This window comes from Bacteroidota bacterium (assembly GCA_013360915.1).
Lineage (GTDB): Bacteria > Bacteroidota > JABWAT01 > JABWAT01 > JABWAT01 > JABWAT01.
The window spans coordinates 1-115343 of the sequence record JABWAT010000007.1 but is presented as its reverse complement, the minus strand read 5'-3'; the positions used below and the strand labels follow the sequence as shown (position 1 = coordinate 115343).

Annotated in this window: 83 protein-coding genes, 1 pseudogene and 1 riboswitch (1 of these 85 running past the window's edge); of the genes and pseudogenes, 49 read left to right on the top strand and 35 right to left on the bottom strand. The window is 51.1% G+C overall.

What is annotated here, in order from left to right:
* Nucleotides 1-1092, bottom strand: the 5' portion of a protein-coding gene (locus HUU10_09875; GenBank protein ID NUQ81905.1) for a T9SS type A sorting domain-containing protein. Its footprint begins 1428 nt before the window's first position; only the first 1092 of its 2520 coding nucleotides appear in the window; it begins with the start codon at nucleotides 1090-1092; its stop codon lies beyond the left edge, outside the window.
* A 302-nt stretch (nucleotides 1093-1394) separates the two neighbouring features.
* Here HUU10_09875 and recJ point away from each other — a divergent pair, with 302 nt between their 5' ends.
* Genes recJ through HUU10_09850 form a run of 5 tightly spaced genes read left to right on the top strand, consistent with a single transcriptional unit; the run spans nucleotide 1395 to nucleotide 6401 of the window.
* Nucleotides 1395-2996, top strand: coding sequence for a single-stranded-DNA-specific exonuclease RecJ (recJ, locus tag HUU10_09870; GenBank protein ID NUQ81904.1), 1602 nt, complete (start codon nucleotides 1395-1397; stop codon nucleotides 2994-2996).
* A gap of 20 nt (nucleotides 2997-3016) precedes the next feature.
* The gene (ruvC, locus tag HUU10_09865) at nucleotides 3017-3595 is read left to right on the top strand and encodes a crossover junction endodeoxyribonuclease RuvC (protein NUQ81903.1); all 579 of its coding nucleotides are present in this window, start codon (nucleotides 3017-3019) and stop codon (nucleotides 3593-3595) included.
* On the top strand, nucleotides 3592-4191 hold the full coding sequence (gene ruvA / locus HUU10_09860) for a Holliday junction branch migration protein RuvA (protein ID NUQ81902.1): 600 nt from the start codon (nucleotides 3592-3594) through the stop codon (nucleotides 4189-4191). The genes ruvC and ruvA overlap by 4 nt, the downstream gene beginning before the upstream one ends.
* Nucleotides 4188-4877: a response regulator transcription factor gene (locus tag HUU10_09855; protein NUQ81901.1), complete on the top strand. Its 690-nt coding sequence runs from the start codon at nucleotides 4188-4190 to the stop codon at nucleotides 4875-4877. Before ruvA ends, HUU10_09855 begins: the two co-directional genes overlap by 4 nt.
* A gap of 9 nt (nucleotides 4878-4886) precedes the next feature.
* Entirely contained in the window at nucleotides 4887-6401 is a 1515-nt protein-coding gene (locus HUU10_09850) for a HAMP domain-containing protein (GenBank protein NUQ81900.1), read from the top strand.
* Here the strand turns inward: HUU10_09850 and add are convergent.
* From add to HUU10_09820, 6 genes and pseudogenes are all read right to left on the bottom strand, one after another.
* Complete coding sequence (gene add / locus HUU10_09845) at nucleotides 6391-7401, bottom strand: adenosine deaminase (GenBank protein NUQ81899.1); 1011 nt, start codon at nucleotides 7399-7401, stop codon at nucleotides 6391-6393. The two genes, HUU10_09850 and add, sit on opposite strands and share 11 nt — an antisense overlap.
* 164 nt (nucleotides 7402-7565) lie before the next feature.
* Nucleotides 7566-8921, bottom strand: a pseudogene (locus tag HUU10_09840) (B12-binding domain-containing radical SAM protein).
* Nucleotides 8922-8923: 2 nt separating this feature from the next.
* Nucleotides 8924-9472, bottom strand: coding sequence for a sugar transferase (locus HUU10_09835; GenBank protein ID NUQ81898.1), 549 nt, complete (start codon nucleotides 9470-9472; stop codon nucleotides 8924-8926).
* A 27-nt stretch (nucleotides 9473-9499) separates the two neighbouring features.
* On the bottom strand, nucleotides 9500-9940 hold the full coding sequence (locus HUU10_09830; protein ID NUQ81897.1) for a hypothetical protein: 441 nt from the start codon (nucleotides 9938-9940) through the stop codon (nucleotides 9500-9502).
* A gap of 36 nt (nucleotides 9941-9976) precedes the next feature.
* Nucleotides 9977-10300 carry a transcriptional regulator gene (locus HUU10_09825; protein NUQ81896.1) on the bottom strand — a complete coding sequence of 108 codons (324 nt, stop codon included), beginning with the start codon at nucleotides 10298-10300 and terminating at the stop codon, nucleotides 9977-9979.
* Nucleotides 10301-10308: 8 nt separating this feature from the next.
* Entirely contained in the window at nucleotides 10309-10929 is a 621-nt protein-coding gene (locus HUU10_09820; GenBank protein NUQ81895.1) for a hypothetical protein, read from the bottom strand.
* Nucleotides 10930-11050: 121 nt separating this feature from the next.
* Between HUU10_09820 and HUU10_09815 the strand changes: the two genes are divergently transcribed.
* From HUU10_09815 to typA, 9 genes are all read left to right on the top strand, one after another.
* Complete coding sequence (locus HUU10_09815) at nucleotides 11051-11671, top strand: methyltransferase domain-containing protein (GenBank protein NUQ81894.1); 621 nt, start codon at nucleotides 11051-11053, stop codon at nucleotides 11669-11671.
* Entirely contained in the window at nucleotides 11668-12030 is a 363-nt protein-coding gene (locus tag HUU10_09810; GenBank protein ID NUQ81893.1) for a GIY-YIG nuclease family protein, read from the top strand. Before HUU10_09815 ends, HUU10_09810 begins: the two co-directional genes overlap by 4 nt.
* Before the next feature lie 153 nt (nucleotides 12031-12183).
* The gene (locus HUU10_09805) at nucleotides 12184-13974 is read left to right on the top strand and encodes a BspA family leucine-rich repeat surface protein (protein ID NUQ81892.1); all 1791 of its coding nucleotides are present in this window, start codon (nucleotides 12184-12186) and stop codon (nucleotides 13972-13974) included.
* Nucleotides 13975-14076: 102 nt separating this feature from the next.
* The gene (locus tag HUU10_09800) at nucleotides 14077-14472 is read left to right on the top strand and encodes a hypothetical protein (GenBank protein NUQ81891.1); all 396 of its coding nucleotides are present in this window, start codon (nucleotides 14077-14079) and stop codon (nucleotides 14470-14472) included.
* A gap of 93 nt (nucleotides 14473-14565) precedes the next feature.
* A complete protein-coding gene (locus tag HUU10_09795) occupies nucleotides 14566-15102 on the top strand; it encodes a DUF3124 domain-containing protein (protein NUQ81890.1) in 537 nt (178 codons plus the stop codon).
* A gap of 175 nt (nucleotides 15103-15277) precedes the next feature.
* Nucleotides 15278-17026 carry a DUF5060 domain-containing protein gene (locus HUU10_09790; GenBank protein ID NUQ81889.1) on the top strand — a complete coding sequence of 583 codons (1749 nt, stop codon included), beginning with the start codon at nucleotides 15278-15280 and terminating at the stop codon, nucleotides 17024-17026.
* Between the two features lie 95 nt (nucleotides 17027-17121).
* Nucleotides 17122-18939 carry a cation:proton antiporter gene (locus tag HUU10_09785; GenBank protein NUQ81888.1) on the top strand — a complete coding sequence of 606 codons (1818 nt, stop codon included), beginning with the start codon at nucleotides 17122-17124 and terminating at the stop codon, nucleotides 18937-18939.
* Between the two features lie 17 nt (nucleotides 18940-18956).
* Nucleotides 18957-19802: a methyltransferase domain-containing protein gene (locus tag HUU10_09780; protein NUQ81887.1), complete on the top strand. Its 846-nt coding sequence runs from the start codon at nucleotides 18957-18959 to the stop codon at nucleotides 19800-19802.
* A gap of 98 nt (nucleotides 19803-19900) precedes the next feature.
* Nucleotides 19901-21736, top strand: a complete 1836-nt coding sequence (typA, locus tag HUU10_09775) for a translational GTPase TypA (protein NUQ81886.1) — start codon at nucleotides 19901-19903, stop codon at nucleotides 21734-21736.
* A gap of 2 nt (nucleotides 21737-21738) precedes the next feature.
* Here the strand turns inward: typA and HUU10_09770 are convergent, their stop codons facing one another.
* The 8 genes from HUU10_09770 to arfB are packed head-to-tail and all read right to left on the bottom strand — an operon-like array spanning nucleotide 21739 to nucleotide 30675.
* Nucleotides 21739-22755: a glycosyltransferase family 2 protein gene (locus HUU10_09770; protein ID NUQ81885.1), complete on the bottom strand. Its 1017-nt coding sequence runs from the start codon at nucleotides 22753-22755 to the stop codon at nucleotides 21739-21741.
* On the bottom strand, nucleotides 22752-24287 hold the full coding sequence (locus HUU10_09765) for an oligosaccharide flippase family protein (protein ID NUQ81884.1): 1536 nt from the start codon (nucleotides 24285-24287) through the stop codon (nucleotides 22752-22754). The genes HUU10_09770 and HUU10_09765 overlap by 4 nt, the downstream gene beginning before the upstream one ends.
* Complete coding sequence (locus HUU10_09760) at nucleotides 24287-24985, bottom strand: class I SAM-dependent methyltransferase (GenBank protein NUQ81883.1); 699 nt, start codon at nucleotides 24983-24985, stop codon at nucleotides 24287-24289. The genes HUU10_09765 and HUU10_09760 overlap by 1 nt, the downstream gene beginning before the upstream one ends.
* Nucleotides 24986-24996: 11 nt before the next feature.
* Complete coding sequence (locus tag HUU10_09755; protein NUQ81882.1) at nucleotides 24997-26034, bottom strand: glycosyltransferase family 2 protein; 1038 nt, start codon at nucleotides 26032-26034, stop codon at nucleotides 24997-24999.
* Complete coding sequence (locus HUU10_09750) at nucleotides 26031-27023, bottom strand: glycosyltransferase (protein ID NUQ81881.1); 993 nt, start codon at nucleotides 27021-27023, stop codon at nucleotides 26031-26033. The genes HUU10_09755 and HUU10_09750 overlap by 4 nt, the downstream gene beginning before the upstream one ends.
* Nucleotides 27020-29752, bottom strand: coding sequence for an FAD-binding oxidoreductase (locus HUU10_09745; protein NUQ81880.1), 2733 nt, complete (start codon nucleotides 29750-29752; stop codon nucleotides 27020-27022). The genes HUU10_09750 and HUU10_09745 overlap by 4 nt, the downstream gene beginning before the upstream one ends.
* Nucleotides 29753-29767: 15 nt before the next feature.
* A complete protein-coding gene (locus tag HUU10_09740) occupies nucleotides 29768-30214 on the bottom strand; it encodes a hemerythrin domain-containing protein (protein ID NUQ81879.1) in 447 nt (148 codons plus the stop codon).
* Complete coding sequence (arfB, locus tag HUU10_09735) at nucleotides 30214-30675, bottom strand: aminoacyl-tRNA hydrolase (protein ID NUQ81878.1); 462 nt, start codon at nucleotides 30673-30675, stop codon at nucleotides 30214-30216. Before arfB ends, HUU10_09740 begins: the two co-directional genes overlap by 1 nt.
* 108 nt (nucleotides 30676-30783) lie before the next feature.
* On the opposite strand from arfB, the gene hemG reads away from it, so the two are divergent.
* Together hemG and HUU10_09725 are read left to right on the top strand one after the other, a co-directional pair.
* A complete protein-coding gene (gene hemG, locus HUU10_09730) occupies nucleotides 30784-32148 on the top strand; it encodes a protoporphyrinogen oxidase (protein NUQ81877.1) in 1365 nt (454 codons plus the stop codon).
* A 108-nt stretch (nucleotides 32149-32256) separates the two neighbouring features.
* On the top strand, nucleotides 32257-33708 hold the full coding sequence (locus HUU10_09725) for an HD domain-containing protein (GenBank protein ID NUQ81876.1): 1452 nt from the start codon (nucleotides 32257-32259) through the stop codon (nucleotides 33706-33708).
* On the opposite strand, the gene HUU10_09720 is transcribed toward HUU10_09725, so the two are convergent.
* Genes HUU10_09720 through tmk form a run of 3 tightly spaced genes read right to left on the bottom strand, consistent with a single transcriptional unit; the run spans nucleotide 33680 to nucleotide 36692 of the window.
* On the bottom strand, nucleotides 33680-34480 hold the full coding sequence (locus HUU10_09720; protein NUQ81875.1) for a sulfite exporter TauE/SafE family protein: 801 nt from the start codon (nucleotides 34478-34480) through the stop codon (nucleotides 33680-33682). The genes HUU10_09725 and HUU10_09720 overlap by 29 nt on opposite strands.
* Entirely contained in the window at nucleotides 34477-36069 is a 1593-nt protein-coding gene (locus HUU10_09715) for a S41 family peptidase (GenBank protein ID NUQ81874.1), read from the bottom strand. The genes HUU10_09720 and HUU10_09715 overlap by 4 nt, the downstream gene beginning before the upstream one ends.
* On the bottom strand, nucleotides 36066-36692 hold the full coding sequence (gene tmk, locus HUU10_09710) for a dTMP kinase (GenBank protein ID NUQ81873.1): 627 nt from the start codon (nucleotides 36690-36692) through the stop codon (nucleotides 36066-36068). Before tmk ends, HUU10_09715 begins: the two co-directional genes overlap by 4 nt.
* 88 nt (nucleotides 36693-36780) lie before the next feature.
* Between tmk and HUU10_09705 the strand changes: the two genes are divergently transcribed.
* Nucleotides 36781-37392, top strand: a complete 612-nt coding sequence (locus HUU10_09705) for a sigma-70 family RNA polymerase sigma factor (protein ID NUQ81872.1) — start codon at nucleotides 36781-36783, stop codon at nucleotides 37390-37392.
* 104 nt (nucleotides 37393-37496) lie between these two features.
* Nucleotides 37497-38360: a DUF4097 family beta strand repeat protein gene (locus tag HUU10_09700; GenBank protein ID NUQ81871.1), complete on the top strand. Its 864-nt coding sequence runs from the start codon at nucleotides 37497-37499 to the stop codon at nucleotides 38358-38360.
* Here HUU10_09700 and HUU10_09695 read toward each other — a convergent pair.
* On the bottom strand, nucleotides 38357-38806 hold the full coding sequence (locus HUU10_09695; protein ID NUQ81870.1) for a hypothetical protein: 450 nt from the start codon (nucleotides 38804-38806) through the stop codon (nucleotides 38357-38359). The two genes, HUU10_09700 and HUU10_09695, sit on opposite strands and share 4 nt — an antisense overlap.
* A gap of 275 nt (nucleotides 38807-39081) precedes the next feature.
* Here HUU10_09695 and HUU10_09690 point away from each other — a divergent pair, with 275 nt between their 5' ends.
* From HUU10_09690 to HUU10_09655, 8 genes are all read left to right on the top strand, one after another.
* Nucleotides 39082-41238: an acyl-CoA mutase large subunit family protein gene (locus HUU10_09690; GenBank protein ID NUQ81869.1), complete on the top strand. Its 2157-nt coding sequence runs from the start codon at nucleotides 39082-39084 to the stop codon at nucleotides 41236-41238.
* Nucleotides 41239-41241: 3 nt separating this feature from the next.
* Nucleotides 41242-43419 carry a methylmalonyl-CoA mutase gene (scpA, locus tag HUU10_09685; GenBank protein NUQ81868.1) on the top strand — a complete coding sequence of 726 codons (2178 nt, stop codon included), beginning with the start codon at nucleotides 41242-41244 and terminating at the stop codon, nucleotides 43417-43419.
* A gap of 88 nt (nucleotides 43420-43507) precedes the next feature.
* Nucleotides 43508-46510 (top strand): hypothetical protein, encoded by a 3003-nt coding sequence (locus HUU10_09680; protein ID NUQ81867.1) that lies wholly within the window; start codon nucleotides 43508-43510, stop codon nucleotides 46508-46510.
* Nucleotides 46503-47156, top strand: coding sequence for a response regulator transcription factor (locus HUU10_09675; GenBank protein NUQ81866.1), 654 nt, complete (start codon nucleotides 46503-46505; stop codon nucleotides 47154-47156). The genes HUU10_09680 and HUU10_09675 overlap by 8 nt, the downstream gene beginning before the upstream one ends.
* Before the next feature lie 128 nt (nucleotides 47157-47284).
* Nucleotides 47285-47632 carry a response regulator transcription factor gene (locus tag HUU10_09670; GenBank protein NUQ81865.1) on the top strand — a complete coding sequence of 116 codons (348 nt, stop codon included), beginning with the start codon at nucleotides 47285-47287 and terminating at the stop codon, nucleotides 47630-47632.
* Between the two features lie 21 nt (nucleotides 47633-47653).
* Entirely contained in the window at nucleotides 47654-54025 is a 6372-nt protein-coding gene (locus HUU10_09665; GenBank protein NUQ81864.1) for a VCBS repeat-containing protein, read from the top strand.
* Between the two features lie 129 nt (nucleotides 54026-54154).
* Nucleotides 54155-57757, top strand: coding sequence for a VCBS repeat-containing protein (locus tag HUU10_09660; GenBank protein NUQ81863.1), 3603 nt, complete (start codon nucleotides 54155-54157; stop codon nucleotides 57755-57757).
* 239 nt (nucleotides 57758-57996) lie between these two features.
* Complete coding sequence (locus tag HUU10_09655; GenBank protein NUQ81862.1) at nucleotides 57997-65745, top strand: VCBS repeat-containing protein; 7749 nt, start codon at nucleotides 57997-57999, stop codon at nucleotides 65743-65745.
* A gap of 141 nt (nucleotides 65746-65886) precedes the next feature.
* On the opposite strand, the gene HUU10_09650 is transcribed toward HUU10_09655, so the two are convergent.
* The 3 genes from HUU10_09650 to HUU10_09640 all read right to left on the bottom strand — a co-directional run bounded on the left by HUU10_09650 (nucleotide 65887) and on the right by HUU10_09640 (nucleotide 67278).
* Complete coding sequence (locus HUU10_09650; GenBank protein NUQ81861.1) at nucleotides 65887-66348, bottom strand: DinB family protein; 462 nt, start codon at nucleotides 66346-66348, stop codon at nucleotides 65887-65889.
* Nucleotides 66345-66791, bottom strand: coding sequence for a methionine-R-sulfoxide reductase (locus tag HUU10_09645; GenBank protein NUQ81860.1), 447 nt, complete (start codon nucleotides 66789-66791; stop codon nucleotides 66345-66347). Before HUU10_09645 ends, HUU10_09650 begins: the two co-directional genes overlap by 4 nt.
* Nucleotides 66792-66867: 76 nt before the next feature.
* Entirely contained in the window at nucleotides 66868-67278 is a 411-nt protein-coding gene (locus tag HUU10_09640) for a methionine-R-sulfoxide reductase (GenBank protein NUQ81859.1), read from the bottom strand.
* Between the two features lie 116 nt (nucleotides 67279-67394).
* On the opposite strand from HUU10_09640, the gene meaB reads away from it, so the two are divergent.
* Complete coding sequence (gene meaB / locus HUU10_09635) at nucleotides 67395-68543, top strand: methylmalonyl Co-A mutase-associated GTPase MeaB (GenBank protein NUQ81858.1); 1149 nt, start codon at nucleotides 67395-67397, stop codon at nucleotides 68541-68543.
* A gap of 113 nt (nucleotides 68544-68656) precedes the next feature.
* On the opposite strand, the gene HUU10_09630 is transcribed toward meaB, so the two are convergent.
* Together HUU10_09630 and HUU10_09625 are read right to left on the bottom strand one after the other, a co-directional pair.
* Nucleotides 68657-72265, bottom strand: a complete 3609-nt coding sequence (locus HUU10_09630; GenBank protein NUQ81857.1) for an alpha-amylase — start codon at nucleotides 72263-72265, stop codon at nucleotides 68657-68659.
* A gap of 30 nt (nucleotides 72266-72295) precedes the next feature.
* Nucleotides 72296-73006: an esterase family protein gene (locus HUU10_09625; GenBank protein ID NUQ81856.1), complete on the bottom strand. Its 711-nt coding sequence runs from the start codon at nucleotides 73004-73006 to the stop codon at nucleotides 72296-72298.
* 86 nt (nucleotides 73007-73092) lie between these two features.
* Between HUU10_09625 and HUU10_09620 the strand changes: the two genes are divergently transcribed.
* Together HUU10_09620 and HUU10_09615 are read left to right on the top strand one after the other, a co-directional pair.
* Nucleotides 73093-73950 (top strand): class II glutamine amidotransferase, encoded by an 858-nt coding sequence (locus HUU10_09620; GenBank protein ID NUQ81855.1) that lies wholly within the window; start codon nucleotides 73093-73095, stop codon nucleotides 73948-73950.
* A 2-nt stretch (nucleotides 73951-73952) separates the two neighbouring features.
* Nucleotides 73953-74639: an SOS response-associated peptidase gene (locus HUU10_09615; protein NUQ81854.1), complete on the top strand. Its 687-nt coding sequence runs from the start codon at nucleotides 73953-73955 to the stop codon at nucleotides 74637-74639.
* A 79-nt stretch (nucleotides 74640-74718) separates the two neighbouring features.
* Here the strand turns inward: HUU10_09615 and HUU10_09610 are convergent, their stop codons facing one another.
* From HUU10_09610 to HUU10_09600, 3 genes are read right to left on the bottom strand one after another with little or no spacing between them, the layout of a single operon-like run.
* The gene (locus tag HUU10_09610) at nucleotides 74719-75225 is read right to left on the bottom strand and encodes a hypothetical protein (GenBank protein NUQ81853.1); all 507 of its coding nucleotides are present in this window, start codon (nucleotides 75223-75225) and stop codon (nucleotides 74719-74721) included.
* Between the two features lie 52 nt (nucleotides 75226-75277).
* Nucleotides 75278-76600, bottom strand: coding sequence for a T9SS C-terminal target domain-containing protein (locus HUU10_09605; GenBank protein ID NUQ81852.1), 1323 nt, complete (start codon nucleotides 76598-76600; stop codon nucleotides 75278-75280).
* 25 nt (nucleotides 76601-76625) lie between these two features.
* A complete protein-coding gene (locus HUU10_09600) occupies nucleotides 76626-79421 on the bottom strand; it encodes a carboxypeptidase-like regulatory domain-containing protein (protein ID NUQ81851.1) in 2796 nt (931 codons plus the stop codon).
* A gap of 465 nt (nucleotides 79422-79886) precedes the next feature.
* Here HUU10_09600 and HUU10_09595 point away from each other — a divergent pair, with 465 nt between their 5' ends.
* The 7 genes from HUU10_09595 (at nucleotide 79887) to HUU10_09565 (ending at nucleotide 88957) form a co-directional block, all read left to right on the top strand.
* On the top strand, nucleotides 79887-83276 hold the full coding sequence (locus tag HUU10_09595) for a hypothetical protein (protein NUQ81850.1): 3390 nt from the start codon (nucleotides 79887-79889) through the stop codon (nucleotides 83274-83276).
* A gap of 69 nt (nucleotides 83277-83345) precedes the next feature.
* Complete coding sequence (locus HUU10_09590; GenBank protein NUQ81849.1) at nucleotides 83346-84281, top strand: hypothetical protein; 936 nt, start codon at nucleotides 83346-83348, stop codon at nucleotides 84279-84281.
* A gap of 75 nt (nucleotides 84282-84356) precedes the next feature.
* Nucleotides 84357-85271: an ATP-binding cassette domain-containing protein gene (locus HUU10_09585; protein NUQ81848.1), complete on the top strand. Its 915-nt coding sequence runs from the start codon at nucleotides 84357-84359 to the stop codon at nucleotides 85269-85271.
* Nucleotides 85268-86587 (top strand): ABC transporter permease, encoded by a 1320-nt coding sequence (locus HUU10_09580; GenBank protein NUQ81847.1) that lies wholly within the window; start codon nucleotides 85268-85270, stop codon nucleotides 86585-86587. The genes HUU10_09585 and HUU10_09580 overlap by 4 nt, the downstream gene beginning before the upstream one ends.
* A gap of 62 nt (nucleotides 86588-86649) precedes the next feature.
* Nucleotides 86650-87537 (top strand): DegV family protein, encoded by an 888-nt coding sequence (locus HUU10_09575; protein NUQ81846.1) that lies wholly within the window; start codon nucleotides 86650-86652, stop codon nucleotides 87535-87537.
* Nucleotides 87530-88459 carry an NAD(+)/NADH kinase gene (locus HUU10_09570; protein NUQ81845.1) on the top strand — a complete coding sequence of 310 codons (930 nt, stop codon included), beginning with the start codon at nucleotides 87530-87532 and terminating at the stop codon, nucleotides 88457-88459. Before HUU10_09575 ends, HUU10_09570 begins: the two co-directional genes overlap by 8 nt.
* 39 nt (nucleotides 88460-88498) lie before the next feature.
* The gene (locus HUU10_09565) at nucleotides 88499-88957 is read left to right on the top strand and encodes a thioredoxin family protein (protein NUQ81844.1); all 459 of its coding nucleotides are present in this window, start codon (nucleotides 88499-88501) and stop codon (nucleotides 88955-88957) included.
* Nucleotides 88958-88961: 4 nt separating this feature from the next.
* On the opposite strand, the gene hemC is transcribed toward HUU10_09565, so the two are convergent.
* The 3 genes from hemC to HUU10_09550 form a co-directional block, all read right to left on the bottom strand.
* The gene (hemC, locus tag HUU10_09560; GenBank protein ID NUQ81843.1) at nucleotides 88962-90554 is read right to left on the bottom strand and encodes a hydroxymethylbilane synthase; all 1593 of its coding nucleotides are present in this window, start codon (nucleotides 90552-90554) and stop codon (nucleotides 88962-88964) included.
* A gap of 49 nt (nucleotides 90555-90603) precedes the next feature.
* Complete coding sequence (gene hemA / locus HUU10_09555; protein ID NUQ81842.1) at nucleotides 90604-91848, bottom strand: glutamyl-tRNA reductase; 1245 nt, start codon at nucleotides 91846-91848, stop codon at nucleotides 90604-90606.
* 63 nt (nucleotides 91849-91911) lie between these two features.
* On the bottom strand, nucleotides 91912-93072 hold the full coding sequence (locus tag HUU10_09550; GenBank protein NUQ81841.1) for a hypothetical protein: 1161 nt from the start codon (nucleotides 93070-93072) through the stop codon (nucleotides 91912-91914).
* 84 nt (nucleotides 93073-93156) lie between these two features.
* Between HUU10_09550 and HUU10_09545 the strand changes: the two genes are divergently transcribed.
* Nucleotides 93157-94281 (top strand): NAD(P)/FAD-dependent oxidoreductase, encoded by a 1125-nt coding sequence (locus HUU10_09545; protein NUQ81840.1) that lies wholly within the window; start codon nucleotides 93157-93159, stop codon nucleotides 94279-94281.
* Nucleotides 94282-94340: 59 nt separating this feature from the next.
* On the opposite strand, the gene HUU10_09540 is transcribed toward HUU10_09545, so the two are convergent.
* Nucleotides 94341-94886: a hypothetical protein gene (locus tag HUU10_09540; protein NUQ81839.1), complete on the bottom strand. Its 546-nt coding sequence runs from the start codon at nucleotides 94884-94886 to the stop codon at nucleotides 94341-94343.
* Nucleotides 94887-95077: 191 nt separating this feature from the next.
* Here HUU10_09540 and HUU10_09535 point away from each other — a divergent pair, with 191 nt between their 5' ends.
* Nucleotides 95078-96970: a BamA/TamA family outer membrane protein gene (locus tag HUU10_09535; GenBank protein NUQ81838.1), complete on the top strand. Its 1893-nt coding sequence runs from the start codon at nucleotides 95078-95080 to the stop codon at nucleotides 96968-96970.
* Between the two features lie 300 nt (nucleotides 96971-97270).
* Here HUU10_09535 and HUU10_09530 read toward each other — a convergent pair whose 3' ends face one another.
* Nucleotides 97271-98335 carry a class I fructose-bisphosphate aldolase gene (locus HUU10_09530; protein ID NUQ81837.1) on the bottom strand — a complete coding sequence of 355 codons (1065 nt, stop codon included), beginning with the start codon at nucleotides 98333-98335 and terminating at the stop codon, nucleotides 97271-97273.
* Between the two features lie 260 nt (nucleotides 98336-98595).
* Between HUU10_09530 and HUU10_09525 the strand changes: the two genes are divergently transcribed.
* The 3 genes from HUU10_09525 to HUU10_09515 all read left to right on the top strand — a co-directional run bounded on the left by HUU10_09525 (nucleotide 98596) and on the right by HUU10_09515 (nucleotide 103207).
* Nucleotides 98596-99114 carry a GNAT family N-acetyltransferase gene (locus HUU10_09525; protein ID NUQ81836.1) on the top strand — a complete coding sequence of 173 codons (519 nt, stop codon included), beginning with the start codon at nucleotides 98596-98598 and terminating at the stop codon, nucleotides 99112-99114.
* A 608-nt stretch (nucleotides 99115-99722) separates the two neighbouring features.
* Entirely contained in the window at nucleotides 99723-101222 is a 1500-nt protein-coding gene (locus HUU10_09520) for a transglutaminase domain-containing protein (GenBank protein NUQ81835.1), read from the top strand.
* Nucleotides 101219-103207, top strand: a complete 1989-nt coding sequence (locus tag HUU10_09515; protein ID NUQ81834.1) for a DUF3857 domain-containing protein — start codon at nucleotides 101219-101221, stop codon at nucleotides 103205-103207. Before HUU10_09520 ends, HUU10_09515 begins: the two co-directional genes overlap by 4 nt.
* A 111-nt stretch (nucleotides 103208-103318) precedes the next feature.
* Here HUU10_09515 and HUU10_09510 read toward each other — a convergent pair whose 3' ends face one another.
* Entirely contained in the window at nucleotides 103319-104044 is a 726-nt protein-coding gene (locus HUU10_09510) for a hypothetical protein (GenBank protein ID NUQ81833.1), read from the bottom strand.
* Nucleotides 104045-104077: 33 nt separating this feature from the next.
* Nucleotides 104078-104152: riboswitch (SAM riboswitch) on the bottom strand.
* A gap of 202 nt (nucleotides 104153-104354) precedes the next feature.
* Here HUU10_09510 and HUU10_09505 point away from each other — a divergent pair.
* Nucleotides 104355-104582 (top strand): hypothetical protein, encoded by a 228-nt coding sequence (locus tag HUU10_09505; protein ID NUQ81832.1) that lies wholly within the window; start codon nucleotides 104355-104357, stop codon nucleotides 104580-104582.
* A 3-nt stretch (nucleotides 104583-104585) separates the two neighbouring features.
* On the top strand, nucleotides 104586-106208 hold the full coding sequence (locus HUU10_09500) for a cation acetate symporter (GenBank protein ID NUQ81831.1): 1623 nt from the start codon (nucleotides 104586-104588) through the stop codon (nucleotides 106206-106208).
* A 54-nt stretch (nucleotides 106209-106262) separates the two neighbouring features.
* Here HUU10_09500 and HUU10_09495 read toward each other — a convergent pair whose 3' ends face one another.
* A complete protein-coding gene (locus tag HUU10_09495; GenBank protein ID NUQ81830.1) occupies nucleotides 106263-107498 on the bottom strand; it encodes a hypothetical protein in 1236 nt (411 codons plus the stop codon).
* 533 nt (nucleotides 107499-108031) lie between these two features.
* Nucleotides 108032-109435 carry a T9SS type A sorting domain-containing protein gene (locus tag HUU10_09490; protein NUQ81829.1) on the bottom strand — a complete coding sequence of 468 codons (1404 nt, stop codon included), beginning with the start codon at nucleotides 109433-109435 and terminating at the stop codon, nucleotides 108032-108034.
* 214 nt (nucleotides 109436-109649) lie between these two features.
* Here HUU10_09490 and HUU10_09485 point away from each other — a divergent pair, with 214 nt between their 5' ends.
* From HUU10_09485 to HUU10_09460, 6 genes are all read left to right on the top strand, one after another.
* Nucleotides 109650-109844, top strand: a complete 195-nt coding sequence (locus HUU10_09485) for a hypothetical protein (protein ID NUQ81828.1) — start codon at nucleotides 109650-109652, stop codon at nucleotides 109842-109844.
* Between the two features lie 122 nt (nucleotides 109845-109966).
* Nucleotides 109967-111052 (top strand): histidine kinase, encoded by a 1086-nt coding sequence (locus HUU10_09480; GenBank protein NUQ81827.1) that lies wholly within the window; start codon nucleotides 109967-109969, stop codon nucleotides 111050-111052.
* Nucleotides 111049-111759 (top strand): response regulator transcription factor, encoded by a 711-nt coding sequence (locus HUU10_09475; GenBank protein NUQ81826.1) that lies wholly within the window; start codon nucleotides 111049-111051, stop codon nucleotides 111757-111759. The genes HUU10_09480 and HUU10_09475 overlap by 4 nt, the downstream gene beginning before the upstream one ends.
* A 94-nt stretch (nucleotides 111760-111853) precedes the next feature.
* The gene (locus tag HUU10_09470; protein ID NUQ81825.1) at nucleotides 111854-113587 is read left to right on the top strand and encodes a VCBS repeat-containing protein; all 1734 of its coding nucleotides are present in this window, start codon (nucleotides 111854-111856) and stop codon (nucleotides 113585-113587) included.
* Between the two features lie 118 nt (nucleotides 113588-113705).
* Complete coding sequence (locus tag HUU10_09465; protein ID NUQ81824.1) at nucleotides 113706-114608, top strand: hypothetical protein; 903 nt, start codon at nucleotides 113706-113708, stop codon at nucleotides 114606-114608.
* Nucleotides 114609-114767: 159 nt separating this feature from the next.
* Complete coding sequence (locus tag HUU10_09460) at nucleotides 114768-115154, top strand: VOC family protein (protein NUQ81823.1); 387 nt, start codon at nucleotides 114768-114770, stop codon at nucleotides 115152-115154.
* The last annotated feature ends 189 nt before the right edge of the window (nucleotides 115155-115343 follow it).

The following is a 115343-nucleotide window of genomic DNA, read 5'->3' as shown; positions in this document are numbered from 1 at the left end:
CTTCTCGCCAGCACCAACAGTCGGGTCCATGATTCCGATTTTCCGTTCTGAAGCAGGTACGGCTCCGCGCAGGTCATCATCCATCCAGTGAGAAGCCTGACGGCCATCGCCACCGGTGCCGTTTCCGTTCGAGGTGGAAAGTGCATATTCGGCCAGACCTTCCCAGAACACATGGTCACCACCAACGGTGGAGGGACCAGCGGTGGTTACGCGGGGTTGTGCATTGAAATCTTCATAGTTTTTTACTGCACCCGGACGGAAACGGAAGATATCCCAAATCGCAATCCATGCAGCGGAGCCCCATCCGACCGAAGAGACGAAACCAAGCGCATGCCCGATTTCGTGAATGGCCACGCCCTGAAAGTCGGTTTTCCCGGCTGTGATTCCATCACTCGGATTCAGGTCGAAGGTAAAGGCACTGTTAAAGCCGATGTTGGGGGTCTGACCGTAAGTGATGTTCGGTGAGGTCTGAAGACTGTAAAAACCCAACGCCTGCAGATTGGGACGGGTACCATAAATTTCCTCAACAGTACCGGTTTCCGCTTCGATGGGATTGGGAATCGAAAAATACAAGTCTGCAAATCCCGGATTCCGGGAATAGAGACTGTCGGCGAACTGAATGGATGATACTGCGGATCCACCGCCATTGATTCCAGACGTAGCCAATGAAATGGCTGAAGAAGTAGAACCAATTACCAAAGAACTGGACCAGGCCGAACCAAACCGGGTGGGTCCGTAATCCACGTCAATGACCACCACTGCCGGAGTCAGGATGATGGCTTCGAGTGCTTCGGCTGCATTGACAAACGCCGTTTTAGCATCAGGGAACTGATCAAGTTGTGCCGTAGCTCTCAGGATGATATCCAATCCGCCACTTTTAGAACCAAAGGATTCCTCGACAAACCGCAACTGGCTGGTTACCGCTTCATCGGCCTGAATTTTCATAAACGACTCATGACGGTGGTTTTCCTGGCAGATCAGATTGCCGTTTCCGTCATGGACCCAGGTGTGTTCCACAACCATCCGGCCGGCCGGCTGTGCCCATACCGTAACCGGAATGACCAGCACCATAGCGACTAAAAGTTTTTTCATGCGTATCCTCTTGTCTTTTAAGATTTTAAATATAACAGAAAAAATACCGAAAATAATTCCGGGTGCACCCCTGAGGCCCCTTCAGGCCAGTCAGGACCCCGGCTGACCTGATGACATCCGGAATTCCTTTGATGCAGTTGGGAAAATTGCGTATTTTCCAAGCAATTATGAGTGAACCCAAGACGCAGACAAAATATAAATGGACCTTTCTTAATCACATCGACGACCAACAACTGAAAAGACTCTCGGAGGAATTACGGACCGAGAGTGGCCCTTTTCCGGAATCCCTTGCAAGGATTCTGATGAACAGGGGAATCAGTTCTTATGATGCCGCACGTGATTTTTTCAGACCGTCGAGAGAAAAGCTCCACGATCCCTTCCTGATGAAAGACATGGACCGGGCGGTGAACCGCCTGGAATCAGCCATCCGTCAGCATGAGAAAATCATGGTGTATGGCGATTACGATGTCGATGGAACCACCGGAACGGCTCTGCTTTTTTCGTTTCTGCGCGAGATCGGAGCCGATGTTTCCTACTACATCAATGACCGGATCCGGGAAGGTTATGGCATTGCACTTTCCGGAATCGACCATGCCCATTCTGAAGGCGTTAAAGTCATCATTTCGGTCGATTGCGGAATCACAGCGGTTAAACAGGCGCTGTACTGCCGCGAACGGGGCATTGATCTGATCATTTGTGATCATCACACGGTCGGCGAACACCTTCCCGAGGCATTGGCCATCCTGAATCCGAAACGGCCGGATTGTTCCTATCCGTTCAAAGAACTCTGCGGCTGCGGGGTCGGCTTCAAGCTGACTCAGGGACTGACCCGTCAGATGGGTATTGATCCGTCCATTTCTGAATCGTTTCTCGATTTCGTCGGAGTGGCGGTCGCCGCTGACATCGTCCCCCTGATCGGCGAGAACCGGATTCTGACCCGGATGGGGCTGACCATTATTCAGGAAAATCCCCGTCCATGCTGGATTGCCATCGAAAAACGAACCGGCCTGCATCTCGACAGCGTTAATTCCTCTCAGATCGTCTTTTCCATTGGTCCGCGGATCAATGCAGTCGGACGGTTGGGAGATGCCAAGCGGGCTGTTCAGATGATGATTTCCCGATCGGTCCCGGAAGCACTTGATTTTGCGTCGATCCTCGAAACTGAAAACACCAACCGGAAACAGATCGATGAAGGCACTTTTATTGATGCCTCTCTGGTGGCCGAACGGTATCTGAAGGGAAATTCGGGCCTCTCAATCGCGCTTCACAATGAGGCGTGGCACCCCGGTGTGATTGGCATTGTGGCCAGCCGGCTGGTGGAAAAATATTACCGGCCGACCGTTCTGATGACCACCATAGAGGGTGTGGCCAAGGGATCGGCCAGAAGCATCAACGGGTTTGATGTGTACGAAGCACTGAAAGCCTGCGAAGACCTGATTGTTCAGTTTGGCGGACATAAATATGCAGCCGGACTATCGGTTGCGCTCGAAAACATCCCTGCCTTCCAGAAACGGTTTGATGAAGTGGTGAGCCGGTCCATGGATCCGACCCTACTGGTGCAGGAAATCCAGATTGATACCCCCTTAAATCTGACCGAGATCAATGACCGTTACTGGCGGGTACTGAAACAGTTTCAGCCGCATGGTCCCGACAACATGCGTCCGGTTTTCCACAGTCAGGAACTGGAAGTCGTGGGTTACCCGAGCATTGTGGGAAAAGGTCATCTGAAGTTTAAAGTGCGGCAAAAAAACTCACCGACCTTTGAAGTGATCGGTTATAACATGGAAAGCTATTACCCGCTGGTGTTGCCAAACGCCCGGTCGCTGGAAATGGTGTATTCCATCAACGAAAATGTCTGGAATGGCAATTCCCAACTCCAGCTTCAATTGAAAGACATCCGATAATTCATGGAAATCCGGATCGTATGAGTCTGATAATCATTGGCATCGATCCGGGAACCCGGCAAACCGGATATGGAATCATCCGGTTCGAACGTCAGGTGCAGACCCAACTGGCGGCCGGACTTATCCGTCTGGATGCACGGCTTCCCATTCATGACCGGCTGGTCACACTTTTCTCGAAGCTGAACACCCTGATCGAGGCCTACCAACCCAGCCATCTTGGAATTGAAACCGCCTTTATCAATAAAAACGTGGCCTCCACCATGAAACTGGGACATGCCAGGGGCGTGATTCTTCTGTCGGCAGCCCAGGCTGGTTTGCAGATTGTTGAACTCTCCCCGCGCGAGATTAAACGGCAGATCACCGGCAATGGAAATGCCGGAAAACCGCAGGTGTCTGCCATGGTCACCCGTCTGCTGAATCTGCCCGAAGCGCCCGAGCCCTACGACGTGACCGATGCCCTGGCCATTGCGCTATCCACCGGATTCCGGACCGGCCCCGGTTCCTCCCCGGTAAAGGCGCTGACCCAATCACAATCGAGAGGAAAACGGTCGGCCTGGGGAAAATTCCTTGAACAGAATCCCGGACGGGTTGTCTCATGATTGCATTTATCAAAGGCACACTGGTTGCCAAATCGCCCACCGATGTACTGATCGATACCGGCGGTCTGGGTTACCGGATTTCCATTTCGCTTCAGACCTTTGACCGGCTGCCGGCTGCCGGTGAACCGGTCCGGCTTAACACCCATTATGCCATCCGCGAGGATGGTCATTTCCTGTACGGATTTGCCGACCAGCAGGAACTCGATTTGTTTCTTCACCTGATCTCGGTAAACGGGGTCGGTCCCAAAATTGCCTTATCCATCCTCAGTGCCATTAAAGTCGATGACTTTATTCAGCACATTGCCCATGCCAATATCCGCCTGCTGAAGACCATTCCGGGCGTTGGTCAGAAAATGGCCGAACGCCTGATAGTTGAATTAAAGGATAAAGTTTCTAAACTTTCCCCCGTCAGTCAGTCCGATTGGATCGCTGCCGGAGGCAATCAGCATCAGGAAGATGCGGTTGCTGCACTTGTTGCATTGGGATTTTCACGGTCAGTTGCCGGGAAAACCGTTGCAGACGTGGTCAAAGCCGGAAACTCCGACCTGAAAACCGATGAACTGGTCCGATTAGCACTGAGGCAGACTGTCCGATGAAATCAGCAGAAAAAACCATTTTGGTCGTGGATGACGAGCAGGATATCCGCGATCTGCTTGTCTATAATCTTAAAAAAGAGGGGTTTCATACCATTTCCGCCCGAAACGGGAAAGAAGGACTGGTCATGCTGGAATCTGAAAAGGTCGATGCAGTGGTGCTTGATCTGATGATGCCGGTGATGGATGGTCTCGAGACCTGTAAAATTATTCGGGCCAATGAGAAATGGAACGATGTTCCGATCCTGTTCCTGACGGCCAAGGATTCCGAAATTGATGAAGTTCTGGCGCTGGAACTCGGCAGCGACAGTTATCTGAAAAAACCCATTTCACCGCGTGTGCTCATCAGCCACATCAAAGCCCTGCTACGCCGCAGCATTCCGGCAGTGAACAGCACCCCACAGGATATCATCCGGCTGGGCAAAATCGAAATTGACCCGGCCACCTACACGGTGACGTACAAGGGAAAAACCGATCAGCTTCCCCGCAAGGAATTTGAACTACTGTACTTTCTGGCCCGTAACAAGAACCGCATTTTTTCGCGCGAACAGATTTTAAACTCGGTCTGGGGACAGGATGTGGTGGTCGGGGACCGGACGGTGGATGTTCACGTTCGCAAACTGCGCGACAAACTGTACCAGGATGTTATTGTCACGGCACGCGGTGTCGGATATAAAATCAACGCCTGATCTGTTTCCATGCCGGTTTTTTCCATCAAGTGGTTCCAGCGGTTACCTGCCAAACTGGCCATTCTATTCTACATCACCTTTGCCCTGACGGTCATCGTTTTTGCCATCGTTTCCATCTGGGCCGTGCGGGAAAACACGTACCGGTCTGTGCGCGAATCACTGGTTTACAATGCCAACTTCTGGCGGGCCTTTCTGCTTCGTGAACAGGACGCACAAACACCCGCTGAAACCGAAAACACCGTTCTGACACGATTTTCAGCCGAATTTGGAATCAGACTGTCGCTGATTGATTCGGTGGGAACCGTGATTTATGATTCCAGTTTCCCCACCCCCGGACTTCTGCACCTCGAAAACCACCTGCATCGGCCCGAAATCATTCAATCCATGTCTGAACCCTACGGAGAGGACATCCGGAAATCGACCTCGGTGGATATTTCACAGTTCTATGTGGCCCGGATGCTCGGTGAATCCATTCCGCTCAATGGAATCGGTAGGGTGAAATTCATCAGGGTCAGTTATGCGCTGAACACGCTGAACGATTACTACCTCACCTACATCACCGGCATTGTGATTGTGTCGGTGCTTCTCCTGATCGGCGGCATCATCATTTACAAATATCTGGCCGACCGGTTTGCAGAACCTGTGCTTGAAATGGTGAACGTGGCCAGAAAAATCACCCGCGGCGATCTGCAGGAACGGATTGCGGTGACCAGCTCGGATGAACTGGGCTTTCTTGGAAAATCCATCAACATGATGGCCGAAAAACTGGTCGATGACATCAGGCAACTGAAGAAACTGGAACGAGTCCGGTCCGAATTTCTGGCCAATGTATCCCATGAGCTGAAAACGCCCATTTTCACCATTCAGGGATTTGTGGAAACCCTGCTCGACGGAGCGATGGAAGACGAGGAAGTGAACCGGACTTTCCTGCTGAAAATTCACAAAAACAGTCTGCACCTGAATAACCTGGTAAGTGACCTGATTGAAATTTCCCGCATCGAAACCGGTGAACTGAAAATGAACCTGGCTCTGATGGATCTTCGCGGCCTTATAGAGGAGGTGGTCGAGGACCTGAAACCGCGGGCCGATGACAAGGAACTGATTCTGAAAACCGAATTCACTCCCGGCCCGACCGAGATCTGGGCCGACCGAAGCCGGTTGTTTCAGGTGTTCACCAATCTGGTTGATAATGCCATTAAATACACCGACACCGGATCGGTCACCATCCGGACGGATCCGTATCAGAGCGGGGAAATACGCGTTTCCATCAGCGACACCGGGCCGGGGATCTCACCTGAGCATCTGTCACGGATTTTCGAGCGGTTTTACCGGGTGGATAAACACAGGTCCAAGGATCTGGGAGGAACCGGATTGGGACTGGCCATTGTGAAGCACATTCTGGAAGCACACCACAGTCACATCCGGGTGGAATCGGTGGTGGGCAAAGGAACCACTTTCAGCTTCATCCTGCGGCAGGAGGCTCCGGTCACCGATGAAGCCGATGGTCCCGAAGTCAGCGTTTGATTCTGAGATCGAACTGAGTCTGTAACCGCTGCTTGTCCCGGTCTGGCAGAAAAAGCGTCGAGATGGCGGTCTTTTGCGTGCGGATAAACTGTTCGAGCCCCCAGCCGAAGGTTTTACTCAGAACCGCATATTCCTGCGACAGGGTCGAAGGAGTCACCGTCAGAGCATCGGTATTCACAGTTACCGCCACACCCATCTGCAGATACCGATCGATGGGATGACTGGAAAAATCGGTCGTTGCATTGGTCTGCACATTGCTGGTCGGACACATTTCCAGCGGTATCTGGCGGTCAATCAGTTCACGTAACAATTCCGGGTTTTCTTCCAGCCTCACGCCATGACCGATGCGCCTGGCTCCAAGATGCCGGATGGCTTCTTCAAGGCGGTCCGGACCCCAGGCTTCGGCTGCGTGAATGGTCACAGGAATACCCATTTCCCTTACCCGGTCAAAATGATGTTTCTGACTCATTCCGCTGAAATTTTCATCCCCTGCCAGATCGAACCCGACAATATCCTGCGGACGTCTGAGGGCTAAATCGGTCACCGATTCATTCTGTTCAGGCGTGAAATGTCTCAGGATGCAGAGAATAATGCCCACCTCGACTCCGAATGTTTTTCTCCCGCGTTCAAATCCGCGTATGGCCGCAGATAAGATGGAATCCACCGTTTCTCCTTTACGGATATTCAGGTTGGGAGCGAACCGGATTTCGGCGTAGATGTGTCCGTTGGCTGCCAGGTCTTCAGACATCTGGAAGGCCGTTTCCTCGATGGCTTCGGCACTCTGAAGCGCATCGAGGGCCGGATCGATTTTACGGAGGTATTCGAGCAGATTCTCACATTTGGCCGGAGCCACCGTGTACTGATCGAGCGGTTCGGGAACCTCATAGCCTTCACGGATGAGGAACCGGCGGATGGTATCCACCCGCATGGAGGTATCAAGATGCAGATGCAACTCCACTTTCGGGAGTGCCTGGTAATCGGTCACAGTCAGGGTCTTCATGGTCCTGACAAAGGTGGTTGTTGTGCGGATTAAATTCAACCCATGGTCTGCAGCATTGCCAATCCCGGTGGTCAGTCTAGGATTTTTCCGGTAAAAAGTGTTTCCGGAACGGGTTGACCAGCCGGTGAAGGCAGGTCCGCTTCCGGTTGAAGGGAAGGACTGCGTTTCACCTCTGAGAGAATGGATTCCAGAAACGGGAGCATGGAATTCAGATGACGGGTTTTAATTATCAGATTCCACAGAGGCTCAAACTTTTTCCACCCACCCGCATACAAAAGATGTTTCAGCTTATGCTGATGAGAGTCATGTTTCAGGCTTGCAGACAGGATAGATGACCACCGGTAAAATTCGCGGTAGGCCCAGTCATACCCTACCTTCAGTTCTTCTGCCGTCAGATTCCGGGTCTGGTACACGACATGACGGGTATCGTATAAATCCCAATTTCGGGTAAGAAGCCGGCCCTGCGATTCCATCGATTGAAACAACCGGGTACCCGGGTAGGGTGTCAGAATGTGGTAGGTGGCTGTGGTGATAGCCTGTGAAACGCCCCATTCCACGGTGCGTTTGAAAACATCGGGGTCATCGTCATCCAATCCGAATACAAAGCTGCCGTTGATCATGATGCCAAGGGAGTGCAACCGGCTGACAGCCCGGGTGTAATCCCTTCCAAGATTCTGTTTCTTATTGCTTTGTTTCAGGTTGGCCAGTGACAAGGTTTCGAATCCGACAAAGACACTTCTCAGACCCGCCGCAGCAGCTTTTTCAATCAGGTCACCCCGCAGAATGGAATCAATGGTAGCCGCGGCCTGAAACACCCGGTTCATGCCCTTCATCCCATCGAACAGGGCCCAAGCAAACCGGGCATCACCCAGTAAATGATCATCCAGGAAGTACAGATGACGTCCCGGCAGCCGGTCGATATCGGCAAGTGCATCATCCACCCGTTGGGTGTAAAAGGATTTTCCACCTTCGAAGAAGGCATCCTTGTAACAGAAATCGCAATGATGCGGGCAGCCGCGTGACACCACAATGGAATTGGGAACCAGGTACCGGTTTCGTTTGATCAGATCCCGGCGGATCGGAGGCAGCCGGTCCAGCGTCCGGTTACCGGACTGATACCGTTTCTTTGGCTGTTTCAGCCGGAAATCGTGAAGAAAGTCCGGAAATGTTTCCTCACCCGGCCCCAGAAAGATGGAATCGGCATGAGCAGCCGCTTCATCGGGCAAAGAGGTCACATGCAGGCCTCCCAGACACACATACACGCCCCTTTTCCGGTAGTGGTCAGCAATGGCATATGCACGGTAAGCATTGGTGATGTACACCTGAATAATCGCCAGGTCGGGATAGTCATCGAGAGTGAGCGTTTCCACGTGCTGATCCTGAAGCTCGATCTCATCATCCTCATTCAGATAGGCAGCCAGCGTCGCCAGTCCGAGAGGTGGAAACAGCGAATATTTGATGGGACGCCAAAAGGGACTTTCGGCCTCGGCGAGCGCCGGGAGAATCAGTTTCACTTTCATGGTTACTTCAGATCCTTCCGTCCGAACACGTATTGCCTGACCCTCGTTTTACCGAAAAGGTTCATCATAAAGGAAACCGCCACAATGCCTGCATCCAGAAGAAGGGGGTGGTTTTTCAGGTAATGCCGGTCCCAGAACCAGGAGGTTTTCCGATGCTGGCCACCATACAACTGGGCCAGGCCGGTAATACCAGGCAGCACACTCCAGCGGGCTGAATGATACTCATCATTCCATCCCAGCCGGTCGATATCCTGCCTTGTAAGCGCCCGGGGTCCCACAATGCTCATGTCACCTTTCAGTACATTAAAAAACTGGGGGATCTCATCCAGACCTGTTTTGCGCAGCAGAGCACCCACGGGTGTCGGAATGCCATTCACCATCGTCTGGAATTTAAGGATCTGAAATGGTTGCTTGTCTTTTCCGATGCGTTCCTGCCTAAAAAACACCGGATGCCGTTCCACGAACCACAGAGTGAGTGAAATCAGAAGGACCGGCAAGGAAAAAATCAGGACGGCCAGCAGGAAAAAGGTGAGATCAAACAGGCGTTTCATTTCAATCCGGTCTCTGATTTAAGATCATTATCTGCCGGCCACACAACCGACTGACCGGGCCAGCGACCCATAAAAGCCAATCATGACGGCCATAACCGAACCGCCCAGAATAAATCCTTTCACCGGATGATCGGGGATAAACTGACCGATCAGGGCAACCAACAGCACCACAGCGATGCTCAGAAGAAAGAACCGCATACCGATTACAAAATGAAGCTTAATAAACCGGTTCAGAAAATCGGCATTGTCTCCCTTCCGGTTCGACCGGTATCCCAGCAACACGCCAACAGCCGGAATAATCAGCAGCATGCCAGCCACCCCGGGGTTGTCCCACTGGTCATCCACAACCAGAAAGGAAAGCGTTCCTAAGACCAGCCAGTTGGCCATCAGATAACGGAAATACTCCGGTTGGGTCATTTCCCGGTTTTTTAGCCTGGATTCGAGTGCTTTCAGATTAAACAGAATCATGCCGGTATTCCTTTTTTATCACAATCAGGGATTTCTTCAGTCCGATCCGGACCCGGTTGAAGGTCCGGCCGACCGATTAACCAGACCAATCAGAGCTTCAAGGGCTTTCAGATGGTCCATAAACGCTATCCGGCCGGAATCGGTCATGGAGTAAGTCGTATGGGGAATCCGGCCAATAAAGGATTTGGAGACTACCACAAAGCCTTCCTTTTCGAGACTTTTCAGGTGGCTGGCCAGGTTGCCGTCGGTCAGCGTAAGCAGCTCTTTCAGCTCATTGAAACTGAGCCGGTCGTTCACCGACAGGGCCGACATGATCCCCAACCGGATCCGGTTTTCGAAGGCCTTCTGATAGCCGTTCATCGTCTGATTCACTGGTTATACCTGACCGACATGATCCAGCCAAACCCAATGTGCACCACACCAAATCCGAGAGCCCATAACAGAATTCCGAACAATGGGAAAACCAGACCAGCCAGCCCCAGAACAATCTGCACAAGACCCAGCCAGCGACTTTCTTCAAGTGTGAACGGACTTGCGCTGACCATGGCCAGACCATAGAAAATCATGGATACCGGTGCCATCCAGCCGGTCAGTCCTTCCGACAGGAGGATAAGAAGAATGACTCCGCCGGTAACCAACGGGGTCAGACCCTGACCAATCATGCGGCGGGCGGGTGGTGAATTCAATGAGGTCCCTATCCGACGGGCATGATGCCAGGACATCCAGACAGAGGTGATCAGCGCCGCAAGCAGGACCAGAATGGCCACAATCACTGTACCGGCTACCACCAGGTCAGGAATCTGAGGATTCACCACCGAGACCGGCCTGAAACCGAGTCCCCACCAGACCCCAGCTGAACCTGCCAATGCATAACAGCCTGACAGAACGCCTGAAAGTCCGACCAGCGGTTTGAATTTGGAGGAACGTTCCATCATGGTTCGGATCTCGGCCAGATCCTGCCGGAAATCGGGTTGGGAGGAAGGCGTCATTTGTTCTCCTAAAAAGTACTTTGTGGTACAAAGTTGAAGCAAAGACCCCATCAAGTCAAGCAGGGGACTTTTTTCTGACCTGAAGGATGCGGATTTTCCGCTCTGGAACGGAGGGCACCCCATGTTTAACACCAACACCTGGAACCGGATCCGCTACACCATTTACACACCATTTTATGATGGAGTGGCTGCACTGTTTAACCGGTCCAGGCGCTTATCGGTTGACTCACTGCAGATTCAGCCTGGAGCAAGCGTACTTCTTATCGGAGCCGGTACAGGATTGGATCTTCCCTTTTTTCCTGCAAATTGCCGGGTGGTGGCGACCGATCTGACCCCCGCCATGATTGCGCGGGTGAAAAAACGGGCGGAACGGTTGAACCGGCCGGTTGAAGCGCTTGTCATGGATGGACACCATCTGGACTTTCCCGATGCGTCCTTCGATCATGTGGTTCTTCATCTGATTCTGGCGGTTATTCCAGACCCGGATGCCTGCCTGAGAGAAACGGTGCGGGTGCTGAAACCCGGCGGTACTGTGGCCGTTTTCGATAAGTTTGTCGGAAGGAATCAGAAACCCACGATTCTGCGACGGTTATTGAACCTTCCATCTGCCTTTCTAGCCACTCACCTGACCCGGCAGGCCGAGTCACTTCTTTCCCCCACCGGACTTGAGATTCTATCGGATACAGATGCCGATGCCGGCGGTCTTTTCCGGCGGATTCTTTTACGAAAGCCACAACCATGAGCATGAACCAGCGCGAAGTCCGAAGGCAATACAAGGAAACCATTCAGCCCATGGGCATTTTTCAGATAAAAAATCTGGATAGTGGCAAGATTTTTCTGGACTGGAGCTTAAATCTGCCCGGCTCTCTGAACCGTCACCTGTTTCAACTGGAAATGGGAAGTCACCGGAACCGTGAGTTACAAGCAGATTTTTCCCGGTTGGGAAAGCAGGCATTTGAACTTTCGGTTGTTGACCGACTCGACCCGACCGATGAAACCGACCGGAATTACACCGAAGACATGAAATCCCTCCTCGCTCTCTGGATGGAAAAACTCGATCCGACCGGTGACCGGGGCTATCATGGGCAGAAAAAGGCGTAAAAACGGAATATTTTGTATTTTTATCCGACCAGAAAGAAAACCAACTGCGCTGAATGGCGTTTTCTTTCCTTCTGATCCCGGCCTTCTTCCATTTTTTTTCGCTGAAATTCCGGACTGAAATACGACATGAAACAACTCACAAACACATCGACCATGAAACACCTGATCCTGTTCCTTTTTATTGTACTGTTCACCACCCCATCACATGCCCAAACCTTCAGCATCAACGAACGTGGATGCGTAACCTGCAAAGACGCCCAACCCGGCGACAAAGGAGAGATTGATGGAGTCACTTACGAAGCCGTTGACCGGGCTCTCCTGATCCAACGCCGGGATGAAGGAGCCGACCTCACCAAAGTGTGCGTTAGTCTGGTAACGGATATGAGCAGTATGTTTTTAAATAAAACAACATTTAATCAGCCCATCGGAAACTGGGATGTGTCTTCCGTGACAAGCATGAGGAAGATGTTTTTTGGAGCAAAAACATTTAATCAATCGATCGAAAATTGGGATGTTTCGTCATCTACTAATTTTGAGTCATTATTTTATAACGCTAACTCCTTCAATCAACCACTCGAGACCTGGAATGTTTCTCTGGTAACCGATATGAGCTGGATGTTTTCTCATGCATTTGCTTTTAATCAGCCAATTGGTAATTGGAATGTGTCATCAGTCACAACTATGGCTGGAATGTTTGAAAATGCTTTAGAATTCAACCAACCTATTGGTAACTGGGATGTCAGAAATGTTACTGACATGAGCATAATGTTTGGTGGTGCAAAGAAATTTAACAATCCACTAAGTGATTGGAATGTTTCAAAAGTAACAAATATGTTCGGCATGTTTGGTGGTGCATCGATATTTAACCAACCAATCGGAAACTGGAATGTAGGTTCGGTTACGGTTATGAGCTTCATGTTTAGCTTTACTAATGAATTTGACCAACCATTGGATATGTGGAATGTATCTGCTGTAACCCTGATGGGAAACATGTTTTATAATGCAGCAAAATTTAATCAACCAATTGGAACCTGGGATTTATCTTCAGTAAAATATACTTACCAAATGTTTAATAATGCCAAGGTTTTTAATCAACCAATTGGAAACTGGAATGTATCATCAGTAACATCAATGTTCGAGATGTTTAAAGACGCCTCTAAATTTAATCAACCAATCGGAAACTGGAATGTATCTTCAGTTACTAACATGACTGGACTGTTTGAAAATGCAACCAGTTTTAACCAACCAATTGGAAATTGGAATGTCTCGTCTGTAATTATCACAGCCAGAATGTTTACTTCTGCAGCAGATTTCAATCAACCAATTGGTAATTGGGACGTATCATCCGTAATTGCTATGGATAATATGTTTGAGGGCGCAATTGCATTCAACCACCCCATTGAAAAATGGGATGTGTCTTCCGTGCAGAGCTTTCAAGCAATGTTTTATAAGGCATATTCCTTCAATCAACCAATTGGCAACTGGAAGGTTTCCACTGTGTGGCATATGCGCAACATGTTTGCTGATGCTATTTCATTCAACCAAAACCTTTCTGGTTGGTGTGTGAGCAATATTCTTTCAGAACCAGATGGGTTTTCGTTAAACAGCCCCCTCTCTCCAGAAAATAAACCACAGTGGGGTTCTTGTCCGTTTGTGTCGGTGGAAGGGTCTGGTAACCCCGGTGCATTTGAATTGTTTCCCAACAGTCCGAATCCGTTTAATCCCGAAACCATGATCCGGTTTCAATTGCCTGCCTCTGTTCTGGTCACACTGACTGTTTATGATGTGCTTGGTCGTCCGGTTGCGGTTCTCATCAATGAACCCAGACCGGCGGGTATTCATGATATTTCTTTTGATGCCACGGGTCTGGCCAGCGGCACGTATTTCTACCGGTTAATCGCCGGTGACCAGTTGAAAACCGGCAAGATGGTGCTGAGTAAGTAGGTTGTGAATCTGAAAACCCACATGTTGGCCGGTTTCCCAGATTTTGAATATATTGCCAGCGACCCATTCAGTTAACCAATTCCCATTTTACCGGAGGCTTTTATGATTCGGAATATTCTGGCTGTGATTGCAGGCATTGTTGGTGGCAGCGTTTTAAACATGGCCCTTGTCACAGTGGGTCCGATGGTGGTGCCCCCGCCTGCTGGTGCCGATCTGACCACCATGGAAGGGCTGAAGGCGGCCATGGCCCTCATGGAACCGGCCCATTTCCTGTTTCCGTTTCTTGCTCATGCACTCGGCACCCTGCTTGGTGCCTTTCTGGCCGCCAAAATTGCTACCTCCCAACAGGTGCCGCTGGCCTTCCTGATAGGAGGATTGTTTCTCATCGGCGGAATCATCAATGTCATGATGTTGCCATCACCGCTTTGGTTTACCCTGCTCGATCTGATCGGAGCTTATCTGCCCATGGCCTGGCTGGGAGCCCGGCTGGCCAGATAACCGGAATGAAAACCGGTAAACGGTTTGCCCTTTACCGGCTGTTTTTCATATCTGTTTTTTGTATGTTCCGGTCCGGATAGTCAGGAGGCCGTCATGTTCCACCGTTTACTTTCCATCCCTTTCTTTCTTCTGGTGATGTCCTGCGCAGAGAAACAGCCTGCCCCCTTCACCAACGGAACCCCGGTTACCTTCGATTCCACGCAATTGGTCATAAAAACAGGCCCATACAAACCTGTCAGAGGTCAGCTGATTTACCTGCCGGTCTATTCCAACATTCCGTATGTGGTCAGTCAGGATCAGTTTGTTGCCGACATGACGGCCTTTGCGGCCATTCACAATACCGACCTGAGCTCCTCCATTACCCTGACCCAGGTTCTGTATTTCGACAATGACGGAAAACCGGTTCACGATTTTCTGAAAGGAACTCCGCGGGTGGTTCCGCCCCTGGCCACCGTGGACTTTCCGGTGCCTCTGGAAGACAAAAGCGGTGCCGGTGCCAATTTCCTTATCGAATGGGTGGCAACCGATGCAGTGAATGAACCGCTTATCGAAAGCATCACTGCGAAAATGACCACCAACCAATCCACCGCCTTCGCCAATCAGGGAAAGATCATCCGGGAAATCAGATAACAACCCGGAGTGGTTCCCGGCGGCACTTGGCCTTCTGACTCTTCCATTCACAGTGTTTTTATAACCCGGTACGGGATTTGTAACCTGTTCAAGATTCCGGATGCAGCCCTGGCCTGATTGTTTTTACCAGGCTGGTTTTTATCCGGCCGGTCAATCCATTTTAAGGACTCTCATCATGACTTTGATAATGCCTTTTATCAGACTGATAAAATATTTCCTTCTTTGTGCAGGCGTGGCGCTTTTACTGATACCGCCACCCGTTCAGGCAACGGAACCAATCAGCGTGGTGAAATCCCCGTCTTCCGGTGCACTGTATGAGCGGTCCGATTGGGTACTCAACGTGGCAGTCCCCGTTGCCAATCCCTTCCTTCAGGAAGAAATCGCCCTCGATCTGGTCGCAACGAGTCCATCCGGAAAGATGGTGGTGTTGCCGTGCTTTTTTGAAGCAACGTCCCCGGGTCAGGCTGCCTGGAACGCACGGTTCACTCCACGCGAAAGCGGGGAGTATCAGATCCGGTTCAGGCTTACGCTGAAAGGCATTTTAACCAGCACCACAAATCCTGTCGCATTCAACGTCAGTCCCACAATGAAACGTGGTTTTCTCAACCCACATTCAGACTGGACCTTCCGGTTCGATAATGGGGAGTATTACCGTGGAATCGGAATCAACCTGTGCTGGGAATCCCGAAGCAATGATGATTCGAAATATTTTAAGGCGCTTCACGAAAATCCCCGGTTTAACTATGGCCATTTATTCGGATTGCTGAACCGGAATGGCGGGTCATTCACCCGCATCTGGATGTGTCCCTGGAATCTGCCGATAGAGGCCCGGATCGTCAGTCCGAACACCAGCCGTTACCGGAATTCAGACGATTATTTCAATCCGGATGCCATCAGGCGGATGGATGAAGTGATCACCCTGGCTGATTCACTGGGCATTTTCATCATGCTCGCACTGGATCAGGCCGGAAACTATATGGGTGGTCAATGGGAGGTTAACAATTATAACAGTAAAAATGGTGGACCCGCTGCCGATGCAAAAGACTTTTTTCTGAATCCGGCCGCCAGACAGCAGTATAAAAACCGTCTCCGCTACCTCATTGCCCGCTGGGGATACAGTCCATCCATTGCCATGTGGGAATTTTTCAATGAGGTCGATTATCTGTCCTTCGACAAGGATACCACCGATCATTCACGTCGTCTTGCTGTGGTCGACTGGCATACCGACATGAGCCGGTGGCTGAAGGTTAACGATCCGTACCAGCATCTGGTCACCACCAGCATTTCTCACATGGATGTGAAAGGGCTGAACAGCATTCCTGACATCGATATCAACCAGAAACACGTTTATAAATACACCAGCGGCATTCCTCAAATCATCAGGGACTATTCCGACCGGTATGGAAAGCCCTACGTGATCGGTGAATTCGGATATGAGTGGGACTGGAGCAAAAACTTTGATGACTTCGGCAGCAACATGGACAGCGATTTTAAGCGCGGATTGTGGTTGGGATTGTTTTCACCAACGCCGGTGCTTCCCATGAGCTGGTGGTGGGAGTATTTCGAGAACCGGGGCATGTTCGGCACGTTTCAGTCCGTGCGACAGATTCATAATCAGATGATGGCGGCCGGCCAGGGTGCCTTTACGTCCATTCCCGTGACGGCACCTTCTGACGACGTGCAGGCACTGGCTGTCCGGTGCGGAAAAACGACGTTTGTTTATGTCTACAAGTCTTCCGGATCTGACAAGCCGGTGGAACTGAAGCTGAAGGAACACACCGGAAAGCCAGCCCGGGGAAAATTGGTCCTGTGCGATTCACTAGCTGAAACGGATTATCGTGGTTTCCATCAGAGCAGTGAAGGATTGCAGCTTTCCCTCCCGGCCATGAAAGCAGGAACCGACGTGATATTGATTCTGGACTGATCAGAACAGGAATCAGACAGGTTCCCATTTGGTTTGCACTCCCTTTCAGGAGTATACTTGCCCGATTTTTATCGGATGCAAGGAGAAAGAAAACCATGAACCGGTTCGTTGTGCTGCTCATTCTGCTGATTGCATTTCCGGTTGCGGCCATGGCCGGTGGCGGTGAAGGCGGGGGAAATGTCATCCGCAGCGTGGGAATTGCCATTCTGGCCGCAACGGTCATGGCCTACATCGGATACCGGTTTAAACAGCCTCTTCTGCTCGCCTATCTGGCGGCGGGTCTGATCATTGGTCCCAATATCGGATTCGGACTGATCGCGACCATCGCGGATATCGAGGCGATCTCTCATTTCGGTTTGATTCTGCTGCTGTTTCTGATCGGACTGGAAATTGACATCAAGAAACTGAAAAGTTCGGGATCCTCCCTTCTCATCAGCGGATTCACGCAATTCCCCATCAGCGTGGTCCTCGGGCTTGGTTTTTTTCTCATTCTTGGCTATTCCTTTTCCGATCCCGGTTATGATCTGATCTATCTGGCTGGCTGTCTGGGGCTGAGCAGTACCGCCATCGTTGTAAAACTCCTTTACAGCAAATTTGAGCTCGATACCCTGGCCGGACGCCTGACGCTTGGAATCCTCGTTTTCCAGGATATCTGGGCCATTATCATGCTTGGCATTCAACCCAACCTGGCCAATCCCGATGTAATTTCGATTCTTCTTTCCTTTGCAAAAGGCGGATTGCTGGTAACCCTCAGTCTGCTGACCAGCCGGTATCTTCTGGTCAGTCTGTTCAAGTCGGTAGCCAAAGTGCCCGAGCTGATTCTGGTTTCCTCGCTTGCCTGGTGTTTTGTGGTCTGCGGGGCTGCTGCCTTACTGGATCTGTCTGTGGAAATGGGAGCCCTGATTGCTGGTATTGCCATTTCGACCTTTCCCTACAACCTGGATGTTATTGCCAAGGTTGTCAATATCCGCGATTTCTTCATCACCCTGTTTTTCGTCTCACTCGGCATGCAGATTCCAGATCCGTCCGGAAATCCGATGGTGCTGGTTGCCGCTGCTGGAATCTCCCTTTTTCTGATTGCCTCGCGGTTCCTGGCCATTTTTCCCGTTTTGTACAAAATGAAAAACGGATTGCGGGTCAGTTTGCTTACGTCGATTAATCTGGCGCAGCTGAGTGAGTTTTCACTTGTCATTGCTGCTCTCGGACTTGCAGCCGGTCATATCAGTCAGGATACGCTGGCGGTCATCATTTTCGTATTTGTAATCACATCGGTGGTTTCCACTTATCTGGTGAATTACAGCGATCCCATTCAGAAATGGATGGCCTCAGGTCTGCGCCGGGTCGGATTCAGAGAAGTGGAATCGGCTTCCGCAGAAGATGAAAGCACACCCGGAAAGGACATTGCCCTTCTGGGTTTTCACCGGACAGCCAGTTCCCTGCTGCACGAAATCATTCACCGGGAAAGTTCAATCGCCAGCCAGCTGAAGGAAAAACTGATGGTGGTCGATTTCAATCCGGAAATTCATGCTTCCCTGCAAAGCATGGGCATTAAAGTCGTCTATGGCGACATCAGTCATGCCGATTCTCTGCACCATGCCGGCATTCACGATGTAAAAATTGTGATATCAACCATTCCGGATACATTGCTGGTGGGAACTGACAATCTGAAAATCATCCGCCAGATGAAGGACCTTTGTCCGCATGCAATGATCATTGTAACCGCTGAAAGCACCGAGCGTGCGCTGAAAATGTATGCCGAGGGGGCCGATTACGTTTTGCTTCCCCGGTTGCTGGCTGCAGATAAACTCATGGGAATCATTCAGTTGAAGCTTTCCGGATCCACCGAATCCATTGAATCTTCCATCCGGCAGGAAATTGACAGTCTGACCACCCGTCAGGAAGTGATCCGCTGATCAGGCAGCAGCAGAAAATGTCCAACCATCAGACAGAGGATATAACGGCCTACTACCGCGAAACCCTGGGTCATTACCGGACCTGGGGACTGCTGGATGCCCGTTCGCTTCACTATGGTCTGTGGGATTCTGAAACACGGTCCCTTCACGATTCTCTTTTAAACATGACCCGGTTTCTGACCGACGTGGTTACCGGTGAGCCTGTGGGCGATGTGCTCGATGCCGGATGCGGTGTGGGCGGTATTTCCATCTCCATTGCCGGAAAGGCCGGTTGCCGGGTTACCGGCATTACCCTCTATGATGAACTTGCCGAGCAGGCCAAACGGTTTTCAATTCAGGAAGGAACCGATGACCGGACCCGTTTCGAGGTCATGGATTTCACCCGGACCACTTTTGCCGATGCCACCTTCGATACCGTCCTTGCTTGTGAAAGCAGTTGTCATGCCCATCCGAAAACGGCCTTTCTGAATGAGATGAACCGCATTCTGAAACCAGGCGGCCGGTTGATTATTGCGGACTATTTTCTCACCGGCCGTCCCGATCCCTGCAGATGGATTGAAAAATGGGGCGCCACCTGGGCCATTTCGGACTTTAACAGTGAGACCAATTTTGTTCAGCCGCTGACCAGAACCGGATTCACGCTCCTCCGGGATGAAGACCTGTCCCGTCAGATTCTGCCAACAGCCCGGCGGATGTACCTTGCTTTCTGGCTGAGTGCACTTCCATCGGTTTTCTACAACTTTTTCATTGGTGCCCGGCGGTACGCAGCAATCCATTACCGGTCCGGGTACTACCAATACAAGGCGTTGAAGTCCGGACTCTGGAAGTACCGGCTGCTGGTAGCCAGAAAGACAGGCGGATAAAAACCTTTTCCGACCCGGGCCGCGGATTCTGATCTGCACAGAAATTGGTTACCCCGATACCCGGTTGTAACTTTGCGCCTTCCTAAAAAGAGAGTTGAATGAAGCGCAGGGAAAACCTTCGGAATATCGCCATTATCGCCCACGTTGATCACGGGAAAACCACCCTGGTCGATGCCATCCTGCAACAAACCGGAACCTTTCGTGAAAATCAGAAGGTCGAACGCCGGGTCATGGACAGCAATGAACTCGAGCGCGAACGCGGAATCACCATTTTCAGTAAAAATGCGTCCTTTTTCTACAAGGACCATAAAGTCAATATTGTCGATACACCTGGTCACGCCGACTTTGGTGGCGAGGTCGAGCGGATTCTTTCCATGGTGGATGGAGTTCTGCTGCTGGTCGATGCCTTCGAAGGTCCGATGCCTCAGACCAAATACGTGCTTCGGAAATCGCTCGAAGCCGGACTGAAAGTACTCGTCGTCATCAATAAAATCGACCGGCCAAGAAGCCGTCCGGTTGAGGTGCATGACATGGTGCTCGATCTGTTTATCGAACTGGGCGCCCACGAGGATCAGCTCGAGTTTCCGTATGTGTTCGCCTCTGCCAAGCAGGGAATTGCCAAACACAAAATGGAAGACCCTGATGAAAACATCTTCCCGCTTATCGATAAAATCCTGACCGAGATCCCGGCACCGGTTGTCGCCTTTGATGAGCCCCTGCAAATGCTGGTCACCTCCATCGATTACAACGATTATCTCGGTCGCATCGCCATTGGGAAAATTTATAAAGGCAACATCCAGACCAATACCCAGGTGGTCCGGATCCGCGAGGGCGGAGCCATCAACAAATTCAGAATTGCCAAACTGTTCGGATTTGAAAAACTGACCCGGGTTGAAATTGAATCCGCCGAAGCGGGTGATATTGTGGCACTCAGTGGTCTGGATGACATCACCATTGGAGAAACCATTGCCGATCCTGAAAACCCGGTGGCATTGCCTTCCATCTCCATTGACCAGCCGACCATGACCATGAATTTCATGGTGAATAACTCTCCTTTTGCAGGAAAAGAGGGCAAATTCGTGACCAGCCGGCACCTGCGTGACCGGTTGTACAAGGAACTGCTTTCCAACCTGGCGCTGCGGGTGGAAGACACCGAATCGGCCGATATTTTTAAAGTGTCCGGACGCGGGGAACTGCATCTTTCCATCCTGATTGAAACCATGCGCCGCGAAGGCTATGAATTTGCGGTATCTGCGCCCGAGGTTATTCTGCGCGAGATAGAGGGCAAGCTTTGTGAACCCATCGAGGAACTCATCTGCGACGTGCCCGAAGGGTCGATGGGAGTGGTTATTGAAAAACTCGGTCAGCGTAAGGCCGACATGATGAACATGCACCACATTTCCGATGTGGTGATCCGTCTCACCTTTCACATTCCGACCCGTGGTCTGCTTGGTTATTCGAACGAATTTAAAACCGATACCCGCGGTGAGGGTATTATGACCCACACGATTTACGGTTACGAACCCTACAAGGGCGAAATCCGCGGACGGAAAAACGGGGCCATCATTGCCATGGAAAATGGCGAGGCCAACGGGTACTCGCTTAACAATCTCGATGACCGTGGAATCTTTTTCATTAAAGCAGGCACACCGGTTTATACCGGCATGGTCGTTGGGGAAAACAACCGGGAATTCGACCTGGTGGTGAACCTGAACAAGGCCAAAAAACTGACGAACATGCGGGCATCCGGCTCGGATGAAGCGCTGAAGATCACTCCTCCCCGCCTGCTGACCCTCGAAGAAGCCCTTGAATGGATCAACGATGATGAACTGATCGAGGTAACCCCTCAGACCATCCGTCTGCGCAAGCGGATACTGGATGAAAACGAACGGAAAATCTGGGAGAAAAAGCGGAAGTCGGCTTCAGAAACCTGATTTCAGCGACCGGCTGGCCGGGTTTTCCCCAGCCGGTGCCCAAGACCGGAAACCAGATTCATATTGATCCGGAACCAGGAAAGCACCCAGCCTGCAAGAGACAGCAGGCGGGTGGCCGGCATCAGGGCCGGCCATCGGGAAAGCGATTCGGTGAAGTAGCGACGGCCGGCTTTCCATTCGCCCACCATGAGCTTATACTTCCCTGCCCGGTAATAAATTTCCACATACCGTCTGTCCCAGAAAGCTTTCAGATCGGACAGTTGAAGCGTGACAACCGGCTTCAACGGCTCAGGCAGTGTTTCCAATGTCTGGATAAGGACCGGCACCATGATTTCGGTCAGAGGCACGACTTTCTGTTTGGTAGCCTGGTTTTCATGCCGGCGCCAGACGGCCAGCGGTTCCGGAATAAAGTGAAATCGGGTCACCTGAGCCAGTTTCAGCCAGGTGGGGTAATCGGCCGTTGCCAGACCGGGAACCGACTGGAATCCGCCCGTCTTTTTTAAGACGTCCACCCGGATGGAAGCCCCCTGGGCGGGAATAAAGCATTCCTTCAGCAAACGATTCAACGCCCGGCCCACAGGTTCATTCCGGAATTCTTCCTTCTGCTCGTCAGTGGCAGGAGCCAGGGGTGATATCCAATTGGTTTTCCCCTCATCCACAATCACCTGGTTAAAGGAAACACCATGATTTCCCTGCATGAAACCGGTGGCATGTGCCTCCAGCAAGCCGGGCAAAGCATAATCATCTCCTTCCAGAATGGTGACAAAATCACCGGTTGCAAGATTCAGCAGTGCATTGTAATGGTCAGCCAGACGCGCTCCGCCCTGATTGTCCTGACGGGTATAACGGATTCTGGAATCGGACAGGTACCTGGCCACCACAGCCTGTGTATCATCCGGAGAGCCGTCATCGAGAATGAGCAATTCCCAGTTCTGCCAGCTTTGGTTTTGTATGGATTCGATGCAGGTACCGATGTAGGCAGCATGCCCCCAGGTCGGACAGAGAACCGAGGCTTTCATCGGGGAAACTTTTTCGGAAACCATTTACCCAACGGTGTGTACCGGCCGATGTACATCCGGTCATCCCGGGTGATCACCCACCGGTCCGCTATCATCAGGAAGATCACCGAAACCACTCCCATCCGCCATGCGGCTGTCCACCAGTCATCTCCCGATAGAACTTTCAGCAACCAGCCGGTTCCTCCGGCAGCCAGTCCCGCCAGGACCGGGGGAAGGACCGTGGTTTTCAGGTATCTGGTCAGGCTGATCAATCCGGTTTTTCTGAGTACCGATCCCAGGACCAGTGGTCCGATTACCACCTGACTGAGCAGGAAGGCAAGACCCGCCCCGGCAATGCCATATAGCGGTATGAGCAGAAAACATCCTGCCAGATTCAGGATGGCCTGACCGATCTGAAACCGGGTGATCGTTGCAGGCAAATCAAATGCATAGGCAAGAGGGGTGGCAGCGTAAAACGCAGAATTGATCAGAACGCCAGCCAGAATTAACCGGAAAACAGGCGCAGCTCCATCAGAAAAACCAGGAGAGATCCAGAGAGAAAGAACCACATCGGCATCGATCAGGAGCAGAAGGGATGGAAGCCAGGCGACCAGTAAAATGAACCGGACCGAGTGGTCGAGAATTTGTGTGATTTTTTCCTTCTCTCCCTTTGCCTTCATTTCGGTCCATAGTGGAAAAACAGGCGCCAGAACATTCTTTGGAATCAGCCAGAGTTTCCCCGCCGTATCGAAACTGCCGGCATACCACGCCAGGGCTGCCACGGGAAGCAAATAACCAACCACCAATTGGTTGACCTGAACCGCCAGCACCCCGACTATGGTGGAAGCCATCAGAAAAGCGGAGTAGGAGAATACCTCGCGGAAGAGACCACGATCAAACGGACGAAACAGTGAAAACGTGCCCAATTCCCGGCGGGACAACCCAAACAAAACAGCCAGCACACACGAATTGACAACCAGATTGGTCATGGCCAGACCAACCAATCCACCACCGGCGAGCAGAATTCCGATTCCGGCCAGATAGCGGAGACTATCGCCCCCAAACCGGACCGAGTTGGACAGATATTGTTTCTGAGCAGCCGTGAGCAAACCCGACAAAAAAATGTTATATAAATTCAGTAGGAAGGCAACGGCCCCCAGCTGGAAATACAACACCGCACCGGGCAGAAGATCGGCTGGTATATCATTCAGAAAATGCCGGACCATCCAATCAGAGCCGGCCAGCAGAAACAGAGCACCGGTTCCGCCGGTGACCAGATAAATCCGGCTGATGGTTCCGGTCAGACGTCTGATGCGGTCAGAATCCCGTCGGGTAACGGCTTCCGCTACAAACCTCACGATTCCCCCATTCAGTCCGAGATCGAGAAATCCCAGATAGTTGATCAGAATCAGCAGAAAGGAATAAACCCCATAGCCTGTCTCACCCAGAATACGGATGTACACCGGCAAGGCCACCACGCCAAGGACAAGGGAAAGTCCCTGCGCCATAAAATTGGTCATGATGGAAAGGCCTAACCGGCGGAGACGGGTCATCAGCGGGTTTTTTCAGCGATGATGATCCATTGGACCGTGATGAATTCCTCATAGGCACCTGGTTGCAGAATAAGAAGTGACAACAACCGTGAGATGAATTTACCAAATAATTTTTTCCAGCGGTTTCTCGGATTCGAGTAACACTGCCGGATGGAGAATCCCTCATCGGTGAGGAGTTTCAGAATTGATGAGCGGGTAAAAAAGCGAAGATGCCCCTGATCCATGATTCCAAAGGGGCGGTAGGTCCACTTCCCTCCTACCATCAGGTCCTGAATCACTCCCAGATTCCGCACATTGGGGATGCTGACGAGTAACTGTCCGCCGGGTTTGAGCAGCCGGTTGACCTGCTTCATCACCCCCCAGGGATCGATGGTATGTTCCAGTGAATCAGCCAGAATAATCCAGTCATAGGAGTGATCTGGCAGGGTGGGAAGCCAATGTTCTGCTTCCCCGGTCAGCACTTCATGCAAGCGGGTTTTGGCGCTTTCGGCCACATCGGGAACCACTTCGATTCCGGTGTAATGTTCGGGGTGTTTCTGGGCAATAATGGCTTCACCCAACCTTCCTTCCGCACAGCCAATATCGAGTATTCGGCCTGGTTTGTCGGGGAAGTGATCAACCAGATTCTGATTGGTATTCGAAAAATAGGTGTCGGGTGCCTTTTCGCGATGCATCCCGGCAATGGTATTGGCAGACATAAAATCCTTGTTCAATCTTTTAAAAATGTCAGAGACCGGATCCGCAAAAAATCGTCGCGGGTGACCGATTGCCGGTTGGCCGACTCTTTCAGTAAAAACCGGAGAAAACGAATCATCACAGGTAAAGGAAACCATCGTTTCCACCAGACCAGGAAGGCGGCATAGCCAAGATAAAATCCTTTCCATATCCGGTAGGAAAATCCAGATTTCCACTGAGCCATGTTCACCAACCGGTTCAGGTGATGAATAGCCATCATCCCCAATCCGATCCTCCCTGTTTCCCTTTTAACCGACACACTCACTTTGTGCTGCAGGGAAGAGGACCAATCCACCGCGGCAATGATCTGGTTTGCCTTCAGCATCATGGAAAAATGATAGTCCTCCTCGCCGAAAAAAAACCGGTCCGACAGACCGTCATTCAGTGCCCAGACCTTGCCAGTGGCAAGCAGGCAACAACCAGTGATAAAAGTAACAGGTTGGTAGCCTTCAGCCGGAAAGTCCGTTCTGGGCTTCTTTGCTCCGAGATAACGGCGGTCTCCCCACCACGTCAGAAATCCGCCTGCATTCCAGATCAGATCCGGCCGGTCGTGATACAGGATGACCGGAGTCCAGACCGGGATCTGGGGATGTTTCATAACCGTACCCTGTAATTGCCCGAAAAATCCGGCCGGAACCACAGTATCATTGTTCAGAATCTGGATCTGCTCAAATCCATGATCAAGACCCAAACGGATGGCCGGATTGTTTCCGCCGGCAAATCCCTCGTTCTCCTGGTGAAGGAACAGATGAAACCCGGTAACCGGGCCCGGTTCCAAACCCTGATAGCGGCCATTTCTGATCACTGGCCGGTGAATAACCGGGTCCAGACCGGCAAGTCCGTCAATTAATGGGTGGGTGATTTCGGAACCAGACCCGTTATCAACCAGCCAGATGGCTGCGGGAACCGGACCGGATGCAAAGATACTGCGGATACAGGCCAGCGTATCCTCGACATTTTTCCAGGTCAGGACAATGAGAGCCCAGGAGCCCAGCGGTGACCTGTCTGTCATACCTGTCCTTCCAGTCGTTTATGAATGCTTTCCTCGCGGCGATCGACGGTCCAGAGGGCGGCCCGTTTTCTGCAAAGGGCCAGCGGAAGTAAAGCATGATCAGCGAAATGAAAACGGTGCCAATCGGATTCAGCGACCGGGTATCCGGCATCACCCACCACTTCATTCAGAGCCGTTTCGGGAGAGTATATAACGGTGCATCCATGTAAAAGAGCCTCAACTGCTGCCTTGCCGAATGTTTCAACGCGTGAGGGTTGTACATACCAGGCGGCCATCTGGTAAAATCCGGCCAGGCCGGCCCCTTGAACCGACCCGATCAGCTGAATATTCAATGGCAAATCCTGTTCTTTGAACGCAGCGGGATCGGTTCCGATCCAGATGAACTGGTAGTCCGGATTTTCACGTGCAAGACCGATAAACCGGTCCAGTCCTTTCACCGCGATGCCACGTTTCCCGGAAGCGAATCCGACACCAAGCACCGTATGCGGCTGCCTGAATTCATCCGAGTCTGCACCCTGCCACCCCGATGGATCCACGCCCAAATACAAAACCGAAGTTTTCACATCAGGCATTTGCTGTCGGAGCAACCTATCGGCATAGGAGGAAACCGGCCAGATATCGGTGGCCATCCGGAACGTCCATTTCACCGCAAACCGCCGGTCCCACCGAATCCAGGCGCCATGTCCGAGTTCGGGAAAACAGGCCACATCAAAACCTCCGGCAATCACAATGACCCGTCTCCCGAGCAGCCGGAAAATCAGAGCCGGAAGAAAACTGTAAAAATCGGCAAACCAGATCCACAGGGTCCGGTGGGTAAATGCCGACAGACAGGCTCGCCAGACACAAAGGACCGATTCAGGTACCGATTTCCCAAAAGTCTCGGTGCTGATGACAGTAACAGCAGACAGCCGCTTCAACAGTCGGATATCATCCTGAACAAAGGTGGAAGCAGCCGGACCTAAAACGACAAAGGGACCTGCCTTTTTCATTTCACCACCTCTTCCAGAAGATGCCAGACCGAAAAAACCGGTTGATTCAGGGTGGAACTGAGTGACAGTTCACACGTACGGCTTGTACTGAAAACCGGCGGATTACCTGCAGCGGTTACTTCACGGGCCATGGAGGCCTGTGCAGAGGCAGGCAGGTCGGGAACAAGGATTCCACGGTCACCAGCCATTCCGCAGCATCCGGGAACGGTCAGATCATTGACAACGGGGGCCAGCCGGCTGGCCACTTCACTTAAAACCGGAACCGTGCCCGATTTCTGAACCGAGCAGACGGGATGAATGTATACCGGCGAAGTCAGGGGCTGAACATTCAGCCGGGGAAGCAGGATATCGCGGATGGCGGTTTCCGATCCCATGATTTTCATTTGTTCGTGCATGGAGATCACCACCGGATCGGCACCTGCCGGAATGGTTTGAAGGGTATGGGCACAGGGACTGTTTTCGCAAAAAACCGGCAGCCGGCCATTCTGGCTGGCTGTGAACAGAAACCGGATGGCTGATTCCCATGTGTGTTTTCCCTCGCTGGCAAAACCCTTCGACAGAAAAGGCATTCCGCAACAGAAACCAGCCGAATCGGGGATCAGTAAATCAATCCCAGCCTTTGAAAACAAATCAGGGATCACCCCGGCCAGCGGCCGTCTGCCGGGATAGCCGCCAACCGATGAACTGATACAGGTCTGAAACCAGACGACCTGCGGAGAATTGGGTGTCACCGGGTCAGCCCGTTTCCCGGGTTGCCAGTCGAATCCGGTCAGGGGTCTGGTTGGCCGGCCCGAAGGACCAGCTGGCTGAAGGTTGGAAAGCAGGGCCACGCCGTTTCTCACCATCTGTTCCGCCAGCCGGAAACGGGGTTGAATCAGACGGGCAGCCAGCCGGCTCCAGGAAGACTGATGACGATTCCGAAGTTTTTTCATCATCAGGCCGGTATCGATTCCAACCGGACAGGCGGGTGCACACAATCCATCGGTGGCACAGGTATCCAGTCCGGACCATTGAAATTCCCTCATCAGCTCCTTTTCCGATTCCGGGTAAAGGACCGAATGACGGAGAACGGCAATCCGCTGACGAGGAGAAAGGCTCAGCGTCCGGCTGGGACAAACCGGCTCACAGAACCCGCATTCCATACATGAATCAATGATCGGATCAACAGAGGGAATGGATTTCAGATGCTTCAGATGGATGTCGGCATCTTCCGAAAAAATCACACCGGGATTACAGAGTCCCTGCGGATCCAGCAGATCTTTCACCCGTTTCATGATTCTGGTTGCATCGGGTCCCCAGGCGGTTTCAAGAAAAGGGGCCATGTTACGGCCGGTTCCATGTTCGGCCTTCAGAGAACCGTTATGAAGAAGAACCAGGTCCACCAACCGTTCCATCAGGTGCCGGTACCTGTCCACAATGGCTGCGGATCCGAAATCGGCGGAAATCACAAAATGAAGATTCCCATCACGTGCATGACCGAACAGAACCGCCCCGTCAAAGCCGCATTCATCCAGCAATTGGCGGAGCCGGGTGTTAAATGGTGCGAACTGATCGGGTGGAACAGCCACATCCTCGATGATGACACTGGTTCCGGCTTTTCTGGCAGCACCAACAGAAGGAAACAGGCCCTTTCTCAATTTCCAGATCTGATGCCGTTCCACGGAATCGGCCGTCAGGATAAGGGGCTGATAAAGGCCACCAATGGCACCGGATAAAGCGGCCAGCTCCTCCTGGTTGTCACTTCCCCATTCTGCCAGAATCAGGGCTTGCTGGCGGCCGGCCGTTTCAAAAGCCGCCGCCCATGGGTACGGAACCGACCCGAAAACAGGCAGACATGACCCATCCATCAGTTCAACTGCCAGCGGATTCAGTGTCCCGAGCTGATGAACAAGACCAGCCGCCTCCCCGATGGAATCGGTAAGAAAAAGGGCCGTCAGACGGTGAACCGGTTCAGGGACTGTTGCCAGCGTGGCAGACGTGATGGCACCCAGCGTTCCTTCGGACCCAATGAACAACCGGGCCAGCAGATCGGCCGGATTTTTGGCATCCAAAAAAGCATTTAGTGAATAGCCAAGCGTGTTTTTAATCCGGTAGGATTTCCTGATCTGGTCACAGAGCGACGGATTTGACAGAACATCCCGCTGAATAACCAGCAAACCATGAGCAATGTCTGCCGGAATCCGGCCAGAGGCCGAGTCAAAAAGCCTTCCATCGGGAAGCACAGCAGACAGCGAGATCAATGTATGATAGGCATTCTGATGAACGCCGCAACACATTCCCGATGCATTATTTGCAAGAATGCCACCCATCATGGCGGACTGAATCGAAGCCGGATCAGGGCCAATCTTCCGACCGGCTGGTTTGAGTCGCCGGTTCACGGCCTCGCCGGTGATTCCTGGCTGAACAGTGACCTCAAGGCCATTTTTTTCAACGGATATCCGGTCCCAGCCACGGGTCAGGTCAATCAGCCATCCATCGGTAACCGACTGACCGGAAAGACTGGTTCCTGCAGTACGGAAGGTGTAATGCATCCGGTAACGGGCTGCGAGCGTAAGGATTCCGGCCAGTTGAACCGGATCGGAAGGAAAGAGGACCGCTGATGGCAGCAGTCTATAGATACTTGCATCGCCCGACCGGGCCATCCGGTCGGAAAGTCTGATGGATACCCGTGAAGGTGAAAGCAGATGGGTCAGGGGGGACAGCCAGTCAGGCCGGGCCGGATCGGACAAACCGAACCCCTTGCGTTACCACTTGGTCAGTTGGGCCACTACAGCACGCAACCGTTCTTCGGGGATGGTACTTTCCATTTTGGGCAACAAAACCGATTCCTCATGATCGACATGTTGAACCATGGCCTGAATCAGTTCCTGAATGGTATCATCAGCCCGGATTCCACTGTCATTCTTTTCGGCCAGTTCATACACCAATCGTCTGATATCGGCATGCTGGAGGAACAGAAGAATAAAATCGGGGTCATCGATCGACGCATAGCGGGCATAGGCGGGCAGCAGAACCGACTCTTCCTTTTTGAAATGTTCGTCCAGGTCGGATTGCCATTTCATCAGGAAATCCTGAACCAATTCGGAATGCTTATGCAGGTCTGTTTCACTGAGTGCGCGTTTAAGAAAATCGGTCAGCACCAGACAATGTTCATGGTCGCCGCGCAAAACCTGGAGTTTCGTGTTGGGCATCAGGGCTCCTGTTCTGTTCCCTTAACGGGTTTTCTTTGTTTTTTCACATCGGACCGCCGTTGCTTCCGGCTGATCCTGTCTTCCACTGACTGCCGGGTCGGACGGGTGGCTTTCCGCCGGATGGGCGGTACCAGCACCGTTTCGATCAGGTGATACAGACGGTTGATCACATCTTCACGATTTTTCAACTGAGAACTGTACCGGTCTGACTGGAGGACCAGTTCGCCCTCTGTATCCAGCCGGTTCCCATATCTCGACTTCATCCGGTCCCTGACATCCTCACCAATCCAGCCGGAAGTGGCCGGATTCCACCACAGAAGTACACGGGTTTCGACCTTGTTCACGTTCTGCCCGCCGGGTCCGCCTGACCGTGAGGTGCGGAACCGGCACTCCTTCAGGATACCAGCCCGTTGTTCATCTGTTAGCAACATAAAACCGGAAATTAGCGATGATCCGATCATTTTCCAATCGGGTCCGGGTTCATCGGGTCGTGTACCGGTGACGAAAAATGATCGGATAGTGACAAAGAAAACCGGTCAGCCGATTACCTTTGCAATCCGGAGCCTTAAATGAAAACGCTGATTATTGGTGGTGCCGGTCTCACCGGCTTGTCTGCTGCCTGGTTTTACCGGCAGAAATTTCCTGATCACCGCATTATTCTGACCGATCCGGATTCCCAGCCCGGAGGCAACCTGCGCTCGGAATGGCGCGGAGAGTTCCTGTTCGAATATGGTCCCCGCGGCGTTCTGAAAAACGCCCATGCCTTTTTCCATCTGCTTCACTCGTCAGGTGCCTGGGACAAACTGAAACCCGGCCGTAAAACAGCCTCCATCCGGTTTCTGTGGTATAAGGGACGCATGCATCAGCTTGGTGGCAATCCGCTTGCCATGCTCACCAACATCGAGCTGCTGAAACTGATCCCTGCCCTGTTGCGGGAAACATCCGTTCCTCCCGGGCAACTGGAAGATGAGAGCATTTACGATTTTTTCTCCCGCCGGATCGGACAGGCTGCCACTGATTTTCTGGTGGATGGTTTTATCACGGGTGTCTGGGCCGGTGATTCCCGGCAGCTTTCCATCCGCTCCGCTTTCCCAACCATCTGGGCAGCGGAAAAGGCAGCCGGATCCATCCGGAAAGGACTTAAAGCCACCCGCGACCAGCGGAAGGCCGATCAGTTGAAACAACTATCCGATTTTCCTCACCCGGACCCCGGTCCTGCCCGTTTTTTCTCTTTAAGGGATGGGATTCAATCCATAGCCTCTCACCTGATCACCGCAGCCCGGCTGCAATTCCACCCCAATTCCACCATTTCTGAAATCACACCGGCAGGGTCCCAGTCCGAAGTGACACTGGCCGACGGAACGGTCCTTATGGCCGATCAGGTGGTTTTAACAGGAAAGGCAACTTCCACAGCCTCCGTCGTGGAACATCTGAATCCCACACTGGCCGGACTGCTCCGATCGGTCACCTATGCACCGGTCACTGTGGTGAATCTGGGTTATCCATCCATCAGAAAACCTGCTTCCGGATTCGGGTTCCTCATCCCTTCTGCCGAGAAATCCACCATCCTTGGGATCATTTACAATTCAGGAACATTTGAAGGAGTCGCTCCCCCGGGAGGGGCCTGCTTCACCGTCATGTTTGGTGGTGCTCACCACCCCACCATTGGTCAGCGATCGGACGCTGATCTGATTTCCATGGCCCGCGAGGCCATGTCGGGTTATCTGGGCATACAGGAAACTCCGACCGAACTGGGAATCCGCCGATGGGAATCGGCCATTCCGCAATACCGGGTGGGTCACGACCTGCTGATCGACCGGATCCGACAGGAAGCCATCAGCCTGAAAGGCATCCATCTTCTGGGAAACTGGTCGGGGGGAATCGGTGTTAATGATTGTGTGGCATCTGCAGCTCGCTGGGCGCGTTCGCTCTGACCAGACGCTGATTTGAATACATCCAGACAACTGGTCTATCTTTGCACTCGTTGACAGGCTGTCGGCCGGACTGAATGCGGTCGGGCAGCCTTTTATTTTTTTACCTGAATGACACCCATTTCTTCCTATCAATCCCTGGTTGCCAAAAACCCCCTTCTCCATGTGGTCGCTGAGGTTGCCCAGGCAGCCGGAATGGAAACCTACGTGGTTGGCGGATTTGTTCGTGATGTGATTCTCGGCCGACCACTGAAAGACATTGATTTTGTCACCTTAGGCAGCGGCATGGATCTCGCCCGACTGGTCGCCGACCAATTGGGCATCAGACACATCGTCACCTATCCGAATTTCGGGACCGCCATGGTTCCTCACGGGGATCACATGCTCGAATTTGTGGGTGCCCGGAAGGAAAAATATTTCGACCGGGGAACCCGTCGCCCTCAGGTGGCTGCCGGTACCCTGGAAGAGGACCTTTCCCGTCGCGATTTTACCATCAATGCCATGGCCATTTCCCTGAACGCCGGTTCGGCGGGGGAACTGCTCGATCCGTTTGATGGAAGGACCGACCTCGCCAATGGAATCATCCGTACCCCGCTCGATCCGGAAACGACCTTTGATGACGATCCGCTGCGGATTCTCAGAGCCATCCGGTTTGCCACCCAGCTCAGTTATGCGATCACTCCTGAAGCCCTGACCGCCATCGGCAAAGTCAAAGACCGGTTGTCGATCATTTCCCAGGAACGGATCACCGATGAATTTCTGAAAATACTGTCCTCCCCGAAACCATCAATCGGGTTCACCCTGATGCATGAAACCGGCGTTTTACCGGTTCTGCACCCCGAACTGGCACCCATGGTGGGCGTGGAACAACTGGATGGCTACGGTCATAAAGACACGTTTTTTCACACACTTCAGGTACTGGATAATATTTGCATGGCCACCGATAACGTGTATTTGCGGCTGTCGGCCCTCTGGCATGACGTGGGAAAGCCCCGCACCAAGCGATTTGTAAAAGGTCGTGGGTGGACTTTCCACGGACACGATGACTTGGGTGCGCGCATGATTCCCGGTCTGTTTAAAAAATTCCGGTTGCCCATGACTCAGATGAAATACGTTGAAAAACTCGTCCGGCTTCATCTGCGTCCCATCGCATTGGTCAAGGACCACATCACCGACTCTGCCGTGCGTCGGGTGTTGTTCGAAGCCGGGGAAGACATCGATGATCTTATGAAACTCTGTTACGCAGATGTGACGACCAAAAGCTATGCACGGAAGGACCGGTATTGGAAAAACTATGACCGGGTTCTGAAAAAGATGGCTGATGTGGAGGAAAAGGACCGCTTGCGCAAATGGGAACCCCCTGTTTCGGGAACCGATATCATGGAAATCTGCGGATTGTCTCCTTCACCTCTGGTGGGGCGTTTTAAAACCGGAATTGAGGAAGCCATTCTCGAAGGCCGCATTCCAAATGACCGGGACGCCGCTCTGGAACTGTTAAAAACCTTCAGGGCCGAGTGGGAAGCCGGCCGTCTGTTCAGTGAAGCAGAAACAAATCGACACTGACGATCAGCAAAAAAACCGCGAAAAATTTTTTCCAGAGGGGTGAGGGGGTCCGGTGCATCAGATGAGCGCCCAGCCACCCGCCAGCCAGCGCACCCGCTATCAGGGGAACCCCTGCAGTCACTGAAAAAAATCCGACCTGAACCCATCCCTGAGGCATAACGGGAGAGGGTACCGAAGCCCACTGAATCAGACCGGCCACCACCGTCGGAATAATCACCAGACTGCTGATCATCACCGACTCACGTTGCCCGACTTTCCAGAAATGAACAAGCAGCGGAATCAGGAGCACCCCGCCGCCCAGGCCAGTCATTCCGGAGAAAATACCCACCAGAATGCCAGGAAAAACAAACACCCAGTCAGACCCAGCGGGATCTGAGGTCCCGGCACTGATGGCCGGTTTCTCGGTCAGGTAGCGGATGGCCACCGCAGCCAGCACCACTGCCAGCATTTTTGAAAGAAGGCTCCCTGGTATCAGCAAGGCAGCCTGAACCCCGGCCACTGTACCACTCAGAGAGCCCGCCACCATCCAGAGAATCCGGTTGCGGTAAGGAGCAAGGTGGCGGAGATTTCTGACCGAGGCCGTCAGACTGCCGGCAAATGCAACCGCCAGCGAGGTACTCAGAGCGACCCGGATGGCAATGTCGGTATGCATGCCAGCGCCCTGAAAAACCGCAATCAGCATGGGAACGGTGATGGTTCCGCCGCCAATGCCGAAAAATCCCGAGAAAAGGCCAATCACCATGCCGGCAATGGCAAACAGCAGCTCGGTCAACGGGGCGTCCTGAGGGTTGAAACCGCCTGAATCAGCTGCCGGTCCGATTGGTAGGTTTGCAGAACCACCTCACCCAGCGGATACCATCTGAGCAGGCAGTCCCGGCGAATCATCGACCCGAGAATCTCACGATTCGATTCCAGTTCGGCGTACAAATCGTTTTCGAAGGCCATGGCCGATTCATCCAGCGACTTCACAAACCGGTCATAGGGTCCGAAAGTCAGGGCCCTGGCCTTTAATTCTGCCAGATCCTGACTGGTATAGGTTTTACTGGCAAGCCGGTTGGTTTTCAGGAAACCGATCAGACCACTGATCTGCTCATTGGTTGGTTTGAACCCGAGAGAGGGTGTGAGCCGGGGTGCCAGCGAATCGGCAAACCATGAAACCATGCTGTACCGCTCGATCAGCCGTATCGCCGCAGGCAACGGCTTTGCAGAAACCAGAATATCTGGAGAAATTCCATTGGCAGCCTTCAGCGGACGCCCCGAATCGGTGCGGAATGCGGTGCTGTCGGTTTTGGTTGAATCGGAATCGTCAAACTCATTGATCGGTTCGACCTGAATACAACGGCCGGATGGCGTGTAATACCGGGCGGTGGTCATTTTCAGGCTGGTTTCATAAGCCACGGGATGGATGGTCTGCACCAATCCCTTTCCGAAGGAACGGGTACCAACCAGAGTGGCACGATCATGATCCTGCAAGGCCCCGGCTACAATTTCGGAAGCACTGGCAGAGAGGGAATCGATCAGCACCACCAGCGGACCTGTACCATAAACCGGCCGTTCATCCGAGAAAAAGTCCTGACGGCTTTCCTCACTCCGCCCTTTCATGGTAACCACCAGGGTATTCAGCGGAAGAAACTGCGAGGAGACCTGAACAGCTTCATCCAGGCGACCGCCGGGATTCCCCCGCAGATCGAGAATCAGTCCGGCCAGACCCTGTTTCTGTAAAGCCTGAATGGATTTCCTCAGATCAGATCCGGTGTTTTTATTGAATCGGTATAATTTGATGTAACCAACCGAATCGGCCAGCATGACCGATACCGGAATGTTGGAAAGCTGATTCCGTTCACGGGTGACCATAAACTGCAATTCCTGCCGGGTTCCCGGCCGCCGGATGTCGAGCAGCACCGTGGTTCCCGGCTTTCCCCTGACTTTCTGCGAGAGATCAGAAAGAGAGGACACCTGCACCGAATCGACACGGGTGATCACATCGCCCACCCGTAAACCCTCCCTGTAGGCCGCAAAGCCCTCGATCACTTCGGTAATGACCAGCCCGTCGCCCGATTTATTCACACTGATTCCGAGCCCGCCGGTATTCCCGCTCATCATCAGTTCCATGTCGGTGGCTGTTGACTCAATAAAGGTGGTGTAAGGATCCAGAGCCATCAGCATGGCCTGAATACCCCGGGACATAAAACGGGAGGGATCAATTTCGTCGGTGTAGTTAATGAGAACCAACCGGTACACTTTGCTGAAAATTTCCAGGTTTCGGGTGATCTGGAAGAAAAGATCGGTATTGGTTGCCAGCCACCCTCCGGTCCCCAGGAGGAGGAACGGAATCACCATCCACAATCGGAATCGTTTCACCGGGAGGAAATTCCTTTCATTAATGGCGACAAAGCAGAAACAACAGAAGCGTGAATGGCGGCCGGTTCGCCGGTGGCGGGAATGACCAGAAATCGACCAGGATCATCAGCAATCAGTGCATGATATCCCTGACGGATCCGGTTGAACCGGTCCCTGTCCATCGATTCCATCCGGTCCCGTTCCCCACGGCCGGTCTGGCGGGCAACAGCGGTGTCAAAATCCACATCGAGATAAATGGTTTTCACGGGCAGGAGTCCGCCGGTTGCCTGATATGCCAGGGTTTTCAGGAAACCGAGGGGCAATCCATGACCATATCCCTGGTAGGCCAGTGAGCTGTCGACATACCGGTCCAGGAGCACCACCTCTCCGGCTTCGAGACCGGGACCGATCACTTCAGAAACCAATTGAGCACGGGCAGAAAAAAACAACAATACTTCCGCAACCGGATTCACCGAAACAGACCGGTGTTCGAGCAGCACCTTTCTGCAGGCTTCGGACCAATCGGTCCCGCCAGGTTCACGCAGCAACCGGGGCTGTAATCCCTGCGAGGAAATCCAGTCGGCCAGCAAACGGATCTGGGTGGATTTCCCCGATCCGTCCAACCCTTCAAAACTGATAAACAAACAGACTTTCCTTTCCCGGCCTTCGGTTTCCGTTGAATAAAATTACAAAAAACGTTACCTTAAAAAAATGAACCCTTAACAGGACGGTATGGCGCTCCCCTCAGAACCACAGGTCTCCTCAGAATCCAAACTGGAAGATTTCCGGGTCGTCCGGGAAGCATTGGCTGGTGATCAGGCTGCATATAAATTTCTGATGAAGAAATATCATGATGCCATTCACAATCTGGTTTACAAAATGGTCCCCGACAAATCAGATGTGGATGACCTGACCCAGGAGGCTTTCATCAAGGCCTTCAATTCAATCAAATCCTTCAACTTCGAATTCGCTTTTTCGACCTGGCTGTATAAAATCGCCACCAATAACTGCATCGATTACCTGCGCAAGAAGAAGATCCGGACTTTTTCCATCGACAAGCCCATTGAGACCAAGGATGGGGAAATTGATTTCGAGATTCCGGACAGCACTTACCAGCCCGATAAGGATGTGGTCACCATTCAGCGTCGGCAGATCATTGAAGAGGCCGTCAGTCATCTTCCCGAAAAGTACCGTCGGGTGATCATCATGCGGCACCAGGAAGAAAAAAGTTACGAAGAGATTGCAGAAGCGCTCGATATGCCTCTGGGAACAGTCAAAGCGCATATTTTCAGGGCCCGTGAGGTGCTTTATAAAGCGCTGAAAGACCGGATTCAGCACTATTGATATGCCCGCCATCACCTCAGGCCTTCCACCTGTCTTCACCCTGTGTAACCTTAAACGGGAACATCCGTAAGACTCAGCTGTGAAAGAACCGAACAGGTGACACTATGAAAACAAACCGGATAACCCTGACCTTCCTGGCCTGTACGGCCCTGACAGCAAACTTGCTGGGTCAGAGCCGGCTGATCAAGTCGGCCGATGTGGCTGATGAGACTGCCCTGACCACCACCATCAATGTGGATTATGGTTCCCTGAAACTTAAAGCCGGTGATCCTTCCAAGCTGTTCAGTGTGAATGCCCTGTATGACTCGGATGCCATGGATCCCGATCTGGTTTTTAAACGGGGAAAGGCAACCGCCAAGCTGGTCTTCTCGACAAACTCCTCGGGCATTAACATGAGTAACCGGAAATCGGATGAGAATGGTGATTTCCAGTCGACCATGCAGCTGAGTCCGTCGGTCGGGCATGACTTACAGATCAGCATCGGTGCCGGCGAATCGGATATTGACCTGTCGGGACTGACCGTTACCTCGCTGGATTTATCGAATGGCGCTGGCAGCTGCAAACTGACATCTGCCACACCCAATCCGGAAACCATCCGCCACATCACCATTCAATCGGGTGTTGGTGAGGTGGAAGCCAAAGGACTGAGTAACCTCAACTTCAGGAAGCTGACGGTCAACAACGGAATCGGTCAGATTACTCTGGATTTCAGCGGAAAAGCAGAAGGACATAAAGCGGTTACGATCGAAACCGGTGTTGGCGAAATCAAGGTGCTGATTCCCGCAGGTGTGGGCGTAATGGTGAGAGATGACAGCGGATTTTTCAGCAATCTGAGTGTTCCGAAAAACTATACTCAGGAAGAAGAAACCTACTACTCTCCCAACTATGAAACGGCAAAGGCCACCATCGAATTCGATGTAAGCACCGGAATTGGCGAGATCCGGTTTGTAACCCTCAGGGAACGTTAACCCGCACTTTCCTCTTCCCAGTCCAGCGTCACTTCCACCCATCCGGTTTCCTGCCGGATGGCCGTCACCACCAGATCCTTCACCACTGCCTGACCAAAGACAGACCCGTCGGGATCGGCTTCATGAAGCTGGATCTGCAGAAACGGGGACTGAATATGGATCCAGGCTGGTAAATACCGTCTGACCAGTCCCAAGGCTGTGGCCACATCGAGAACCGAGGTTCGTACCACTTCCACTGTGAAAGTTTTCACCTGGTGATCCCAGTGAAAATCAACCAATCTGGCAGCGCCGGTAAACCGGAATACCAATCCCATTTTTCTGACGGCCACGGTGACCATGATTACCGATTCACGGACCGACACGGTAAGGTCAAGCCAGTCTTTCCGGATCAGGCGGGTCAATCCCCTGGTCAGAAACTCATCATCCAGCCGGATGGTCATTGGCATACAAACTCCAGATTGCAGAACAGGCACTGATAAAGAGTGTTAAAATAGAACATCGCGCCCGTTTTTCCATCCCTGCATCAGCTGGCCCGGACCCATTACCCGAAGATTAGAACACCCGGCCGGGACCGTGCGGGTCATTCCAGGCACCTGTTTTATATTAGATATCGCTTAAAAGAACAATAAAAGACATGTTTGACTGTAATCCGGCCGGAAAAAACCGCAGGAAAATCGTAGATTGCCGGCCGTTTAAAAATGGTGACAAATCGGGAAACAATATGTCTTCAACTCATCACGACCCATCCGAGCCACTGAAACGTTTGCAGGCTGACTTCCCTGTCAGACCCTATGCAGACTGGAAACTGACCGCAGAAAAGGACCTGAAGGGAGCACCCTTCGATAAGAAGCTGATTACGAAAACGCCCGAGGGCATTGACCTTCAGCCACTTTATACGGCCGAAAACAGCCGTCAGGCAGCCACAGCAGAGGAAAACCCCGGCACCGGATCCTGTTACCGCTCCCGGCATGCATCGGGTTATCATGGTGCCCCCTGGGCAGTTGCTCAGGAGTTTCCTTTCGCACTCGCCGAGGACATCCGCGACCGGGTTCAGAACGAATTGTCCCGGGGACTGTCGGCCATTACACTCGGGTTGGATGAAGCCACTGGTCTTGGAATTGACGCAGATTATGCCCGCCCCGGACAGGTGGGTACAGACGGACTCTCGTTATCGGGCATCCGGTCGGTCAACCGGGCGCTAGAAGGAGTCGATACCACAGAAGTGCCGGTATTTGTACGGGCTGGTTTTTCATCACTTCCCCTGTTGTCCCTGTGGATTGCCGCTGCGAAAACCCGAGGCACCGATGTACACAAACTGAGCGGAAGCCTCGAAGCCGATCCGTTTGAATGGATGGTCCGGAAAGGTTCCCTTCCCATTCCTGCAGACAGAGTTTTTGATGAAATGGCCGAGACCCTGCGGTTCACCCAATCACAGTCCCTTCATCTGAAAACCATCGGCATCAGTTCGGTTCATTACCAGGAAACGGGCGCTTCGGCTGTACAGGAACTGGCTTTCATTCTGGCCACCGGCGCCGCCTATCTGCGCGAACTCACTTCGCGCGGTCTGCCGGTTGACACGGTCCTGTCATCGATCCGGATTTCGACAGCCACCGGTCCTCATTTCTTTACGGAAGTGGCCAAATACCGGGCACTCCGGCTGCTTTGGACCCAACTGGCAACAGCCTTCGGATCCACCGTCCCGGTTCCACCGGTTCATGCACGCACCTCGACCTATTACCAGTCCACACTGGATGCGCACACCAATCTGCTTCGGGTTGCCACCATGGCCTTCAGCGCCATCGCCGGCGGGGTTCAATCTATACACACCTCGGCGTACGATGAAATTGCAGGCACCCCTTCCGACTTCTCTCGCCGGATTGCCCGCAACACACAGATTATCCTGAAAGAAGAGGCTCATCTGGATCAGGTGATTGATCCTGCAGGCGGGTCGTTTTACGTCGAAACGCTCACAGCTGAGCTGGCACAGGCAGCCTGGAATCTGTTCAGAGACATCGAACGGAAAGGTGGAATGCTTCAGGCGCTTACCGACGGATTCCCGCAAACACTGGTCAACGACCTTCACGCCAGCCGGACCTCTGATCTGGCAAAGAGAAAAACCATCATGGTTGGGGTTAACCAATACTGCAACCCGAAGGAAGAACGGGCCGTGATTTATCAATCCGATGCCGAAACCATCCACCGGGTGCGGTCGGAATATCTGCAGAAATACCGGGTTTCCGGTGCTCAGGAAAAACATATCCGGGTCCTGGAGCTGCTGGGTTCAATTTCCAACCGGACGGCTTCTGATCTGACAGCCGCCTGTATCGGGGCTGTGTCTGAAGGAGCCACGCTCGGGGAGTTGTGCAAAGCATTGCGTCAGGGAACCGGAGAGGGACCAAAGGTTCCGGTTCTTGCCGGCCGAAGATTGGCCGAAGCGTTCGAAAAACTACGTGCCGATTCATTTGCTCACGCCGACCGTCACGGCACACCACCCACCGTTTTTCTGGCCATCTTGGGTGATGCATCTCAGTTTAAGGCACGTGCCGACTTTTCACGCGGGTTTTTTGAAACCGGCGGATTCAGGGTTGTCTATCCGCCCGCCGGTTTTGCCACACCAGAAGAGGCAGTAAAGGCCGCCGCCGAGAGCCGGCCCGGTGCGGTGGTGATTTGTTCAACCGATGAAACCTATCCGGAACTGGTTCCTCCTCTGGCAGCAGGCATGAAAAAAGTTCTGCCGGGTGTTCCGGTGGTTCTGGCCGGTTTCCCGAAAGACCAGGTCGAAGCCCACAAGGCTTCCGGGGTGGATGAATTCATCTTCCTGGGCGCCGATGTCATTCAGATAGCAAACCGGTTACTCAGCCGGATATCGAAAGGTTAAATCATGAAAAACCCCGATTTCACAACCATTGAACTTAACCTGCCAGTAACCGGCAAGACGGAAAGTTTCGAACCGCGTTTCAGATCCGAAACCGGTAAGACCCCCGAAGATCTGATCTGGGAAACCATGGAACAGATTCCGGTAAAGCCGGTTTTCTCACCCGCTGATCGTGAAAAAACCATTCACACCGGGTATCTGCCGGGTCTTCCGCCGTTTCTTCGCGGACCTTACAGCACCATGTACGTTCAGAAGCCCTGGACCGTGCGTCAGTATGCCGGATTTTCCACAGCCGAAGAATCGAACGCCTTCTACCGCCGTAACCTGGCACAGGGACAGATGGGATTGTCGGTTGCCTTCGACCTGGCCACCCACCGCGGATATGATTCTGACCATCCAAGAGTGGTGGGAGACGTTGGTAAAGCCGGCGTGGCCATTGACTCGGTTGAGGATATGAAAATTCTGTTCAACCAGATTCCGCTGGATAAAATGTCGGTGTCGATGACCATGAACGGAGCCGTTCTGCCGGTTCTGGCTTTCTACATCGTGGCTGCCGAAGAACAGGGTGTGGCTCATGAACTGCTGACCGGAACCATTCAGAATGACATTCTGAAAGAGTACATGGTCAGAAACACGTACATCTATCCGCCGGCTGCGTCGATGAAAATCATCGCCGACATTTTCAGGTTCACCTCGAAGCACATGCCCAAATTCAACAGCATTTCCATTTCGGGCTACCACATGCAGGAAGCCGGAGCCACCGCCGATCTGGAAATGGCCTATACACTGGCCGACGGTCTGGAATACATCAGGACCGGCATTGCATCGGGTCTGGATATCGATGACTTCGCACCCCGCCTTTCCTTCTTCTGGGCACAGGGAATGAATTATTTCATGGAAGTCGCCAAGATGCGGGCCGCACGGATTATCTGGGCACAGGTGATTAAACAGTTCAACCCGAAGAATCCGAAATCGATGGCACTCCGCACCCACAGTCAGACATCGGGATGGAGTCTCACCGAGCAGGATCCGTTCAACAACGTCACCCGCACCTGTGTGGAAGCCATGGCTGCCGCCCTGGGACACACCCAGTCGCTTCACACCAACTCGCTGGATGAAGCCATTGCCCTTCCCACCGACTTCTCGGCACGGATTGCCCGCAATACACAATTATACCTTCAGGATGAGACCAATATCTGCAAAGTGATTGATCCGTGGGGTGGTTCCTATTATGTTGAAGCACTCACCGATGCCCTGCTTAAAAAAGGCTGGGAACACATCAATGAAGTGGAATCGGTTGGCGGAATGACCAAGGCCATCGAAGCCGGCATTCCGAAAATGCGGATTGAGGAAGCAGCTGCCCGCCGGCAGGCCCGGATCGACTCGGGGAAAGAGACCATTGTCGGGGTGAATAAATACCGCCTCGAGAAAGAAGACCCGATTGATATTCTGGAAGTGGATAATACGGCCGTCCGGTTGTCGCAGATCCGTCGGATTCAGGAGGTCAAGGCAAGCCGCAAGGAAGCTGAGGTAAAGGCCGCTCTGGAAGCCCTGACTGCCTGCGCATCGGGTGGTGATGGCAATCTGCTCGACCTGTCTGTAAAAGCGGCCCGCTCACGCGCCACACTGGGCGAAATTTCAGAAGCACTCGAAAAAGTTTGGGGAAGGTATCAGGCTGTGATCAGAACCATTTCGGGCGTGTACAGTTCAGAATACGGACAAGGTGATGATGATTTTGTCACGAAGGTCCGGACGATGACCGATGAGTTTGCCAAACGGGAAGGCCGCCGTCCGCGTATCATGATTGCCAAAATGGGTCAGGATGGGCATGACCGTGGTGCCAAAGTGGTTGCCACTGCCTATGCCGATATGGGATTCGATGTCGATGTCGGTCCGCTTTTCCAGACACCTGAAGAAACGGCCCGCCAGGCCGTGGAAAATGATGTTCACGTGGTGGGAATGAGCTCACTGGCAGCCGGCCATAAAACCCTTCTGCCGCAACTCATTGCCGAATTGAAAAAGTTAGGTCGCGAAGACATCATCGTGGTCATCGGCGGTGTGATTCCGGCACAGGATTATGACTTCCTGTATGAACATGGTGCCACAGCCATTTTCGGCCCCGGAACCAAAATTCCGTTCGCCGGCATCAAAATCATGGAAGAAGTCAACCACCGCTTTCATTGACATCCCGTAACCGGGCACCATCTGATTCACTCAGGAAGTGCCCGGTATCACTTCCCCTTTACCAATACGGGTTTTATCCGGCCGGATTGTGCGGTATTTTTATACCATGCACTTCCGGAACCGGTTTTTAACCATACCGCTCTTACTGCTACTGCTGATTTCCATCTCTGATGCATCCGGTCAGATTCTGGATTCCCGCGAATTCGTCATTACCCGATATAGCATGAACGAAGGGTTACCTCAGAGTTCAGTCAATGACATCATTCAGTCCCGGGACCGTTATCTATGGCTGGCCACCTATGGTGGCCTGGTCCGGTTCGATGGGCATTCTTTCACCACCTTTGATCGGTTCAACACACCTGGAATGAGTTCCGACCGGGTACTCAGTTTGTTTGAATCCGGAGACGGTTCCATCTGGATGGGCACCGAAAATGGTTTTATTCGGTTTGAGGATACCGTCGCGGTCCCCTACTTCATCAGGCAGCAGTCGCAGGTCTATTCCCCGCTCATGGTGGAAGAGGACAACCGCGGAATTATGTGGCTGACTGCCAATGGTGTGATTTACCGCTTTTCAGATTCCCTGTTTGTCCCCCAACCCATTTACAACGACTCACTGGCACGGGAACGGGCACTGGCCAATCCATATGGAGTGTTACTGGCCCACGACCAGCAGATTTTTAAAACCCTGGGTGATTCGGTTGTTCAACTCTGGGACCTCTCAGACCTGCTGAAGTATAAAATTCAGACCATTCGTGAATTTCCGCATGGATCAGGTGTCCTTTTTGTGGGGACCGATGGTGATGGAGTCTGCCGGATTGAAAACGGCCAGTTTACCCTTTTTTCTGAATCAGCCGGGCTTCATTCACGTTATGTGAAATCGTTAACCATTGATCGGAAAGATCAATTCTGGGTGGTCACTTACAACGGAATTTCGAAATGGAGCGGAAAGGAGTTTACCCGGTTCACCAGTCAACTCAGCGATCGGCCCTTTCAATTCACCACCCTGTTTGAAGGTCTTGAAGGCAATTACTGGATCGGAACGCCTGATAACGGCCTGATCAAACTGAAACCGGCCCCGATCCTGACATACGATGAATCGGACGGTCTGAAAACCACCAACATGCTGTCCATGGTCCGGTTAAAAAACGGAACCATTCTGATGGCCACCAATTGCGGTGGTGTCTATGAACTCAAAAATGGAATAATCAGACAATCCCCTGTTAATCAATTCCTGCCGAATCTTTGTGTCTGGTCGGTATTTGAAGACTCAAAAGGTCAGATCTGGTTTGGCTCCAGAGTGTTGTACCGAACTCAGGATCCCGGTAAAAAGGGTGTAGTGTTTAACAAGGAGGCGGGATATGGCGGCGACGAGGTTTTCGCCATCACCGAAACCAGGGATGGCAACATTTGGATTGGCTGTCTGAACGGATTGTATCGCTGGAATGGTGTATCATTCATGCATTTCACCACAGAAGCCGGTTTGCACTATAACGACATCCGCAGTCTGTATCAGGATCAATCGGATACACTCTGGATCGGAACCTCGGCTGGTCTGAATTATTTTGTGAACGGTCAGATCGGCAGAAAGTCTCTGACCACCAATGGACATACTGAGCCCTATATCCGCGCAATTTATAAACAACCGGATGGAACCCTTTGGATCGGAACGTATGGCAACGGATTGATCCGTCTTAAAAATGGACAACGAACCACGATTACCACCCGGGAAGGTCTGGCCGATAATATTGTGTCACACCTCGTTCCCGATTCAACTGGGAATTTCTGGATGGGGAGCAACCGGGGTATTTTTCAGATACCGATTGCCAGTCTGACTGATTTTTCGGAAGGGCGGAAGTCGCAGGTATTTTCAATTTCCTACGGAACCGGTGATGGCATGCGATCCGCAGAAACCAACGGTGGTTTTCAGCCATCCGTGGTCATTGCTTCCGATGGTGATCTTTTGTTCCCCACCGTTCACGGGGTGTCCCGGGTAAGGATCAGAAAGATTAACACCCACCCCGACCCCCCTCCTGTATTTATTGAGCGGGTCGGATCCAACGGCAAATCCTTCTCAGGTAATCAACTCATTGAATTATCCCATCAGAGTGCCCATCTGGATATTCGATACACCGCCGTTACCTTCACCGACCCAACAAAAGTGCGGTTCCGGTACCGTCTGGAAGGACTGCAGGATAACTGGATTGAAGCAACAAACTCGAGAAATGCAGTTTTTCCCGGGTTGCCGCCCGGCGACTATCAATTTCGGGTTATTGCCTCGAACCATCTGGGCATCTGGAATGAAGAAGGTGCCGTTGTTAACATCAGTGTGCTTCCCCCTTTCTGGCAAACCTGGTGGTTCAGGCTGATCCTGATCACTGGCTTTTTATTCATCGGACCTGCCGTTTACTGGTGGCGGGTGTCGGCCCTTGAAAAGGAACGCCATCAGCAGGAGGCCTTTGCCCAGCAACTCATTGACTCGCAGGAAGCCGAGCGCCGGCGCATTGCCGCCGATCTGCACGACGGCCTGGGACAGCAGATTCTGGTCATTAAGAACCGGGCCGACCTGGCTCTCAAGCACCGGGACCTGAATGCAGAAATTTCTGAGCAACTCGAGGAAATCAGAAAAAATGCCATTTCTTCCATACAGGATGTCCGGCAGATTTCACACGACCTCAGACCGGTTCATCTGGAACAATTCGGATTGACCGATGCGTTGAACTCGCTTTGCGACCAGATTCAGTCCACTTCAGAAATTGAATGGAGTTACCACATTGATTCCATTGACGGATTGATTCCGCCAGAGAAAGAAATCAATTTTTACCGGATTATTCAGGAAGGGACCAACAACATTCTGAAACATTCAAAAGCCAGAGAAGCCTCTGTCATGGTTCGCTCTCTGGATGGAGTGCTTCATGCAAAGCTCTGGGACGATGGATCCGGTTTCAGGCCTGAACAGCGGACAGGTCGCGGGCTGGGCCTTTCGGGGATGCAAGAACGCGTGAAAACCCTGCGCGGAGCAACCATGGAAATTCAATCCTCACCGGGTAACGGAACTGTAATAAAAATCGCCATTCCACTTCAGTATGCCTGATCCGAAATTATCTATCCTGATTGCCGATGACCACGAACTCGTCCGGAAAGGTCTCCGGCATTTTCTGGACTCCCTGGCCCGGTTCGACATCACCGAAGCCCCTGACGGACTGACCGCTTATAACCTGATCTGCACGTCGAAACCGGCCATAGCCATTCTTGATGTACAGATGCCCGGCATGACCGGGCTGGAAATTGCCGCAGCCGTTTCCAGTCAGAAGGAACCTGTAAAAATCATCCTTCTCACCATGTTTAAAGATGAATCGGCTTTTAACCGGGCCCTCGATTCGGGTGTGAGAGGTTACATTCTGAAGGAAAACACGGTCAACGAGATACTGGATTCCATCAACCGGGTGCTGGAAGGCGGACATTATGTGAGTCCCGCACTGAACAGTTTTCTGGTTAACCGGACCACCCGACAGACAGGCACCGATTCATGGGTTCCTTCATCAGAGTCACTGACCAATTCCGAGATCAGGGTACTTAAACTGCTGGCCACCATGAAGACCAACCAGGAAATCGCCGAGGATCTGTCGGTCAGCATTAAAACCATTCACAACCACCGCAACAACATCTGTGTCAAGCTGGGATTGAGAGGGACTCACGCCCTGCTGAAATACGCCATCGAAAACGCCAACCGGTACTGACCAACCCTTTTCCGACCGTTTATCCCCCATTTGTAGGTAGTAGTACCTAGTAAAATGAGTACTTCTGCCTATACTCCGGTTTCCTAAATCCTGCCATCTTCATGGGTAACTACCGAAGGCCCGGCTGAATGAAACTGCTGATCGTTGATGACCATTCCGACATGCGAAAAACCCTCAGGACGATTGTCCAGGCGGGAGAAACCAGTCCGGTCGACTTTATAGAGTGCGATAACGGCGAAGAAGCCATCCGTCTGTTCAACATTCATCATCCCGATTTTGTGCTGATGGATATTCAATTGGGACGAATGGATGGATTTACTGCTTCCGAGCAGATTTCAAAACTCCACCCGGACGCACGGATCATTTTCGTTACCAGCCACCAATCTCCATCCTTCAGAAACCGGGCCATGAAACTGAACGCCATCGGAATGGTCCTGAAGGACAACCTGACCGAACTGACTGCCCTTTTACATTAAACAAACCAAAACGAGGAACCCATGAAAACTCTGCTACGACACTGGTTACTACCCATTATTGCGATGTTTTTAACATCCGCAATGGTGATTGCTCAACCTACCGTCACCTCAACAACACCCGCAAAAAATGCCATCAACCAACTGGCATCCACCAATATCCAGATTCAATTCAGTGAGGAAATGAATCAGGGTTCCCTGACAACCGGAACCATCAAGGTGTACGGCAGCATGACTGGTTATCATGCCGGTTCAATTTCGTATAACGCCGGTACCAATACAGCAACGGTTAATCCGTCAACCGATTTTGAATCGGGTGAGGTGGTAACTGTTACCGTTACAACCGGAGTAACCAATGGCTCTGCAGTGGCGCTGTCTGACGCATACAGCTGGAACTTTACCACTGCCAGCTCGCCCAGTGGAGAGTCCTACACATCCACCAATTACACAGTTGGATATGGACCCAGGGAAGTCAGAGTGGCCGATGTGGATAATGACGGTGACAACGATCTGGTGACAGTCAATTATGATTGGGATAATGCATCCGTCCTGAAAAACAACGGGGATGGAACCTTCGCCACCAAAACCGATTACCCTTTGGGTGATAATCCGACACAGATAACGGTTGCAGACCTCAACAATGACAGTTACATGGATATCATTTCTGCAAACAGCTTCGGTCTTTCCCTGTCGGTTCTGATCAATAACGGAAACGGAACCTTTGCGGCGAAAGTTGATTATGCCACTCCTTTTCAGTCGCGCAGCCTGATTGCGACCGATGCCAACGGGGATGGATATCTGGATCTGATCGCACCGACCGAACGCGATGACTCGGTCTCTGTATTTATCAACAACGGAGATGGCACGTTTGCAGATGATGTTGAATACTTTACCGGTGACGGACCCTTTGGCGTGACGTCGGCCGATGTCGATGGCGATGGAGACCTGGACTTGATTACCTCCAATTATGCATCCAAAACCATTTCGGTTCTTCCCAATCTTGGAGACGGAACCTTTGGCAGCAAAACCGATTACAGTACCGGTGAGGCAGGACGGCATCTGACCTCTGCTGATTTGGATGGTGATGGCGATGCCGACGTGATTGTCGCCATTATTTCCGGTGCATCAAGCGGAAACATTGCCGTATTGAAAAACAACGGAGACGGAACCTTCGCTGCCAGAGTCGATTATTCCATGCCATTCGGTGCCTTTTACCCCAATGCACAGGATGTGGATGGCGATGGAGATATCGATATTCTCTGTGCAAATTCTGCTCCTGGAAGCAGTGTGGCCCTGTTAAAAAATAACGGTAACGGCACCTTTGCCGCCAAAGTCGATCTGGTCACTGGTTTCAGCACCTTCAGTGTGGCTGCAGCCGATCTGGATGGTAACGGGACGATTGATTTAGCCACCGGACAGTCAGGCACCAATCAGGTTACTGTTAAGCTGAATATTGTTCCGCCGACCGTGTCTTCCACAACGCCAACGGCTCAGGCCATCGATGCAACCACCGACGGCAACATTACCATCACCTTCGACCAGGCCATGTTTGCCGATTCGATCAATGCACGGACCATTCTCGTTAACGGTTCTCAATCGGGAAATCATGGTGGCAGTCTTTCCTATAACAGCGGAACGTATACCGCCACCTTTAACCCAACCTCTGACTTTGTTCCGGGTGAAAAGGTATCCGTTGTGGTGACCACCCGTGTTCAGAACAGCCAGCGTGCGGCCATGTCTTTGCCCTATGTGTTCCAATTCAATACGGTTCTTAAAGGAGATCTCATATCCAGCCAGAACTCTAAGTTCTTCCCGGGAACCAAGCCCTACGGCGTGGCTCACGCCGATTTTGACGATGATGGTGATCTGGATATGATTTTCCCGAATGCAGAAAAGGACAGCATCACCATTCTGTCCAATAATGGCTCGGGAACCTTCACCACCGCAACCACCCTGTTCACCGGGGCTTCCACCTTGCCAAACAGTCTATCCGTTGCCGACTTCGATCGGGATGGTGACATGGATTTTGTCATCACCCAGTACTTGAGCAACGGCATCAGCGTTTACCTGAACAATGGCTCCTTCTCATTTACCAGCACCTTCTATGGCGCACAAAGTGGAACCACCACCGCTGTTATCGGTGACTATGATGGCGATGGAGATCTGGATATTGCCGTTTACAACCGGATGGCAATCAGTCTTTCGGTGTTTATGAACAACGGGGATGGAACGTTTGCGTCTGCAGCCAATAAATCACTGTTTGCTTCTTCCATGAACAGAATCCGGACAGCCGATATCGACAATGATGGTGATCTTGATCTGTTGATCGGGGGAGAGAGTCAAACCGTGTTTCTCATGAAAAACAATGGGAATGGGACGTTTGCCACTGAAGTCAATCTGGGATTCACCAATATTTCTGACTTTGATCTGGCCGATCTGAATGAAGACGGTAACCTGGATCTGATCACCGTTCATCAGCTCAGTAACAAGGTAACGGTCTCTGCCGGCAACGGTAATGGAACTTTTGCATCAGGAACCGATTTTTCTTTCGTAAATCCATCATCGGTTACTTTTATGGACCTCGGTTACGATGGTGATACCGATATCATTGTTGCCGCACAGGATGGAGATTTTTATGATGAAATCCATTACCTCACCAACAACGGTTCAGGAAGTTTCACCAAAGAATATGGCTTTTATGCTTTGTTGACGGGATATGAATATTCGTATCTCGGATATCCTGTACTTTCCACCGCTGATATCAATGGGGATGGCGATCTGGATCTGGTTCAGACCAGCCGGCTGAACAGCTACGTGGCTATTTATCAATCGTCCGATTTTGTAACGGTGACCTCGCTTTCACCAGCACCAAACTCGATTGATGTGTCTGCTTCCACCTCCCTGACTGCTACCCTGAATTATGATGCAGATCCGGTAACCATCAACAGCACCACGGTGAGGCTGATCGGGTCCGGTGCCGGGCTTGTTGCCGGTTCGGTTTCCTTTGATTCACCCAGCCGGACCATTACGTTTGATCCAACATCAGACCTTAAACCCGGACAGACTTACATCCTATCCGTATCCGATTCGGTTTCCAGTCTGAACGGAACCCATCTGTATACCGGACGATCGACCGAATTCACCGTGGCCACTGCCGGAGATGGCAAAGGCCATTTTGTGTTGGGGAGTACCCTCACGTTCGATAACGGGACGTATCCCGATCAATTAGTTGTTGGTGATCTGAATGGAGACGGGCATCAGGATGTTGTGGCCACGACCGGTTATTACGGAACCGGATATGTGCTGCTGAACAACGGAGATGGAACCTTTGCAGCTCCTGTTTCCCTGGGTTATTCAAAGGCTTACATTGCCCATCTGCGGCTGGCTGATATGGATTCAGATGGCGATCTGGATGTGGTTATTGGCCGATCCGGTAATTCAAGTCTGGATGTGTTATCCAATAACGGCAGTGCTTCCTTCACTGAAGCGGTTTCTTACGGTTCATTTGCTACTTATTATGATAACCTGCTTGCCAAGGATATCAGCAGCGATGGATTTGCTGATCTGATTCAGCGATATGGAGGATCCAGCGGACCGATTTTCGCGATCAATAATGGCAATTGGACTTTCAATGGTGATATCAAACAAATAGACTGGAGTTCATCCGACCTCGAGATCATTGACCTCGATAATGACGGAGACCAGGATTTTGTTATGTCTTACAGTCAGAACGGATATTCCCGGTTGGGGATTGCCCTGAACGATCGGACCAAAGCCGATGGGTACCAGCAATTTGGTGAACCCTATTTCATTGAAACCGACCTTGCTCCCAAACTGATTAAGGCGGCCGATTTTGATTCCGATGGCGATGTGGATTTTGTTGCCACAACCACCGATGGTCTTTCCTTTTTCATCCTGAAAAATAACGGAAACGGGACGTTTTCTGCACAACCTGCCACCCCGGTTGAATTGGCGATTAAATCGTTTAACATCGGCGATCTGAATGGCGATGGCGACCTGGATCTGGTGTTTACAAGCAATGAGCACGACAGCAACAGCAAAACATACATCATGGCTTACTACAATTCCGGCACCGGATCGTTCAGTAACTCGGCTTCCTTTACGATTCCGGAGTACTATTTCAGAAGTCTGAATCTGGCAGATGCCGATTCGGATGGTGATCTGGATTTTGTTACCATTTACGGTGGATATGTCGGCCCGGATTTTCTGTTAAAGCTGGGTGTTTACGAGAACACCACGGCCGTTGCGCCTACGGCAGAAGCAACTGGTGTGGCTTCCTCGGGGAATCTGGGGTCAAAAATCACCCTGAATTGGACAAAAGGTGGCGGAAGCCGACATCTGGTCGTCGTTAAAGCAGGCGGCGCTGTAAGTACCACACCTGCTGATAACGGGAATTACATAGCTGATTCCAATTTTGGTTCGGGCAGCGATCTCGGTGGCGGCAACTTTGTTGTCTATGCCGGTGGAGGCAATACAGTAAACCTCTCTGGCTTGTCATTGAATACCCAATACCATGTGGCTGTATTCACCTTTAATGGAAATGAAGGCGACGACGTGTTTTACACAACCAATGCCGCAACTGGTACCTTCACCACCAATTCCAAAGATGGCTACCCGTTTGCAACAACACCGGGAACCGCCTTGTCCTTTAACGGATCCTCCTCTGCAGCGGAATTTTCTTATGAAACTGAGCTGCCAAAGGACATCACCATTCAGATGTGGGTGAAAGTGGCTGATTCCTCGTCCGTTGCTGCCTTCTTTGTCAGGGGAGACTCTCAGGGTATTGCCGGTGGTGATCGTGTTAAAGGACCAGATAGTAAACCATTAACAGATGGGAAAACCGATGAGCGTCGTTCCATATCAAAAATGACCTCATCAGGTGAGTCAGAGTACTACTATCCCATTCATCTCGGCATAAATGGCGGATATTTATATGCCAGTATTTATGATGATGATGCGGGTGACCCTGTTACCATCACCGGAACGGATCTTGTCAGAAGCAATCAATGGTATCATGTGGCACTGACGATGCACAGAGATGCTGATGATTATTCGAACGGGACCTTTTATGTGAATGGAAATTCGGTCGGTACTTACAGCAACGTGTACTACAACGACTATGATTACAGTTTTGTACTTGGGTATGATGGGGATGTGTATTTTGCTGGACAGGTAGATGAGCTACAGATCCGTGACAAAGTATTGACCGCTCAGGAAATCCGATCTGGCATGCATACCACCTTAAGCGGATTCCCGGAAAATGTTCTGGGATACTGGCAGTTTAATGACGGCTCGGGAACCACTGCCTCGCAACTGATCAATAATCAGCTCTTCTATCTGGAAAATGTTACCTGGGTAACTTCCGGCGTGCCCATCGGTGAAGGGTCAGCAACTATTACCACCGGCGTAACCACCGGAGAACAAACAGTTGGAAATGCCACGCTTAACATGAGTGATGGATTCGACAATCCGGTTGATGTGGTGGTTTCTGAAGTGACTGCTGCACCTAATTCATGGCCGGAAGGTTACTCTGCGGCCGTTGGCGGAAAATATTTCGTGATTGAACTCTTCGGCGATCCGGGTACGTTCTCGGTCGATCTGACCCTGAACTTTGGAGAAGGGGTGCTGGATGAAGTGGTTGACCTCTACCCGCAATCCCTGAAACTGTACAAACGCAGTTCCACCTCAACTGGCGCCTGGACCGATCTGGGTGGTGCATCCTCTGCCGATCATCAGACCGGTATAGTTACCTGGACAGGAATCACCTCGTTCAGCCAGTTCTTACCAGTGTTTGATGAATCGACGGTTCCTGTCGAATTGTCTTCCTTTACGGTAACTCCTGCAGATGGACTTGTCCGTCTGAACTGGTCCACCGCGACCGAGACAAACAATTCCGGTTGGGAAATTGAGCAACGCGTCAGTACCAGCACGGTGAAGGGCACGTTTAAATCGGTTGGATTTGTCGCCGGAAAGGGCACAACCACCGAAGCTCAGACCTATCAGTTTTCTGTACCGGTAACGGCAGCAGGTTCCATCGATTTCCGTCTGAAACAAATCGATACCGATGGCACGGTTTCCTACTCACGGATCCTGTCGGTTGACATGAAACCAACGGTTTTTGCACTGGGGCAAAATTACCCGAATCCGTTTAACCCGGTCACGGTAATAAATTACCAGTTGCCGGTAAAGAGTAAAGTGAGCCTGAAGGTTTATGATGTCACCGGCCGTTTAATCACCACCCTGGTGGATGGTCAGATTGAAGCCGGCGTTCATTCGGTGACCTTCAACGCTTCCGGACTTGCAACAGGTGTCTATTTCTACCAGATCGAAGCCGGTTCCTTCCGGTCTGTAAAAAAACTCACACTGGTGAAATAAAAAACAGGCATAGAAATCATAAAATGCGCTAAGTGGTTAACTGAATAACACTTAGCGCATTTTTTTTCTGTGTAATCGGGCACTTGTTGTTTGTAATCAGAATCCACCCATTTTTTAGGAGAAAAATCAATGAACCATGCTAAAGCGTTGTGGACCGCAGTCCTACTTGGATTAAGCACTACCCTTGCTGCACAAACAGCCGTTCAACCTTCCGGTGCAGGAACAGCCGGAGATCCGTACCAGATTGCCACACTGGATAACCTGTATTGGGTAACCCAGAACCAGTCATCCTGGAGTGGTTATTTTATTCAAACCGCCAATATCAACGCCTCTGCAACTTCGACCTGGGATGGTGGAGCCGGCTTTACGCCCATCGGAAATGGTTCAACCAACTATTTCACCGGAAGTTACAATGGTAAAGGTCACACGATTACTGGTATTTACATCAACAGACCAACCGTTGATTATGTTGGCGTATTTGGCTTAAGCCATGGCACCGGAAGCATTGATAGCCTTGGGGTAAAAAATGTCAATATAACCGGTAAAAGATATGTGGGCGGACTCATTGGTCTGAATAATAGCAGCACCCGTTCTGTTTCAAATACATACAGTACCGGGACTGTAAAAGGAAACTCAGGAACGGCAGGAGGTCTTGTCGGGAGCAACGGCGGTTCAATAACCAATTCCTATTCAACCTGCAACGTGAGCGGTAGTTCAACAACAATCGGGGGGCTTGTTGGCTTTAACGCCAGTTCGGGTTCAATTTCTAAATCCTTTGCCACCGGAAATGCAACCAGTAGTTCTTTTCAGGTTGGCGGGTTGGTTGGACAAAACAGTGGCACCCTCGCAAATACCTATTCAACCGGAAGGGTAAGCGGTAGTTATTGGGTAGGCGGACTAGTTGGATATAACAATTATTCAGGAGTCATTAATTATTCTTTCGCAACCGGCAATATTCCCGTAAATGATCCCGACACAGGTGGACTTGTCGGTGGGAACGGCTCTGGTGGAACCATTTCGAATTCCTTTTGGGATACCGAAACATCCGGAAAAGCATCGAGTCACGGTGGCACGGGAAAAACGACCGCTCAAATGAAAACTCAATCGACCTTCACCGATGCAGGGTGGGATTTCATCACGGAAACCACCAACGGAACCAATGACATCTGGGAAATTAACGGTACTGATAATTCGGGATATCCCAAATTAACCTGGTGGGTATTTATCCCAACACCGCTTCAAATCACTACTATTCAGCCTGTAAAAAACAAATTAAATGTTCAGACCAATTCCAATATTGAAATCACCTTCGACACCAAGGTTTCCTCTGCAACCGTGCATTCCATTTCCATCCCTCTTATCGGATCGATAAATGGAAATTATTCAGCAACCTATTCACTCAATGTGGATTCGACTCTTTTAACGATCAACCCTGATCAGGATTTTGCTGCAGGTGAAGTAATTACTGTTGTGGTCACCGATTCTGTCAAAAACAAAGAAGGCGGTTCCCTTCAAAAACCTTTGGTCTGGACCTTTTCTGCAAAATCGGATAAAGCAGAAACGTTTGCCCCGGCTGTCAACTATCCTGTAACCGGAAATCCATTCTTTGCGCAGGCAACCGACATGAATGGTGATGGTCATCCGGACCTGGTAACGGCCAATTGGGTGTCTGAAGAAGTCTCCGTGCTGTTAAATGCCGGGGATGGAACGTTCGGATCTGCTAATTCATTCACCATCGGTGGCGTTCCCAATAATTTTTTCGCTGCCGATCTCGATAACGATGGGGATCTTGATTTTATTTCGGTGAACACCGATGATGACAATGATATTTCCGTCCTGATCAATAATGGAGATGGAACCATTGCCAGTCCGGTAAAATATCCGATCGGGGATGGAACTTGGACGGCAACAGCAGGCGACATTGATGGCGACGGAGACATTGATCTGATTTCAGGAAATTCCTGGGCATACACCCTTTCGGTTTTTCCGAATAATGGCAATGGAACCTTTGCCGAAAAAGTAAACTTTGAAACCAACAATAATACCTCATTTATCACATCATCCGATGTAGACAATGACGGCGATCTTGATCTGGTAACGGTTAATTATTGGGAAAACAATGGAACGGTTTTTAAAAACAACGGATCCGGTTCTTTCGATGGCGGAACCGATTTTTCAATTGGTCTTAAAGTCGGATCGCTGACCTCGGGTGATGTCGATTCGGATGGTGACGCAGATATCATTACCACCAGTTATGGTGACAGCCTTGTTTCTGTGCTTTTAAATAATGGATCCGGATCCTTTTCCGGTCAGGTAAACTATCATGCAGGCGGGGCCTGGGGTGTGGTTGCCAGCGACATTGATGGCGATGGAGACCTAGACATACTGACCCGGAATTATCCTGCTGACCGGTTTTCCATTCTGAGAAACTACGGAAATGGCTCCTTTGCCCCGGAAAAGACCGTTGGAGCGGCCGACACACCGGCATGGATCTACACAGCCGATCTGGATGGCGATGGCGATCTGGATGTCATCGTGCCGAATGATGAATCCAATTCGGTATCGGTCTTTATCGCCGGACTGTTCCCGGAAGGCACCAATGAAACCGCCGGTGAATTTTCCGATGCGACCTACAATTCAACCACGTCACTCACCGGAAATGTAACCGTTACCGGCACGCTTACGGTTGGCGGACAAATTACCACTGGTTCAAACACGATTGATCTGGGGACAACCGGTTTATTATCCGGCGAAACATCGGCCAATTACATTCAGGGGTCGGTGCAGGCCACACGGGTGATTTCATCCTCTCAATCCAACATCGGCGGAATGGGTATCTCAATCGATCCGCAGTCGAATAATCTTGGAGCCACCACCATCAAGCGCGAAACCGGAACCTCGGAACACCAGGATGGTATCAAACAGGTATGGACCATTACTCCGCAGACCCAACCCTCCGGACCGGTCACCGTTACACTCTCGTGGCCGTCCTCCAATGACAATGGAGTGAACCTGGCCGATCTGGTGGTGTTTAAAAGCGGCGATGGCGGAGAGAACTGGGATGTGGTGACCGCCGTTTTAAACACCGATTCCGATCCGCGAACCGCGACTTTCACCATTACCTCCTTCTCAGTATTTACTCTCGGGGAAACCGGTTCACTTCCGGTTGAACTGGCCGGCTTTTCTGCTGAGGCTTTTGGAGACCGCGTGAATCTGAAATGGTCCACCGCAACCGAAACCAACAACAGCGGCTGGGAAGTGGAAATGCAGGAGTCAGGAGTCAGGAGTCAGAAGTCAGAATGGATGGCTGTTGGTTTTGTTCCGGGCAAGGGAACGACCACTGAACGTCAGAATTACTCATATTCTGTTTCCGATCTAAAAACGAAGCAGGTCAGTTTCCGTCTGAAACAGATCGACAATGATGGCACGGTTTCCTATTCACAGATCCTGTCGGTTGACCTGAAACCGAGTGTTTTTGCACTTGAACAGAATTACCCGAATCCGTTTAATCCGGTTACAGTGATCAGCTACCAGTTACCTGTAAAAAGCAAGGTGAGCCTGAAGGTGTATGATGTCACCGGCCGGTTAATCACAACACTCGTGGATGGTCAGGTTGAAGCTGGTTTCCATTCGGTTACTTTCAACGCAGCCGGACTGGCCACCGGGGTTTATCTCTATCAGATCGAAGCCGGTTCCTTCCGGTCGGTCAGGAAACTCACGCTGGTGAAGTAACTCTTCTTACTGCCTCTGTAAAGAAACGGCTGTCCGGGTTAACCGGGCAGCCGTTTTTTATTTTACCCCCTGCCGGAATCTGTGCCCGTCCTCACGCCGGACAAGAAAATAGGTACTTCTACCTAGAAGAATAGGTACTTCTGCCTATTCCCACGATTTCGAAATCCTCGCATCTTCACAGCACAGGATTCTGCACCACAAGGGCACTCCTTCAGATTTTTAACAACTATGAGGCTAAAATGAAAAAACTGGTAAAGTCCATGATGCTGAGTGCCGTTTTCAGTATCCTGATGGCAGCGGGCTCCTTCGCTCAGTCAGACCGTTCAACGGCTCCGTCCGTTTCACCAACCACTGCTGTCATGGCAGCAGGAAATTTTGACGCACAGGCCTGGTATTATTCAGGCGGGTATGTAAACAATGTAACCACCGCCGATGTGAATGGTGATGGAAAGCAGGATATTGTTGCCTCCAATGACTTCGATGAGAATCTGATCGTTGTTTTACTGGGAAATGGGGATGGTACCTTTCAGAAACGAACCGGCTTCTCAACTGGTTCGTCCGTGTCCTACCTGGCGGTTGCCGATCTGAACGGCGACGGAAAACAGGATGTCGTGACAGCCGATGATGGTAGCAATCAGGTGAATGTTCATCTGAATCAGGGAAGCAGCCTGTATTCCACAAAAACATCATACGCCACCGATGATTGGCCCAATACCCTCGTCCTGGCCGATCTGGATGGCGATGGGGATAAGGATATTGCAACAGCCAATTATACCGGGGGTACTCTATCCATTCTGAAAAACAATGGAGACGGAACATTTGCAGCAAAATCGGATCATCCTGTCGGATCCGATCCATACATAATCAAAGCCGGTGACCTCGATGGCGACGGGGATATTGACCTCATCAACACCTATGAGTATTCAGATGTGATTTCGGTGTCGAAAAACAACGGAAACGGAACCTTTGCCGCCTTTGTCGATTACACCGGCGGGTCGACCCTTCGCGGATTGGCACTTGCCAACATCGACGGGGATTCTGATCTGGATATCATTGCTTCTGACTTTGATTCGAACAATTTCCGGATTTTTACCAACAATGGCAGTGGTGTGTTTACGGCCAGTGCCGGTCCGGCGTTTTCCGGTGGTCAGGATGGGATTCTTGCCACCGATGTGGATGGGGATGGAGATTTCGACCTGGTGGCAGAAGTTGGTGCCAAAATTTCAATTGCACTGAACAATGGAGCAGGCTCTTTTGCAACTCCTGTCAATTACCTGACGCTGGATACGATTGTATCCGAAGGGGGAGCAGCCGATTTTAATGCTGACGGGAAAATAGATCTGGTTTTTCCCATGTATGATCCTTCCGATATAACAACTCGTGTCATGGTTTTCCTGAATGATAAACCGGTTTTCCCGACCATTTCATCTCATTCCCCAACCAAACACCAATTGGATATCAGTGCCTCTGCCGATATAACCATCACTTTCAGCCGTGATATGAACAGCGGCACCTTTACCAATTCAACGATTCTGATATCCGGTTCAATATCGGGTGTTCATCCGGCCACTTTTTCTTATAACTCTGGTACAAAAGTCCTGACAATCAATCCGACCAGCGATTTTAAACCGGGCGAAGTGGTTACTGTATTGGTCAGTACCGGTGTTAAAACCGCAGATAACGCGGCGCTTTCCAAGGAATATCAGTTTTCCTATACCGTTGCAACTGCAAACAGCACTGGAATCCTGACATCTAAAACCGATTTTACAACCGGCTCAACACCCAATCAGGTTTTGACTGCTGATCTGGATGGCGATGGAGATGCCGATGTGGTGACTGCCAATTACGAAGCAAATACAATTTCTGTCTTATTGAACAATGGCAGTGGTGCTTTGGGAACCAAAACCGATTATGCCACTGGTTCCCGTCCTTCAGGCTTTGATGCAGCCGATATTGATCTGGATGGCGATCTGGATCTGGTGGTTGCCAACTACTGGGATAACACCTATTCCATTTTTAAAAACAATGGCAACGGTACCTTCGCTGCTCAGGTGAGTGAAGCAGGTGGCGATAGCCCGTACGGAATTGCAATTGCCGATATTAATGGGGATAAATATCCGGATTTGCTGATCACCAGTAACAGCAGTTCATCGGGTGCGCCGGTAAACTTTTTCTCAAATGATGGTGATGGGACTTTTACGTTGTCAGCCACGTTTGACGGTTCTGCCAACATGTACAACATTGTTGCCGGTGATGTGAATAATGACGGGTTTCCCGATGCCATGTATACCTCGGAAAGGGGAAGCAGTTGGTATTACCCGATCAACAATTCGGATGGTACTTTTTCGAGCAGGTATCAGGATATTCAGGATCTCGATTCGAGGGGACTTGTACTTGCCGATCTGAATAACGATGGCTATCTGGACCTCGTGAAAGTCGATAACTACTACGAAAAAGCCATGGTCCTGCTCACATCAGGCGGTAATTTTGCGTCTTCATCAGTTGATTACTCGATTGGTAATGCCCCCGAAGGTATCACTGCTGTTGATATTGATGGCGACGGGGATCTTGATCTCGTGGCTGTGAATTCCGGAGATGACAACATTTCTGTGCTGAAAAATAACGGCAACGGCACCTTTGCTGCCAAAGTCGATTATGCGGTGGGCAACAATCCGAAAAACATTGCCTTTGCCGATATGGATGGCGATGGAGATGCCGATTTTGTGGTCACCAATTATGATGACAATACGGTGTCGGTATATATGAATGGCGCACCTCCTCCCGTCATTTCATCGGTCAGTCCGACAATCAATGCGATTGATGTTGCCAAATCCTCCTCCATCACGGTCACCTTCGATAAAGCCATGAACAGTGGCAGCCTCACCACCAGCACCATTCAGGTGACCAGTCAGGTGAAAGGAAAGGTGCCGGGTTCAGTTTCTTATAATTCCGGCAACATGACGGCTACTTTTGATCCGACTACCGATTTTGTTGCAGGTGATGTGGTGACTTTTGCCATCACATCGGGCGTACAAAGCAGTGATGGCGCCTCCCTGTTGGCGACCAAATCTTATCGCTTCACCGTTGGATATGATGGTGGCGGTGAATTCGGAAGTTCAGCCACCTACAGCCTGGGCTCCTTCCCGGGCCATATCACAACCACCGATGTGGATAGTGATGGTGATCTGGATATTGCTGTTGTCAATTATGGAAATACAAATGTCTCTGTATTAAAAAACAACGGCGATGGTACCTATGCTGCCCGCGTGAACTATACGACTGGCTCGGGACCTGTTGGCATTACCACTGCCGATGTGAATGGAGATGATCATCCCGATCTGGTGGTGACCAACAATGGAGCTGCCTCGGTTTCTGTATTTATCAATAACGGAGACGGAACGTTTGCTACCAAAGTGGATTATTCCACTGGTACCAACCCGGTAATTGTGAGCAGTGCCGATGTGGATAACGATGGGGATCTGGATTTGGCTGTCTCCAACAACGGATCATCAACCATTTCCGTCCTGAAGAACAATGGCAACGGTACCTTTGCCTCCAAGGTTGATTACCCGACTGGCACAAGTCCGGTTGGAAGCGGATTTGCCGATTTCAACAATGATGGCCTTCCCGACCTGGTATCGTCCAATCAGTCGGCCAACACCATTTCAATCCTGCTCAATACCGGAGCCGGAGCCTTTGGAACCAAAACCGATTATGGGACGGGTTCGTCACCGCAGAACATTACCCTGTCCGATCTGGATGCCGATGGGGACATCGACGTTACTGTCACCAATAACAGTTCCGCTTCCATATCTGTCCTTAAAAACAATGGCAATGGAACCTTTGCAACAAAAGTTGACTATACGACAGGTGCCAATCCGTTCGCAATCACCTCTGCCGATATGGATGGGGATGGGGATATCGATGTAATGGTTACCAATTTTGGAGCCTCAACGGTCTCGGTTTTTGCAAACAATGGCAATGGTACCTTTGCTGCCAAATCAGACAAAACGGTGGGTGGCAACTCCTATGGAATTACCGCAGGAGATGTGGATAGCAATGGAACAGCCGATGTGATCACTGCAAATAACAACACCAGCAATCTGACCATTTTGCTAAACCTGGTACCGCCCACCGTCACCTCGGTGACCCCATCAAAAAATGCGGTGAATATTGCAGCCTCCGCATCTGTGTCCGCAGTTTTCAGCAAGGCCATGGACAGCAATACCCTGACTGCCTCCACGGTGGTAGTAACCGGTTCACACACCGGCAGGAAAACAGGGACCATTTCCTATAATTCAGGAAACAATACGCTCACATTCGATCCGACCTCCGACTTTAAAACGGGTGAAGTGGTGTCGGTGACACTGACCAGTTCGGTTAAAAGTTCGGATAATGCAAGCCTGGATGATTATGTATGGAGCTATACAGTTGCCGGAACCAGCGGAGGTGAATTCGGAAGCACAAACACCTACTCACTGGGAACCCAGCCGGGACATATCCTCTCTTCCGATTTTGATGGTGACGGTGATCTCGATCTGGCTGCCGTCAATTATGGCAACGACAACGTTTCCGTTCTTTTAAACAACGGCAATGGAACCTTTGCAGACCGGGTGAATTATACCACCGGTGATGCCCCGATTGGTTTAGCTGCCAGTGATGTGGATGGGGATGGGGATGTCGATCTTCTGGTTCCGAATAACAATACCACCACGCTCTCTGTTCTTAAAAACAATGGGGATGGTACGTTTGCTGCCAAGGTGGATATCACAACCGGATCCAATCCGCTGATTCCTGCCACCGCCGACTTTGATGGAGATGGTGATCAGGATGTCGCCGTGACCAATTTCGGTTCCTCCTCGATTTCTGTTCTGATGAATAACGGAACGGGTACCTATGCAGCCAAAGTCGACTATTCCACGGGAACTCAGCCGGTTGGATTGTCGGCTGCCGATGTGAACGGAGATGGCCATGTCGACCTCGTGGGTGCCAATTATGGCAATTCAAATGTGTCGGTCTACGTGAATAATGGAAATGGTACTTTCGCCGCGCGCATTAATTACACCGTTGGAACCAATCCGCAAAACCTGACATTGGGTGACATGGATGGGGATGGTGACATGGATATCATTTCTGCCAACTGGACAGCCGGTTCATTTTCCATTCTGAAAAACAATGGGGATGGAACCTTTGCTGCCAAAACCGATTATACCGCGGCGACCAATCCTTATGTGGCCCGGGTTGCCGACATCGATGCCGATGGAGACCTGGACGTTCTCATTTCCAACTTCAGTTCCAATTCGGTGTCGGTATTTAAGAATCAGGGAACCGGAACGTTCGATGCCAAAACAGATAAGGCAGTGGGGGCTGTTCCTTACGGGATGAATACAGGTGATGTCGATGGCAACGGAAGCATCGATATGTTCACTGCCAATAACACCGGATCGACCATTACGGTATGGTATAATGCCCCCAATCCGGTAGTATCGTCTGTGACTCCTGCACAAAATGGTCTCAATGCAGCCCCATCCGCCTCTCCGGCTGCGACCTTTGACCAGGCCATGAGTTCCGGCACGTTTTCAACTTCCACCGTCCGCGTTTCGGGTTCGCAGTCTGGATATCATACCGGAACGTTGAGTTACGACAACGGAACCTTCACCACCACTTACAATCCGGAAACCGATTTTATGGCGGGTGAAGAAGTAACGGTAACGATCAAATCATCAGTTGAAAGTTCGTTTGGTTCCAACATGGAACAGGCTTTCACCTGGACCTACATCGTCGATGCCGATTCTTCAGGAACCTTTGCCTCGGCGGTATCCATGGAAGCCGCATCCAATCCATCAGCCGTTACCGCTGCCGATCTGAACAATGACGGATATCCCGATGTGGTGACTGCCAATTATATTGGTAGTTCGTTATCGGTTTTCCTCAGCAAGGGAGACGGAACCCTGAATGCAAAAACCGATCTCGGTGTCGGAACCAATCCGTGGGGTGTTCATGCTGTTGATGTGGATGGTGATGGTGATCTCGATCTGATCTCAGCCAATTCCCTGAACAGCACCTTGTCGCAATTTAAGAACAATGGCAACGGAACCTTCGCAGCAAAAACCGATATCACCACAGGTAATTCACCCTGGGGAGTAACCTCTGCTGATATCGATGGCGATGGCGACATGGATCTGATCACCGGTAATTATTATGAGCATACCATCGGCGTTCTTAAAAACAACGGTGACGGAACCTATGCCGCCATGGTGACCTACTCCTCCGGACAGAAACCTTTCAACATGGTCATGACCGATGTGGATAAGGACGGCGATCTGGATGTAGTTGCCTCGACCTGGGACTCCTCCACCCTGACCGTTCTCAAAAACAACGGCGACGGAACCTTCGCTGCAAAGGCGGAATATGGTGCCGGTGGAAAACCACGCGGTCTTTCTGCAGCCGATTTTAATGGCGATGGCCATGTTGATCTTGTAACCGCCTGTTTCTTCCCGGAAAGTAAGCTTTCCGTTCTGATGAACAACGGTGACGGAACATTCGCCTCCTCGGTTTCCTATGGCTCTGCGGCCAAACCCGATGGGGTGGCCACAGCCGATATCGATGGCGATGGCGACATGGATATCCTTGCTGCCTGCAGCGATGCCAACGCCGTTTACATCCTGAAGAATGCCGGAAATGGCACCTTTGGAAACGGTGAATCGAAAGGAACAGGCGGCTATCCCTCCGATGTGGTTGCAACCGATCTGGACCGCGATGGCAGTATGGACCTGGTCAGTTCCAATTATTCAGGTGGGTCCATTTCCATCATCATGAACAATTCGGGTAACAATGCCTCCAGCGGTACATTTGCCAATGTGACTTACAGTGCTCCAACCTCCCTTTCCGGTGACCTCGATGTGACCGGTACGCTCACCGTCGGAGCCCAGATAAACACCAGTGGCAACACCATCAACCTCGGAACAACCGGTACCCTCACCGGAGAGACACCGGCTAACTACATCGTTGGTACCATTCAGACCACCCGCGAAATCACAACTTCCCAGAACAACATCGGCGGATTGGGAATTTCCATCGATCCGCAGTCAAATAATCTGGGCAATACCGTGATCAAACGGGAAACAGGGTCTTCTGAACATCAGGATGCCATTAAACAAATCTGGACCATCACCCCGCAAACTCAACCAAGCGGACCGGTCACGGTTACCCTTACCTGGCCATCCACCAACGACAATGGCGTGAATCTGGCCGATCTGGTGGTGTTTAAGAGCGGTGACGGTGGCGAGAACTGGGACATTGTAACGGCTGAGATCAATACCTCAACCGATCCGCGGACTGCCACGTTCACCATAACCTCATTCTCCATTTTCACATTGGGTGAAAGTTCTTCTCTTCCGGTTGAACTGGCTTCCTTCTCCATCGATGTGAATGGTCCTGCCGTTCATCTGAAATGGATGACCTCGACCGAAACCAACAACAGCGGGTGGGAAGTGGAAATGAAAACCAAAGGTTCGGTGGTTGAGCAGAGTCGAAACCACACAGAAGAAAGCAGCTGGGAGAAAGTGGGCTTTGTTGCCGGAAAGGGAACGACCACCGACGCTCAAACGTATTCTTACACCGTTTCAGGAATCAAGGCCAACCGGGCTGAATTCCGCCTGAAACAGATCGATACGGATGGTTCGTTTACCTACTCGCACATCCTGTCGGTTGACCTTAAACCGTCCGACTATGAACTAGCTCAGAACTTCCCGAATCCGTTCAACCCGGTAACGATGATCAGTTACCAGGTACCAGTGAGCGGCGAAGTGAGTCTGAAGGTGTATGATGTAACCGGCCGGTTGGTCAGTACACTGGTCAATCAGTCGGTTGAAGCCGGATTCCATTCGGTCTCCTTCAACGCATCGGGACTTTCCAGCGGATTGTACTTCTATGTGCTGGAAGCCGGTTCCTTCCGGTCGGTTAAGAAACTGACGTTGCTGAAATAAGAGAAGCTGTACGTAAAGCCGCAAAGACGCTAAGTTATTTAATAACATATACTTAGTGTTCTTTGCGGCTTTTATTTTTCAACACTCTCTGTGTAACAACATGTGTTGTGACTGATAGCCCGGGACCAATACAAGCAACCCTTACATGGCAGAAACCACCCGCCGGTGATAGTTAATCTGACCAAGATGGTAATTCAGGTGGCCATTCAGGTGAATCAGAAAATAACCACTTTTCATTGGTTTCTTAAAAACCTCAATAGGGTATAGTTCTTCTAAATCCGTTTCCGGCATGCTAATCAGTCCCGCCAATGCCGCCTCTTTTGCAGCAACCACTTTTTCGACCACCTGTTCCTTCGTCAGGCCATTCATCGAAAATTCTGACTCGCGGTCCCTGGTATAATCTGCCTTCCCGATTAACTTACCAATAAACAAGTGAATATTGCCAGCCAGGTGCAAAGCCAGGTTTCCGCCCGTATTTGTGGTTCCGGGAAGAACCTTCCACAGACTTCCATCATCCGGGTACAGGCCGATTTCCTCAATCAACCTGTTAATATCCCTTTCAAACAGTTGTTCAAGCCAGAGCAGCGTGCCAGTCTTTGTCATCGGATCGTCTCGGGAATTGGTTGATTTTCCGGAATAAATTTCATCGAAACCGAGTTCACACAATGCCGGGTGTTTTTGCGTGTAAATCCCTCACCCAGAAACACATGTCCCAGATGTCCTCCGCAATTCGAACAGAGAATTTCCGTCCGCTCACCATCGGCATCGGTTTGCCGGATAACGGCCCCCGGAATTTCATCATCAAAGCTCGGCCACCCGCAGTGCGACTCAAATTTATCGGCCGACTGGTAAAGCGGCAGGTTGCACCGGCGGCAGACATAGGTACCCGGTTCCTTCAGATGGGTATACTCGCCGGTGAAGGCCCGTTCGGTTCCTTTATGGATCAGAACATAGGTTTCGAACTCATTAAGCGGATTGTAGGACCGGCTGGTGTCGGCGGTGACGACCGCAGAATCCTTTACCTGTGCCGAGGTGCAGGAAACCATTGCCAATACCAGGCAACCCACGACCAACCCTGCTTTCAATCCACGGATTTTTTTAACTGACTGATTCATTTCTGTCTTATTCACTTTCTGGTTTTCTGATGGTTTCCGGCAGAACAGCTCCTTCCGGAAAGAACCGCATGGAAATGGAATTCACACAATGGCGGGTATTTTTTCTGGTGAACCGTTCACCCAGAAAAACATGCCCCAGATGCCCATCGCAATTGGAACACAAAATCTCGGTCCGGTAGCCGTCCCGGTCGGTTTCCCGGCGGACTGCACCCGGAATCTCGTCATCGAACGACGGCCAGCCACAATGGGAATCGAATTTATCAGACGACCGGTAAAGAGGCTGATTGCATTGCCGGCACAGATAGGTTCCGGCTGAATGGTTCGTGGTGTATTCCCCGGTAAACGGGTATTCGGTTCCCTTTTGAAGAATCACCCGTGCTTCTGCCGGGGTTAACGCGTTAAAACTGACTTTTTTCATGGTGGTTTTCCTTATTGGTCGTCTGGTCTGGCTTTTACTTACAAACAAAAGGGGGACTCTGCCGGTTTCATTTACCCCGCCGTGACCTTTCCGGGGAAAATCGCTACTTTTATCCCATGAATCAGTCCCCTAAAAAACCCAACGAGACCCGCCCCGACTGGGCTCCCGATCAACCAGATGATGCATTTGCGGTCAGAGTGGTTTCCGGTGTGGATGGCGGTCATGATGGACTGCCAGCCTCTGCACCACGCGATGCAGCACAGGCTTCATCCAAGCGACGACCCGACCTGTCCGTTGAAGACCATGTGAAAGGCGTTCTTGCCAATGAACGAACCGTTCTGGCCCGCACCATCACCCTGATCGAAAGTGCCAGTCCGCATCATCAGCAAAAAGCCCGGGCAGTTCTCGAACAACTTCTGCCACATGCTGGCCGTTCCATCCGGGTTGGAGTGTCGGGCGTTCCCGGTGCAGGAAAGAGCACCCTGATCGAGGCTCTTGGCATGTACCTCATCAGTCAGGGACACCGGGTGGCCGTTCTGGCGGTGGACCCAAGCAGCACGGTGACCCGCGGCAGCATCCTGGGTGATAAAACCCGCATGGAACAACTTTCCCGCGAACCCAATGCATTCATCCGTCCTTCGCCAAGCGGCGGAACCCTCGGTGGGGTCGCACGGAAAAGCCGCGAAACCATCACAGCCTGCGAAGCAGCGGGTTACGATGTCATTTTAATGGAAACGGTCGGAGTCGGTCAGAGTGAAATCACCGTCAGAAGCATGGTCGATTTTTTTATGCTGGTTCTGATTGCCGGCGGCGGAGATGAACTTCAGGGAATAAAAAAGGGAATCATCGAAATCACCGATGCAGTGGTGATTAACAAAGCCGATGGTGACAACATCCAGCGGGCGAAACTGGCCGTTGCCGATTACGCCCGGGCCCTTCACTGGCTGAAACCTGCCACCCGCGGCTGGGAAACCACCGCTTACCGGTGCTCGGCGGTGACCGGTGAGGGAATTTCTGACTTATGGGAAACCATTCTCCGGTTCGGGAAAATCACCCGTGAAAACGGTCAGTTCGATGAAAGACGACGGCAGCAGACCGTGGAATGGGTCCGGCAGATGATAGCCGATCACCTCATGGATGCCTTCTATCATCATGAGGCAGTAAAATCCATGCTGGATGAAGTGGATAGTCAGGTTCAATCCGGCAGTTTGCTTCCCTCTGCCGCTGTGGACCGGTTGCTCGGCGCCTTCCGGTCGGGTTCATAAAAGAACCGGCTGAGTGACCCGGATGAACCAGATCCCGGATTCCCTTCGGGCCCGATTCCCTCTTTCCTCTCCTCAAAAAAAAACCGGCCATTCAGCCGGTTTTTCCTTTCAGATCATTTTTTCTTCGATGGCTTCGCAGCCGGTTTGGCCTTTTCCGGCTTGTCAGCCGCCTTTTTCTTCGCAGCAGGCTTGGTGACCGGCTTTTTCTTTGCGGCCAGCTTCTGCGCTGTGGCACCCTTTTTAGGCTTCTTAGCCGGTTCAATCATCGACTGAACCAGTTCCTGATACCGGTACCCCGACTGACCCACCTGACGGATGGATGCAGACAAGGCCTGGTCAACTGACTTTTGCAGGTTTTCATCTGGACGGTCTGTGCCCGCCTCCAACTCAGTCAGAAGCAAACGGGTCAGCGATAACCAGGACACCATTTCATCCATCGATTCCTTGTTGAACCAAAGGACATCATTGTGCAGGTTAATCTGCAGGAACGGACGGATATGTTCCAGAGTCAGTGTCAGGGCTGTGGCTTGTGTCCATCCTTCAGCCCTGTGATTCCGGAACCGGTTGCTGAGCGTGCACATGGCCTGGAAGACCATGCCGTACCGCCAGGCATCATGATCACTGTATCCCGATTCACGCAGGGATTTTGTAAGAGTTTTAGTCAGATAAAAGGCATCACAGGCTGGTTTGTAGTCCGTTCCCGGCAAATTCCACCGATCAATCTGATCAGCGAGAAGCCATGGGATCGTCAGGTTCCAGTACAGAGAGGTTTTCTTATCTGATTGGTTTTTCGATCCGATAAAGGATCCAAGGACTGGCATGACTCCCTGATTAACCGGTCGTGACCAATGAATGAGTTTACGGTAAAGATTCAGCACGGCGTCTTTGCCCGATCCTTCCGTTTCACGGTGACCAAACAGGAAGCGAGCCCCATCCCCGATGTGGGACAGCTTCTCATTCAGCGTGTTCAGAATATCCGATTTGGGCTCCATGGTATCAGCACCCGAGGCGTAATACCCGATGGCACCCGGATTGATGGCCTGATACCAGGAATCGAAAATCGGCTTCAGTTTCATTTCGATAATGGCATCCTCAATGGATGGCACTCCCTTTCCATGCAGGAAGTTGGCAATATCCCGGTATGGCATGGCCTCGGTATGGGTTACCTGACGGAATTCCCAGAAAACATGGTACTCGAAGGCCTGCAGATCGAGGTGCATTCCCCGTTCCCATAATTCCTGTGTCGACCGGATAAATTCATTGCCGGTAATGGCATCGCGGAAAATGGTAAACTGGTTGTCATCGCCAACCGGAAGGGCCAGCCCTTGTCCCAGAACCCGCTGGGTCATGTGCCCCTTCGGATCCAGATAGGCCGCCGAGGTGCGCACCCATCCGCTGGTGTGTGCATACCGGTTGTGGAAGACCACCAGTGCCTTCTCATGACCGAACCGATTGCTGAATGCAAACACATCTTCGTTTACCCCGCCATGTCCGGTAAAGAAATCATAGAGTAAAAATTGCTCGACTTCTGCAAAGAGATACCGTTTTTTAATAACCGGGACCAATTCACGCATGTGACGATCGATCAGCCATTGATCGGGTTGTTCGTCCTTATACGCCTTCTTGTACTCCATGCCGTATTTTTCGGAGAACCCTTCAAACTGTCCGTGACCAAACATGGGAAGTCCGGGGAGCGTAGCCATCATGAGCGCCACACCAAAGTACTTGTCCCCTTTTCCGAACTGATTAACGGCAGTTTCTTCATCGGGGTTGTTCATGAAATTGACATACCGTTTCAGAATCTGCGGATTGAACTCCAGGGTGTTTTTAATCAGGTACCGGTAGTTCTGATTATCCTCTTTTTTAAACATGTGCATAAACGCCGAGTTATAGACCCGGTGCATGCCGAGTGTCCGCACGAAATACCCTTCCATCATCCAGAAAGCTTCGGCCAGAAGCAGGGTGTTGGGCACTTCCACGGCAATCCGATCCACCACTTCACGCCAGAATTCAATGGGGAACCACCGGTCAAATTCCTCTTTGGTCATGGCATGTTCCGACCGGCTGGGAATGTCACCACCGGTGCCGGGCAGCGGGAACCACAACCGCTGATAGTGCCGCTTGGCGAGGGTCATGGCTGCATCAAACCGGATGATCGGAAACATTCTGGCCACATGAATAATGGTCTGAATCACCTTTTCCCGCACTTCAGCTTTCAGATAATTCAGCTGTGCCGTGTCGTTCCAGGGAAAACTGGTGCCATCGTTTCCATGAAGGATATACCGGACGTCTCCGGTCCAGCGATCCACCCGTTTAAAAGTTACCGCGGCATCGGTGCGGTCCCAGTATCCATCTTCAATGTAGAGACCGATCCGGGGATCATTGCTCAGATCCACGCCATTATACCGGTAATTCGGATAGGGAGGATAAGGCAGCGACAGGAACAGATCGGGCTCGTTCATGACCCAGGAGGAATCGATTCCCATGTGATTCGGAACCATATCACTGGCCAGTCTGATTCCCCTGCCGGCACACCGGTTTCGCAGGTTTTCATATGCCGGGTACCCACCCAATTCATCGGCAATGTCATAATCGTAAAGCGAATAGGCCGACGCCACCGCTTCCGGATTTCCATTGATCTGTTTGATCCGGGCCGAGGCATGACTGCGTTTCCACAAACCGATGAGCCAGAGGGCTGTGATTCCGCGGTTTTGCAAAGCATCGAGTTCCTCATCCGGAATGTCGCTCAAAAAGGTGATGGGACGCTGATACCGTTTGGTCAGCTGATCGAGCCAGACGAAACTTGACTTGGCAATCATGACCACACGCGGCATCCAGTCAGTATCGGGGCTGAATGCTTCGGGCTCATGTTCGAACAGATCCCCGGAAAAGGAGGGCACTTCGGCTGTGATATCCTTGCTGACATTCCATCCGCCCTGTTTGAACAGGAACCATTTTCCTTCTTCGCGGATGTAATCCATGCTGGTGAGCAGCCGAAGCCAGAATGCAGAACCGGAAAGAATGGAACCCCAGTACCGGCGGATAAAATCCAACTGATCCATCAGCGAATTCGGGGCCCGGCGAATGGGCTCATACAACAAATCGATCAGGTTCTGATTATCCGGACCAAATTTCGGTTGTGTTTCAAAAAACGCCTGTGCCGAGGCAATCACTTTCAGATACAGGTCGCCTTCACGCAACTCGGCATCATGAATAATGGGTTTAATGGGTGCGTAACCCGGGTTTTCATTATTCAGCCAGACCATGATCATTTCCTCCAGCATCCAGTGCCGGTTGGGAATGCCATCAATCGATCCGTTCAGGAACACATCGGGTTTCTGTTTGCCGCTGGCCACATCGGGTGGCGGAAACAGTGTGGTGAAATCGAGTAGCAACCGGTCCATCACCGGTTGTGTGAAGGCCCCGTTCAGGTGAGCCAGCAATCCTGCAAAAGCCGTCGGATTCCGTTCCTCCCGGTACATGCCAATCACAAAATGGAGAATTTCGTGAATCAGCCCCATTGCATTCAGATCGGCCGGATTCACATGGCCGCCATCCTTACGCGTGGTATTAATCTGCTCGGCCAGCAACCGGGATTGCTGGAAATTCACAAACAGCACATCTCCCCGGACCGAGAAGAGTTCCTCGCTGATTTTAAATTCCTTGCGTGCTTTTCCTCTGACGTGGAAGTAACGGGTTACGGGTGCAGGGTAGGGTGACATGTAACGTCCTCTGTATCAGTCGGTTGTCGGTTAAATAGCCAGATATTTTTGAATCCACGCCTGCCACCAGGGCCAGTCATGACCGGCGCCCGGGTACAGGTCGAATGTGTACCAGATTCCTTTTTCATAGATCTGATGTACGAAAGCCTCGTTGTAGCCCCGGCAGATATCGTGCTCGCCGGCGGCCAGGATAATCGATTGTTGTTTGAGTCCCTCGAGCTGCGCACCGCTGACACCGGGAAGGAAGTCGGTCGGGCAGTTGAAATAGCAATTGTCATCGAACCATCCCATGATGTAGTCACGGATGGAAAAAATGCCACCCAGGCTGACGACCTTTTTCACCACATCGGGGTAGCGGAATGCAAAATTCACTGCATGGTATCCGCCAAAACTGCATCCGGTAGTGATCAGGTACGGATTGGTGTTTTTATACTGGATGAAGGGAACCACTTCGTTGCGGATGTAGCCGTCGTAAAGGGAGTGCATCCAGGCGCGGTGGGCCGGATGGGCCGAATAGTTGTACCAGGAATCAGAATCAATGCTATCCACACAGAACAATTGAATCCATCCCTGATCCAGATGCCACGAAAGGGCCTGAACCATTCCCCGGTCTTCGTACTCGAAAAACCGGCCCTTGCTGGTCGGAAAGACAATAACCGGTGTTCCCCCGTGACCAAAAACCAGCATCTCCATGTCCCGGCCGAGGCGGCTGCTGTGCCATTGGTGAAATTCCCGGTTCATACCATCCTTTTTAATTTATCCGGTGGTTTTAATATCTTCCCGATAATACAAAATTAAAACAGAATTCGCACCGGAAAGAGGACGAAATGTGCAGAATGGCCGTGTACCGGGGCCCCGCAATCCCCCTGAAACAGGTGATTTACTCACCTTCTCATAATTTCATCCGCCTGGCACAGAAGCCCCGTGAAATGGTCGCCGCCCCGCTGAATGGCGATGGATTCGGACTCGGGTGGTACAATCAGTCTCTCAGTTCAGAACCCGCCCTGATTACCAGCGAGAAACCGCTCTGGCACGATATCAACCTGCCGCGCATCTCCGACAAAATTCTGTCCGATACCATTTTCATGCACGTCCGTGCGGCCAGTCCCGGCCTGCCAGTCCATCAGGCCAACTCCCATCCGTTCCAGTGGGAAAACCTGCTTTTTATGCACAACGGCGTGGTATCCGATTTCAGAAAAGGATTTCTCAGAGCACTCCGTGAACGGATCGCCGATCCATTTTATGAGAACATACAGGGAACCACCGATTCAGAGCACGTCTTTGGTTACTATCTAACCCTGCTGTCCCAATCGGATTCCCGCGATCTGGCTGCAACCATGATTACCCTCATCGATCACCTGAACAGCATGGCCGTCACCCGAAACACCGATCTGGTGCTCAATCTGGCGGTTACCGATGGAAAAACGGTGGTCATCACCAGGTACACCAACATTGAAAAATCAGCGAGTCTGTATTATGCCTCGCAAAGCAAATACTTCCCGGGTGGAATAATAGCTGCCAGCGAAAAACTGTATACCGATGATGACTCCTGGACCGAGTTTCCGCTGAATCAGCAACTCGTGATCGCCGCCGATGGCTCCTGGTCTTTTCAGGCCTTACCCAACCCGTTTTTTGTCGAGGGCATCTTAACCCGGAAGGCCAAGCCTTCCACTCTGCTTGCCTGATCATGTGTGGCCGGTATTCGCTTAAACGATCCGACTTTGCCACCTATGAAGAGTGGATGAATTACCGGAAAAGCCAGTATGACGAGGTCCACTCCAATCCCATTTTCAACGCCGCACCCACCATGTCGCTTCCTGTCATCCGCCGCGAAGGAAACCGTCTGTTCACCGACTGGATGCGGTGGGGTTTGCTTCAGCCCTGGAATAAAACCCGGTCCGATGCCTACAAGACATTCAATGCCCGGTCAGAAACCCTGCTCGAAAAACCCACCTGGAAAAAACCATTTGCCTCTCAGCGATGTCTGGTCATTGCCGATGGATTCTATGAATGGAAAACCAGCGGAAAGAGCAAACAGCCATACCGGGTGTGCCTTAAAAACCGTGATCAGTTTGCCATGGCCGGATTGTTCAATGGGTGGACCGATCCTGAAACAGGTGAATTCCTGTCCACTTTTTCGATTGTAACCACGGCGGCCAATGACTTTATGAAACCCCTTCATGACCGCATGCCGGTCATTCTTCCCGATGAGGCCCATGACGCCTGGCTGGGTTCTCAGCCTGGCAGCGATCTTCTGCACCTGCTGGTGCCATTTCCCGGTGATCAGCTCGATATGTTTCCGGTGACACCAGCCATCGGAAAAGTATCCTATCAGGAGCCCGATTCGGTTTTACCGCTCACCCAATTGCTTTAAATAAAAAAGCCCCGGGGTCTCTGCCGGGCGGCAGAGATGGTCCCAGGGTTTGTGTGTGTGTGAGGTGAGAAAAGGAAAGTCAGGGTTCGCGGTACGACAGGATCTTGTACTGACCGTTTCGTTCCACAACCGAACCAAATAATTTAAACGATCGCTCCGCTCCAGTTGAATCCAGAACCGTCAGCAGACTGTTGGTATGTATCCTGAAAGTTTTAAATTCTTCAACCGGATCTTCGAAGGTCAGCGATTTGAATTGGTAATTTCGTTTCATGTGGTTACCAATCAGGTACAGGCTGCCTTTCAGAATTTTTTTACTCAGATTTTCCCAGATCACATCGGCCTGATCAGGTGTGGCAGCCGGATAATGCAGGTGAAATTCGGGTAACAGCAACTGGTTATGTTCATATTCAGAAATGACCAGATTCCCGATGGCTGCCGTGTCCCCTTCATTCAACGCAGCGATAAAACGGATGGCCACCGAATCCATCGAGGAAACACCAGCCGACAGGGGAACAAAGTCAGACCCGGTTGGCTTGCATCCGATTAAGGCTGTGAACAAAAAACTGATAAAAACGATTTGTTTCATTTAGAAAGATCCGGTGGAGGGTTCCTCCACCAGAAACCTGATTTTTCAGAAATTATTTCTTTGCAAAGTTGGTCCAGTTGGATGTCCAGTTGGTGGTTCCAAAGGCACCGATATACGTGGCAGAAGTGGTAAAGAACCCGTCAGATGGCGGAGTGGCTCCCGTCACGGTGGCAGCCGGAACCGGATTGTTTGATTCAAAGGTCAGAGAACCGAGTTGCGGATCCTGAACTTTTACTCCCCAGGCCGTCAGAAGAGCAGCCACACCAGTGGTATCTCCCTTGAAGGATACTTCATATCCACCTTTATTTGCACCGAATTTATTGTTGAACAGAATCGAATTTTTAACAAAAAGCGAATCACGTTTTGCCTTGTTGACCGATCCGGTTCCGTCAATATTGAATCCATATCCGCGGAAATTGGTCACAATGTAATTATACATTTTTCCTGCTGAGTTCCGGCGGAAGTATAAACCATCGTTGTCATCATCATTGGCTTTTACCGAGGAAGGTGTTCCGGTGGTTGCACCCACAATGGTGGCATTGTAAATCGTCGGCATGGTAAGCGGTGTTGCAGAAGATCCTTTCGAATCATTGTCCACTTCATGACCACGGTTGGCCAATGCGGGATCCTGAATGGCGTAAATGAATTGCAGTTTTCCGGTAAACCCATTGTCAATATCAAAGGAATCATCATCATTACCCGATGATACCAGATACTTGGCATTCACGGTTCCGCCAAACCACTCAAAGCCATCGTCAGCAATAAAGTGAGTCTGCACATATTCAATGGTGGTTCCCGATCCGACTGAATTTAAAGTCAGACCATTGACCTCATTATCAGGAGAAACCTTGGTTCCGCCGAACTCAATCCGCAGATACCGGATTGAACCACTGTTGTCTGCAGAGTTCGGGCTGGCGCCACCACCAAATGTGCCACCATTGCCTTCAGAAGTTCCGATACCACCAGGAAGGTTATTCGTGGATCGACCATTGATGATGATTCCTCCCCAGTCACCACGGGCTTTCGAACCGGCCGCACGCTGAGAGGTAAAAACAACAGGATTGGTTTCCGTACCATTAACTGTCAGTTTACCACCCCTTTTCACGATAAGAGTACCACGGCTGACGAAATCACCGACCACTTTTGTCCCAGCAGGAATTACGAGCTCTCCTCCATCCTCAACCGAAGCAAATCCCTTCAGCAAATAGGTTTTAGATGCAGACAGTTCTACCCGGGAGGTAAAGGGTCCGACAATGACCGTGTCACTGACAATGGGCGTTGTTGAAGCAGCCTCATCAGTGGTTTCTTCTTCGCAGGCCACAAAGGCCAGGGCAGTCATGAGTGAAAAGGCACTCAGTTTGAGCAGTTTGTGCATGGATATCTCCTGTGTTTGTGTAAAATCAGAGTGAATAAGAAATCCCTGCTGAAACCGACATACCAGTGCGATAGCTGCGATGAACGTCTCCGGATTTTCCAAACCGGAAAATGGTCTCATCGTTCAGCAGATTTCTTACGTTCATTTTAAACGAATATTTTTCAAAAAATTTCTGTGAATATGCCAGATCCACCTGATCACGCGGCATTTCATAAATGTCATCCACACGCAGCGATCCGAAAACAATTCCGAACGTGGAAATTCTCTCTCCGAACCGGTTGTATGCCAGCGATACATTGCTTCCCCATTCCTCGCGATCCCACACCAGCATGGTGTTGATCACATAGGGCGACTGACCCAGCATGGGGCGCTTCAGATTGGTGATGGCGGCAGGAGAAATTTCTTCGAACTGATTACCGAAGTAGTATTGCAGATTCTGGTTTTTATTAAATCCGGATTCAGATTTTACCAGTGTGACGTTCGAAATAAATTTGAATTCGGACAGCGATGAATGAAGCACATCGAGATCGGAACGGAGTTCAATTTCCATTCCCATGTTATAGGCCGTGTTTGCATTAACCGGAACCGTCACCGTGGTTCCGGAACGGTCAATGTAGGCCTGTTCAATCGGATTGGTGAAATCCTTGTAGAACAGAGATACGGCCACAATATCACCGGGTTTTACAAACCATTCCCAGCGGAGGTCATAATTGGTGATGGCAACATCCTTCAGCAACGGATTTCCGATCTGAGCAGATTTGTAATCGTAGTAAGATGCGGGTGCCAGTTCCCGGAATTCAGGTCGGGCAAGGGTGCGTGAAACCGCGAAACGATAATTCACATTATCCACCGGCGTATAAACAAGGTGGAAGGCTCCCAACATGTCACCGGATGAACGGGTCGGCAGAACAAATCCGCTTGCATTGGTCAACGGATTGTAAACCGACAAGTCAATGGTATTCTGTTCATAACGGAACCCGGTAATCATTCGCAGACCCGGGTAAACCGGCATATCCACCATGGCATAACCTGCTGCATGGTTTTCGGTGGCTTCGTATCCATCGGTATCAGCCGTTGCATTGGAAAGGGAAACCAGCCCGGAACCAATCTGATCAGGTGTCAGCAGGTCGGCCGGATTCAGAAAACGGCTATCAGAACTGGTATTGGTCAATCCATATTGGATACGAACTCCATCAAAATCACGGGTACGGTGCTTAACCACTCCACCATATTTCAGCGTGGCATCAAATCCGTCCCATTGGGTGAAAGGAGTGCTGAGGTCCAGTTTCAGATTCACATCATTATCGGCCATGTCACTGAAAAAGCGGCCATTCGATGATCCATAATTGTTGGCAAATGCAAATTGTCCATTCTGCTCCTGCTGGTAGACCGATTCACGGGTATCCGGTTCAGAGCGCATGGCCCGGCTGTAAGTGGCTTTCCACTCTGCACGGGTATTCAGAAGGCTGGCCAGATGATGTTCCCCGGCAACCTGAGAGGAGAGTAAACTGCGGGATACAAATTTTTCACGGGTGGCTCTGATGTATCCGCCTCCCGACCTGCTCAGAATCCCTTCTTCAACTCGGGTTTCCGCATCGCTGGAAGTGTTGAACAGATTCTTGAATGACAATTTGTTGTAATTTGATAATTTAACAGATCCGTTCAGGATGGTGCCCCACAGAACAGAATTGTTTCCAGACCGGCCATCAAGTTCATAAGTCGGAAGCGACTCGGCGGAAGGAAAAAACTGATCCTCTTCGGTGTAATTACCAGAATTGGAATAGGTGACAGCTGCAATCACCCCTACCGGCACACCCAGGTCAAATTGGTTTCCGTAGGTCATCGAATAAGATTGGTTGGGGGCAACCGTCTGATTACTGATTCCATAACCAGACTTCAGGGATCTGGAAAAATCAGCCGCTTTATCGGGTCCTGTGTACAGTGTGGTCAGCCGGGATTTATAGTCGGATGGCAAAGCCCGGGTTCCATCGTCGTAACCAAGAAAATCCAGCGATCCGCTGGTGGTTGCCGTCGGGACCGATTTTCCCAGAGTGTTCGAATTGTATCCAGATCCGATGCTGTAACTGAATGTCTCCTGATCAGGAAATTCCACCGTGCTGATCTGTACCGATCCACCGGCAAAATCACCCGACTGATCGGGAGTGAATGACTTGCTCGTTGTCATGTTCTGAATGAGGGAAGAAGGAAAAATATCGAAGGGAACGACCTTTTTCTCTGGCTCAGGCGAAGGAACGGAAGCACCGTTCAGGGTGGTGTTTGAATACCGCTCACCCAGTCCGCGTACGTAAACAAATTTTCCGCCAACCACCGTCACTCCTGTCACCCGCTTCATGGCATCACCGGCATTCGAATCGGTGGATTTTTTAATCTGTTCAGCAGAAATGGCATCCATGATGGTTGCAGATTTCTTGCGGTCGAGAAGCAGAATCCCATCCGAGTTCCTTACAACTGTGGCTTCAACCAGAACTTCCTCTGTCTGAACTTCTTCCAGTTCCAGAAGCACATCCTGCCGGGTCACCTGACCAGGGACGACTTTGACACCTGTTATCGTTTGGGTTCTGTAAGAGACATAGGAAATTTTCAACGAAACCGGACCGGCCGGCACACCGGCTATACGGTAATTACCATCAATATCACTGGATGCCCCGATCTGGGTATCAGCAACACGGACGTTTGCACCAATCAGCTCCTCACCGGTTTGTTTATCAACCACCTTACCGGTAATAATGCCGGTGGTCTGCCCGGAAACTGAGGCAACACCTGAGAGGACCGCAAAAAAGAGAATCAAGACTTTCTTCATAAAATTGTACTCACCAATTATTTCACACACTTTCACACACGTCCCGCCTTTCACACTTCAACGGAACGGTGCAAAGGTCCGGCACCCCTTTTCCCCTAAAATGAACCGATCATTAAGATTTGATTAAGCGCTTCCATCCGGTAACAATGGCTTAACATTCAATAATCACTTTTTTTGTTTTTTCTGAGCCAAATCCATCCTTGCGATTAACTTATTAAATCAATTGATCAAAGTGAGAATTACAAACAAATCATACATGGCTTCTTTATTTACTCATTACGGTTCGTGGTCATGTAACATCCTGGTGACAGACCTGAAGACCGAATCAGAAATGGAGTTTTTTACCCCCCACAGGCAGAAGTCCATGGATTCGAGATCACAATTTTTTATCACCAGAAAGCTAGGTACAGCCAGTTTTATCCGGAATACTGTACCTTCATGGTCTGAATTTGTTTAGATTTACACATGATGATGAACAATCGGTCTTCCTCTCTGCTATTGGCGCTCCTTTTGCCCATTACTTCCCTTCTGGCACAGCCGGCACGTGATTTTCTTCAGTTTGGCATTCCCGAAGGTCTTCCACACCTCTCTGTCTATTCCATCCGGCAATCTCCTGATGGATTCATGTGGTTTGGCACCGAAAACGGGCTCGTCCGGTTTGATGGCTACGAAATGAAATATTACGACCAATCGACCACCCCTGCCCTCAGCGGAAGCAACATCAGCACAATTCAGATTGACAAAAACGGACATATCTGGCTTGGTTTATGGGGCGAGGGCATTAACCGTCTCGATCCGCTGACCGGAACCATTCAGAGATTCAACAGCAATCCCGAAGACCATACCACCCTGAGCGACGACCGGGCTCAGGTGCTCTTTTTTGACCGCAACGACCGGCTTTGGGCAGGAACCTATAAGGGCGGATTGAACCGCTATCAGGCCGAGACCAGCACCTGGGCGCATTACCATGCAGAACCGGGAAAATCTGGGGGCCTGATCAGTGAGCGCATCTGGTCTATGGCCGAAACACGGGACGGCCGGTTATTGGTCGGAACCGAAAACGGCCTGCAGATGCTGCGGCCCGATGAAACTGGTTTTGAAACGCTGATCGGTCCGGCAAACCGGCCGGTCAGCATGAAGGGCCTTCAGATCAGAACGCTGGCGGTTCATCCCGATGGATGGGTCTGGTTCGGGACCGATAACGGACTCTTTCGAATTCACCCGGAAACCCGTCAGATTCAACCGGCCAGCCAATTCTTCCCGGTCAGCATTCCGGATCCCATCATCAATCAGATCCATTTCGAAAAATCCGGGAATATCTGGATCGGAACCTACCGCCGGGGCCTCATGATTTATCAGCCGGGTGGAAAGTCCATGGTGCAGGCCGGTGACCGGACCACCGGATTTAATGGCTATGATGTCCGCGTGATATTCGAAGACCGGACCGGAAATATCTGGGCGGGTGGCCGGGGAATGGGAATCAGGAAATACAACCTGCAATACCAGAAATTTTTCGGGCTGCCTGCCACTACCCATGACGGATTCCCTTCCAATTCCCTGGATATTCTGTCAATCACCGGAACGCCCGATGGAACCATCTATTTCGGTACCAACGGGCAGGGCCTCCATGTTCTGAAACCAGGAAAAGATGAACTTGGCTATCTTTCCCCTCCCGGTTCAGCTGCCTCCGGACCCGATGCTGTGCAGGCTCTGTATTATGACAGCCGGTCCCGTCTGCTTTGGCTGGGTACCCGGAATTATGGGCTGTGGGCGTTTAATGAGCAATTCAAGCCGGTTTATCAATTCGGTTTTCCTTCTGGCCAGACCGGAAGCATATCGGGCAATTCCATCCGGTCCGTTCTGGTCGATGATGAAGGACTGCTTTGGGTGGGAACCAAAGGCAATGGTCTGAATCGGATCGATCTGAACCTGAAGAAAACACGTGTGTTCATCAATGAACCCGATAACACCGCCAGCCTCCAGAGCAATGATATCCGGTTTGTCGCCCGGTCTGCCGACAGCAGTCTGTGGGTGGGAACCGATGGCGGTGGTATCAGCAGACTGAAACCTGGTACTTTCCAGTTCGAAAACTGGTCAACCGGGAGGGCTTCCGATTTCAGGCTCTCCAACAACGATGTCACCTGCTTTTTCCAGTCACCCGACGGGAAAATCTGGGTGGGAACCGATGGCGGCGGCGTGAACATCATCGATCCGACCAACGGACGGGTGTCTGTTCTGGATCAGAGCCGGACCGGCCACCCGGTCATCTGTGGAATCACGGGTGATGTCGGTGGTCAGATCTGGATTCAAACCCTCACCGGAATCACCCGCTACAACCCGGCCACCGGTCAAAGCCGGCTTTACCGGCCCGGCGATGGCATTCCTTCCAGCATTTTCAATATTAACTCCATTTACCGGACCAGCTGGTCCAGCCTTTACATGGGTGGAATTCAGGGCGTGACCACCTTTAATCCGGAAAAGCTTACCGAAAACATGCAGGTCCCCCCCGTTTCACTTACCGGATTCCGCATTTTTAACCGCGAATGGACAGGCGACAGCAGCATCACAGCTAAAAAAATCCTGCACCTCTCTCCCGAGGAAAATTTCTTCACCGTGTCTTTTGCATCCCTTGATTACGTCAACCCACGGAACAACCGCTATAAGTATCAATTGACCGGATTTGATGACAACTGGATTGATGCCGGAGACCGCCGGTATGCCAGTTACAGCAATCTGAACGGCGGCACCTACACCTTCAGAGTCATCGGATCCAACAACGACGGTTTATGGAATCCCGCAGGGGCCTCGGTGACCATCGTGGTCCACCCGCCCTTCTGGAAGACATGGTGGTTCCAGTTGCTGCTATTGCTGGCCCTCGGACTGGCTGTCTGGGTTGTAATCTACAGCCGGACCAGCTTCATCAGATCGGTAAACCGTGGGCTTGAAAGTGAAATCAGCAAACGAACCACCGAACTGCGGGATAAGAACCTGGAACTGGAAAAAACCATCCGCAATCTGCACGATACTCAGGCACAGCTGTTTCAGCAGGAGAAAATGGCTTCACTCGGCACCCTGGTGGCTGGCGTTGCTCATGAAATCAACAACCCGGTCAACTTTATACACAGCAGCATTCCTCCCCTGTCGCATGACATTGCTGAACTGATCAGGGAAATTGAGGCACGTGACTATCAGCAGGCCAAAATGCTGGCCGCCATCGACAGCGGCGATCTGGACCGCCTGAAAGTGCTTGGCCAGCAAACCGACCAGCAGGAACGCGCCATTTACATCAGTGAACTCAAAGCCGAAATGGATGTGCTGCTGAAAGGCATTGAATCGGGTTCGAACCGCACCGCCGAAATTGTTAAAAGTCTCAGAACCTTCACCCGGGTGGATGAAGACACCTGGAAACGGTTCCCGGTAACCGAAGGCCTCGATTCCACCATTCAGATTTTGTCCCCGAAATGGAAAAACAGGGTCGAAGTGGTGAAGGACTACAACGACGTCCCCGATATCGACTGCTATCCGGGACAGATTAATCAGGTGTTCATGAACATTCTGGTCAATGCCTTCGATGCCATTCCCGGAAGCGGTAAAGTCACGGTCAGAGTCCGGAAGAAGAAACAGTCGGTTGAAATCGTTATTTCCGATACCGGCACCGGCATTCCGAAAGACATCATGGAACGGATATTTGAACCGTTTTTCACCACCAAACAGGTCGGGAAAGGAACGGGTCTCGGGCTGGCAATCTCCTATGACATCATCACCCGTCATCAGGGAACCATTTCGGTCAGCAGCGATGCCGGAAAGGGAACCACCTTTACCATCGTTCTGCCGGTCAATCAGCAATCCGATTGATAAATGAAATTCATTTTCTGATTTTTCGGTCCACTTTACAGCCGGATCGTTTCCGGTTATGCCGGGACCATGAAGACAGAGCAAGACGACCACCTTCCCATACTACTCATTCACAACGGACCATTGACCGATTTTATCCGGTTAAATGATCTGTTCCGTCTTTTGCGGGACCGGTGGCCTTCCCGTCCCCTTTATCTGGTCGCTCATCCCGATGCCGAATCTCTGCTGGCCGACTGCCCTCATTTTTCCTATTTCTATGGCATTCGCAATCCGTTGGATGAGTGGAAACTGATGTGGGGTCTCAGAAAACTTCGGTTCAGTTTACTCCTCGATCTGACCCACCGGCCGGTTACGGCCCTGCACCTGCTTCAGCGGCTTCGTGTGGTTCAGCAATGGCCGGCCCGGCCGGGCGAGAAGCTCACACTTCCCCAGCGGCTTGAACGGTATACTTCCCTGCTTTCTGTCCAACCATCTGCTTTATGGCCGGCTGTCTGGACAACCAGGCGCCATCAGGAACAGGTAAAAAAACATCTGATGCAGGTTAATCCCGATAAAGGACCACTGCTGGCCATTGGCCTGAGTCCGGCCGACCCGGCCGAGAAACTCAGCGATGATCAATGGTTCCGACTGCTGTACCTTTTAAAAAAACAGTTTCCATCCATTCGTTTTCTCTTTCTCTGTCAGCCTTCCGACTTGAACCGGGCAAAAACGCTTTCCACTCCCTTTGGATTCGGAACCGTTATTTTACCGGCCCATCATACACTGCAGCATTGGTATGAATACCTTCGGTCAAGCGATCTCCTTATCAGTCAGGATCCCGATGTTCTGATGCTTGCTCAGGCAGCCGGGCATCCGTCGTTTTCCATCACCAACCGGTTCCCGGCGCCTGCACAGAATACCAGATCCTTCCCGCTGACCCAGGGACTTCTGCCGGGACAGGCTGTTTCGCAGCTCACCGGAGATCATCTGGCCAGCCGGGTAACCGGACTCCTGAGCCGTACTTGATCTGATATCTTGTTTTTTTGACAGCCCTCCCAGTATTTTCGGCCATCTCCCGAAAGGACATTCAGATTGAACACACTGACGGTATCACAGGTCACAAAACGGTTCGGCTCCTTCACCGCTGTGGAGTCGCTATCTTTTTCGATTTCCTCCGGCCGGATTTTCGGATTGCTTGGCCCGAACGGGGCCGGAAAAACCACCACCATCCGCATGATTGCCGGCATCACCATCCCCGATGAAGGGACCATCACACTCAATGGCCAGGCCATCGGAGCTGAAACCCAGAACCGGATGGGATACCTTCCCGAAGAACGTGGTCTGTATAAGAAAATGAAGGTGCTCGACGGACTTCAGTTTTTGGGTGAACTGAAAAACATGAACCGTGCAGCCGCCCGTAAAACCGGCGCAGACCTGCTTGATCAGTACGGACTTTCCGAATGGGCCGATAAAAAGATCGAAGACCTCTCCAAAGGCATGCAGCAAAAGGTTCAAATCCTTTCAACCATAATTCATGACCCCGATTTTATCATTCTCGATGAGCCACTCTCCGGACTCGATCCCATCAATGCCGAGCTGGTTAACACACTCATCCTCGACCTGAAAGCAAAGTCACGCATCATCCTGTTTTCAACCCACCGCATGGAACAGGTCGAGAAAATCTGTGACGACATCGTGCTGGTTCACCACGGGAAGGGACTGCTGAACGGAAGTCTTCGCGACATTAAAAACCGGTTTGGCCGCGACTCGGTAACAGTCTCCTTCGAAGGCAATGACGGGGTTTTCGATACCCTCTCCGGGGTCACCATTGTCGACCGCACACCCCGCCATGTCGAAATGCGTCTGAACGGACTTTCCATGCAGGAACTGATCGGCCGGATCAATCCGCATCTTCACATCGAACGGATCGAACGGACCGAGCCATCCCTGAAAGACATTTTTATTCAAACCGTGACCGAACAGGGCGGTGACCTGCCCGCGGAGGCCCGCCCATGAACAAGATTCTGATCATTATCCGCCACGAATACCTGTCCCGGCTTAAATCAAAGGGATTCATTCTGGGGACCATATTGGGACCAGTCCTGATGCTGGCCCTTATTTTCCTGCCGGCCCTGTTCAGTGTCATGTCGGTGGGAAATAACCGCCAGATTGCCATTTATGATGAAACCGGCCGGTTCGGTACTCAACTGGTTCAGGAAAACACCCCAACTACGCGGCCACTCGATCTTAAAAATGCCGAAGAGGTGGCCGAAGACCTCGAAAAACAGGCTGCTCTTGAAAAGACCACCCTGATCCTGGCAGAAAGCGGATTGTCGAGGGAACAATTCGAAAAACAATATCAGGATTCAGTCCGGTCGGGAAGGTGGTTTGGCTACCTGATCATCACCGGCGATTCCCTGTCGCTGCCGCAGGTAACCTTCACGGGATCGGCAACTTCAGACTTTGTTGCCTTCACAGCCATTGAACGCCGGATCAGCCAGCTTCACCGAATCGATCTGCTCACCAGAATCGGACTTCCCCGGGAAACCGCCCTGAAGATTAACGAATCCGTCCGGATGAAGGTATACAAATTGTCCGAAACCGGGACCACCGAGGATAGCGGTTTTTCGTTCATACTCGCGTTTTCCATGGGGTTTATCATTTACATGTCCATGTTTATCTACGGCTCAATGGTGATGCAAAGCGCCATGGAAGAGAAACAAAGCCGGATCATGGAAGTCATTATTTCCTCCATCCGCCCCGATCAGCTTCTCATGGGTAAAATTCTGGGAATCGGAGCATTGGCACTGACCCAGTATGTCATCTGGGCGGTTACCGCCGGGTTGCTTGCTGTTTACGGAGCGCTTCTGATTGCTCCGTTTACAGGCGGAACCGATCTGTTCAACTTTCACATACCGGTTTTCAGTCTGGTGGCCTTTGTTTTCTACTTCATTGCAGGATTTCTCATTTTTGCCACCTTTTATGCCTCGGTCGGGGCCTCGGTCGATAACATGACCGATGCCACCCAGATCACCAGTCCCATCGCGCTGGTGATTATCATTCCGATTATGCTCATTTCACTGGTGGTTCGTGAACCAGGATCCACTTTTTCCATCATCATGAGCCTGATTCCGTTTTTCTCTCCCATTCTGATGGTGGCCCGCATCGCCATCGAGACGCCCCCCACCTGGCAACTGGTCACGTCGGTAATTCTGATGGTCGGAACTTTCTGGATTATGGTACGGATGGCCGGTAAAATTTACCGGGTCGGTGTGCTGATGTACGGCAAACGGATCACCCTGAAGGAGCTGGGCCGGTGGCTGCGTTACTGAACCGGTTGACAGGCACTCATTTATTCAGGATATTGACGCCAAGCTGAAACCACGGAGCAACCATGATCGGAATTCTGACCGATTCGGCCTGCGATCTTCCGAAAGAAATCCTGAATCAGTATAACATTCAGGTGATACCCATAAAAATCAAAATGGGTACCAGCCAGTTTTCCGATGGAGTGAATCTGAGTCCCGACCTGTTTTACCGGCAACTCGAAAACCCATCCAATAAACCAGAAACCGAACCTCCCTCCATTGATGATTTCATTTCCTTTTACCGGGAAATGCTAAAATCTTATGATGAAATCATCTCGATTCATGTGGGATCTGCTTTTTCCAAAACGGTTTATAACGCGAACGAAGCGGTTCATCTCGGACACAAATCCTTTTTTGCAGAACGGGTGAAGGACAAAAAGTACGACCCGTTCAAAATCCGGGTGATTGATTCCCGGAATGCATCCATCGGACTGGGACTTCAGGTTCTCAGGGCTGCTCAGCTGCTCCATCGGGGAACGGGATTCAACGACCTTTGCGAGTCGGTAGAATCGGTGACCGATAAAGTCAGACTGATTTTCACTCCCCGTGATCTGACCTGGCTGAACCGGTCGGGCCGCTTAACCGGAATCAAGTATGTGATCGCCAGTCTGGTTGGCCTGAAACCCATCCTGCTCATTCAGAATGGAAAATCTGATCGGTTGGATACCGTACGCGGACATGACCATGCCGTTCAGGCACTGGTGGATGAAGCCACCAAACTGACTGCCACGGCCAATTCCTGGTACCTCGGTGTGGCCTGGGCTGCCCCGGTTGCCGAACGGGCCAACAATCCGGTAGCCAAGGCCATGTCCTCCTCCACCCGCTCCTCAACAGGCTATTTTGAAGCCACCATCGGCTCCACCATCGGTGCGCACTGCGGACCCGAAACAGTCGGGATTGCACTCCTTGCCTAACCGTCACCGCTGGGGAATTCTCATGATCGGGAAACCAGACCTGTGTGGTCCGGTTCTTGATATTCTGGCCCGTTTACATCAGAAATATCAGCTTACCTTTTCTCTTTCTGCAGCTGCGCTTGGCCAGTTTACTCCCGATCAGACCGACCAGATCCGTAAATGCCCCTATATCATTACCGAACCAGCCGAGTCGGTTCTGACTCATTGCGGTTACATTCTGTCCTTTGGTGGTGATGGAACATTGCTCCGCACGGCCAGGCTCATTGGAAAACGCGAAACGCCCATCATCGGTGTCAATTTCGGTAAACTGGGATTTCTGACCGAAATCAATCCGGATGAACTGGATGTGCTGGTTCCTCAGGTTCTGAATGGTGATCAGGTCATCGAGAACAGGATGGTTCTGCAATCGGTTGTCAGTCTGCCCGATCAGCGACCGGTTCCAAACGGGAACTTCTGGGCGGTTAATGATGTGGTGATCGATAAGTCGGGATATTCCAGACTGATCTCCATCGAGCTGAGAGCCGGTGACAATTACCTTGGCTCGTACCGGGCCGATGGCGTGATCATCGCCACCCCTGCCGGATCGACCGGATATTCACTGGCCAGTGGCGGACCGATCATGCACCCGGCTCTGAATTCGATTCTGATCACACCCATCTGTCCGCATTCACTCACGGTACGGCCGTTGGTGATTCCGGCAACTGAAACGGTGAACATTATTGCAACCACCCAATTTCATAAAATTCTGGTGGCAGCCGATGGACAGGGGCAGGAATATCCGTATGAAACCATCCACATCACGGTTGAACGCGCACATGAGCAGGTCAGAATTGTGAAAAACACCAGCCGCACGTATTTCGACGTGCTCAGAAGCAAGTTCCTCTGGACCAACGATGTTCGGTCCACTGACTCAAAGGAGTAGATTCGTTTGAAACACACAGGCCTATTTCTGGCATTTTTAATGATTCTCAGTCAATCCTGCAGCACGCCGAAAACAACCACCTCACCGGAACCCGTGTGGCCACAGGGGCATTTTACATTCACTCAGTTTCAGGATACTGCTCACTGGAAAGTCTGGGTGGATGATACGTACCAACCCGACCCTGGGTTTATGACCATCATCAGTGAGTCGGTTCACAACTATCAGATCCGCTGCTATGCGGCTACCTGGTGCGGGGATTCAAAGGAAGTGGTTCCGCAGTTTTTCCACCTGCTGGAACTGGCCGGATATGACCCGGCATTGGTGGATTACATTCTGCTGAATAAGGACCGGAAGGGTTGGGTACAACTGGCCGGTGCCGATTCGATCCGACGGGTTCCCACATTCATTATTCTGAAGGATGGGAAAGAAGCCGGGCGGATCACCGAACGGCCCGTTCAGACACTCGAAGCCGATCTGGCTGCGATTCTGACCCACTGATTACTCAGCTGCCGAGAATTCCCGTCAGTATTTCATCAACCGAGGGATAAAGTGCCTCATAATCAACCCGGATTTCTTGCTCCCGCAGGGCAGCCGTGGTCTTGGGTCCGATAGAAACCAGACGGATCGGATGGGTCATGGCCTTGATCACCGGGGACAGCACCGGAACCGCACTGGCCGAATACACCACCATCACATCGGGTGTGACCGGAAGCGGGTCGGGCAATTCCAGCGCCTCGGGCCAGTAAACCACCGATTTGCGGAATTCGATTCCCTTCATCGGTTCTGCCTGAATCCAGTCGGTATCTCCCATGGCCGAAACCGGATAGAAGACTTTTTTCACGTCTTTCAGAGGGAGCAACTCCCACTCTGTGACCAGACCACGCGTATTCCCGACCGAAGAAAGCAACACATTTTCGAATCCGGCATCCCGGGCTGCACGCGCAGTAGCTGGCCCGATGGCCAGAACCTGCCGTTCCCTGATGAAAACGGGAAGACGGGTGGCGGTCCAGAAAACCGCGTTGTGACTGGTAAACAGGATCAGATCCGATTCATCGGCATCACGCGTGGCACGCATGATCAGGTTTTTCCGGTCCTCATACCGGATCCGGATGGCCGGTTGCTGCCAGATCACCCGTCCGGAGGGTTCGAGCAGTCGGGTCAGATCGGCCACATCCTCATGATTTCTCACCAGCCAGACTGTTTCAGCCGATGGTTCATTCAGCTTCTGGTGAAGGGCCAAAGCCCGGGCCGGAACCTGACCAGGGTCTTCACCACCAACCGCCAGATACCGGTTTTCGAAAAACGTTTGAAGGACCATTCGTCGCCCGGTGGGCATGGCAAGGGCACCCACGGCCGCATGACAGCCGCCACCGGTCAGTTTCAGAAACTCCCTTTCCACCGACACCAGAGTAGAAATGGCTGCCGAATTCAGGTCCGCCAGAATTCCCTGAATCCGGTCATCGGGATCCCGGCACTCAATGGCCAGTGCTCCCTGTGCAGGCGCAGGAACCCAGACCGTCAGGTCGGGTTCAACCACAATCAGGTCATTCAGGTCAAGATCAAGCCGGTTCAGTCCGGCGGCTGCCATAATCAGGACATCCACCACCCCATCCCGCAATTTTTGTACACGGGTCGGCACATTTCCTCTGATGGGAACTGCCTGGGCATCAGGACGGTGATAACGCAACTGGTCAATCCGACGGTTACTCGAGGTTCCCACACGTGCACCGGTCCTGAATCCGAATGGTTGCGATGGGTCCGCTGCATCCCGGTGAATCAGAAAACGATCGGCGGGTGATTCCCGCTCGGGAACAGCAACCAGTTTCAGACCCGCAGGAAGGTCGGTTGGCAAATCTTTCATGGAATGAACTGCCAGATCAATCCGTCCATCCAGAAGGGCTTCTTCCAGTTCTCTGGTAAAAAATCCCTTCCCTTCCAGCTTGGAAAGCGGAAGGTTCTGAATCTGATCACCCTGCGTTTTAATAATTTCCAGCCGGGCAGAAATGCCTTTTTCCGACAGCAATGATTGTATGCGTCGGGCCTGCCATAAGGCCAGTTCAGAACCGCGGGTTCCGATAATCAGGGATTCCGGCATGTGTAATGGTTTGTGGGTGTGTTATTATTATCAGGCGGACTGGCGGAGTTCAGCCTGCCGGCTGATCATCGGTCCGGACTGGTTCGCTGGTCGCCCGTTGTTTCGCCCGAAGATAGGGAACCTGTACGATTTTATCAGAAAGATAACCGGCGAACTCCCGGATGGTGGCCTGATCCTCTTCACTAAGGTGATTCAATCGGGTTTTCAGCAGTTTATTAACCGCCCGGTCACGGATTCCCGAAACATCTTCCGGAAAAAACCGCAGAAGTTCATCCATGTCACGATCGGCAAACAGGGCAGTGATCCGGTCCGATTCTTCACCAAGTATACGGTTTACCACTGGTATCTCATCAATTCTGGACCGGTTATTGGCCTCTGCCAGACGCTCAACTGTTTCCAGATTGATTAACCGGATGGAGGTCTGTGCCGTCACCCCGGGATCAACATCCCGCGGATTGGCCAGATCGACCAGCAGACGTGACCTCTCACCATGCCGGGCATTCAGCCGGTCAATCCAGTCGGAATGAATCAGGGTGTGATCGGCGCTGGTGGCAGAAACCAGAGCAGAAAAATCGGGCGGTTCTGCAAGAAAGTCGTCGAGTGAGAGAGCCCGGCCTCCATACTGATCTGCAAGCGACTGTGCCTTTTCCACACTGCGGTTCACAAAACAAAACCGGTAACGTCCCATTTTCGAAAAATAGGGAGCCATGGTCCTGATCACATCGCCGGCCCCGATCAGAACCAATGGAAGGGACGCATCGGCATGATCCAGAATAAACCGGTAAGTCATTGAAGAAACCGATACCGGATTTTCAGCAATCCGCGTTTCGGTGTAAATCCGTTTGGCCGCTTCAATTACCGACCGGATCAGCAGATGGAGATATTTCCCGGCCGTTCCGGCCTGAGTCGCCACAGCCAGCGAGTCTTTAATCTGTTTAAGAATCTGGGTCTCACCAACCACCATGGAATCCACCGAAGAGGCCACGGAAAGCAAATGATGCAAGGCATCGGTACCCTGCCAGGCCGACCATAATGTCGGATCAAAATCAGAGACGTGCTTCCAACTGGTTAACAGATCGGTGGGCAGAGGGGCCTTGTCGGATGAGAAATAGTAAAACTCCAGGCGGTTACAGGTCGAAATGACCAGCAATTCACTCAGTCCGGCATGGGAAAGCACCTGCCTGAGCTGAGCCGGTTGAAAGTCGGGCGACACCGTCCAGCGATTCAGTTCATCCAGGCCGGCAGATTTGTAAGTCAGGCTCAGACAGCCCAGTTGCTGGAGGGTTTTACTCATAACGGTTACAAAAATCGAACATTGTCTGTGTTGTAAATGTCACCTGCAGGTAAAAAGCAGTTTTCAGGTGGTCAGACGACCACCAGCCACCATCACAGGCCGGCCCCCTGAAACCGACCGGAACCGGATTGTCAGTCCGGCTGGTACCGGAAAGTCGGCTGGTAAGACCATGCGGACTTCCCACCCTGCAAATCGTTCCCTGAAAATGGCCAGCCAGTCATCCACCGACCCACCCGTGCTGGCTACCCGCATGCCCCAGGGCGGATTCATTATCAGCAGACCATCAGGACCCCATTTGTTTTTCAGATCATGACAGTCGGTTTGTGACCATTCAATGACCGGTTCAAGTCCCTGCAACCGGTCGTTGTCCTTTGCTTTCCGGATGGCTTCCGGCTGACGGTCCGATCCGGCCAGTACAGGAAAAATGGCTGGCTTTTCCGCCGGCAGACTACGGTGATGACGATGCGTGGGTTCATGATAGAACGGAAACCCCGTGAAGGGAAACGATCTCCAGCGCGAGGCTGGCACCGGAACCAGTAACCGCCGGGCTTCAAGAAGAAAAGTCCCTGTTCCGCAGAACGGATCCACAATGGCCGGAAAGCGGGTGGCGCCGGCTTCCATCAGCATGGAAACGGCCAGGGTTTCCCGGATGGGCGCTAAGCCGGATGCCAGACGGTATCCCCGCTGATAGAGCAACTCCCCACTCGTATCCAGACTGAAGGTGCACCGGTCTTCCATAAGTCTGAGGAAAACAGCGGGTAAAACCGGTTGGCTGTCATCGGATGGAAGCCATTGCGAATAGTAGGAACCGATGCCATCCCGCAGACTTTTTTCAATATTCCCGGTGTGGTGCAGGCGGGATTTTTTTGCGGTGATATCGGTGGTAAACCGGCCGGATTTTCCCAGATAAACTTCCCAGTGAATCCGTTTCACTTTCTGAAAAAACTCCGGATAGGATTGGGCGATACACTCATCAATCCGTAATAAAACCCGCGAGGCGGTAAGCAACCGTTCGTTTAATGGAATCATCATTGCCAGCGGGCCGGTAACCGTCAGACCCCCTTTTTCCTGATGAATGGCGGCATCGGGGATCCATTGACTGATTTCATTGGAGGTGAACGACTCCAGGCCGGGAGTGGTTACCACAAAAAAGGAAACAGGCTCATGGCGGAACCAGGAGGCGACCCGCCGGCGAAGGGCCTGATCTGAAAGTAAGGTTTGCATGGCCGGCAAAGAACCGGTTTCTGTGAATCAGAAACAAACCGGCCGCATTTGGATTTCCGTCGCCTGTTGTGCATGTTCCCCGATATGACAGATGTGGTGATCATTGGCGGGGGATTGGCAGGGCTATCGGCAGCCATCCTGCTGGGCAGACAAGGAAAACAGGTCTGCCTGTTCGAATCAAACCGGTATCCGTTTCACAAGGTATGCGGCGAATACCTTTCCATGGAATCCTGGCCCTTTCTTGAACGACTGGGCGTTCCCCTCTCATCCATGCAATTACCGCGGATTCAACACTTCCGGCTTACCGATCACAAAGGACACCAGCTATCCGTTCCCCTTCATCCGGGAGGATTCGGAATCAGCCGTTACACACTCGATCATCTGCTGGCCGGAATGGCCACTGAGGCACGGGTTACCGTTCGTGACGGAACCCGCGTCGATGAGGTAACCTGGAATGGCAAAGACTTCTCCATCCGCGCAGGGAACGATTGTCTGCAAACCCGGGTGGTTCTGGGAACCTGGGGAAAACGCAGCAACCTGGACCGCCAATTGAACCGGTCCTTTTTCAACCGCCCCGATCCGCGTCTGAATGATTGGGTGGGCATCAAGTACCATGTCGCCTCCACCTTCCCCGAAGACCGGATTAAGCTCCATAACTTTCCGGGTGGTTACTGTGGAATTTCACGGGTGAATGAAGGCCGGACGACACTCTGCTATCTGGTCAGAGGCGACCGTCTGCTGGAAGCCGGTGGACAGATCAGACAGCTGGAAACCACCGTCTTGTATCAGAATCCCATACTGAAAAACTATTTTGAATCATTTCCCTCTTTATATGACACGCCCAAGGCCATTTCTCAGGTAAACTTTGAACCACGACCGGTGATTGAATCCCACATTCTGCTGGCAGGCGATTCAGCGGGCCTGATTCCACCCCTGACCGGAAACGGCATGAGCATGGCATTGAGGTCCTCCACGCTGGCCGTTCCGCTGATCTGTTCGTTCCTCGATGGAAAATCCACCCGCGAACAATTGGAGAACAGTTACCGGAAACAGTGGAAATCAACCTTTGGCACCCGTCTTGCCACCGGTCGTCTGGTTCAGTCGCTTTTCGGCGACTCCCGGCGCACGGGTCCGCTGATCACCGCAGGCAGGATGATTCCGGGACTGGCTTCCGGATTAATCCGGTTAACCCACGGCCAGCCATTCTGATAACACAATCCGTTTCCCTTCCGTCAGAATCATCACCCCTGTTTCAGGCTATTCGGTATTTACAGGCCGATGATGATTGTAACCAGACCACTGTTGATCAACGCCTGTTCACACCAGAATGTATTCAGTAGCAATCCGATTCCCATCCGTTCATTGAAAAAGAAGGTGAATTCAGCACCTCCTGCCAGTCCGATGGATGACAAACTTTTTGACTCATATGTGCTCCCGAATCCGGAAGGGTGAGGTAGCCTGGTATTGGTCCGGAGGGTTCCGGAAACAAAACCAATTCCGGCACCAGCCGACAGATGCCCGAACCTGTAGGGATACAACAGATGATACAGGTAGCTGAAATCAACATATCTTTCTACCGGATCAGTCAGAAGAATGAATTCCTCATGGTACAAAAACCTGAATTGATCAGCCGACCGCGGATTGACTCTTTTTAGCGTCAGACTGAATGAAAATCCGGTTGGTGAGCCGGAGTCATGTGCAACCCGTTCACAAACCCCGAATCCGCCTGACAGCTGAAATGAGGCAGGTGTGGTAGTGGAATCAGATCCGATTCCGGGAAAAACGGACCATGCCAGTATCAGGAATGCAAGCATAGCACCTCCCGCAGTAAAAGGATAATGTGGTATTTTGTGGTCACAAATAAAAATGGTTCCTTAATTATTAAGCAGGATTTAATAACCAGAGAACCCATGTTGCACGCCTGTCATAAGCCCTTCCATAAATTGGTGTGTAACCTTTACCCGATCCGGTCGTAAAACCAGCCAGACATCAGGAGAAAACCGTTATGAAAACCTTGCTGACCACCCTTGCTGTAGCCACAGCCGTTCTGATTGCCTTGCCTGTTCAGGCACAGGATACAGAAGCCGACCGTCTGGAAAAAAAGCTCGATAAACTCACCCGGCAACTCGAAGCACAACTCGATCGTCTCGCATCTAAACTGGAGGCACTGGCCGAAGCAGAAGAAGAAACTGAATCGGTGGATGAATCCAGTGTAGCTTTGCAGGAGCGGGCCGATGAATTGAGAGCCCGTCTGGCCGACCTGACTCTCGAAGACCCCTCTTCCGAAAAAGAAGCCGAGTTAAAGGCAATTGAGGCTGAACTCAAAGCCATTGAATCAGAGTTAAAGAAAAGCAAAATCCGCCGGAAGGTGGTGGTGGTGAACGAATCAGACCGGGATGAACAGGTAACCCGCTGGAACAACGACTCCGTTATTCAGGCCGGTGAATCCATCGATGGCAAGGTTGAAGTCATCAATGGTGATCTCACTGTTTTCGGTCAGATCAACGGAGATGCCATGGCAATCAATGGCGATGTTCATCTGAAAAACGGATCGACCGTGGATGGAAATGTCATCGCTATCAGCGGAAAAGTCATTCGTGAGGAAGGATCAAAGGTCACTGGAACCGTCAGCGAGATAGCTGGTGATGGCGCTGTCAGCATGGAAAATCACACCGGAATCGGTCCGGTACCCCCGGTTCCTCCTGTACCGCCCGTTCCTCCCATCACCCATCCGAGAAAATGGAAAAACGGTGATGCCGATCTGGGTTCTGACGGAAAGAACTGGGAATTGCGCTGGAATAACAGCCGGGCCATTGAACCGGAAGCAGGTGAGGTAACTGGTCAGGTCGCCTATAACCGCACAGACGGCTTTTACCTCGGGATCGAAAAAACAAAGGAATATTACTGGGCACAGGATAAGAAATTCAACACACATGGTTTCTTCGGATACGGATTCGGGAACCGGGATGTCCAGTACGCCGTCGGCCTTGACCGCTGGTTCAATGATGAATACCGCACCGAAATTGGTGGTAAATTCTTTGGCTACACCGCTGCAAAAGATGACTGGAAACTCACTCAGCACGAAAACTCCATCATGGCCTTTTTCGGCCGGGAAGATTTTCTCGATTGGTACCAGACCCGCGGATGGTCGGTTCATCTGAGCCAGTATTTCACCCCTGATGCACGAATCTCGGTTGCTTATGAAGGATATCGGGACCGGTCGCTGCAAAATGAAGTGAACTGGTCTTTGTTTGGCGGCGACAAACGGTTCCGCCTCAATCCGGCCATTCAGGAAGGTGAAACCCGCGCCCTGGTGATTTCAGGCGAAGTGGATAAGGTGAACAATTTTGACTCGGGCGACCGGACGGGATATTACCTCATGACCCGTTCCGAAGTGGCTGGCGGTGCCTACAAAGGTGACTTTGAATACACCCGTCACGATGCAGAAGCCCGCGGATACTTCTCCCTTTCCGATTTTGACCGTTTCGCCATCCGGTTCCGTGCCGGATCGGTGGAAGGAAATGCACCTATTCAGAAATTATACGACATCGGCGGACCCGGAAGTCTGCCTGGCTACCGCATCAATGAGTTTGGCGGAAACCGGATGCTTCTGCTCAACGTGGAAAACATGATCTCCAGCGAAGATCTGCAGGATGAATTGTTTGGCCCGCTTGAAGATCTGAACCTGATCCTCATGGCAGATGTGGGAGTTATCAATGCTGTCCCGGTTGGGGATGATGCCTGGACTGGCTTCGAATTTGACAAGCAAAATCTCCGGTCCGCACTTGGAATCGGATTTGGCTCTGATTCAGGCCACTTCCGTGCCACCGTGAACTGGCGCACCGACAAGGGCGGCGAACCGGTTCAGTTCATGCTCCGCTTTGCTCAACCGTTCTGATCGGATCGTTTCTGACTGATGAAAAGGGGCTTACGGGCCCCTTTTTTATTGGTACCAGTCCAATACAGACAAAACACCCTTCCTGAAATCAAAGCTGTTGAATCAGAAATAGGCTGAAATCCAACCTTGAACCATCCATGAAGGAAAAAAGAGGGGAAATCCGGAGGTAAACGGGAAGAAAGGCCATTTTTTACCATATCAGTCCGGTCCCAAACGGGATTGGGTTAATCAGAAGCAACTGCGTACTGTAAACAAAAAAGGGGTCCGAAGACCCCTTTTTCCAATTGGTAAGCTCACCAATCAGGCAATGGTAACCTTTTTATCGAGGTACACATCCTGAATGGCGTTCAGAAGAGCAGCGCCTTCTTTCATCGGACGCTGGAAGGCCTTCCGTCCGGAAATGAGGCCCATTCCACCGGCACGTTTGTTGATCACGGCTGTCTTAACCGCTTCAAACAGGTCATTGCTGCCCGAAGCACCACCCGAGTTGATCAGACCTGCACGGCCCATGTAACAGTTAGCCACCTGGTAGCGGGTCAGGTCGATCGGATGATCGGTGGCCAGCTCGGTGTAAATCCGCTTGTCAAACTTACCATAGGAGGAATTACCCATGTTCAGGGCCTGATATCCACCATTGTTTTCTGGCAGTTTTTGTTTGATGATATCGGCCTCGATGGTCACACCCAGATGGTTCGCCTGTCCGGTAAGGTCGGCGGAAACGTGATAATCTTTATCCTTCTTGAACTCATCATTACGGGTGTAGCACCACAGAATGGTACCCATGCCGAGTTCATGAGCGCGCTGGAAGGCTTCGGAAACTTCGATGATCTGGCGGCGGCTGTCGGTGGAACCAAAGTAAATGGTGGCTCCGATGGCAGCACAACCCATGTCAAAAGCCTGATCAACGGTGGCGAACAGGGTCTGATCGGCCAGATTCGGATACGTCAGCAGTTCATTGTGGTTGATTTTCAGAATGAAGGGAATTTTGTGAGCATACTTGCGGGCAACAGCACCCAGAACGCCCAAAGTGGAAGCAACGCCGTTACATCCGCCTTCAATGGCCAGTTTTACAATGTTTTCCGGATCGAAATAAGCAGGATTTTTTGCGAAGGAAGCACCACCAGAGTGCTCAATACCCTGATCAACCGGCAGGATTGACAGGTAACCGGTACCAGCCAGACGGCCAGTGTTAAACAGGTAGTTCAGGTTCTTCAGTACATTGATCGGACGGTCGGTCGGAATAAATACCCGGTCAACGAAGTCCTTACCCGGCAGATGAATCTGCTCTTTCGGGATCGTGGTACATTTATGGTTTAAGAGTCCATCGGCTTCTTTGCCAAGAATCTCTGCAACGTTGGTTTTCATGTAAGTCTCCTGAGTGGTTAAAGTCGCATCCCGTCAGCCGGAGTGGCCCGGGTTCAAAAACAGCTGGTAAAGATAGAAAAAAAGAGAAACCGGTACGACATTCCGGTCCGGTTTTTAATTAAACGACTATTAAAATGACAGTTTTTGGGTCATTTTTCTCCGGTTTTGGCCGATTTTCCGGCCGAATCCACTCAAAACGTGCTCTGACAGATTCGCCGGAAAACCGTACCTTTGACAATCATTGTAATAAAGGAAGCCCCATGTCCCTGACCATCCGGAAGGCGGTTCCGGCCGATGCCCCTCACATCGTTCGCCTGATAAAAGACCTTGCTTTGTATGAAAAGGATCCCGATGCAGCCGTGGTGACCGAGTCAGATATTCTTCGTGATGCCTTTTCTGACCATCCTGTCATCCACACCATCATGGCAGACTGGAATGGAGTTCCGGTCGGATTTGCCCTGTATTTCTACAATTACTCGACCTGGCAGGGCCGGAAAGGACTGTATCTGGAAGATTTATATGTCGATCCTCCCTTCAGGAAACTCGGCATCGGAAAGGGTTTGCTCATTGTCCTCGCCCGAATCGCCCGGAAACTCGGTTGCGGTCGGGTGGTCTGGCAGGTGCTCGACTGGAACACCCCATCCATCGATTTTTATGAATCCATCGGCGCCCGTCACATGTCTGAATGGCTGACCTACCGGCTCGAAGGCGATGCCATCACGGCGCTGGCCTCTCAGAACCCCGGCATCCTGCCCGACACCGCTACCCTGCTTCCCTGAGTCAATATGGGGTAACCACCATTCGTATTTAGTATTGAGTATTTAGTATTGGGTATTCAGAATTCAGAATTCTGTATTCTGACTCCTGTCTCCTGTCTCCTTTATTTTCCCCCACCCTGCTCTGGTTCCACAAAGGTGGGACACAGGCAGAACCCACTGCCTGCACCGCAACCCGAACTCTAATAATAAGCTAATTTTAATATTTAACCCGATATTTGTATCTTTATATGGACAATGATTCCGATTTCTCATCAAAGGTCCTCTGCATGCTGATTATTAACCACCTGAAATCCGGCCCTTCAGGACATGCAATCCACGGAAAAAGACTGGTTAAGGGTAAGCTTCTACCCGCACTGGCTGTTGTTTTGCTTCTGAGTGGTTGTTCAAACCTGTCATTTCTGACCGATGATGATATTCAAGCAATCAAACCAAACACCCGGGAGCAGGTTTTCCTCTTTTTCAACAGAACGGTATCCGTACAGAAAGAACAGCCAATCACAGATAAAACGCATTTTGTCCTGACCGTTGGCCAAAACCCCCGGGATGCTTTTCGATATTTACCAGTGTTTGATTCCGGCATAAACAAACTATCCGATTACCGGTGCCGTGTGATCCGCCGGTCAAAGGAAGTGGAATCCATCAGCAAATCTGATCTTTACAAGGGAAGTACCTCAGGGGCCAGTCAGATTTCAGAATCATCGTTTCTTTTGCCGGTATTTGAAAAGGGAATCGAACCAGGCGACCTCATCGAGGTCATCTACCAGCATGAAGTCCAGTTGCCCCAATTGGGTTTTTACATCGATTTCAGTTCCTGTCCCGAAAACAGTCAGAACCTGACCTTTCAAATCAACAGCACTCCCGAAATTAATCCGCTGGTCATTACCAGAAATGCCGAATTCACGGTGACAGATGAACATCAGGATGGAATCCGAACGACCAAGTATCATCTGGACAGAATGTCAAAGCCAAAAGGGGATCCGTTCTTCTCGAAAATCAATCCATCACCAGCGATTCTGGTTTCTCCTTTCTTTAAAAAGGATGACTGGAAATCCTTTGGTGATTGGTATCTGAATTTGATCGCCTCAAAAAATCCGCAGAAGGATGAATTAAAGGGTCTTGCTGAATCACTCACAACTGGACTTTCAGATACGCTATCCCGTCTGAATGCCCTTTTCAATTATTGCCAGCGTGAAATACGTTATGAACAGGTCTACCTCAGACAGGGAGAATTTATCCCGAACTCGGTGAGTGACATCCTGAAACGGAAATATGGGGACTGCAAGGATTATTCTTTCCTCTTTTATCAGTTGGCGCAGGCAATTGACATACCGGTAAAACTGGCATTGGTCTATCGGGGAAGGGGATTTGAACATTCCAATGAAATTCCCGTCAGTCAGTTTAATCACATGATTGCCATGTACGAAGATTCAACCGGTGTTTACTGGTATGATGGCACCAACCGGATATCAATTCCGGGTCTGCCCGGTGATGATCTGATCGGACAGACAACGCTGGTCCTGCAAAACGGAGGTTCCCGGCTTCAATCTATTCATGAATCAGGTAAAAATATCCTTACCATTCATGCCACCATCCATCCTGGAAGCACCGGGGCGGAAGGTAATTACTCGGTTATTTTCGGCGGTGAATTCACCATCCTGCCTGCCTACTGGAGTCTCTTCCATAACACGGGTGATTTGAATCAATACTTTGCCCGTTGGATAAAGGAACATATTCACAGCGAAATGATGGTAAGTGATTTAAAATGGTATACGGATAAAAACACGTTCACGCTGGAATTCAAAGGAAAAACCCCTAACGCCATCAGGACCCTTGCCAACGAAAGGGTCACCACCTTAAGCCGGTTATTTAATCGGCTCCTTCCTTCTGATACAGATGGAAGCACCCGGAATAATTTCTTCTTTTACCCTTCTTATAATCGGGTCGAAGTTGAAATAAGCGGACTGTCGGAATCACCAATTAAAACAGGGTTATTGGAAATTGATCCCGGTCCATGGATCTCGAACAATCAAAAAGAACAAGCGACAAAAAAACTTCAGGAAATCAATTCCATCTTTTCAAGTCTGCACTATCTGAAGGACAACAAATGAAAACCATTGTTTTTACCATCCTGATATTCTTCTTTTTTCCTGAAAACCAGGCAGTCGCCCAGCAATTTCTCAGGGAACTTCCCTCCCTGCAGAGTACGACTGCTATCAACAGCGCACGGTTCAAATATGATGATGCAATCATTATCCTCAAGGAACAAAGTTATAAAACCGACCTTGCCGTTATTGATCATGACCGATATGGGAATAGCATTGCGGGTTTAAGCGCTGTCAGAACCACAATCAAAATAATAAAGGTGCTGACTGAAAAGGGAGTACAGGACCTTGGTACGTTCTCAGACCGCTTTTCAGATTATATGGAAATCGGACCCGAAAACGTTTACCAGATCAGAGTCCGGGTTCTTAAGCCAGACAGCACCATTTATGTGCTGAATGAAACAGATATCCGTAGGTTTAAAGAGGGCTTTACAAAAAGCAACGATGTAACCTGGAAAATCACCTACCGGATTCCAGATCTGAAAGTGAACGATATTATACAGATCGAAGTCGTCGAAACCGACCCGTTTGCAAAACTGATTGGTGGATTTTTCGTGTTCAGTGATACTTATCCGGTGCTCTATTCGAATTTGTATGTGACCATGAGAAATCGTGATTTACCCAGATTTTATTCCTTTCCCCCCGAGAAAATCGGTCATCCGGCCATCAGCCAGGTCAGCGAGAATATTGGTTCTGGCAAAACCTATTTCTGGAGTGTCAGAAACCTCAATGGTATCCATTCCGAATCATTTGATCCACCCCGACTGGATCAGGAAATCATGACCATTTTCAAGCTGACCAAGATTGATCGTACCGATAACCTGACATGGAATCATGCAGGAAATAATTTTTTCGAAGACTATATCGATTATGATGATGTCAGCCAGTCACAAATTCAAAGCCTCGGATTCAGGAGAAGACCCGAAGGAATGGATATCCGGCTCATTGATTCCCTTTATGCGGCCATCCGGAATAAATTCAGCCTGCTGCCCGATCCCGGAATATATCCCCTCAAAATTGATTACCTCTTCGAAAGAATGACTGGTGATGCCTCTGATCTGGCGTTTTTGTTTCACAAAGTCCTGAAGGAATGGGAGGTAAAGTCAGAATGTTTTTTAATGCGGAATCAGAATCAGGGAACCATTGAGGAATCTGCACCAACCCTCTCCTGGTTTAACCGGATGGGTGTTAAGGTAACCATTGACAGCACCGTGAGATATTATGATTTCGATGCAGCGGCACCATCCGTGTATCAGTTGCCGACTTATTTGGTAAAAAACCCTGTGTTGATCCTTCGAGAAGAGTACTCCGACCTCGAGAAAATTGCACCTCCGCAACCCAAGGTTCTGAGTTCCATATCCGAAAACAGGTTTATCAGCGTCGGACCCGCAACCATCCGGGATTCTACAACCCTGTCTCTGACCGGTTATTTCGCAGAGGAATTCCGCCACGAGCATTTCAGGAGGACCTCCGGAGAAATCAGCAAAGTACTCTCTGAATCCCCCTTGCTTTCTCATTATGTTCAGGACGATCTCGTTGTTAATTCTCAGCCCCTCGGCCGGCCTGTTATCCTATGGAATGCAACAGGTACATGGAAAGAAAAACCAGAGATAGTCGGAGACCAGCATATTATCAGATTGAAATCACTTGAATTAAGTTCCCTACGCGATAAACTGTTTTCTCCCATCAGATATGGTCACTTGTATTTCAACGTTCCTTTCACCCTTTCAACCACCACACAGGTGGAAATTCCCGATGGTTTTCACGTTTCCACCCAGCCCGCTTCTGTGGTCATACCCGGTCCTGATAAAATCACGTTTCATCAATATGTATCCACTCCATCACCAAACCGGATTGTTATAGAAAATACCCTGAACATCCCATCAGAATTTCTGGACATAACCCAGTATAAAGCCTTGCAGGAGTTTCTGGAAAAGGCCGTCACTACCTCTACATCAGAAATTATATTCACCAAAACAGATAAAAAGTGAAGTAGCGAAGAACCTGATTATCCGTCTTCAGAATTCAGAATTCCGCATTTTGTGTTTTGTATTCTCACTTCTGACTTCTGAATTCTGTCTCCTGTTTTCTGTGTTTTCCCCTCACCCTTCAAACCAATTCCTGTAAAGTTGCGGAACCAGAATGTCGGGTTGAGGGATCACCAATTGTTTGGTGATAAACCGGCGGAACAATACTTCCACCGATGGCTCGACCCGCCAGTATCCATCCCCCTTTTTCGTGATTTTTACGAAATAGGGCGCTTCATTGATCCTCTGGTATTTTTTCCACTTCTCCTGCAGCGATTCAATCTTATCGGCGAAACTGACCCAAAAGGGCATGAATTCATTTTCCAGGTCATACGATTGGTAAATGGCGGTTTTCATTGTGAATCTGTTATAATCTCTTTCGTTTGCGGGTATAATTCCGATCATTCTCAGATATGTCGATGGCGATTCGGGCATGACAAAGACCGTTGATATCTGCCAGCTTGTTTCAGCCAGATAATACACCTGAATGGCCGTGTCCTGATTCATTCGACAGGAAGAATAACCGGCTAACCATGTCAGATTCCCGTTCTCCATCCAGGCATATTCAACAAGATGGTATTCATTCCCTTCCACACGGATCGGAACCTTGCTGAACCGGCTTTGCATAATGGTTGCAATGACATAGCATTCCCGGGGACTATAGGTTCCGGTCAGCACGCAATCCCGGATCACACGATTATACATCTTGACTAATTGCTCATCCGTGCTGCATTCATAAAAGAGCCTTAGTTTTTCAACAGCAGCCGGATCGTCGGATTGAGGGGTATAGTTGAACTTCATTGTGTCCTCCAGAGTTGTTTATATGGTGAAGGACAAAGGACGGGCGCAGACGTTTAGCGAGTTGTTTACCGTGGCTGCAAGTGTCCTTAAATCACCACGATTGTAAATGTATTAGAAATCAGGATTCAGGTCAACTTCAGGCAGGGAAGCAGGTAGAATCAGTTGCGCAGTGAAATTTTATTAAATATATTAAGATGTTATTATATATAATTAATCTAAACTGCTGAATAAGTGAAGCCAGTAAGTCGCTGAGCAGGGAACCTTTTTCTGCCCTCATTTTACCTGATTAAAGAAAGGATGACCTATGCAAATGGATCCAATCATCACCGAAAAGATCAAACGGGATACGAAGATCAATTTTGGACTCTTCGCCCTGTTTTTTCTTTACTATGTCGGGGCGGCTGCCCTTCAAACACCCATGCTTCATTCAGTTTCAGAAATCCGGATCGGCTCCATCCCACTGGGCCTGATCACTTCTCTCGGAGTGTTCCCGGTATCCTGGATCGTCATTTTCATCTGGTTTAAGAAGGCGCTGTGAGTCATGGAAAATCATCTTTTAACCGTTGTCTTTATTGTCTTCTTTGTCTTACTCAGCATCGTCATAACCTGGTGGTCAAGTAAGCGAACCTCCACCACCACCGATTTTTATGTGGCAGGCAGGGGAATTCCCTGGATTCAGGTTGGAATTGCCATGGTGGGTAGTTACCTGTCTGCCGCCAGTTTTCTGGGGTGTGCCGGTGATATCGGTGTGTTCGGCATGGATTCCATCTGGCTGTCGGTTGGATTTTTCGGTGGGTATATGGCCTTGTTGCTACTGATAGCCGGCCCACTCAGAAATGTGGGATCCTACACGGTTGCCGGGGCCCTTCACCGCCGGTTTCCCGATGACAAGGTGAAATTGGCAGTCACCACCAGTACGCTTGTCATTTCCACTTTCTATCTGGTTCCGCAGATGATTGGTGCCGGTGTGATTTTTTACATTCTGCTGGGCTGGGATTTTGTCTACGTCACTGTGGCTCTTGGGATTCTCATGTCTGCCTATATCGTGTTCGGAGGCATGAAAAGTACGCTTTATAATCAGGTCGTCCAGGCTGTCTTCCTTTGGGTTACCATGGTGATCATCACGGTTGTTGCCTTTTTTGTGGTCGGAAACGGCTCTTTCGACTACATTTTCAATACAGCTTCCGAAGTAGTTCCCCCCATTTTTGCCGGAAAAAACCCTGAAGTAGTCTCTGCTATTACTGGTTTGCCAGCCGATCAAGCCATTCAGACTGCCAGGCAGATCATGCCTGAATCGAAGAGTGCCATTGATATTGGTGTGAAAACCGGCAGTACACTTGCCATGATCAGCACAATCATTGCTCTGGTATTTGGTACCGCGGGGCTGCCTCACATTCTCGTGATGTTTTTTACCGTTAAAAGCGCCAAAGCGGCCAAGAAAAGTGTGACCTTGTGTATCGTTGCTCTTGGTATCTTTTACCTGCTCGCCATTTTCCTTGGTTTTCTGCTTTTCCCGGCGGTCTATCCGCAATTAGTGGAATGGATTTCACAGGGACCCACCGGAGTGGGTCTTGCAAAGAACATGGCAGTGCTCGAAATCAGTGAAATGATTGGTGGGGAATGGTTGATGGCCATCGGTGCTGCAGGTGCCGTGGCAGCCATTTTATCCACTGCAGCCGGGTTGATGATTACCGTGTCCTCAGCCATCAGCCATGACATCTATAAACACTACATCAATCCGCAAGCCAATGAAAAACAGGAAATGAATATTGCAAAGGTCACCACACTCGTTATGGCGACCGTTGCCATTGTTTTGGCCATTTACCTTCGGGATCAGAACATTGCCTGGCTGGTCATGCTTGCCTTCAGTATTGCCGCCTCGGCCATTTTTCCGGCGATGCTTGCTACTTTGTGGTGGAAGGATGTTACCAGACAAGCGGTTATCGCAAGCATCTTTACCGGATTGGTTGTATCAACCATTTTTATCATTCTTCTGCTGAATGAAGTTCCCACCTTTCTTGGATTACCCACGGCAGGGGGACCGGGTGTTTTTGGGGTAACCGCCTCCTTCCTGGTTCTTTACATTACCAGCAAATTCACAACGGATACCGGGCACAAGGTCAGCGAGTACCTTTCCATTGCCCATCAGCACCACGAGGATTAGCGTTTTTAGGAACATCCGCCGGAAAATAATCCGGCGGAATGTTACCAGATCAACTCAGAAAAAGTAATAAACCGCCAGCAAAAGACGCATATTGGAGACGGCCTTGCTGTTTTCGACCTCGCCATTTTTATCGTTCGCCGGCGTACCGTAATCGGCCCGCGTGTATTCCACTTCACCAGCCAACCGGGTTTTTCCCGAATTCCAGACCACCCGCGGAGATACTCTGAAAGCCTGAGCAATGGTGGAACCACGGCCATAATACACGCCTTTGATGTTGGATTCGGCTCCCATGTTCCTTGTGTATCCGGCAAAAAGACCCCATTCGAGGTCCGTACCCGTTGAAACATCGGTCCAGGCCGACAGAACCGACAGCGGTGTGTAGGTTTCCTTTCCCGTGGTGGTATCGACCGATTGAACCGCATAGCCGCCGATCATCAGATGATCGGAAAGGTCACTGCCCACCACCACCTCGGTTTTCACCACAACCGGATCCATTTTCCATTTCGCATACCCGATTCCCGCCAATCCCTTCACTGTTTCGTTGGTGGCATGTTTGGGTGAAGAGGAGGTTTTCGATGTATACAGACGTGGTTTCAACTGCTTATAATCCACACCGGCACCCAGCAGTACATCCCCGGAAGCATATTGTATCTGCAGGTGAAGATTGGGCACCACGGCATTCCGCAGATAGGTGCCTGAAAGTCCGGCCGGACCATCACTCGTGAAATCACGCTGTGCCATCGCGGCTGCAATCCATTTAAATGAGTCCAGTTTATAGGAAAATCGTACCTGCGGATTGCGGGAAAACGGCTGAAAAGGAGCACCGGTGTTAAAGGAAACCGTTCCCGGATACATCTCGGCCACGAACATCGGATGCCAGGTCTGACCCACCAGCAGCGATGAAGCCGTCCAATCCAGTTTCACATAGGAATGACGCAGCCGGAAGCCATTCACATCAGACTCACTGTGACCAAAAAACTCCCCTTCGATGATGCCGGAGGTTTTTGCACCAAAGGCATCAGGACCGGTTATTTTTCCCAACAGTCTTGTTTGAATGGAAAGCATATTCACACTGGCCTTCGCATTGATATCCGAACCGTTTTTATCCGCATTTTCGGGTTGGGGGAATAAAAGCAGATGACCTTCCCTCAGACTGACCGTTTGTCTGGAATCATAGAAAACGTCGGTTTTCACAAATCCAGAAAAGGAAATACCAAAAGTGGGTTGTTCCTGCTGGGCAAACGCCAGTTGACTGACAACCACGATAACCATTAAAAAGACATACTTCATGACTACTCTCCAGTTAACAAGGTGAAACCGGATCCGATTCATTGAACCACAATCCGGCTCGTATTCACAAACTCTCAATCAATCTGGATTTGAACCATTTGAAAAGTGCAACCAGAATGACCTGTTGGCCGGGAATCCGCTAAAAATAGAGCATCAGGGGGTTTCTTTAAACGCTTTAGTGATATTCTAATCTCTTTGTCTGTAAAAAACCCTGACATCGGGTGACGAGCGAAGTGAAATGCTGGAAGACCGGCCCAGCCGGAAATCGGGAAGAGTGGAGGCATGTATACAGGGCCCCTCGATATCCGTCTTCGCCGGACTTTCAGCAAGACTCCCTTGGTCGAATCACTCGGGGACCGGGTCGGGCATTTCCCCGACTTTATCGGGGAGGGGCAACCCGGGGTTAAGCAGAATACAGGAACCTGGAAGGCATTTTTTTTCCGACCGTGACGGGGTCGGGGGAAAAATTCATTGGTTTCTGAGAGCCTCAACCACCGGATCCGGCACTCAGAAACCAGATAATCTAACAGTCCCTATTTCATCAACGTGAATTTACCCGTTTTCATCTGTCCGCCGGCACGGATGGTATAGAAATACACCCCGCTGGTCAGACCGGATGCGTTGAACGATACCTCCTGAGGCCCTGCTTCCTGCTCACCATTCACCAGATCGGCGATGAGCCGTCCGGTGACATCGAACACCTGAACCTGTACAGCCATCCTTGCCGGCAACTGGTACCGGATGTGTGTGGACGGATTAAACGGATTCGGATAGCTGCCCAGCAATATAAATCCGGATGGTGAAGGCCCTTCTTCCTCTGCTTCCGTCTTTGCGGTCGGAGTGGCATAGAGCTTTAAGGCCAAAGCCTCTGCCTGAAACAAGGTGGATGGCATGTTCTTAAAGTCGTTAAAAGCAGTCTTCGCCTGAGCGGAACTGCCAGCGTGTGCAGTGTAAGGCGGATTTCCCCATGGTTGATTGATCCACGTGAGCATCCAGGCCACTTTCCAAGCCCGGTTGGAAGCCTGAATCTTTTCATTCACGTTATACCACCACCACGGCCAGGAATCCGGCGAGTTGATGCGGTTACCGGTTTCTGCAAAAACCGGAATTTTTCCGTTGCTGTACGCATAGTCACTGACGGCTGTTAACTGACTTACCATCACATCAAACGATGGTCCGGAACCCGTGCCCTGATCGTACATATCCAGACCAATCACATCCACATAGGAATTTCCGGGATAGTAACTGGTATCAAACGGATAGTTGGGTGACCATGCAAAAAGGGCGTAATTGGTCCGGGCTTTCAGATAATTCACTGCATACTGGTACAGTTTTTTATAGGAGGCTGCCCCTCCGAAGGCCTTTGTGCCCCACCAGAACCAGTTGCCGTTCATTTCGTGAAAGAGACGAACCACCACAGGAATTTTCAGATCCGTATTCAGAACCGTCAGCACCTGATCAAGCTGCTGATTCAGCCAGGTGACTTCCCCGTAAGCATTGTTCCCTTCACCGATGTTGTACATGAGATACCGGTCTGCATCGGCATATTCAGACGAATTGTGGTACTTGCTGTAGATGTGAAAATCAAACGTCACCACACAACCCAACGCCTTTGCCTTGATGGCTGCTTCTTTGTGTTTGCGGCGCTCATCGGCTGATTTGTACAGATAATAGTGAAAATCCTGACCCAGCACCGCCGGATGGACTCCTGCCACTGTTTTCACATCGGAGACATCTTCATTTTCATGATTGCCTCCAGACCATGAATAGCTGTTAAAGAATTCCTGTCCGAAAAGGATATTCTTGCCATTGAAAGCAACCTTCTTCAGGTTGGCATAGAGGTTTTTGGTTTCCTGAGTGGCTTGTGCATCCACCTGAGCCATGGCTGACCCGGCCAGAAACACCATGCACATACCGATCCCTGTCAATTTGATCATCATCAGTCCTTATTATTTGAAGTGGATTGCGATTTTAAGTTGGCGGGGAATCCGCTGGCTGCCGATCAGACAGTCAGTCAGAGGGTCCGGGGGTAACCGATTCAACCGAATCGCCGTTACCAGCGTTTGCTGACAGTACAAACACAATGCCGACATTTGATGACAAGAGGTAAAACCGGTTTCACTGTCCGTTTCTGTCAGGTGCTTTGTTATTTTGATAAAATCCAGATTTTATCAGGTTGATATCACCTTTATCGGGTGTGATAAGAGTTGCGGACGCTGGCTGCTGGCGTCTGGCTGCTGGCTGCTGGCGTCTGGCTGCTGGCTGCTGGCTGCTGGCGTCTGGCTGCTGGCTGCTGGCTACTGGCTACTGGGTTCTGGTTTCTGGCTTCTGAATTCTGAATTCTGAATTCCGAATTCCGAATTCTGTCTCCTTTCCCCCAACCCCCTTCATCCCGTTTTTTAAACGGTTCAGCACGAAAACGGGATTTTTTACCGGCAATGTGATAACATTACATCATGAATGACCGGATGTCTTTCCTGTTCCCTCTGACCAGAAGCTGGCTGATCTATGCAGCCGGGGTGCTTCTGCTTTTCCTGATGTCGGTGACCAGTTCATGGGTCTATTATCTGGGTACCGATATTTCCTTTCAGTGGGAAAAACAAATCCTGACCCGGTTCCCATCGTACGGACTCTGGCTGGCACTGATTCCGTTGATTTTTGCCCTCGTCAGAAACCGGATCAACCGGTATGGGCTGACTATCAGACCGGTCCTGCACCTCGCAGCGGGCGGAGCGATTCTGGCTGTCCTTCATCGGCCGGTGGCGTCCTTCCTGTCTGCAGTGGTCACCGGTACGACGGGTGAATTTTACACCGATATCACCTCGGCTTCCTTCTTCCAGATCATGGCGTACGTGCTGGATAGCTACCTGGTGTTTCTTCTGCTGGCCGGCACCCGGCTCACCGAAACTGCCTGGCGGATGGCATCGGAAGACCGTGAACGGGCACTGAAACTCGAAAGAAACCTGGCCGACTCGCGGTTGCAGACCCTTTCCATCCAATTTCAGCCACACTTTATTTTCAATGCTCTGCAGGGACTCTCCATGCTGGTGTACAAAGATCCTTCTGCAGCCGATTCCATGATCACCACCCTCAGCGATCTGCTCAGAGCCAGCGCACGGATGGCAGAATCACCCTTCATTCCCCTGAGCGACGAGCTGGCCCTTTCAGAAAAGTATCTGACCATTCAGCAAATCCGGTTCGGATCCAGACTGTCGGTTGCAACCGATACCGATCCCGATTGTCTGTCGCTTCCCTGTCCTCCCTTTATCCTTCAGCCCCTGTTCGAAAATGCCATCAAACATGCCGTGGAACGGAATCCGGAACCCACCCGGGTTGCACTGACCATCCAACGGGAAGGAACCCGTCTGATAATCCGGATGACCAATTCCCTGCCGCCCAAATTCACCGAAAGCAGTGGCGGAACCGGATTGTCACTCATCAGGGAACGGCTGAACCTGCTGTACCCGGGCACAGCTCAACTGAACAGTCAGCGGTTGGATAGTCAATTCCTCATTGAATTGACCCTGCCGCTTCCCGAAGGAAACCACCCATGATTTCGGCCGTGATCATTGAGGATGAACCCCTTGCCGCCGAAAAACTGGCCTTTCTTCTGAAAGATTTCCCGGGAATCCGGATCGACGGACAGTTCGCAGAGGCCGGAACGGCTCTGACCTGGCTCACCACGCACACTCCTGATCTCATTTTCCTGGATATCCAACTGCCCGGACTTTCCGGAATGGAACTGGCACGTGCACTGCCCGATCCATCGCCGGCCATCATCTTTACCACGGCCTTTGATTCTTATGCCATCGATGCGTTCGATGTGAATGCAGTGGGTTACCTGCTGAAACCCTTCGACCGGAACCGTCTGATTGCTGTGGTGCTGAAAGCACTTAAGAAAATCCGGCCAACTGCCTCCCCGGCTGACCGCGATGTGTATCCGGTGAAATCGGGCGGAAAAATCCGCCTCATCCCGCTGAAGGAGTTGCTGTGGATTCAATCCGACCATAACGATGTGAAAATTGGCACCACAGGCGATATTCTGAGCCAGCGATCCACCCTGACCGCCATGGAAGAGGCGCTGCCAGCCACCGAGTACGTGCGTGTCCATAAAAGCTTCATCATCCGGAAGGATGCCCTGAAAGAAATCGAACCCCTTCCCAACGGTGAATTCATCCTGACCCTTTCCACCGGAAAGAAAATCCCCACCGGCCGCACCTACCGGTCTGCCCTGACCGGACTGCCCGGCATCCCCGATTAACCACGGGTCGTCACCGGAACCCACCCATTCATCCCGCCCCCTCCTCAGACCTGCCCGTCCTGCCAACATCTTTGGTAAAAAACGGAGGCTTCTCATGATTATTTTTATGTTACTGCTCCTGCAAACTCCCTTATTCACTCCCATCACCGATTCACCGGTCACCACCATGGGCGGCGATTCCCGGTCGGTAAACTGGTTCGACTTTGATCAGGATCAGGATCTGGATCTGTTCATCTCCAACGGTAAGGAAGGCGGAGAAAACAACTTCTTCTATCTGAACAACGGAGACGGAACGTTTACGTTTCTGGATTCACTCGTCATCTGCAAGGATGGTTCACCGTCGGATGGCGCAACGGTGGGCGACATCAACAACGACGGATATCCCGATCTGTTCGTATCCACCTGGTATGGAGTGAAAAATTTTCTTTACCTGAACGATCAGGGTAAACGCTTTATTCAGATGGATGACTCCCCTGCCATGACCGATCTCTCCTATGCCGAAACAGGCACCTTCGGCGATGTGAACCGCGATGGATGGCTGGATCTGTACGTGACGATCAGCGCCGGCTCCCTGCGGAATTTATTCTACCTGAATGATGGAACCGGCGGTCTGGTGAAACAATCCACCACCGGCGTGATCAACCCGCGATTGCCTTCCCGGTATGCCGACTTTGCCGACCTGAACGGAGATGGCTGGCAGGATCTGATTGTCACCAACGAAAACAATCAGCCCGAAAATCTCTTTCTGAACGGACCTGCCGGATTCACCTCCTCAGCCCCGGCTTCCCTGACCAGTCTGAAGGGAAATACCGCAAGCGGATCCATTGAGGATGTGGATAATGATGGCGACTTCGATCTGATTCTGGCCAATTACAACAGCGAACGGAATCACCTGCTGATCAACGATGGAAACCTCGGCTGGACCAAAATGGCAACCGCACCCTGGACCACCGACCCGGCCAATTCCTTCGGAACCGCACCCGGCGATGTGGATAATGACGGCGACCTCGATCTGCTCATCACCAATGCCTTTTCTGCCAACGGATCCCGGCTGGTCAACTATCTCTACCTGAATGATGGTCTTGGTAACTTCACCCGCTCAGAAACCGGACTCCCTGCCGATTCAGGATGGGTCTATGGCGCCGCCTTTGCCGATTATGATCTGGATGGCGATCTCGATGTCGCTATGGCCGGTTGTTTCGATAAAACCGAGAATAACCGGTTGTACCTGAATAACGGAAACCCGAATCACTGGATTCAGTTGAACCTGACAGGGATACAGAGCAACCGCTCGGGAATCGGAGCCATCGTTCACCTGTATTCGCAAACCAACGGAAAACCCCTCCATCAGACACGGCGTCTGGCCGGACAGTCGGGGTACTCGGGACAAACCTTGCGCATTCATGCCGGACTTGGGGATGCCACGGTTATTGACTCACTGGTAATTTTCTGGCCATCGGGAATCAGACAGACATTGATTCAGGTGCAGGCCGATCAGCTTCTGAACGTGACGGAATCCTCCACGCCACTCTCCATTCCGGTTGATCAACCCGAAAAATCTTTCCGGATTAACCATATCTACCCGAATCCCTTTAACCCGGAAGCCACCATGGAATTTACCGTGAATCAATTCATGCCGGGAAACGCCCTGTTGGTGGCTGTGTTCGACATGGCCGGTCGTCTGGTCCTTTCCGAACAGATTCCCGTATCAAAACCCGGTCTACATTCCTGGACCCTGGTTGCAGGCTCCTTCAGTTCAGGACATTATCTGATACGCCTGTCTTCCGGATCCCGTTTCGATGCCCGGCGGATTACCCTGGTTAAATGACGAAAGTCCTGAATAAGACCTGTGCGATTTTGCGATGAAGGGTGTCTGGTTTTTTTCTGACATGCAGTTCCTGCCTATATTCAGGAAATAAAGCCGATTGAAAGAAGAGGGAAGAAGGATGGGAAACAGACGGGGACGTGGCGCACAGGCTATCAACTGGTTTTTGAAAATCCTCTTTATTCCGTTGGTTTTTTTCTCATCTGTTCAGTGCAATGTCATCTGGACCTCGCCCAAGCGGTATCATCCGGATCCTCTCACCCTGCAGCCACCCATCATGTCACTGGATGAATACACATCAAGTGGTCTGATCAATACGCACACAAGACCTTACCTGTACGTGGTGGAAAAAAACAAAGGGGCCGTCCTCGTATTCGGTGCCGAACACACCAACGATCCGGATGACAATCAATTTCAACAGATGCAGAAGCAGTGGAAGGAATTCCGACCCACCATTGCAATGGTTGAAGGGCGTTTGGGGTTTTTATTTTCCTGGATGCAGGATCCCGTGGAAGAATTGGGTGAAGGCGGATTCACAGCCAAAATGGCCAGATCGGATGGAATTGAATTGTATTCGTGGGAACCGGGTCGCGAGGCAGAGGTTGAATTTCTTCTGGGTGAGTATGATGCCGCTCTGGTCGCTGCATTTTTTTGCCTGCGTCCGTATCTGAACCGGCATGCCGATCTGACCAAAGAGGAACAGGACCAGATCATGAGCAATTTCATTGCAGAAAGAACCACTCATCCTGCTATTAAAGGATCACTCACCTCACTGTCTCAACTGGATAGTATCTGGAACAAGGTGAATCCGGAGGGGGAAAACTGGAGAACGTACCAACATCCGCAGAATGGATGGCCGAAAGGTCCGCTCAATGACATGTTCGGAGCAACCAATCTGTTCAGAGACAGTCACATGTGCCGGTCCATTATTGAGTTGGTCAACCGGGGAGAGCGGGTTTTTATCAGCATGGGATCCAGTCATGCCCCGAGAATTGAAAAAACCCTGAAGGAAATGCTCAAATAAATTGTCTTGAACCCAAGACTTTCTCACAGAACAGACATTAAAATTAACCATGATAACGACGATCTGATAATTGGATCAGATATTGGATAAAAACGACCGTCCTGAAAAATAGTAACAGTCAAGAGAGTTAACCGCAAACAATAAAAGAAAGGATCCGTCATGGCTGCACCAGCAAAAAATCCGTTCACCTGGGTGGAAATCTACGTGGATGATATGAACCGCGCAAAAGCATTTTACGAATCGGTTCTCAAGGTTTCACTGATCGATATGCAGATGCCCGAAGAATTCGGTCAGATGGTCAGTTTTCCCTGGGCTGAAGGAAAAGAAAACATCAGTGGTGCGCTGGTGAAAATGGACTCGATGAAACCAGGAACCGGCGGCACAATGGTTTATTTCACCTGCGATGACTGTGCCGTTGAAGAAGGGCGGGTGAAAGCAGCCGGCGGCGAGGTTCTTCAGCCCAAAATGTCGCTGGGTGAGCATGGCTTCTGTTCCATCGTCCAGGATACCGAAGGCAACACCATCGGACTGCATTCCCGGGCGTGAAAAAAACCCGGACCCTGAGGGTCTTGCATAAACCGGACCCTGAGGTTCTCGAAGGGTCCGGAAGGAAATGCCTTCTGTTCCAGTGCCTTCTGTTCCGGTGGCTTCGAGAACCTCAGCCACCGGAAAAACCCGGACCCTGAGGTTCTCGAAGGGTCCGGTAGAAAAAACTTGTACGTACGGTGCTTTCGA

Bases quoted from the DNA above. Each gene is read 5' to 3' on its own strand.
- HUU10_09760 (NUQ81883.1), bottom strand. From the start codon at position 24,985: ATGTCTGCCAATACCATTGCCGGGATGCATCGCGAAAAGGCACCCGAC.
- HUU10_09505 (NUQ81832.1), top strand. From the start codon at position 104,355: ATGGATCCAATCATCACCGAAAAGATCAAACGGGATACGAAGATCAAT.
- HUU10_09740 (NUQ81879.1), bottom strand. From the start codon at position 30,214: ATGCCCAACACGAAACTCCAGGTTTTGCGCGGCGACCATGAACATTGT.
- HUU10_09595 (NUQ81850.1), top strand. From the start codon at position 79,887: ATGATGATGAACAATCGGTCTTCCTCTCTGCTATTGGCGCTCCTTTTG.
- HUU10_09725 (NUQ81876.1), top strand. From the start codon at position 32,257: ATGACACCCATTTCTTCCTATCAATCCCTGGTTGCCAAAAACCCCCTT.
- HUU10_09700 (NUQ81871.1), top strand. From the start codon at position 37,497: ATGAAAACAAACCGGATAACCCTGACCTTCCTGGCCTGTACGGCCCTG.
- HUU10_09655 (NUQ81862.1), top strand. From the start codon at position 57,997: ATGAAAAAACTGGTAAAGTCCATGATGCTGAGTGCCGTTTTCAGTATC.
- HUU10_09750 (NUQ81881.1), bottom strand. From the start codon at position 27,023: ATGAAAAAGGCAGGTCCCTTTGTCGTTTTAGGTCCGGCTGCTTCCACC.
- HUU10_09460 (NUQ81823.1), top strand. From the start codon at position 114,768: ATGGCTGCACCAGCAAAAAATCCGTTCACCTGGGTGGAAATCTACGTG.
- HUU10_09565 (NUQ81844.1), top strand. From the start codon at position 88,499: ATGATTCTCAGTCAATCCTGCAGCACGCCGAAAACAACCACCTCACCG.
- HUU10_09540 (NUQ81839.1), bottom strand. From the start codon at position 94,886: ATGCTTGCATTCCTGATACTGGCATGGTCCGTTTTTCCCGGAATCGGA.
- HUU10_09650 (NUQ81861.1), bottom strand. From the start codon at position 66,348: ATGACAAAGACTGGCACGCTGCTCTGGCTTGAACAACTGTTTGAAAGG.
- HUU10_09490 (NUQ81829.1), bottom strand. From the start codon at position 109,435: ATGATCAAATTGACAGGGATCGGTATGTGCATGGTGTTTCTGGCCGGG.
- HUU10_09640 (NUQ81859.1), bottom strand. From the start codon at position 67,278: ATGAAAAAAGTCAGTTTTAACGCGTTAACCCCGGCAGAAGCACGGGTG.
- HUU10_09630 (NUQ81857.1), bottom strand. From the start codon at position 72,265: ATGTCACCCTACCCTGCACCCGTAACCCGTTACTTCCACGTCAGAGGA.
- HUU10_09665 (NUQ81864.1), top strand. From the start codon at position 47,654: ATGAAAACTCTGCTACGACACTGGTTACTACCCATTATTGCGATGTTT.
- HUU10_09530 (NUQ81837.1), bottom strand. From the start codon at position 98,335: ATGAAAACCAACGTTGCAGAGATTCTTGGCAAAGAAGCCGATGGACTC.
- HUU10_09645 (NUQ81860.1), bottom strand. From the start codon at position 66,791: ATGGTTTCCTGCACCTCGGCACAGGTAAAGGATTCTGCGGTCGTCACC.
- meaB (NUQ81858.1), top strand. From the start codon at position 67,395: ATGAATCAGTCCCCTAAAAAACCCAACGAGACCCGCCCCGACTGGGCT.
- HUU10_09810 (NUQ81893.1), top strand. From the start codon at position 11,668: ATGAGCATGAACCAGCGCGAAGTCCGAAGGCAATACAAGGAAACCATT.
- HUU10_09695 (NUQ81870.1), bottom strand. From the start codon at position 38,806: ATGCCAATGACCATCCGGCTGGATGATGAGTTTCTGACCAGGGGATTG.
- hemC (NUQ81843.1), bottom strand. From the start codon at position 90,554: ATGCCGGAATCCCTGATTATCGGAACCCGCGGTTCTGAACTGGCCTTA.
- recJ (NUQ81904.1), top strand. From the start codon at position 1,395: ATGAACAGGGGAATCAGTTCTTATGATGCCGCACGTGATTTTTTCAGA.
- HUU10_09615 (NUQ81854.1), top strand. From the start codon at position 73,953: ATGTGTGGCCGGTATTCGCTTAAACGATCCGACTTTGCCACCTATGAA.
- HUU10_09515 (NUQ81834.1), top strand. From the start codon at position 101,219: ATGAAAACCATTGTTTTTACCATCCTGATATTCTTCTTTTTTCCTGAA.
- HUU10_09620 (NUQ81855.1), top strand. From the start codon at position 73,093: ATGTGCAGAATGGCCGTGTACCGGGGCCCCGCAATCCCCCTGAAACAG.
- HUU10_09670 (NUQ81865.1), top strand. From the start codon at position 47,285: ATGAAACTGCTGATCGTTGATGACCATTCCGACATGCGAAAAACCCTC.
- HUU10_09705 (NUQ81872.1), top strand. From the start codon at position 36,781: ATGGCGCTCCCCTCAGAACCACAGGTCTCCTCAGAATCCAAACTGGAA.
- HUU10_09765 (NUQ81884.1), bottom strand. From the start codon at position 24,287: ATGACCCGTCTCCGCCGGTTAGGCCTTTCCATCATGACCAATTTTATG.
- HUU10_09790 (NUQ81889.1), top strand. From the start codon at position 15,278: ATGACTTTGATAATGCCTTTTATCAGACTGATAAAATATTTCCTTCTT.
- HUU10_09550 (NUQ81841.1), bottom strand. From the start codon at position 93,072: ATGCAAACCTTACTTTCAGATCAGGCCCTTCGCCGGCGGGTCGCCTCC.
- typA (NUQ81886.1), top strand. From the start codon at position 19,901: ATGAAGCGCAGGGAAAACCTTCGGAATATCGCCATTATCGCCCACGTT.
- hemG (NUQ81877.1), top strand. From the start codon at position 30,784: ATGAAAACGCTGATTATTGGTGGTGCCGGTCTCACCGGCTTGTCTGCT.
- HUU10_09825 (NUQ81896.1), bottom strand. From the start codon at position 10,300: ATGAACGGCTATCAGAAGGCCTTCGAAAACCGGATCCGGTTGGGGATC.
- HUU10_09495 (NUQ81830.1), bottom strand. From the start codon at position 107,498: ATGAAGTATGTCTTTTTAATGGTTATCGTGGTTGTCAGTCAACTGGCG.
- HUU10_09675 (NUQ81866.1), top strand. From the start codon at position 46,503: ATGCCTGATCCGAAATTATCTATCCTGATTGCCGATGACCACGAACTC.
- HUU10_09770 (NUQ81885.1), bottom strand. From the start codon at position 22,755: ATGAAAGCCTCGGTTCTCTGTCCGACCTGGGGGCATGCTGCCTACATC.
- HUU10_09815 (NUQ81894.1), top strand. From the start codon at position 11,051: ATGTTTAACACCAACACCTGGAACCGGATCCGCTACACCATTTACACA.
- HUU10_09480 (NUQ81827.1), top strand. From the start codon at position 109,967: ATGTCTTTCCTGTTCCCTCTGACCAGAAGCTGGCTGATCTATGCAGCC.
- arfB (NUQ81878.1), bottom strand. From the start codon at position 30,675: ATGATCGGATCATCGCTAATTTCCGGTTTTATGTTGCTAACAGATGAA.
- HUU10_09805 (NUQ81892.1), top strand. From the start codon at position 12,184: ATGAAACACCTGATCCTGTTCCTTTTTATTGTACTGTTCACCACCCCA.
- ruvA (NUQ81902.1), top strand. From the start codon at position 3,592: ATGATTGCATTTATCAAAGGCACACTGGTTGCCAAATCGCCCACCGAT.
- HUU10_09510 (NUQ81833.1), bottom strand. From the start codon at position 104,044: ATGAAGTTCAACTATACCCCTCAATCCGACGATCCGGCTGCTGTTGAA.
- HUU10_09605 (NUQ81852.1), bottom strand. From the start codon at position 76,600: ATGCACAAACTGCTCAAACTGAGTGCCTTTTCACTCATGACTGCCCTG.
- HUU10_09545 (NUQ81840.1), top strand. From the start codon at position 93,157: ATGACAGATGTGGTGATCATTGGCGGGGGATTGGCAGGGCTATCGGCA.
- HUU10_09535 (NUQ81838.1), top strand. From the start codon at position 95,078: ATGAAAACCTTGCTGACCACCCTTGCTGTAGCCACAGCCGTTCTGATT.
- add (NUQ81899.1), bottom strand. From the start codon at position 7,401: ATGAAGACCCTGACTGTGACCGATTACCAGGCACTCCCGAAAGTGGAG.
- HUU10_09575 (NUQ81846.1), top strand. From the start codon at position 86,650: ATGATCGGAATTCTGACCGATTCGGCCTGCGATCTTCCGAAAGAAATC.
- HUU10_09795 (NUQ81890.1), top strand. From the start codon at position 14,566: ATGTTCCACCGTTTACTTTCCATCCCTTTCTTTCTTCTGGTGATGTCC.
- HUU10_09785 (NUQ81888.1), top strand. From the start codon at position 17,122: ATGAACCGGTTCGTTGTGCTGCTCATTCTGCTGATTGCATTTCCGGTT.
- hemA (NUQ81842.1), bottom strand. From the start codon at position 91,848: ATGAGTAAAACCCTCCAGCAACTGGGCTGTCTGAGCCTGACTTACAAA.
- HUU10_09580 (NUQ81847.1), top strand. From the start codon at position 85,268: ATGAACAAGATTCTGATCATTATCCGCCACGAATACCTGTCCCGGCTT.
- HUU10_09600 (NUQ81851.1), bottom strand. From the start codon at position 79,421: ATGAAGAAAGTCTTGATTCTCTTTTTTGCGGTCCTCTCAGGTGTTGCC.
- HUU10_09590 (NUQ81849.1), top strand. From the start codon at position 83,346: ATGAAGACAGAGCAAGACGACCACCTTCCCATACTACTCATTCACAAC.
- HUU10_09780 (NUQ81887.1), top strand. From the start codon at position 18,957: ATGTCCAACCATCAGACAGAGGATATAACGGCCTACTACCGCGAAACC.
- HUU10_09465 (NUQ81824.1), top strand. From the start codon at position 113,706: ATGGGAAACAGACGGGGACGTGGCGCACAGGCTATCAACTGGTTTTTG.
- HUU10_09830 (NUQ81897.1), bottom strand. From the start codon at position 9,940: ATGATTCTGTTTAATCTGAAAGCACTCGAATCCAGGCTAAAAAACCGG.
- HUU10_09755 (NUQ81882.1), bottom strand. From the start codon at position 26,034: ATGACAGACAGGTCACCGCTGGGCTCCTGGGCTCTCATTGTCCTGACC.
- HUU10_09475 (NUQ81826.1), top strand. From the start codon at position 111,049: ATGATTTCGGCCGTGATCATTGAGGATGAACCCCTTGCCGCCGAAAAA.
- HUU10_09820 (NUQ81895.1), bottom strand. From the start codon at position 10,929: ATGACGCCTTCCTCCCAACCCGATTTCCGGCAGGATCTGGCCGAGATC.
- HUU10_09525 (NUQ81836.1), top strand. From the start codon at position 98,596: ATGTCCCTGACCATCCGGAAGGCGGTTCCGGCCGATGCCCCTCACATC.
- HUU10_09850 (NUQ81900.1), top strand. From the start codon at position 4,887: ATGCCGGTTTTTTCCATCAAGTGGTTCCAGCGGTTACCTGCCAAACTG.
- HUU10_09610 (NUQ81853.1), bottom strand. From the start codon at position 75,225: ATGAAACAAATCGTTTTTATCAGTTTTTTGTTCACAGCCTTAATCGGA.
- HUU10_09835 (NUQ81898.1), bottom strand. From the start codon at position 9,472: ATGAAACGCCTGTTTGATCTCACCTTTTTCCTGCTGGCCGTCCTGATT.
- HUU10_09470 (NUQ81825.1), top strand. From the start codon at position 111,854: ATGATTATTTTTATGTTACTGCTCCTGCAAACTCCCTTATTCACTCCC.
- HUU10_09855 (NUQ81901.1), top strand. From the start codon at position 4,188: ATGAAATCAGCAGAAAAAACCATTTTGGTCGTGGATGACGAGCAGGAT.
- HUU10_09800 (NUQ81891.1), top strand. From the start codon at position 14,077: ATGATTCGGAATATTCTGGCTGTGATTGCAGGCATTGTTGGTGGCAGC.
- HUU10_09660 (NUQ81863.1), top strand. From the start codon at position 54,155: ATGAACCATGCTAAAGCGTTGTGGACCGCAGTCCTACTTGGATTAAGC.
- HUU10_09500 (NUQ81831.1), top strand. From the start codon at position 104,586: ATGGAAAATCATCTTTTAACCGTTGTCTTTATTGTCTTCTTTGTCTTA.
- ruvC (NUQ81903.1), top strand. From the start codon at position 3,017: ATGAGTCTGATAATCATTGGCATCGATCCGGGAACCCGGCAAACCGGA.
- scpA (NUQ81868.1), top strand. From the start codon at position 41,242: ATGAAAAACCCCGATTTCACAACCATTGAACTTAACCTGCCAGTAACC.
- HUU10_09625 (NUQ81856.1), bottom strand. From the start codon at position 73,006: ATGAACCGGGAATTTCACCAATGGCACAGCAGCCGCCTCGGCCGGGAC.
- HUU10_09690 (NUQ81869.1), top strand. From the start codon at position 39,082: ATGTCTTCAACTCATCACGACCCATCCGAGCCACTGAAACGTTTGCAG.